The sequence below is a fragment of the Treponema primitia ZAS-1 genome (assembly GCF_000297095.1).
GTDB lineage: Bacteria > Spirochaetota > Spirochaetia > Treponematales > Breznakiellaceae > Termitinema > Termitinema primitia_A.
Window position 1 is genome coordinate 1 of record NZ_AEEA01000019.1, and the last position, 115,343, is coordinate 115,343.

General features: G+C 50.1%; 99 protein-coding genes, 3 tRNA genes, 1 pseudogene and 1 other annotated feature (1 of these 104 running past the window's edge). Of the genes and pseudogenes, 56 read left to right on the top strand and 47 right to left on the bottom strand.

Going from position 1 to position 115,343, the window contains the following annotated elements; all coding sequences use genetic code 11:
• Nucleotides 1–58: 58 nt before the first annotated feature.
• Genes TPRIMZ1_RS0102070 through TPRIMZ1_RS19625 form a run of 4 tightly spaced genes read right to left on the bottom strand, consistent with a single transcriptional unit; the run spans nucleotide 59 to nucleotide 3,639 of the window.
• The gene (locus tag TPRIMZ1_RS0102070; RefSeq protein WP_010253983.1) at nucleotides 59–1,297 is read right to left on the bottom strand and encodes a hypothetical protein; all 1,239 of its coding nucleotides are present in this window, start codon (nucleotides 1,295–1,297) and stop codon (nucleotides 59–61) included.
• Between the two features lie 9 nt (nucleotides 1,298–1,306).
• Entirely contained in the window at nucleotides 1,307–2,008 is a 702-nt protein-coding gene (locus tag TPRIMZ1_RS0102075; RefSeq protein ID WP_010253985.1) for a FecR family protein, read from the bottom strand.
• Nucleotides 2,009–2,018: 10 nt separating this feature from the next.
• Nucleotides 2,019–3,212 (bottom strand): hypothetical protein, encoded by a 1,194-nt coding sequence (locus tag TPRIMZ1_RS0102080; protein WP_010253986.1) that lies wholly within the window; start codon nucleotides 3,210–3,212, stop codon nucleotides 2,019–2,021.
• A 1-nt stretch (nucleotide 3,213) separates the two neighbouring features.
• On the bottom strand, nucleotides 3,214–3,639 hold the full coding sequence (locus TPRIMZ1_RS19625; protein ID WP_010253988.1) for a hypothetical protein: 426 nt from the start codon (nucleotides 3,637–3,639) through the stop codon (nucleotides 3,214–3,216).
• A 385-nt stretch (nucleotides 3,640–4,024) separates the two neighbouring features.
• On the opposite strand from TPRIMZ1_RS19625, the gene TPRIMZ1_RS0102090 reads away from it, so the two are divergent.
• Nucleotides 4,025–5,935 (top strand): AMP-dependent synthetase/ligase, encoded by a 1,911-nt coding sequence (locus TPRIMZ1_RS0102090; protein ID WP_010253990.1) that lies wholly within the window; start codon nucleotides 4,025–4,027, stop codon nucleotides 5,933–5,935.
• Here the strand turns inward: TPRIMZ1_RS0102090 and TPRIMZ1_RS0102095 are convergent.
• The 10 genes and pseudogenes from TPRIMZ1_RS0102095 to TPRIMZ1_RS19630 form a co-directional block, all read right to left on the bottom strand.
• Nucleotides 5,925–6,812: a glycerol-3-phosphate O-acyltransferase gene (locus tag TPRIMZ1_RS0102095; protein WP_010253992.1), complete on the bottom strand. Its 888-nt coding sequence runs from the start codon at nucleotides 6,810–6,812 to the stop codon at nucleotides 5,925–5,927. The genes TPRIMZ1_RS0102090 and TPRIMZ1_RS0102095 overlap by 11 nt on opposite strands.
• 31 nt (nucleotides 6,813–6,843) lie before the next feature.
• Nucleotides 6,844–8,112, bottom strand: coding sequence for a peptidase T (gene pepT / locus TPRIMZ1_RS0102100; protein WP_026043459.1), 1,269 nt, complete (start codon nucleotides 8,110–8,112; stop codon nucleotides 6,844–6,846).
• A 46-nt stretch (nucleotides 8,113–8,158) separates the two neighbouring features.
• A pseudogene (tsaD, locus tag TPRIMZ1_RS21090) lies at nucleotides 8,159–9,195 on the bottom strand (tRNA (adenosine(37)-N6)-threonylcarbamoyltransferase complex transferase subunit TsaD).
• Between the two features lie 16 nt (nucleotides 9,196–9,211).
• Nucleotides 9,212–10,039, bottom strand: coding sequence for a sigma-70 family RNA polymerase sigma factor (locus TPRIMZ1_RS0102110; RefSeq protein ID WP_010253996.1), 828 nt, complete (start codon nucleotides 10,037–10,039; stop codon nucleotides 9,212–9,214).
• A gap of 184 nt (nucleotides 10,040–10,223) precedes the next feature.
• A complete protein-coding gene (locus tag TPRIMZ1_RS0102115) occupies nucleotides 10,224–11,567 on the bottom strand; it encodes a sigma-54-dependent transcriptional regulator (RefSeq protein ID WP_010253999.1) in 1,344 nt (447 codons plus the stop codon).
• The gene (locus TPRIMZ1_RS0102120) at nucleotides 11,564–12,913 is read right to left on the bottom strand and encodes an ATP-binding protein (protein WP_010254001.1); all 1,350 of its coding nucleotides are present in this window, start codon (nucleotides 12,911–12,913) and stop codon (nucleotides 11,564–11,566) included. The genes TPRIMZ1_RS0102115 and TPRIMZ1_RS0102120 overlap by 4 nt, the downstream gene beginning before the upstream one ends.
• Nucleotide 12,914: 1 nt before the next feature.
• Nucleotides 12,915–14,252: a TolC family protein gene (locus TPRIMZ1_RS0102125; RefSeq protein WP_010254005.1), complete on the bottom strand. Its 1,338-nt coding sequence runs from the start codon at nucleotides 14,250–14,252 to the stop codon at nucleotides 12,915–12,917.
• 11 nt (nucleotides 14,253–14,263) lie between these two features.
• Complete coding sequence (locus tag TPRIMZ1_RS0102130; RefSeq protein ID WP_010254008.1) at nucleotides 14,264–15,484, bottom strand: ABC transporter permease; 1,221 nt, start codon at nucleotides 15,482–15,484, stop codon at nucleotides 14,264–14,266.
• On the bottom strand, nucleotides 15,481–16,314 hold the full coding sequence (locus TPRIMZ1_RS0102135) for an ABC transporter ATP-binding protein (protein ID WP_010254011.1): 834 nt from the start codon (nucleotides 16,312–16,314) through the stop codon (nucleotides 15,481–15,483). The genes TPRIMZ1_RS0102130 and TPRIMZ1_RS0102135 overlap by 4 nt, the downstream gene beginning before the upstream one ends.
• On the bottom strand, nucleotides 16,311–17,669 hold the full coding sequence (locus tag TPRIMZ1_RS19630; RefSeq protein ID WP_010254016.1) for an efflux RND transporter periplasmic adaptor subunit: 1,359 nt from the start codon (nucleotides 17,667–17,669) through the stop codon (nucleotides 16,311–16,313). The genes TPRIMZ1_RS0102135 and TPRIMZ1_RS19630 overlap by 4 nt, the downstream gene beginning before the upstream one ends.
• A gap of 183 nt (nucleotides 17,670–17,852) precedes the next feature.
• Here TPRIMZ1_RS19630 and TPRIMZ1_RS0102145 point away from each other — a divergent pair, with 183 nt between their 5' ends.
• The 3 genes from TPRIMZ1_RS0102145 to TPRIMZ1_RS0102155 are packed head-to-tail and all read left to right on the top strand — an operon-like array spanning nucleotide 17,853 to nucleotide 20,876.
• On the top strand, nucleotides 17,853–18,401 hold the full coding sequence (locus tag TPRIMZ1_RS0102145; RefSeq protein ID WP_026043460.1) for a helix-turn-helix domain-containing protein: 549 nt from the start codon (nucleotides 17,853–17,855) through the stop codon (nucleotides 18,399–18,401).
• Between the two features lies 1 nt (nucleotide 18,402).
• Nucleotides 18,403–20,085 carry an AMP-binding protein gene (locus tag TPRIMZ1_RS0102150; RefSeq protein WP_010254021.1) on the top strand — a complete coding sequence of 561 codons (1,683 nt, stop codon included), beginning with the start codon at nucleotides 18,403–18,405 and terminating at the stop codon, nucleotides 20,083–20,085.
• On the top strand, nucleotides 20,082–20,876 hold the full coding sequence (locus TPRIMZ1_RS0102155) for a PHP-associated domain-containing protein (protein ID WP_010254023.1): 795 nt from the start codon (nucleotides 20,082–20,084) through the stop codon (nucleotides 20,874–20,876). Before TPRIMZ1_RS0102150 ends, TPRIMZ1_RS0102155 begins: the two co-directional genes overlap by 4 nt.
• 7 nt (nucleotides 20,877–20,883) lie before the next feature.
• On the opposite strand, the gene proC is transcribed toward TPRIMZ1_RS0102155, so the two are convergent.
• From proC to TPRIMZ1_RS0102175, 4 genes are all read right to left on the bottom strand, one after another.
• Nucleotides 20,884–21,762 carry a pyrroline-5-carboxylate reductase gene (gene proC / locus TPRIMZ1_RS0102160; protein WP_010254025.1) on the bottom strand — a complete coding sequence of 293 codons (879 nt, stop codon included), beginning with the start codon at nucleotides 21,760–21,762 and terminating at the stop codon, nucleotides 20,884–20,886.
• A gap of 63 nt (nucleotides 21,763–21,825) precedes the next feature.
• Nucleotides 21,826–22,074 (bottom strand): SlyX family protein, encoded by a 249-nt coding sequence (locus tag TPRIMZ1_RS0102165; RefSeq protein WP_232616723.1) that lies wholly within the window; start codon nucleotides 22,072–22,074, stop codon nucleotides 21,826–21,828.
• Nucleotides 22,075–22,111: 37 nt separating this feature from the next.
• The gene (proB, locus tag TPRIMZ1_RS0102170; RefSeq protein WP_010254029.1) at nucleotides 22,112–22,900 is read right to left on the bottom strand and encodes a glutamate 5-kinase; all 789 of its coding nucleotides are present in this window, start codon (nucleotides 22,898–22,900) and stop codon (nucleotides 22,112–22,114) included.
• A 16-nt stretch (nucleotides 22,901–22,916) separates the two neighbouring features.
• On the bottom strand, nucleotides 22,917–24,179 hold the full coding sequence (locus TPRIMZ1_RS0102175) for a glutamate-5-semialdehyde dehydrogenase (RefSeq protein ID WP_026043462.1): 1,263 nt from the start codon (nucleotides 24,177–24,179) through the stop codon (nucleotides 22,917–22,919).
• Between the two features lie 102 nt (nucleotides 24,180–24,281).
• Between TPRIMZ1_RS0102175 and TPRIMZ1_RS18275 the strand changes: the two genes are divergently transcribed.
• The gene (locus TPRIMZ1_RS18275) at nucleotides 24,282–24,644 is read left to right on the top strand and encodes a Crp/Fnr family transcriptional regulator (RefSeq protein WP_010254034.1); all 363 of its coding nucleotides are present in this window, start codon (nucleotides 24,282–24,284) and stop codon (nucleotides 24,642–24,644) included.
• On the opposite strand, the gene TPRIMZ1_RS0102185 is transcribed toward TPRIMZ1_RS18275, so the two are convergent.
• Genes TPRIMZ1_RS0102185 through TPRIMZ1_RS0102200 form a run of 4 tightly spaced genes read right to left on the bottom strand, consistent with a single transcriptional unit; the run spans nucleotide 24,613 to nucleotide 27,787 of the window.
• Nucleotides 24,613–25,461 carry an HRDC domain-containing protein gene (locus tag TPRIMZ1_RS0102185; protein ID WP_010254037.1) on the bottom strand — a complete coding sequence of 283 codons (849 nt, stop codon included), beginning with the start codon at nucleotides 25,459–25,461 and terminating at the stop codon, nucleotides 24,613–24,615. The two genes, TPRIMZ1_RS18275 and TPRIMZ1_RS0102185, sit on opposite strands and share 32 nt — an antisense overlap.
• Nucleotides 25,454–26,482 carry a P1 family peptidase gene (locus tag TPRIMZ1_RS0102190; protein WP_010254039.1) on the bottom strand — a complete coding sequence of 343 codons (1,029 nt, stop codon included), beginning with the start codon at nucleotides 26,480–26,482 and terminating at the stop codon, nucleotides 25,454–25,456. Before TPRIMZ1_RS0102190 ends, TPRIMZ1_RS0102185 begins: the two co-directional genes overlap by 8 nt.
• A gap of 10 nt (nucleotides 26,483–26,492) precedes the next feature.
• Entirely contained in the window at nucleotides 26,493–27,038 is a 546-nt protein-coding gene (locus TPRIMZ1_RS0102195) for a flavoprotein (protein WP_010254041.1), read from the bottom strand.
• Nucleotides 27,035–27,787, bottom strand: coding sequence for a phosphopantothenoylcysteine decarboxylase (locus TPRIMZ1_RS0102200; RefSeq protein WP_232616727.1), 753 nt, complete (start codon nucleotides 27,785–27,787; stop codon nucleotides 27,035–27,037). Before TPRIMZ1_RS0102200 ends, TPRIMZ1_RS0102195 begins: the two co-directional genes overlap by 4 nt.
• 91 nt (nucleotides 27,788–27,878) lie before the next feature.
• Between TPRIMZ1_RS0102200 and TPRIMZ1_RS0102205 the strand changes: the two genes are divergently transcribed.
• Nucleotides 27,879–28,958, top strand: a complete 1,080-nt coding sequence (locus TPRIMZ1_RS0102205) for a polysaccharide deacetylase family protein (RefSeq protein ID WP_010254048.1) — start codon at nucleotides 27,879–27,881, stop codon at nucleotides 28,956–28,958.
• A 47-nt stretch (nucleotides 28,959–29,005) separates the two neighbouring features.
• Here the strand turns inward: TPRIMZ1_RS0102205 and TPRIMZ1_RS0102210 are convergent, their stop codons facing one another.
• The 11 genes from TPRIMZ1_RS0102210 to TPRIMZ1_RS0102260 all read right to left on the bottom strand — a co-directional run bounded on the left by TPRIMZ1_RS0102210 (nucleotide 29,006) and on the right by TPRIMZ1_RS0102260 (nucleotide 41,263).
• A complete protein-coding gene (locus tag TPRIMZ1_RS0102210; RefSeq protein WP_010254051.1) occupies nucleotides 29,006–29,515 on the bottom strand; it encodes a GNAT family N-acetyltransferase in 510 nt (169 codons plus the stop codon).
• Nucleotides 29,516–29,563: 48 nt separating this feature from the next.
• On the bottom strand, nucleotides 29,564–30,844 hold the full coding sequence (locus TPRIMZ1_RS0102215; protein WP_010254054.1) for a lactate racemase domain-containing protein: 1,281 nt from the start codon (nucleotides 30,842–30,844) through the stop codon (nucleotides 29,564–29,566).
• Between the two features lie 31 nt (nucleotides 30,845–30,875).
• Nucleotides 30,876–32,024, bottom strand: coding sequence for an amidohydrolase family protein (locus TPRIMZ1_RS0102220; RefSeq protein ID WP_010254057.1), 1,149 nt, complete (start codon nucleotides 32,022–32,024; stop codon nucleotides 30,876–30,878).
• A gap of 21 nt (nucleotides 32,025–32,045) precedes the next feature.
• Nucleotides 32,046–33,095, bottom strand: a complete 1,050-nt coding sequence (locus tag TPRIMZ1_RS0102225; protein ID WP_010254060.1) for a TRAP transporter substrate-binding protein — start codon at nucleotides 33,093–33,095, stop codon at nucleotides 32,046–32,048.
• A 14-nt stretch (nucleotides 33,096–33,109) separates the two neighbouring features.
• Entirely contained in the window at nucleotides 33,110–34,405 is a 1,296-nt protein-coding gene (locus TPRIMZ1_RS0102230; protein WP_010254063.1) for a TRAP transporter large permease, read from the bottom strand.
• Nucleotides 34,402–34,899: a TRAP transporter small permease gene (locus TPRIMZ1_RS0102235; RefSeq protein ID WP_010254066.1), complete on the bottom strand. Its 498-nt coding sequence runs from the start codon at nucleotides 34,897–34,899 to the stop codon at nucleotides 34,402–34,404. Before TPRIMZ1_RS0102235 ends, TPRIMZ1_RS0102230 begins: the two co-directional genes overlap by 4 nt.
• A gap of 12 nt (nucleotides 34,900–34,911) precedes the next feature.
• On the bottom strand, nucleotides 34,912–35,949 hold the full coding sequence (gene pdxA, locus TPRIMZ1_RS0102240; RefSeq protein ID WP_010254070.1) for a 4-hydroxythreonine-4-phosphate dehydrogenase PdxA: 1,038 nt from the start codon (nucleotides 35,947–35,949) through the stop codon (nucleotides 34,912–34,914).
• Nucleotides 35,942–37,225, bottom strand: coding sequence for a four-carbon acid sugar kinase family protein (locus TPRIMZ1_RS0102245; RefSeq protein WP_010254073.1), 1,284 nt, complete (start codon nucleotides 37,223–37,225; stop codon nucleotides 35,942–35,944). Before TPRIMZ1_RS0102245 ends, pdxA begins: the two co-directional genes overlap by 8 nt.
• Before the next feature lie 287 nt (nucleotides 37,226–37,512).
• Nucleotides 37,513–39,405, bottom strand: coding sequence for a sigma 54-interacting transcriptional regulator (locus TPRIMZ1_RS0102250; RefSeq protein ID WP_010254076.1), 1,893 nt, complete (start codon nucleotides 39,403–39,405; stop codon nucleotides 37,513–37,515).
• Nucleotides 39,406–39,423: 18 nt separating this feature from the next.
• Nucleotides 39,424–40,452 (bottom strand): hypothetical protein, encoded by a 1,029-nt coding sequence (locus tag TPRIMZ1_RS0102255; protein WP_026043467.1) that lies wholly within the window; start codon nucleotides 40,450–40,452, stop codon nucleotides 39,424–39,426.
• A gap of 70 nt (nucleotides 40,453–40,522) precedes the next feature.
• Nucleotides 40,523–41,263 carry a hypothetical protein gene (locus tag TPRIMZ1_RS0102260; protein ID WP_232616724.1) on the bottom strand — a complete coding sequence of 247 codons (741 nt, stop codon included), beginning with the start codon at nucleotides 41,261–41,263 and terminating at the stop codon, nucleotides 40,523–40,525.
• A gap of 99 nt (nucleotides 41,264–41,362) precedes the next feature.
• Nucleotides 41,363–41,603: a binding site (T-box leader), on the top strand.
• A gap of 23 nt (nucleotides 41,604–41,626) precedes the next feature.
• Between TPRIMZ1_RS0102260 and thrS the strand changes: the two genes are divergently transcribed.
• On the top strand, nucleotides 41,627–43,432 hold the full coding sequence (thrS, locus tag TPRIMZ1_RS0102270; RefSeq protein WP_010254091.1) for a threonine--tRNA ligase: 1,806 nt from the start codon (nucleotides 41,627–41,629) through the stop codon (nucleotides 43,430–43,432).
• 13 nt (nucleotides 43,433–43,445) lie between these two features.
• Complete coding sequence (locus tag TPRIMZ1_RS0102275) at nucleotides 43,446–43,979, top strand: nitroreductase family protein (RefSeq protein ID WP_010254093.1); 534 nt, start codon at nucleotides 43,446–43,448, stop codon at nucleotides 43,977–43,979.
• Nucleotides 43,980–44,028: 49 nt separating this feature from the next.
• Here TPRIMZ1_RS0102275 and TPRIMZ1_RS0102280 read toward each other — a convergent pair whose 3' ends face one another.
• The gene (locus tag TPRIMZ1_RS0102280; protein WP_198429886.1) at nucleotides 44,029–45,096 is read right to left on the bottom strand and encodes an ROK family protein; all 1,068 of its coding nucleotides are present in this window, start codon (nucleotides 45,094–45,096) and stop codon (nucleotides 44,029–44,031) included.
• A 265-nt stretch (nucleotides 45,097–45,361) separates the two neighbouring features.
• Between TPRIMZ1_RS0102280 and TPRIMZ1_RS0102285 the strand changes: the two genes are divergently transcribed.
• The 12 genes from TPRIMZ1_RS0102285 to TPRIMZ1_RS0102340 all read left to right on the top strand — a co-directional run bounded on the left by TPRIMZ1_RS0102285 (nucleotide 45,362) and on the right by TPRIMZ1_RS0102340 (nucleotide 56,065).
• Entirely contained in the window at nucleotides 45,362–46,129 is a 768-nt protein-coding gene (locus TPRIMZ1_RS0102285; protein ID WP_010254100.1) for an SDR family oxidoreductase, read from the top strand.
• Between the two features lie 64 nt (nucleotides 46,130–46,193).
• The gene (locus tag TPRIMZ1_RS0102290) at nucleotides 46,194–47,126 is read left to right on the top strand and encodes a substrate-binding domain-containing protein (protein ID WP_010254101.1); all 933 of its coding nucleotides are present in this window, start codon (nucleotides 46,194–46,196) and stop codon (nucleotides 47,124–47,126) included.
• A gap of 18 nt (nucleotides 47,127–47,144) precedes the next feature.
• Nucleotides 47,145–48,635: a sugar ABC transporter ATP-binding protein gene (locus tag TPRIMZ1_RS0102295; RefSeq protein ID WP_010254102.1), complete on the top strand. Its 1,491-nt coding sequence runs from the start codon at nucleotides 47,145–47,147 to the stop codon at nucleotides 48,633–48,635.
• A 28-nt stretch (nucleotides 48,636–48,663) separates the two neighbouring features.
• Entirely contained in the window at nucleotides 48,664–49,656 is a 993-nt protein-coding gene (locus TPRIMZ1_RS0102300) for an ABC transporter permease (protein WP_010254104.1), read from the top strand.
• 31 nt (nucleotides 49,657–49,687) lie between these two features.
• The gene (locus TPRIMZ1_RS0102305) at nucleotides 49,688–50,497 is read left to right on the top strand and encodes an alpha/beta hydrolase (RefSeq protein ID WP_010254106.1); all 810 of its coding nucleotides are present in this window, start codon (nucleotides 49,688–49,690) and stop codon (nucleotides 50,495–50,497) included.
• 67 nt (nucleotides 50,498–50,564) lie between these two features.
• Nucleotides 50,565–51,332 carry a GolD/DthD family dehydrogenase gene (locus TPRIMZ1_RS0102310; RefSeq protein WP_010254109.1) on the top strand — a complete coding sequence of 256 codons (768 nt, stop codon included), beginning with the start codon at nucleotides 50,565–50,567 and terminating at the stop codon, nucleotides 51,330–51,332.
• A 26-nt stretch (nucleotides 51,333–51,358) separates the two neighbouring features.
• Nucleotides 51,359–52,354: a dihydroxyacetone kinase subunit DhaK gene (locus TPRIMZ1_RS0102315; protein ID WP_010254112.1), complete on the top strand. Its 996-nt coding sequence runs from the start codon at nucleotides 51,359–51,361 to the stop codon at nucleotides 52,352–52,354.
• A 12-nt stretch (nucleotides 52,355–52,366) separates the two neighbouring features.
• Nucleotides 52,367–53,017 (top strand): dihydroxyacetone kinase subunit DhaL, encoded by a 651-nt coding sequence (dhaL, locus tag TPRIMZ1_RS0102320; RefSeq protein WP_010254115.1) that lies wholly within the window; start codon nucleotides 52,367–52,369, stop codon nucleotides 53,015–53,017.
• On the top strand, nucleotides 53,017–53,475 hold the full coding sequence (gene rpiB, locus TPRIMZ1_RS0102325; protein ID WP_010254118.1) for a ribose 5-phosphate isomerase B: 459 nt from the start codon (nucleotides 53,017–53,019) through the stop codon (nucleotides 53,473–53,475). The genes dhaL and rpiB overlap by 1 nt, the downstream gene beginning before the upstream one ends.
• Nucleotides 53,476–53,738: 263 nt before the next feature.
• Nucleotides 53,739–54,533: a DeoR/GlpR family DNA-binding transcription regulator gene (locus TPRIMZ1_RS18280; RefSeq protein ID WP_010254122.1), complete on the top strand. Its 795-nt coding sequence runs from the start codon at nucleotides 53,739–53,741 to the stop codon at nucleotides 54,531–54,533.
• 153 nt (nucleotides 54,534–54,686) lie between these two features.
• A complete protein-coding gene (locus TPRIMZ1_RS18285) occupies nucleotides 54,687–55,472 on the top strand; it encodes a DeoR/GlpR family DNA-binding transcription regulator (protein WP_010254126.1) in 786 nt (261 codons plus the stop codon).
• Nucleotides 55,473–55,501: 29 nt separating this feature from the next.
• Nucleotides 55,502–56,065, top strand: coding sequence for a manganese efflux pump MntP family protein (locus TPRIMZ1_RS0102340; protein ID WP_010254130.1), 564 nt, complete (start codon nucleotides 55,502–55,504; stop codon nucleotides 56,063–56,065).
• A gap of 8 nt (nucleotides 56,066–56,073) precedes the next feature.
• On the opposite strand, the gene TPRIMZ1_RS0102345 is transcribed toward TPRIMZ1_RS0102340, so the two are convergent.
• Complete coding sequence (locus TPRIMZ1_RS0102345; protein ID WP_038077648.1) at nucleotides 56,074–56,958, bottom strand: DUF2156 domain-containing protein; 885 nt, start codon at nucleotides 56,956–56,958, stop codon at nucleotides 56,074–56,076.
• Between the two features lie 100 nt (nucleotides 56,959–57,058).
• Here TPRIMZ1_RS0102345 and TPRIMZ1_RS0102350 point away from each other — a divergent pair, with 100 nt between their 5' ends.
• The 4 genes from TPRIMZ1_RS0102350 to TPRIMZ1_RS0102365 all read left to right on the top strand — a co-directional run bounded on the left by TPRIMZ1_RS0102350 (nucleotide 57,059) and on the right by TPRIMZ1_RS0102365 (nucleotide 61,762).
• Nucleotides 57,059–58,288: a S1C family serine protease gene (locus tag TPRIMZ1_RS0102350; RefSeq protein ID WP_010254135.1), complete on the top strand. Its 1,230-nt coding sequence runs from the start codon at nucleotides 57,059–57,061 to the stop codon at nucleotides 58,286–58,288.
• A 4-nt stretch (nucleotides 58,289–58,292) separates the two neighbouring features.
• On the top strand, nucleotides 58,293–59,231 hold the full coding sequence (locus TPRIMZ1_RS0102355) for a cation diffusion facilitator family transporter (protein ID WP_010254140.1): 939 nt from the start codon (nucleotides 58,293–58,295) through the stop codon (nucleotides 59,229–59,231).
• A gap of 66 nt (nucleotides 59,232–59,297) precedes the next feature.
• Complete coding sequence (locus tag TPRIMZ1_RS0102360; protein WP_010254144.1) at nucleotides 59,298–61,181, top strand: hypothetical protein; 1,884 nt, start codon at nucleotides 59,298–59,300, stop codon at nucleotides 61,179–61,181.
• Between the two features lie 137 nt (nucleotides 61,182–61,318).
• Nucleotides 61,319–61,762 (top strand): single-stranded DNA-binding protein, encoded by a 444-nt coding sequence (locus tag TPRIMZ1_RS0102365; protein ID WP_010254147.1) that lies wholly within the window; start codon nucleotides 61,319–61,321, stop codon nucleotides 61,760–61,762.
• A gap of 40 nt (nucleotides 61,763–61,802) precedes the next feature.
• On the opposite strand, the gene TPRIMZ1_RS0102370 is transcribed toward TPRIMZ1_RS0102365, so the two are convergent.
• From TPRIMZ1_RS0102370 to TPRIMZ1_RS0102380, 3 genes are read right to left on the bottom strand one after another with little or no spacing between them, the layout of a single operon-like run.
• Nucleotides 61,803–63,947: a peptidase U32 family protein gene (locus TPRIMZ1_RS0102370; protein ID WP_010254151.1), complete on the bottom strand. Its 2,145-nt coding sequence runs from the start codon at nucleotides 63,945–63,947 to the stop codon at nucleotides 61,803–61,805.
• A gap of 23 nt (nucleotides 63,948–63,970) precedes the next feature.
• Nucleotides 63,971–65,938 (bottom strand): VWA domain-containing protein, encoded by a 1,968-nt coding sequence (locus TPRIMZ1_RS0102375; RefSeq protein ID WP_010254155.1) that lies wholly within the window; start codon nucleotides 65,936–65,938, stop codon nucleotides 63,971–63,973.
• 15 nt (nucleotides 65,939–65,953) lie between these two features.
• Nucleotides 65,954–66,784, bottom strand: a complete 831-nt coding sequence (locus TPRIMZ1_RS0102380; RefSeq protein ID WP_010254158.1) for a formylglycine-generating enzyme family protein — start codon at nucleotides 66,782–66,784, stop codon at nucleotides 65,954–65,956.
• Between the two features lie 116 nt (nucleotides 66,785–66,900).
• On the opposite strand from TPRIMZ1_RS0102380, the gene metH reads away from it, so the two are divergent.
• Nucleotides 66,901–70,581 carry a methionine synthase gene (metH, locus tag TPRIMZ1_RS0102385; protein ID WP_010254161.1) on the top strand — a complete coding sequence of 1,227 codons (3,681 nt, stop codon included), beginning with the start codon at nucleotides 66,901–66,903 and terminating at the stop codon, nucleotides 70,579–70,581.
• 34 nt (nucleotides 70,582–70,615) lie between these two features.
• On the opposite strand, the gene TPRIMZ1_RS0102390 is transcribed toward metH, so the two are convergent.
• On the bottom strand, nucleotides 70,616–72,703 hold the full coding sequence (locus tag TPRIMZ1_RS0102390; protein WP_010254165.1) for a hypothetical protein: 2,088 nt from the start codon (nucleotides 72,701–72,703) through the stop codon (nucleotides 70,616–70,618).
• A gap of 2 nt (nucleotides 72,704–72,705) precedes the next feature.
• Nucleotides 72,706–73,770, bottom strand: coding sequence for a DUF2804 domain-containing protein (locus TPRIMZ1_RS0102395; RefSeq protein WP_010254171.1), 1,065 nt, complete (start codon nucleotides 73,768–73,770; stop codon nucleotides 72,706–72,708).
• A gap of 183 nt (nucleotides 73,771–73,953) precedes the next feature.
• On the opposite strand from TPRIMZ1_RS0102395, the gene TPRIMZ1_RS0102400 reads away from it, so the two are divergent.
• The 8 genes from TPRIMZ1_RS0102400 (at nucleotide 73,954) to TPRIMZ1_RS0102435 (ending at nucleotide 81,905) form a co-directional block, all read left to right on the top strand.
• Nucleotides 73,954–76,281 (top strand): anaerobic ribonucleoside triphosphate reductase, encoded by a 2,328-nt coding sequence (locus TPRIMZ1_RS0102400; RefSeq protein WP_026043472.1) that lies wholly within the window; start codon nucleotides 73,954–73,956, stop codon nucleotides 76,279–76,281.
• The gene (nrdG, locus tag TPRIMZ1_RS0102405) at nucleotides 76,256–76,831 is read left to right on the top strand and encodes an anaerobic ribonucleoside-triphosphate reductase activating protein (RefSeq protein ID WP_081503607.1); all 576 of its coding nucleotides are present in this window, start codon (nucleotides 76,256–76,258) and stop codon (nucleotides 76,829–76,831) included. Before TPRIMZ1_RS0102400 ends, nrdG begins: the two co-directional genes overlap by 26 nt.
• A gap of 120 nt (nucleotides 76,832–76,951) precedes the next feature.
• Complete coding sequence (locus TPRIMZ1_RS0102410) at nucleotides 76,952–78,295, top strand: ATP-binding protein (protein ID WP_010254177.1); 1,344 nt, start codon at nucleotides 76,952–76,954, stop codon at nucleotides 78,293–78,295.
• Nucleotides 78,292–78,882 (top strand): epoxyqueuosine reductase QueH, encoded by a 591-nt coding sequence (locus TPRIMZ1_RS0102415; RefSeq protein ID WP_010254179.1) that lies wholly within the window; start codon nucleotides 78,292–78,294, stop codon nucleotides 78,880–78,882. The genes TPRIMZ1_RS0102410 and TPRIMZ1_RS0102415 overlap by 4 nt, the downstream gene beginning before the upstream one ends.
• Nucleotides 78,879–79,712, top strand: a complete 834-nt coding sequence (locus TPRIMZ1_RS0102420) for a Sir2 family NAD-dependent protein deacetylase (protein WP_010254181.1) — start codon at nucleotides 78,879–78,881, stop codon at nucleotides 79,710–79,712. The genes TPRIMZ1_RS0102415 and TPRIMZ1_RS0102420 overlap by 4 nt, the downstream gene beginning before the upstream one ends.
• Complete coding sequence (gene cbiB / locus TPRIMZ1_RS0102425; protein WP_010254183.1) at nucleotides 79,709–80,707, top strand: adenosylcobinamide-phosphate synthase CbiB; 999 nt, start codon at nucleotides 79,709–79,711, stop codon at nucleotides 80,705–80,707. The genes TPRIMZ1_RS0102420 and cbiB overlap by 4 nt, the downstream gene beginning before the upstream one ends.
• Complete coding sequence (cobD, locus tag TPRIMZ1_RS0102430) at nucleotides 80,698–81,777, top strand: threonine-phosphate decarboxylase CobD (protein ID WP_010254185.1); 1,080 nt, start codon at nucleotides 80,698–80,700, stop codon at nucleotides 81,775–81,777. The genes cbiB and cobD overlap by 10 nt, the downstream gene beginning before the upstream one ends.
• A 55-nt stretch (nucleotides 81,778–81,832) precedes the next feature.
• Nucleotides 81,833–81,905, top strand: a tRNA-Thr gene (locus TPRIMZ1_RS0102435).
• 197 nt (nucleotides 81,906–82,102) lie between these two features.
• Here the strand turns inward: TPRIMZ1_RS0102435 and TPRIMZ1_RS0102440 are convergent.
• From TPRIMZ1_RS0102440 to TPRIMZ1_RS0102450, 3 genes are read right to left on the bottom strand one after another with little or no spacing between them, the layout of a single operon-like run.
• The gene (locus TPRIMZ1_RS0102440) at nucleotides 82,103–83,461 is read right to left on the bottom strand and encodes an MATE family efflux transporter (RefSeq protein WP_010254187.1); all 1,359 of its coding nucleotides are present in this window, start codon (nucleotides 83,459–83,461) and stop codon (nucleotides 82,103–82,105) included.
• A 17-nt stretch (nucleotides 83,462–83,478) separates the two neighbouring features.
• Complete coding sequence (locus tag TPRIMZ1_RS0102445; protein ID WP_010254189.1) at nucleotides 83,479–84,762, bottom strand: ABC transporter substrate-binding protein; 1,284 nt, start codon at nucleotides 84,760–84,762, stop codon at nucleotides 83,479–83,481.
• Nucleotides 84,759–85,331, bottom strand: a complete 573-nt coding sequence (locus TPRIMZ1_RS0102450) for a shikimate kinase (RefSeq protein WP_010254193.1) — start codon at nucleotides 85,329–85,331, stop codon at nucleotides 84,759–84,761. The genes TPRIMZ1_RS0102445 and TPRIMZ1_RS0102450 overlap by 4 nt, the downstream gene beginning before the upstream one ends.
• Before the next feature lie 47 nt (nucleotides 85,332–85,378).
• Here TPRIMZ1_RS0102450 and TPRIMZ1_RS0102455 point away from each other — a divergent pair, with 47 nt between their 5' ends.
• Together TPRIMZ1_RS0102455 and TPRIMZ1_RS0102460 are read left to right on the top strand one after the other, a co-directional pair.
• Nucleotides 85,379–86,041: a PrsW family glutamic-type intramembrane protease gene (locus TPRIMZ1_RS0102455; protein WP_038077628.1), complete on the top strand. Its 663-nt coding sequence runs from the start codon at nucleotides 85,379–85,381 to the stop codon at nucleotides 86,039–86,041.
• A 40-nt stretch (nucleotides 86,042–86,081) separates the two neighbouring features.
• Nucleotides 86,082–86,154, top strand: a tRNA-Met gene (locus TPRIMZ1_RS0102460).
• Nucleotides 86,155–86,200: 46 nt separating this feature from the next.
• Here the strand turns inward: TPRIMZ1_RS0102460 and TPRIMZ1_RS0102465 are convergent.
• A complete protein-coding gene (locus TPRIMZ1_RS0102465) occupies nucleotides 86,201–87,190 on the bottom strand; it encodes a helix-turn-helix transcriptional regulator (RefSeq protein WP_038077631.1) in 990 nt (329 codons plus the stop codon).
• A gap of 386 nt (nucleotides 87,191–87,576) precedes the next feature.
• Here TPRIMZ1_RS0102465 and nifH point away from each other — a divergent pair, with 386 nt between their 5' ends.
• The 11 genes from nifH to TPRIMZ1_RS0102525 all read left to right on the top strand — a co-directional run bounded on the left by nifH (nucleotide 87,577) and on the right by TPRIMZ1_RS0102525 (nucleotide 96,422).
• Nucleotides 87,577–88,407 (top strand): nitrogenase iron protein, encoded by an 831-nt coding sequence (gene nifH / locus TPRIMZ1_RS0102470; RefSeq protein ID WP_420082990.1) that lies wholly within the window; start codon nucleotides 87,577–87,579, stop codon nucleotides 88,405–88,407.
• Between the two features lie 23 nt (nucleotides 88,408–88,430).
• Nucleotides 88,431–88,742: a P-II family nitrogen regulator gene (locus TPRIMZ1_RS0102475; protein WP_010254203.1), complete on the top strand. Its 312-nt coding sequence runs from the start codon at nucleotides 88,431–88,433 to the stop codon at nucleotides 88,740–88,742.
• Between the two features lie 9 nt (nucleotides 88,743–88,751).
• Nucleotides 88,752–89,120 carry a P-II family nitrogen regulator gene (locus TPRIMZ1_RS0102480; RefSeq protein WP_010254205.1) on the top strand — a complete coding sequence of 123 codons (369 nt, stop codon included), beginning with the start codon at nucleotides 88,752–88,754 and terminating at the stop codon, nucleotides 89,118–89,120.
• Between the two features lie 37 nt (nucleotides 89,121–89,157).
• Nucleotides 89,158–90,726: a nitrogenase iron-iron protein, alpha chain gene (gene anfD / locus TPRIMZ1_RS0102485; protein ID WP_010254209.1), complete on the top strand. Its 1,569-nt coding sequence runs from the start codon at nucleotides 89,158–89,160 to the stop codon at nucleotides 90,724–90,726.
• Nucleotides 90,727–90,735: 9 nt separating this feature from the next.
• Entirely contained in the window at nucleotides 90,736–91,089 is a 354-nt protein-coding gene (anfG, locus tag TPRIMZ1_RS0102490) for a Fe-only nitrogenase subunit delta (RefSeq protein ID WP_010254212.1), read from the top strand.
• Between the two features lie 10 nt (nucleotides 91,090–91,099).
• Nucleotides 91,100–92,488, top strand: a complete 1,389-nt coding sequence (gene anfK, locus TPRIMZ1_RS0102495; RefSeq protein WP_010254214.1) for a Fe-only nitrogenase subunit beta — start codon at nucleotides 91,100–91,102, stop codon at nucleotides 92,486–92,488.
• A 16-nt stretch (nucleotides 92,489–92,504) separates the two neighbouring features.
• Complete coding sequence (locus TPRIMZ1_RS0102500) at nucleotides 92,505–93,239, top strand: type 1 glutamine amidotransferase (RefSeq protein ID WP_010254216.1); 735 nt, start codon at nucleotides 92,505–92,507, stop codon at nucleotides 93,237–93,239.
• Nucleotides 93,220–93,765 (top strand): pyridoxamine 5'-phosphate oxidase family protein, encoded by a 546-nt coding sequence (locus tag TPRIMZ1_RS0102505; RefSeq protein WP_010254218.1) that lies wholly within the window; start codon nucleotides 93,220–93,222, stop codon nucleotides 93,763–93,765. The genes TPRIMZ1_RS0102500 and TPRIMZ1_RS0102505 overlap by 20 nt, the downstream gene beginning before the upstream one ends.
• The gene (locus tag TPRIMZ1_RS18290; RefSeq protein ID WP_010254220.1) at nucleotides 93,762–94,748 is read left to right on the top strand and encodes a hypothetical protein; all 987 of its coding nucleotides are present in this window, start codon (nucleotides 93,762–93,764) and stop codon (nucleotides 94,746–94,748) included. The genes TPRIMZ1_RS0102505 and TPRIMZ1_RS18290 overlap by 4 nt, the downstream gene beginning before the upstream one ends.
• A 6-nt stretch (nucleotides 94,749–94,754) precedes the next feature.
• Nucleotides 94,755–95,384 (top strand): Fe-only nitrogenase accessory AnfO family protein, encoded by a 630-nt coding sequence (locus TPRIMZ1_RS0102515; RefSeq protein WP_010254223.1) that lies wholly within the window; start codon nucleotides 94,755–94,757, stop codon nucleotides 95,382–95,384.
• A gap of 504 nt (nucleotides 95,385–95,888) precedes the next feature.
• Entirely contained in the window at nucleotides 95,889–96,422 is a 534-nt protein-coding gene (locus tag TPRIMZ1_RS0102525) for a nitroreductase family protein (protein WP_010254230.1), read from the top strand.
• 88 nt (nucleotides 96,423–96,510) lie between these two features.
• On the opposite strand, the gene TPRIMZ1_RS0102530 is transcribed toward TPRIMZ1_RS0102525, so the two are convergent.
• The 3 genes from TPRIMZ1_RS0102530 to TPRIMZ1_RS0102540 all read right to left on the bottom strand — a co-directional run bounded on the left by TPRIMZ1_RS0102530 (nucleotide 96,511) and on the right by TPRIMZ1_RS0102540 (nucleotide 101,573).
• Nucleotides 96,511–97,044, bottom strand: a complete 534-nt coding sequence (locus TPRIMZ1_RS0102530) for a DinB family protein (protein ID WP_010254233.1) — start codon at nucleotides 97,042–97,044, stop codon at nucleotides 96,511–96,513.
• A gap of 416 nt (nucleotides 97,045–97,460) precedes the next feature.
• Nucleotides 97,461–100,787, bottom strand: coding sequence for an ATP-binding protein (locus TPRIMZ1_RS0102535; protein WP_010254236.1), 3,327 nt, complete (start codon nucleotides 100,785–100,787; stop codon nucleotides 97,461–97,463).
• 39 nt (nucleotides 100,788–100,826) lie between these two features.
• Nucleotides 100,827–101,573 carry an isoamylase gene (locus TPRIMZ1_RS0102540; protein ID WP_010254240.1) on the bottom strand — a complete coding sequence of 249 codons (747 nt, stop codon included), beginning with the start codon at nucleotides 101,571–101,573 and terminating at the stop codon, nucleotides 100,827–100,829.
• A gap of 79 nt (nucleotides 101,574–101,652) precedes the next feature.
• On the opposite strand from TPRIMZ1_RS0102540, the gene TPRIMZ1_RS19640 reads away from it, so the two are divergent.
• The 10 genes from TPRIMZ1_RS19640 to TPRIMZ1_RS0102590 all read left to right on the top strand — a co-directional run.
• Nucleotides 101,653–102,618 carry a hypothetical protein gene (locus TPRIMZ1_RS19640; RefSeq protein WP_010254243.1) on the top strand — a complete coding sequence of 322 codons (966 nt, stop codon included), beginning with the start codon at nucleotides 101,653–101,655 and terminating at the stop codon, nucleotides 102,616–102,618.
• A 2-nt stretch (nucleotides 102,619–102,620) separates the two neighbouring features.
• Nucleotides 102,621–105,299 (top strand): periplasmic flagellar collar protein FlcA, encoded by a 2,679-nt coding sequence (gene flcA / locus TPRIMZ1_RS0102550; protein ID WP_010254246.1) that lies wholly within the window; start codon nucleotides 102,621–102,623, stop codon nucleotides 105,297–105,299.
• An 85-nt stretch (nucleotides 105,300–105,384) separates the two neighbouring features.
• Nucleotides 105,385–105,456: transfer RNA gene (locus tag TPRIMZ1_RS0102555), tRNA-Val, on the top strand.
• Nucleotides 105,457–105,607: 151 nt separating this feature from the next.
• Nucleotides 105,608–105,799: a hypothetical protein gene (locus tag TPRIMZ1_RS0102560; RefSeq protein ID WP_010254247.1), complete on the top strand. Its 192-nt coding sequence runs from the start codon at nucleotides 105,608–105,610 to the stop codon at nucleotides 105,797–105,799.
• Nucleotides 105,800–106,412: 613 nt separating this feature from the next.
• The gene (gene tcmP / locus TPRIMZ1_RS0102565) at nucleotides 106,413–107,264 is read left to right on the top strand and encodes a three-Cys-motif partner protein TcmP (protein WP_010254248.1); all 852 of its coding nucleotides are present in this window, start codon (nucleotides 106,413–106,415) and stop codon (nucleotides 107,262–107,264) included.
• Complete coding sequence (locus TPRIMZ1_RS0102570; RefSeq protein WP_010254249.1) at nucleotides 107,261–108,046, top strand: radical SAM protein; 786 nt, start codon at nucleotides 107,261–107,263, stop codon at nucleotides 108,044–108,046. The genes tcmP and TPRIMZ1_RS0102570 overlap by 4 nt, the downstream gene beginning before the upstream one ends.
• 174 nt (nucleotides 108,047–108,220) lie before the next feature.
• Complete coding sequence (locus tag TPRIMZ1_RS0102575) at nucleotides 108,221–110,116, top strand: ATP-binding protein (protein ID WP_010254250.1); 1,896 nt, start codon at nucleotides 108,221–108,223, stop codon at nucleotides 110,114–110,116.
• Nucleotides 110,106–111,740 carry a site-specific DNA-methyltransferase gene (locus TPRIMZ1_RS0102580; protein WP_010254251.1) on the top strand — a complete coding sequence of 545 codons (1,635 nt, stop codon included), beginning with the start codon at nucleotides 110,106–110,108 and terminating at the stop codon, nucleotides 111,738–111,740. The genes TPRIMZ1_RS0102575 and TPRIMZ1_RS0102580 overlap by 11 nt, the downstream gene beginning before the upstream one ends.
• Nucleotides 111,737–112,777, top strand: coding sequence for a virulence RhuM family protein (locus TPRIMZ1_RS0102585; RefSeq protein WP_010254256.1), 1,041 nt, complete (start codon nucleotides 111,737–111,739; stop codon nucleotides 112,775–112,777). The genes TPRIMZ1_RS0102580 and TPRIMZ1_RS0102585 overlap by 4 nt, the downstream gene beginning before the upstream one ends.
• Nucleotides 112,774–115,343, top strand: the 5' portion of a protein-coding gene (locus TPRIMZ1_RS0102590; protein ID WP_010254259.1) for a DEAD/DEAH box helicase. It continues 100 nt past the right edge of the window; only the first 2,570 of its 2,670 coding nucleotides appear in the window; it begins with the start codon at nucleotides 112,774–112,776; its stop codon lies beyond the right edge, outside the window. Before TPRIMZ1_RS0102585 ends, TPRIMZ1_RS0102590 begins: the two co-directional genes overlap by 4 nt.

Genomic DNA, 115,343 nt, shown 5'->3' on the forward strand with positions numbered 1-115,343 from the left:
ACGTAAAGTAAAAACCGGACCCGACCTAGTTCGGGGTCTTTTTTATGGGCTTATCCGTTCAATCTAAATTTAATACCGTTGTTGGGTTTTCTAAGTCCCTGCTTAGCTTTGTTATCCGGTGAACACCCGTGCCGCTTTCAAGGACATAGAGTGAATCGTCATCCCACCCTACGATGCGTTGGAAATAATGGGTTCCCGCATCAGCGGTGGTCTTTGCCTTGCTGATATCAATTTTCTCCGCAGTAACCGGGGCATTAGCATCAATGGCGCGTATACTGCTGGTGTTATTGGTGCTTTCAACTATGGCATATAGATAGTTATCGATAACCCGTAAATCCCGAAGGTGGGCTTTAGTATCTAATTCAACAGACCCAATAGAGGTACCATCCTGTTTGTACTTTAAAATGGTTGGAACGTCTTTTACCAATACACCCGTATCAACACCTATATATATAAAGGTATCATTACCATTATTGTGAGTTGAAACAAATTGCAGATCTGAAAAAAACTCAAAAAGGTCCCCAGTGTCCGTCCATTGCTTCTGCCTAGTACCGGTTGAATCAACAGAATAGAGGGTAATAATAATTCCCAATGACTTAGTAGTATAATAGATTCGCCCACCCTTTCTGTCATATCCGATGCCATAGGGCTGATTTTCACTAATACCAGTTATGGCTTCATTTTTATCGTTAACCTTGGTAAGTTGAAATTTACCGTTAACATAATTCCAAATAAATAAATTGCCATAAGGATCGAAGTCAAAGGACGGTATAATATTGTCGGACTTTATTCTCAGATTTGTTACATTTTTTGGTGTGCCACCGGGAAGATCTATATAGGAAAATAGAGGAGATTGATTGCCGCTCGGCTGTCCCAGCAGAACTATCCCTGTTTCCCGGAGAGAAAGGGGGATGGCAGCAAGATTGTTCGGGAATGGCCCTTTCGCGCTGCCTCCCAGGGATTTTATAAAAGGAAATAAATCATTCCCGGAGTGATCCACCAATGCTTTTATATCTACCGTGTAGTCATTTTCTTCAGGAATTGGAACATTATAGGAGTTGTCACTGCCACGGGTATAGTCTTTTTCTTCTCCATTAATCCTGATAATTACTTTAGAGAATGTCGGGAGCTCGCCGGGCAGATCATACACCGCCCTGGAGGAATCCCTATCCCCAAGATATATGGTTAGTTGTTTGGACAGTCCCAGGTCTTCGTTACTGAAAAAGAAACTGCAGGCGCTAAGCAGCAATACTAAGGCAATCGAAAAAATCGTTGTGTGTAATAAACGCTTATTCATGTTTCCCCCCTATTTCCCATTAGGCCTGTACCAATCAAGGCCAATCCCCAATGAACCGTTCGTCGGTGGAGGGCTTGTGCCTACCGGGGGGCCGGAAACTGTAGTGCTGTCTGTCCCTGCCGGAGCTGGGGAGGCGGCTGCCGGACGGGTGATGGTGACTCTCGCTGTGTTTACTGCCCGGCCGAAGCGGCCGCTGACGTAGCTTGATTCACCGGCCCTAACCACGGTAGGGACTCCATCGCTGCCGGAAAGATTTACCCGGCCGCTGGTGACGCTGAGGTTTTCTCCGTCAAAGTCAAAGGTAGTTCCCCGCACCGAAGCGGTGGCCATGGGACTGCGGACGGTAAAATCGATTTTTCCTCCGCTGGGTGGGCTTACTTCGGTACGTATCCGGCCGGACTGGATATATATGTCTACCTTTTCCGCATCTTGGTTCCGGGTCAGTTCTTCCAGGCTTAAGCGGGTCAGGGGACGCACGGTAATGATCGAATTACCCAGGGCTATGACCGCAGTACTCTTGATGCCCGTGGATATGCTGGCAGCCTTTGCCAGCCGCATCCCCTGTCTGGCCGCTGTCCAGTCCGCAGTGCCCGAAGCTTTAACTTCCACGGTACCCTTTAGTTCCTGGATTGTTGCGGTGGTTTCCTGGGCGGAAACAAGGGATAAGCTAAAGCAGAAACACAGTATTACTGCTAGTAGGGCATTTTTCATATATACTCCTTTACAGTGAAAAAGCAAGGCCAAGGGATATTTTCCCCCTGATGGGAGCATCCGAATCCAGGGCGTCTCCCAGACCGGGAAGGAAAACCCCGGCTCCCAGAACAGCCTGTAGATCCGATACGGGGGCCCAAATTACCGAACCGTACAATTCTGTTCCCAGGGCATAGGAATCCGCCTTCACGTACCTGGTGTAGTATGAATCGGAGAAGGAAGCCCCCAGATCGGTCCTGAGGAAGTACCCGAGGTCGGCGGAAACCGAAATGGAAGGGTTCAGGCTGAGGGTATAATTCGTCTTAATGGTCATGAGCCCCGAAAGTATGGGATCAAAAACCCGGCCCTGGGGAATGGCGGTGACCGGGACAAAGGCGTTCTCCTTTGCTCCGGAGGACCAGAGTATCGTGAAGGACAGAAGGTCCTGGAGCTTACTGGGGACTAACCAATTTACACCGGCGGAACCGGCTAGACCGATCCCGGGGTCACCTGATTCGCGTTCCGCCAGGTCTAGGGCTGCGGCGAGGTTCAGATCAAGGCCGGTAATCAGGGGGATCATAAATTTGGCGCCCAGGTACTGGGAATGGAGATAATCGTCTTTGCCGTTGAGATCGAACTGAACCAGACCGGTTAGGCTTGCCGATAGGGAGGAGCCAAAAAGCACAGGAATTTCCCAATTAAGGCCTCCAAGGAAACGCCGTGAGGCGAAGTAGACATCTGAATCAATATAGTTAAGGTAATCATCACCGGTAAGTTTTATTTCTGCCGCCTTCTTATAAAGAAGTCCGGTATAAAAGAGGCCCAGGGAAAGACGGGTCTCTTTAACTGCCAGGGAACCCTTAAGGCCGTCAAAAAGCCCGGAGGCTATTATCCCTAGGGGATCGGAAAAAGTAACACGCCCCAGTTCCAAACTTAGCCCTGTCGCAGGATAGAAAAGAAAGACCGTCCGGTTAAGCTGGGGTATGGGTTCCCAGTTATTATCCTTATCATAGTTTAGGTCAAAGGAGCCGGATGCATAGAAGCCGGTGTTTTCCCCAACGGGAGCGGCAAACCAAGGGCCGACGCTGATAGTATTGGCAAATCCATCGGCGGAATATTCCGGGCTTTCGCCGATAACAAGGCCGAAATCATAGGCGGCCAGCAACCCGGCGCTCAGGAATACCAGGATGGCGGATATCAGGGTTTTTTTAAAAATCAAAGACATGTTACAGATCCTCCCCGGTATAACTGAGGACCCGGCCGAGGATGTGCAAAAACTGCTCACCCGTAACCTTTGCGATTGGGTCGGATGAGTCCGGGATACACCGGCGGTAGCGTAATTCTCGGTAGGCGTACCGGGGGTTTGGGAAGAAGGAATACATAATTCCACCCTTAAGTTCGAAGGACTTCATGAGCAGCAGTGAAAGATCACCGGTGGAGATCTTTTTCTCAGCCTCTGCGTCGGTCGGTAACAGCCCCTTTTCCGAAGCGGTCTTGGTGGTGATTCCCGCCGCCGGAAGGATAAACTGGACTGCTTGTGTATAGGATAACTCTTTTTCGCTCAAAATGCGGTCCATATCGCGGGCATTTTGGGCATATATAAGGACTGAACTCAGCAAAAAGAGACCTAAGACAATATTTTTGCTCTGCATAGAAAACTCCCCTTACAGTATAGGTATATATTTTTGGAAAAAAAATAACAATCGGGGAGATCTCGGTTTTTTTGTAGTTTATTACTTTTATAATCAAGTATTTTTCTTATTCCCTTGACCCGCGAGCCTAAATATTATATCTTTTATATGGATGGTACGGTTATTTAGACGAGTTTTACACCAATGGTCTTTCAATCAGTCTAAAGTTTGTTGAACGTTATTGTGAATACAGCAACCGTGTTGTCTTTGCCTCCCGGGTTTCTTCACCTCCTTTTCCCGGGGGGTTTTTTTATTTGCGTTCTCAGTTGAATATGACAATATATCAAAATGTGTCATCTTGACTTTATATTCCAAAAAGGATACACTGCTCTTGGAGTATCGTTTTATGGAACAAACCCTTCCGCTTATGCTTCGGGAGCGAGCCCGGACTATACCCACCGTTGTTGCCCAATATGCAAAGGATGCAGCCGGGCATTTCCAGCCCAAGACCTACCAGCAGTTTTATACTGAAATTCTCTACACCGCGTCGGGGCTTCTTGAATTAGGAACCAAACGGGGGGACCATCTCGGTATTATTTCGGATAACCGCCAGGAATGGATAGTTACGGATTTTGCGATACTTTCCATTGGAGCTGCGGACGTGCCCCGGGGCTGTGATTCCATGGAACAGGAAATCACCTATATCCTCGGAATTACCGAATGTCCCCTGTGTTTTGTGGAAAATCAAAAACAGATTAGCAAAATTCTCGCCCGCCGGGTGGATCTGCCCCTGCTCAGTATAATTGTTTCCTATGATTCTGTTGATCAACATACTCTGGAAGCGGCGAGGGACGCCGGAATTAAGGTACTTGGATTTGGCGAATTACTGGAACTGGGTAAGGGGCGGTGTTCCCTGAATCACGGGGAGATTGAAACAGAGATGGAGAAAGGCCGGGAGGAGGATCTGGCGACCATCATCTTTACCTCCGGTACTACCGGGGAGCCCAAGGGGGTTATGCTGAGCCATAATAACTTCCTGGTGCAGCAGCCATCGTGGCGTCTGGTTTTTGAAGTAAAGACCGGAGATATCTGGCTTTCGGTTCTGCCGGTGTGGCATGTGTTTGAACGGAGTATAGAATACATCATTTTCTATCTGAACAGCGGTATCGCCTATTCCAAGCCGGTTTCTTCAATATTGCTGGCGGATTTCCAGAGTATCCGCCCCCACTGGATGGTCAGCGTCCCCCGGGTCTGGGAGTCTATCATGGACTGGTCTAACCGCCATGTAAAGAAGCAGGGCTGGATTTTTAAGAACGGCTTTGAATTTTTTATGACCGTGGGGATCATGTACAATTACTTTCGGGATCTGACCTTTGGGCGTATCCCCAACTTCCATGGCCGGGTCCGGCTTTTTGATTTTTTCATGGGGATCCTCCCCCTGATTTTGCTTTGCCCTGTCCAGTGTCTTACGGCGCTGATCGTGTTCCAGCCTATAAAAAAGCGGCTGGGCGGGCGGTTTAAGGCCGGCTTATCCGGCGGGGGCGCCCTGCCCCTTAAGGTGGACCTTTTTTTCAACGCTATCGGGATACGGCTTCAGGAGGGCTACGGTCTTACGGAAGCGGCGCCCATAGTGGCGGCCCGCCGTTACAAGGCCCCCCGGCGTACCACCGTGGGACAGCTTTTGCTTAATACCGAGGCGAGGATTGTTGACGATACGGGCACGATACTGCCTCCGGGGCACAATGGCCACCTGCAAGTAAGGGGCGGCCAGGTCATGCAGGGCTACTATCGCAAGCCGGAACTCACCGCCAAGGCGCTGTCACCCGATGGCTGGCTGGAAACCGGGGATATCGCCATGATGACCTACGATAACGAGGTGCGGATTACCGGCCGGGCTAAGGATACCATCGTGCTTCTTGGGGGCGAGAATGTTGAACCGGTTCCCATCGAAAATAAGATCCGGGAGAGTCCCTGGGTTTCCCATTGCATGATAGTTGGTCAGAACCAGAAGTACATCGCCGCCCTTGTCGTTCCCGTTCAGGAAGCATTGATGATCTTTGCAGAAGAAAACAACATCCCTATCGTAGACTACGAGTCGCTTCTGCAGCAGGCGGAGATCAACGAGCTGATATCTAATGAAGTATCCCGTCTGGTAAGCGCTCAGGCGGGGTTCAAGACCTACGAGCGGGTTTTTAAACTGAAGCTTATCCCTAAGCCCTTTGAGGCGGGGGAAGAGTTGACCGGAAAAATGGAACTTCAGCGTTCCAAGATTACCGCCAAATACGGAAAGGAAATCGGGAGCCTGTTTAAGAGCTAATCAGCCTTTGCCGTTCAGCCTCTGCGGCGATATGCATTTCCTCCAGCCTTTCCATGATAGTATCCACCACAGCCTGTTTTTTGTCCTCAACTCCCGCAGCCTCTGCCTTAAGGCGGGCGGCGTTTCTGAATTCAGCGCAGGACTGGACCGGACCCGCGGTGTACCGTATCACATCTTCCTCGACGAAATCATCCATCATGTCCCCTTGACGGATATGGAGCAGCTCGCCGTTTATGGCCACCATACACATATAGTCGAAGGATTTTATATACGAATCGATTTCTCGGACCCCTTTTTTTGTACTGGGATCCCAGGGCCGGTATCGGGTTCCGGAGGGGAAAACTAGGATGAGTTTGCCCTTAACTTTGATATCCATAAGAGCCTTCATGGCTGCCCGGTTTATGCTGTTACTGCGGACTATTTCGGCACGATCCTTGACAGGGTCCAGGTGCGACAGGGAGCGGCTGGGGTAGATCACCAGCCGGGTATGGGCGCCGGTAAAGGCCGCTACCACGGGGTTTTCCTCGTTCAGCTTGATCCCTGCGATGGCTACCAGGGCATTGGCGATGTCCTTGCCGGGATCCGGTTCTTTCCCTAAAAGATAGTGGAGCGCAGACAGATCCATATTGCTGTAGTGCTCCACAAACAGGAGACAGGAGTGCCCCGTATTGGCCTTTTCCAGAAGATCCTTTAGATGCTCAAACCCGGAGACTCCTGAACCGGGCAGGGCCAGGGTTTCAACCATTTTATGCAACAGGGGCAGGACATTTTCATCCCCCTCCTGGTAAACATTCTGTTCGGTTACCACCGAGTCTATTCTTGAACGCCGTACCGCGTCCTGTATAAGGTCTTTAAACTTGCCGCTTAATGTTTCCATCCTGATACTATAGAGTTACCTTGATAGGGTGTCAACAAAAGTCTTCCCCCCAAAGGCGGATAAGTTCAATTACCAGTTTACAGGCCATGGTCATCTCGGAGACCGCCGCCCATTCGGTACGGCCGTGCCAGTTACGGCCGCCGGTAAAGATATTAGGGGTAGGTATCCCCAGTTCTGTAAGCCGTGAACCGTCGGTGCCCCCCCGTATGGGTTTAAGGTAGGAATCGATCCCCAGATTGGCAGCCGCCTTTTTGAGCGTTTCCAGCGCCTCCGGGCGGGCGTCAATTTTTTCCTTCATATTATGATACTGATCCGTGGTCTCCAAAATTACTTTCCCGCCGGGGAACTGTGCTTCCACCGCCCGGGCAAAGTTTTCCAGCGCCGCAAGCCGCCGCTCAATACCGGAGTTTTCAAAATCCCGGATATACATATCCAGGGTACACGCATCCGGGGTACCGTTTATTTCCTGGGTGTTGTAATAGCCGTAATACCCATCGGTGGCCTCCGGGCTTTCCGACCGGGGAAGCATCCCCGTAAAGGAAGCCGCCATGGTGATGGCATTGGCCATGATCCCCCGGGCATAGCCGGGATGTATGGTCTTTCCCTTGAACTGAGCCTTTATTTTCCAGGCGTTAAAGCATTCAACCTCAAGCTCCCCCACGGGGCCGCCGTCCAGGGTATAGCAGACCGTAGATTTGATGCGCTCCAGGGGAAACTCCGGAAGGCCCTTGCCGGTTTCCTCGTCCGGGGTAAAGATAATTTCCACCGGCCCGTGGGGTATCTCCGGATGTGTCAGGAGCCATTCCAGGGCGCCCATAATTTCCGCTATGCCCGCCTTGTCATCCGCCCCCAGGAGGGTGGAGCCGTCGGTATGGATAATGGCCTTCCCCTTCTGTGCGGCAAGGGAGGCATCCTCTCTGGGATCAAGGACATTGTTGCCGGTCAGTTGTATTTTTTGCCCATCGTAGTTTTTTACCAGTTGGGGCTTAACATCCTTGCCTGAGACATCCGAGGCGGTGTCCAGGTGGGCTAAAAAACCGACCGCCTGCCGGGATTCCCTGCCTGGGCTGGGAGGCAGCCGGGCTATGACATAACAGTGATCCGTCAGGTCTACGTCCGTAAGCCCCAGACCCCGCAGTTCCTCCGCCAGGGCCTTTGCCAGATCCCATTGGCCGGGAGTGGAGGGGGTTTCCTTAACATCAGGATCACTGGTGGTCCAGTAACGGACGTATTTTAGGAAACGGGGGACTATCAAGTCTGTAAGCTTGGCATCGTCTATTTCTTTAATTTGTGTTTGCATATTTTAGAGTATGGATATAAATGAAGGCCTGGTAAAGATACCGGTATTAGGGATACTTCTTCTTAAACCCCTGTACCCGCGCCGAAGCAACCACACTGAGTGGTGAACGATCCCCCCGGGAGATGTACTGATACCCGATACCGGCAATCATGGCCCCGTTGTCCCCGCAGAATTCCAGGGGCGGGAACACACAGCGGAGATCCGTCTTTTCGGCGAGACGGGAGCGGAGGTACGAGTTGGCCGCCACTCCACCGCCCGCAACGATGGTGTTGAGCCCCGTATCCTCAGCGGCCCGAAAAAGAGCGCGCAGCAGTATCTCTACCGCAGTTTTCTGGAACGAGGCGGCAATATCCGCAGGTCCTGCGGCGGTATCCCGGGGATTGCGGAATTGTTCCAACTGGTTTATCACCGCGGTCTTGAGTCCCGAGTAGGACAAGTCGTAGGGATGATCCCCCTTGTGGAGGCTGGGCATGGGGAAACGAAAAGCGGCGGGGTCCCCGTCTTTTGCCAGCTTATCGATGTAGGCCCCGCCGGGGTAGCCGAAGCCGTAGTACTTGGACACCTTGTCGAAGGCTTCCCCCACGCATCGTCAATGGTAGTTCCCAGGACGGTGATATCGTCAAAGTCGTCCACCCGGCAGATGATGCTGTGGCCCCCGGAAACCAGGAGCCCCAGGAAGGGGTACTCCGGAGGGGGGGATACCGGCGTATTTCCCAGGGAGAGCCGGGGGGCGTAGAGATGGGCCAACATATGGTTTACAGCGATAAAGGGGAGCTTCCCGGCCCAGGCAAAGGCCTTGGCGAAACTGAGGCCTACCAAAAGCGATCCCAGAAGTCCCGGGTGGGCTGTGGCGGCAACGCCATCAATTCCGGCAGGGTTCAGGCCGGCCTTTTCCAGGGCTTCCCTGACTACCCCGTAGATCCACTCGGTGTGCATACGGCTCGCCAATTCGGGTACCACCCCATCGTATTTTGCGTGAAGGGGTATTTGGGTTGCCACCACATTGGAAAGGACCAGCTTTCCATCTTCCACTACCGCTGCGGCACATTCATCGCAGGAAGATTCAATTCCAAGGATCTTCATTACCGATACTTTACTATTACATCGCCTCTACGTACAGGCACTTTCGGAATTCGTCCGCGGAACCCTGCATCTTTTTCAGAGCCTTGATTTCAATCTGACGGACCGTCTCCGCAGAGATCCCCATTTTATCCCCAATTTTTTTAAGGGTGTGCTGCTCGCCGCCGTTAAATTGGTAACGGTACATGAGGATCCGCTTTTCCCGATCCTTCAGACGATCCAGGAAGTGGATCGCCGCGGCGTGGGAGGATTTTTTGAAAAAGTCCCGTTCGGGGCTGTAGGTATAATCTTCATGGAGATCCGCCAGAGAAATTGATTCCTCGTTCCCGGCATCCATATCCAGGGAGATAAAACCATTGGTTATCTGCAGGATAAAATTGACTTCCTTCTCGGATACTCCGATATCGGCGGCAATCTCCTTATTGCTTGGCTTATGCATCAGGGTCTGGCTGAGTGTATGGTAGGATCGCTGTATCATTCGGAGTGTCTGTTCTTTCCGGAGGGGCAGACGGATGTCCCGGCGCTTGGTGGATAAGTATCGGACAACGTATTGCCGGATCCACCAGCTGGCGTAGGTTGAAAAACGAACCCGTTTCCGGTAATCGTATTTTTCAGCGGCATGCATCAGGCCAAGGTTCCCCTCCTGAATAATATCCATAAAGGGCATATCATTCGTCATATAAGCGCGGGCAATCTTAATAACCAACCGCAAATTTGCTTCAATTAAGGACTTGCGGGCCGCCGCATCCCCCTGCTGTATCCGTTCGGATAATGCCATTTCTTCCTCAAAGCTTAAAAGGGGAATTTTTTTGATCTGGTCATAATAATTCTGTAGATTCTTATCCATAAGATGTCCTCCGCATATAATATACTAGCAATTTTCATGCCAAATTATCTTATATGCCGAGAGGATTTTTTTAATTCTTTTTGTAGTAAGGAAATAATCTTTTTAAAGATAATGGAAAAAATAAATAATTTAGATAGTTGTATGAATTATCATATCTTTCCCATTATTTGGTGTATAAAAAATACTACAGTTCAAGCTTATATACTTTTATTTTATTGATGATAGTCTTCCGGCTGACCCCCAGTTCCGCTGCTGCCTTGGTTCGGTTACCCTGGGTCCTGGTCAGGGCTTTCCGTATAGCTTCCCGTTCAATGTTCTCCAGGGAGGGAACGCCCGGTACAGATTCACCTTCCGGGCCCGGTATTCCCCCGGTATTCATGCGGTGCAGTTCAATATCCTTGGGCGTTAGCGGGCCGTTTTCCCGATAAATCAAGGCTCTTTCCAGGATGTTTTCCAGTTCCCGGACATTGCCCGGGAAGGGGTATTCCAGGAGTTTTTCCGCCGCCGCCGGAGTAAGAACCGGAAGGGAACGGCCCATACGGAAACTGATTTTTTTCAGAAGATATTCCGCCAGCAGGGGAATATCCTCCCGGCGTTGGCGCAGGGGCGGAATGGTCATGCGGAATACGTTGAGCCGGTAATAGAGGTCTTCCCGAAAACTGCCTTCCCGGACCAGGGTTTCTATATCCCGGTTGGTGGCGGAGACGATCCGGGCGTTGACGGGGATGTCGTCGTTTCCCCCCAGGCGGCGGATTTTCCGTTCCTGGAGTACCCGCAGTAGTTTTACCTGGAGGGACATGGGCATTTCGCCAATCTCGTCCAGGAAGAGGGTACCCCGGCCGGCAAGTTCAAAGAGCCCCTGCTTGCGGGTGAGCGCCCCGGTATAGGCCCCCTTTTCGTGGCCGAAAAGTTCGCTCTCCATAAGCCCCTCGTGGATGCCGCCGATGTTCACCGCCGCGAAGGGTTCCGCCGCATATTTACCCCGGCGGTGGATCTCCCGGGCAACAATCTCCTTTCCGGTACCGCTTTCTCCGGTTATCAGCACCGTAACATCGGAACCGGCGATGCGATCGATCTGATCGGAAAGTTCCCGCATCACTTCCGTATCGCCGATGAGGAGGTTTTCCCCGCCGGTCATCCGCTTCTCCGCCTCAAGGCTGTTCTCCCGGCGTTTGTCCTCCACCAGATGACGGAGTTTGATCACCAGTTCTGCGGGGTCAAAGGGCTTTACCAGGTAGTCCTTGGCCCCGGCTTTCAGGGCCGCCACTGCGTCGGCGATTTGCCCGTGGGCGGATATCATGATCACCGGGGAGATGATTCCCCGGTTGTTGATCCAGGCGAGCACATCCTGGCCGCTCATGCCGGGCAGCCTGAGGTCCAGGATAACCGCATCGAAGGCCTCCCGTTCAAGAGAACGGATTGCCGATTCTCCGGTTTCCGCCGCCGCCGAATCGATCTGCTCCAGGCCCAAATATTTTTTCAGGGACTCCCGGATATTTCGTTCATCATCAACTATTAATACTCTCATACATACTCCCCCAGGGTGATAAAGACCGCAGTCCCTCCCCCTTCCCGGTTTTCAATACTGATGGCGCCCCCGGCCGCTTCCACAAAGCGTTTGCTGATAGAAAGGCCGATGCCGGTCCCGGTACTTTTACTGGTAAAGAACGGATCGAAAACCCGCTTCAGATCTCCTTCTGCAATACCTCTTCCCCGGTCATAGATACTGATAACAATGATACTGTGTTGGGAATTTTTTTGCAATTCGTTATCCCCGCTGTTTCCGCTATGCCGTAGTATCGCTGCGCCAATGGCGTTTTCCGCGCTGCCGCTTTCCAGGGCATTGCGGATAAGGTTTTCAATGACAGACCGGGCCCGTTCGGTGTCCATAAGGACCAGGGCATCCTGTGCTGAATCTTCTTCAACAATATTTCTGCCGCAGAGCCGCAGGGATGCTTCGGAAAGCACATTCGAGATATTCAGCGGTACAGGCTGTCCTGCCGCATCCCGGAGATAATCGTTTATCCGGTAACTCAGGGCGGAAAGGCGATCCACCTCTTCGTTGATGATTCCCAGCTCCTCCCGGCCTTTTTCGGGGAAGAGCTTCCCCAGGATGCCGGTTTGGAGCCGTATGGAGAGGAGGGGGTTTTTAATTTCGTGGGCCAGGGTACTGGCGGCGGTTCCCAGGACTACCAGATTTTTTTGGCCCTCTATCCGCTCCCGGTATTCCCGGTTCCGCAGGTATAGTCCCCGCACAAAAAATACCAGCGCCAGAAGGGCCAGCTCACAGAGCGGAAAGGCAATGGCGGTAAGAGTCTGGCCGCGCCAATAGGCGGTATGGGATATATCAATGTAGATATACTTACCCCTGGCAAAGGTGGTGAAGAAGCCCGGCGTCTTGTCTTCGCGGTTTTTGTTTTCCTCCCGGTCCCGATCCCGGTTATTTTCCTGGTTACGCCGCTGTTGAGGGGGGGACATCATCCCCTCTGTGCTGAGAATGAATTTAATTCTATTTCCCCGTCTATCAGGAATAGTGTAGCGGCCGTTCTTGACAGCCTTGTAATCCTTCAGGATATCCTCATCAAAAACCTGGGGAACCGAGCCCCATTGGTAGGACGGGGTAAGGTCCTCTCCGTAAATCCCAAACCCGATGATCCGTTCCCGCAGAAGCCCCGTAGATTCAATGGCGGACCCGAAGTTGTCATAATTTCTCAGGCTGGTAAAGAGGAGACTGAAAAGCCGCTCGTTGTCATTGTCCCGGATCAGCCGCGCCCGGTCCCGCAGTCCCAGGATGATAAAAACCGTGAGGGCCGAAAAAAGAGCCCAGCTAAGTATTGCTGCGAATAAGGATGATGTCCGCGGAGAAATTTTCATATCACAATCCCTTCTGCTTTTGTAAGAGCAGATTTATTACTTCATCCTGGGAATCGAATGCCCCCAGGCTCCGCAGCTTTGAAAGGCCGTTGAGAAAACCATACTCCGCGGTGATACGCTGGGTATGACTGTCTCCGGCCAGGGCTGCGGCATCGGAAAGAACAAAAACCGAGGCCTGCGAAAGTTTGTACAGTTCAAGATTATATTCGTAATTCCGTTGGGCGTATTCATCGGCCCGGCGTGCGGATTGTACCGTCATGGTACTGGCGATAAGGTCCAGCAGAGCCGTTTGGATGTCCATGGCCAGGGTGTTTTCAGCATCACGGTGGTTCAGGGCGGCTTCGGTTTGGGCGATACGCTTCTTTTCCACCGCGGCGCCTATTACCCAATAATCCAGGGGTATGCTCCCATTGATACTGACGCTGCCGCCGGAATTGGACAAACCCCCTGCGGCGGAATAATTTATCCCCGTGGAAATTCCCGCGCTAAGGCTTGGAAGGTAATCCTTTTTTGCAAGCCCCACATTCCGTTCCGCTATTTGCAGCTGAAGGCTTGTTTTTAAAAGGCCGGGGTTATTTCTCTTTACTGCGTTTGAAAAATCATCTGATAGTAATATTATTTTTTCTTCAGGAAGCGTTGAAAGGAAGCGGATAGTGTCATCATAAACGTTGAAATCAATACCTGCCAGTTCCGGGATTTCCCCAAGGCCGGTAATGTTCTTCAGGTTCGCCCTATTGACGGTCAAATCCCTCAGGGCGCGGTTCCGGGCGGTTTCTTTTTGGCCCTGATCCGCCATGGCTTTAAGGTAATCTCCCTGGCTTATCATACCGCTTTCAAGGCGCAGTTCCGCCATGGAAAGGGCTAAAGCCGCCGTTTCCATGGCTGCCGCTGCGGTTTCCAGAGCTGCCGCCGCTTTTAGCGTTTCGTAATACGCATTATCCGCCGTATCCAGGACGGTAAAGTAGGCCGCCAAAGCTTCCTGCCGGGTAAGTTCGGTATTGATAGCGTTAATAGCCTTTAGATAGATACTCTTTCCACCATCAAACAGCTTTTGTGACACACTGAAACTCGCCCCGGTTCTCATGCTGTCCTGAAGGCTTGTATCCCCCCAGACTTGTCCCGAGGCCGATGCCCCCAGGGATAGGGATGGCAGATTGGAATAAATACGGGTTTTTTCGTCCAGCCGTGCGCTCTCCACCGCCAGCTGAAACCTCGCCAGGCTCGGCGAATTGGCCAACGCCAAGGCGCGTACATCTTCAATATCTATTTGTTCAGCAGTAATACGGTTATTAATGGTAAAAGCGAGTAGTACTAGTATTAATGTAAACCTATTTTTCATCCATATTCCTTTTATTCATACCGCAGCGCATCTATGGGATAAAGCCCCGCAGCCTTCCGCGCCGGGTAGTATCCGAATGAAACCCCGACCAGCGCGGCAAAAAGGGCCGCAGCGGCGACGATTACCGGATTAATGGCCGTGGAAATTCCCAGGGCTTCCAGGATGCGGCAGACCAGGAAGGCCAGGGCTATACCGATAAATCCCCCAAGGAGGCTCAGGATGATGGACTCAGAGAGGAACTGGAATAGCACATCCCGTTTCCGGGCGCCCACGGCCATTCTGATACCGATTTCCCGGGTACGTTCGGTGACCGAGACCAGCATGATGTTCATGATGCCGATGCCCCCTACCAAAAGGGACACCCCGGCTATGGCCGCCAGGAGGGTGGTGAGGCTCCGGGATGTTTCGGAAGCCATGTCGATAAGATCCGCGCTGTTCATGATTTCAAAGTCCGTTGTGGTCCCCTCGCTAAGTTTGTGGGCTTCCCGGAGTATCAGTTCCGCTTCCCGTTGCGCTGCCTCCATATATCCTTTGCTGACCACACTCATAGCAATACTGTTGAGATTTTGAGAATTACTCAGCCGGTACAGCGCAGTGTCCAGGGGTACCATGATCACATCATCCTGATCATTACCAAAGGCCCCGGCGCCCTTTTTCGCCAGTATGCCGGTGACGGTAAAATGATTGGTCCCGATCCGTATCTGCTGCCCCAGGGCTTCATCGCTGTTGCCAAAAAGACTGTTTACGGTGGTAAGCCCCAGCACCGCTATCCTGTTTCGCTGCTGTAGATCCTCATCGCCGAAAAAGCCGCCCTGGGCAATATCCCAGCTCCGTATGGTGAGGTACCCCGGCTCCACCCCCATCACCTGTACCGAAGCGCTTCCCTGGGGGCCGATGACCGTATAGTTCCGCTGGCTCAGCCCGGAAATAGCGGTACCGTAGGAAGCCTCCGCCGCAAGCTTAGCCGCGTCGGATTTGGTCAGCCGGTTAGGCCGGGACACCGTATTGGTCTGTCCGGGCCGCATCATCATCCGCCGGGGCATGATCTGGATCAGGTTGGTCCCCATGGAGGCGATACGGTTCTCGATATCCCTCTGGGCGCCCTCCCCTATGGCTACCATGATGATCACCGACCCAACACCGATGATGATCCCCAGGGAGGTAAGGAGGCTCCTCATGCGATTACGGAAAATATTTCTAAAACAGGAATACAAAAGCTGTGTAATATTCATGATACCTCCCCGGCAAGGAGGCTATGCTCTTTTTTCCACTTGGCAAGGTCCTCCGGGGCGCTGCGTCTTTCGTGTATCGGTACATCCGAGACCAGTTCCCCATCCCGCAGGGTGATGATCCGCTTGGTATAGGCTGCCAGTTCCGGTTCGTGGGTTACCATGATTATTGTTTTTCCCTGGTCATTGAGGCTTTGGAAGAGGCTCATGATCTCCAAAGTCATCTCCGTATCCAGGTTCCCCGTGGGCTCGTCCGCCAGGATGAAGGCGGGGTCGTTCACCATGGCCCGGGCTATGGCTACCCGCTGCTGCTGCCCGCCGGAAAGCTGGGAGGGCAGATGGTTCGCCCTATCCCCAAGACCCACCTCCCGCAGTACTTCTGCGGCCCGTTCCTTCCGACGGGAAGCCCGCCGGTACTCGTCCCCGCCCAGGCTGCCATCCCCTGAAATCCGGGCTGCGTTTTTGTCCCGGCGTTTATAAAACAGGGGGAGTTCCACATTTTCTAAAGCCGTTGTCCGGGCGAGAAGGTTAAAGGCCTGGAACACAAAACCTATCTTTTTATTACGTATCAGGGCGAAGGTATCCGAGTTAGAACCCTTGCTTGGGCTCCCGGCTGCGGTAGTCTCAATTCCGTCCAGAGAATAGGTTCCTTCGCTTGGCTTGTCCAGGCAGCCCAGGATATTCATCAGGGTAGACTTTCCCGAACCCGATGGCCCCATGACGGAAACAAACTCCCCCGCCTTGGCAGAAAAGTCTATACCCCGGAGCGCCCGGACGGTTATCTCTTCAAGCCGGTAGATCCGCTTGATCCCCCGCATCTCGATTACCGTCATGGCTGCACCCTTTCCCGCAGTATGATTTGGCGGCCTTCCAGGTCATCATTCCTGGATCGAATCTCCGTAAAGGATCCGTTGCTGATACCGGTTTGTACTAGGATGCAGTCCGGCTTACCGGTTTCATCGATGAACCATAGCGGTTTAGGCGGGGACATCGTTTCCCGGCCCGGAAACCCACCGCCGCTCCCCCGCTGTCCGCCTGCAGGATTTGCCGTCACCGCAGTATTTCTGTTCTGCCTCATACCGGGCCCCTGGGGCATCACCATACCGCTAAGGCCGCTATTCTGTGCCGGTCTTTGAGCGGCGGCTTGCGCGGCAGTTCCCGCAGCCCGCATCTTTTCCCGGGCTTCCAGAGCCGCCGCCCGCTGAGCCGCATCCATACCGCTAAGCCCCGCCTGGAAGACACGGTCGGCGATTTCATCGGCGTTCATGCCGCTGGGCCGGTACCGCAGGGCTGCGTTAGGAATCAGCAGGGCGTTTTCTTTCCGTTCTTCGATAAACTCCACCGAGCAGGTCATCCCCGGCAGGAGGGATCCCTCCGAATTGTCCACGTTGATAATAACCGTGTAGGACACCACGTTATCCTGAATAGTAGGCATGAGGTGCATGGCCTCCACAATCCCTGAGAAATTCCGGCCCGGCAGACTTTCCAGGGTAAACCGGACCCCCTGGCCCTTGTGTATGCCGGGGATATCCAGTTCCCCCACTCCGGCTTCAATCTGCATCTCCTCAAGGTTTTCCGCCAGGGTAAACAGGCTGGTAGAATTACTGCTGGACCCCTCCACAACGGTCTGCCCCTCGCTGATATTCCGTTCCAAAACAATCCCGTCGATGGGGGAGGTGATAAGGGCGTATTGGTTGATTTCGGTTTCAATCACCCGGAGGGATGATTCGGAGGCGGAAAGTTCCGCCGCCTGAATATCCAGGGTGGTTTTGCCGGTCCGGAGTTCGTATTCGGAGATAAGGTTTTTTTCCGCCAGCTTCTGTTGGTTCTGGTAGTTGATCAGCTGCAGCTCGTAATTTGCCCGGGCCTTAATCACCGACGCAGCCTGCTGTTCCCGCTGGAGCCTGAGCATATCCGTATTAAGTTCCGCCAGGATATCACCCTTATGGATGATATCGTTGTAATCCACGTGTATCTTTTCTACCTTGCCGCTCATCCGGGCCAACACATTTACCGTTGACACGGGCTTGAGGGACCCGCTGGAGGACACGGTCTTTTCCAGGGTCCCCCGGCTGACGGTGGTATACTCGTAGGTACTGGTTCCACTGGCTGACTTTGGGGAACAAGCGCCGGCGCTAAGAATAAAGACCGCGGCGATGGGGTATGACAAAAAGTCGATGATTTTCATGCAGCGCTAATCTCCCTAGTGATATTTAGCAATAATCATGCCAAGCATGAAAATGGGGAAATAAGGATAAAATTCCCCTTACAAGTGTATAAAATTTACCCAGTCGTTTCCAGTGATGCGTAAAAAATACACACTGGATATTCGGTAGAAAAAAAAAACCCGTCATTGTATAATCGTACCATTATGCAGGATCATCTTGCCCAGATACCGGGTCGAATTAAGGAACTACGGGAAATAATGGAGATCAGCGCCATTGATATGGCGACGGATATCGATATTCCCTTTGAAACCTATTCCCGGTACGAATCCGGGGAATTGGACATCCCCATCAGTGTTCTCTACAAAATATCCCATCGGCTTGGAACGGATACCACGGTGCTCCTTACCGGGGAGGACCCCAGGATGGATACCGCCAGTGTTTGCAGAGCGGGTAAGGGGGTAGAGGTTGAGCGGTACCCGGGCTATGAGTATTCAAGTCTGGCCTATAACTTCAAAAACCGGACCATGGAACCCCTTTTGGTATACCTTGATCCCAACAAGGCGGCTGCCGCGCCGGTGACCCACTCCGGCCAGGAGTTCAACTTTGTGGTTGAGGGGGTGGTGAAGGTTACGGTGAATAAACGGGAGTATATTCTTGAAGCCGGGGACAGTATCTATTTCAGTGCCCTGCTTCCCCATGCCCAGAGCGCAGTAAAGGCGCCGTCAAAATTTATTACCATTATACAGGAATAATATGAACGAAATACTGTCTAAATATTGCCCCCGGATAGACTTTGACAGCTATGAAGATTTCTACCGGAATTATAAGTGCGTTGTCCCGGAAAATTTTAACTTTGCCTATGATGTGCTTGATGAATGGGCGCGGATCAAGCCGGATAAGCTCGCTCTGGTCTGGACCAACGACGAAGCGGAAATGAAGTCCTACACCTTTGGTGATATGAAACGCCTGAGTGACAAGGCCGCCAATGCCCTCCTTTCCCTGGGCATTAAAAAAGGTGATGTGGTGATGCTCATCCTAAAGCAGCGCCCCGAGGTCTGGGTGATGCTGAACGCCCTGATGAAGATCGGCGCGGTCTGTATCCCCGGTACCTACCAGCTTACCCGGAAGGATATTGAATACCGCTGTAATATCGCTGAGGTAAAACTCCTGGTCAGTGTGGATGATCCGGAGCTTGTCGGCAATATCCGCAGCGCCCTTCCCCAATGTACACAGCTTAAGAAGATTGCTTTTGTGGGGAAGCAGATACCTGAAGGCTTTATCGACATGGGAGCGGAGATTGAAAAGGCTTCGTCTGACTTTGTCCGGCCCACAGGGTCCGCGGGGACAGCGACTAAAGACCACATGCTGATATACTTTTCCTCCGGCACCACGGGGATGCCCAAGATGGTACTCCATAACCATACCCTCCCCCTGGGGCACATCGTTACTGCCAAGTACTGGCAGTGCGTTGAGGATAACGGGATCCACATGACCCAAACCGATTCAGGCTGGGCAAAATTTGCCTGGGGCAAGATATACGGACAGTGGATCTGCGGGGCGGCCATCGGCGCCTACGATACGGAGAAGTTTACCCCCCAGGGTATACTCGAGGCCCTGGGACGGATACGCCCAACCACCTTCTGCGCCCCGGCTACGATATTCCGGTTTCTCATTAAGGAAGATCTGTCGGGATATGATTTTAGTTATATTAAACACACCTCCGTTGCGGGGGAACCCTTGAGCCCCGAGGTGTACCATAAACTAAAGGAACTTACGGGGCTGGAACTCCGGGAAGGTTTCGGTCAGTCGGAAACTTCGGTGATGGCCGCCACCTTCAAGTGGCTTCCGATAAAACCCGGTTCCATGGGGAAGCCATCGCCCCTCTTCGGCCTCAACCTGCTGGATGAAAATGATCAGCCCTGCGATGACGGTATTGTGGGCAATATTAGTATTACTAACGGAGGGGATAATCCTCCCCCGGGCTTGTTTACCGGTTACTGGAAGGACGAGGAGATTACCCGCAAATGCTGGTATGACGGTACCTACCATACCGGCGATATGGCCTGGCATGACGGCGAGGGCTACTACTGGTTTGTAGGCAGGAACGATGATGTGATCAAATGTTCCGGTTACCGCATCGGCCCCTTTGAGGTGGAAAGCGCCCTTATGGAACATCCTTCGGTGCTGGAGTGTGCGGTTACCGCCGCTCCGGATCCTAACCGCGGCCAGGTGGTTAAGGCAACCATCGTATTAGCCCGGGGTTTTAGCCCCTCTGAGGAGCTGAAGCATGAGCTGCAGAACCATGTAAAGCGGGTTACGGCCCCCTACAAGTATCCTCGAATCGTGGAATTTGTGGAGGAGCTGCCTAAAACCGTGAGCGGCAAAATCCAACGGAACATAATACGGAAAAAGGATGCATCGGAATCTCCGCAATGAAATACCTGTACGAAACCCATCTGCACACGGTTCAGTCCAGCGGCTGCGGCGAATCCGAAGGCCGCTCTTATATCCGTAAATATAAGGAAATGGGATTTGCCGGTATTATCGTGACGGATCATTTTTATAATGGAAACAGCGCAGCCAGCCGGCATCTTTCCTGGCGGGAATGGGTCAACGGTTTCTGCCTGGGTTATGAGGAAACCCGGCGGGAAGGAGAAAAACAGGGGCTTGATGTATTTTTCGGCTGGGAAGAAACTTTTGATGCGGATGACTATCTTATCTACGGCCTGGATAAGGACTGGCTCCTGGCTCATCCCGAAGCGGCCCACTGGACCCGGCTGGAACAATTCAACGAAGTACACCGTTACGGCGGCTGTGTTGTCCAGGCGCACCCATTTAGGCACCAATACTATATCAGCACGATTCATCTCTCCACCGGATGCGTTGACGCCGTAGAGGCGGGCAATGCCTGTAATACCTCGGCCTCCCATGATGCCTTGGCTCTACGCTACGCCGAAAAGCTGGGTCTCCCGGTTACTGCGGGATCGGATATTCACAATGTTGCTCAGATTGCAACCGGCCGGATCTTTGGGACGTATCTGAATAAGAAAATGGAAACCATTCAGGATTATGTAAAGGCCATACGGGAGAATACCCTTGCGGGCATAAAAATAGCCCCGGGGCGCTGCGACTTTCACGGCAATGAAACAGTTTCACTGCCCGTGGATATACGGGATGCCGGTGACCGGAGTACCGGCCGGGACCTGTGGGAATTTCTGAAACAGTAATACTGTCTTAGCCTAGTTTTTTTGACCGGTTGTACGCTGCATCCACGGCATTTATCACGGTTCCCCGGAAAGCGCCGTTCTCCAAAGCAGCTACCCCCGCTATGGTAGTTCCTCCGGGGGAGGTGACCATGTCTTTAAGTTCCCCGGGGTGTTTTCCGGTTTCCTTCACCATCGCTGCGGCGCCTAAGACTGTCTGGGTGGCATAGCGCAGGGCCTTGTCCCGGGGCAGCCCCGCCTGAACTCCGCCATCCGCCAGGGCTTCGATAAAGAGGTACACAAAGGCCGGCCCGGAACCGGAAAGGCCGGTAACCGCATCCATATAACTTTCGTCCAGGCGATCAACTATCCCCGCGGCGCCCAGGATCTTCTCCAACATCGCCAGGGTTTCTTCCGGAACTTCGGAGGAAGCCGCCATGGCAATAACCCCCTGGGAAATCAAGGCCGGGGTATTCGGCATGATCCGCACCACCGGTACAGCTTTGGTCAGTGTCGGGTTAACCTCGGACCAGTCGGGGCCGATGAGTTTAGCCACGCTGCCCACATCCAGGAGGATCTGGATCTTCTTGATAGTCCAACCCGCAGCCATGGAGACCAGGATTGCCGGGGATTTGCTTTCCACGCGCATGCGCAGGGCCGGGGCAATTTCTTCCAATACCGTTCCCAGTACCTGGGGCTTTACGGCGAGGAAAACGAAATCCGCCTCTTTAACCGCATCATAGTTGGAGGAATACACCTTGGCGCCCAGCTCCTTGGCCAGGACTTCAGCCTTTGAGATATCGGCATCGGAAAAGCCGATATTTCCCGGCGGGAGTATACTGGTGGCTCCCTTCATCAGGGCTCGTCCCATGTTTCCGCTGCCTATGCAGGCAATGTTTTTTGTGTTCATGGCTATTCCTTACGTTTTAGGATGATGATAGTAAAGCACGATTTCGGAGTTTAGAGAAGGGTTTTAATAATGAGGCGGCTTCTGGTTCGGCATTTCCTCCAGGTTCCGGGAGATGAGCTGGAGCCGCTCTTTTATGGCAGTGTTTTCGGTCATCAGCCGGTCCAGGGCGGCGTTCCGGCCGACGACCTCTTCCTGGAGACGGGTTAGGAAGTCCTCCAGATAGGCGAGTCTTGTTTCAATTTTTTCCAGCCGGGGGGCTAGGTCCTGATGGTCCATGCCGATAGTTGACGATATTTCTAATGAATTAGTCAAGGCTTATAGCGTAAATTAAGATGTCGCTTCAGCCCTGTTACGCCAAAAACGCCGTCCCGCTCTGGGTTCCCGCTGCCAGGGCTTCCAGCACCCGGGGTCTGCTGCCGTTGGCGATAATCGTGGGGATGCCGTAGGGGATAACCCGTTTGGCGGCTTCCAGTTTGGTGGCAATACCTCCGGTACCAAAACTGTTGGTATTACCGATGGTGATATTTTTTTTAACTGCTTCGATGTCCCGGACCTCACTGATCAGTTCTGCATCGGGGTATTCCTTAGGATTTTTGTTGTAGAGCCCGTCGATGTCGCTGAAAAGGATGAGCAGATCGGCGCTCCACAGTATTGCGGACTGGGCTGCCAGGGTATCGTTCTCGCCTATTTTTATTTCTTCCACCGACACCGTATCATTCTCGTTGATGATAGGGATGATTCCCTCGTCCACCAGGGTAAAGAGGGTATTCCGCATGTTGAGGGTCCGGATAGGATCGTTGAAATCATCCCCGGTCAGGAGGATCTGGGCGATATGGATACCGGATTTTTTAAAGGCCCGTTTCCAGGCGTCCATAAGTTCCACCTGTCCAACAGCGCAGAGGGCCTGCCGGTAGTGGATATCCCGCTTCCTGGCCCATTTGTCCATGGTGGAAAGCCCCGCCACCTGGGCGCCGGAGGAAACAATGACGATCTGCTTCCCCGTTTTGATAAACGCCGCAGCTTGGTCTGCGAATTCCTCAAGAAAGACAGGGTTGATCCGCCCTTCCTTGTCCGCCAGGGTATTGGAACCGAATTTGAAAACTATCTTTCGTGCTTCTGCGATTAGCTTGGGGATCATACCTGTCCTTGTTTAATTATGGCCGTATCTGGCCTGTTCCGTGTATACGATACTTTATCGTAGTCAGCGCTTCAAGCCCCATGGGGCCCCGTGCGTGGAACTTCTGGGTACTGATCCCCAGCTCCGCCCCGAAGCCGAACTGGCCGCCGTCGGTAAACCTGGTGGAGGCGTTGGTGTACACGCAGGCGGCGTCTACCCGGCGTTCAAATTCTTCCGCAGCACGGTGGTCGTTGGTGAGGATCGCCTCGGAATGTTTTGTCCCGTACCGGTTGATATGGGTCACCGCTTCCTCCAGGGTGTCCACGGTTTTTATCGCCAGGATGTAATCGAGGAATTCGGTTTCCCAGTCTTCTTCCACCGCATCTTTTAAAAGCAGCGATTGAGGCAGAACACCTATAGCTGTCTTAGCCGCGTTATCGCAGCGGAGTTCCGCCTTACCCGCAAGCCGTTTCGCCAAGAGGGGCAGGAGAACCGCGGCGATGTCCCGGTGAACCAGGACGGTTTCCACGGCGTTGCAGGCCCCGGGCTTCTGGAGCTTGGCGTTCTCGATGATATCCACCGCATTGATGATGTCGGCGCTGCTGTCAACATAGATGTGGCAGTTTCCTTCTCCGGTTTCGATCACCGGAATCTTGGCATTTTCCACCACGCGACGGATCAGATCCTTCCCGCCCCGGGGTAGAACTACGTCGATCTTTCCCCGGGCGCTCAGAATTTCGCCAACCTCGTCCCGGCTGCCGGATTCCGCTAGGGCAAGCGCATCGCTGATGCCACCGCCGGTGCTAAGCCCTTCCTTGATGGCCTTAACCAAAGCCCGGTTTGATTCCAGCGCTGCCGAGGAACCCCGGAGCAGGATGCCGCACCCGGCCTTGTAGGCCAGGCTGAAAGCGTCGGCGGTAACATTGGGCCGGGACTCGTAGATGATCGCCGCCACCCCCAGGGGGACCGTGGTCCGCTCCACCTGCAGGCCGTTGGGCAGAACCCATCCCGTCTGTACCTTTCCTATGGGGTCTTCCTGGCGGACCACCGTATCTATTCCTTCTATAATATCGTTGATGCGTTTATCGTTAAGGAGCAGCCGGTCCACCAGGGCTTCCTTCATACCCCCGGCCCGGGCCTTTTCCACATCCGCGGCATTGGCCTTGAGGATATCCACCCGGCCCTTCTCAATGGCATCCATAACCGCTTTCAGGGCGGCGTCCTTTTGGCCGCGGTTCTGCAGGGCCAATTCGGCTTGGGCCTTCTTGAGGGATTCAAACAGGTTTTCCAGTGCACTCATAGTTTCTCCAATATAAACGATGATATCATACAATCCGAATTCTGGGAATTATCTCCTCCTCTGGATTTGGTCGATTAAATGCAGTATTTTGGAAATAGAAATATGTTGTATTTACAACTGAATTGTCCCCTCTTTGAAGGAATAAAGTCCGATGAATTGGATACTCTAATTGGCTGTCTGGGCGCCCGGAAACGGAAATACAAAAAAAACACTGCGCTGATACAAAAATTGGAGCATATAACCCAGCGCACCACCAGGGAAAAATTGCTTTCCTACTTGTCCTCCCAGGCAGTTAGAGCCAAAGGCAATAGTTTTGAAATCCCCTTTAACCGTCAGGAACTGGCGGATTATCTTTCCATAGACCGAAGCGCCATGTCCTCAGAGCTTGGACGTATGCGTGACGAAGGACTGATAGCGCTTCATAAGAATCATTTTACGGTAACAAGCCCTTTAATTTATCAATAATTTCATTTTTTGTTTTTTCCGTTATTTTTTTATCCAACCGTACCTTTTCCGGGGATTCCCTTCCGTTTACTAAATTAAACATTGTATCGTTACTTAATAAGTTGTTCGGCGGCAAATTATATTCCCGTGCAATTTCATCACGCAAAGTGTGAATTTTGGTAAATATATCTTTTTTCCCCTTAGACAAATTTTTGAATTCAAATTTTTTAAATACTCCGGGGATCCTTTCCTTTTCAAATTCGAAATCTCTTTTGATTATTGATAGTACCAGATCATTATACTTGTTTTCATCTATTATTCTCTTCATTAAAATAGTATTTATTTGGAATAGATGGGCAACGTCATTTAAGGCATATTCCAGAGCTTCCTTGTCAATTGGACGTTTTAACCAATTGAACATTTGAAATCTTTTTTTATTCTTTATCTCAATATTTAAAACACTTTTTAAAATTGCATCAAGGCCTTTTGGTTCTATCTCCAGTAGATCTACTAATATCTTTTGATCAAATACATTATTTAATTTTATGCCGTATTGTTTATAGATAAGGCTAATGTCCGATTCAGTTCCATACATATATTTCACTATTTTTTTGTTTTCAAAAAAGTTTATTAGCTCTTCATTCCGTATCTTTAAGGGATCTATTATAAAATATTTTTTACCGTCAAATATTTGTATTAAACATAATTTTTCCCCGTACGCATGAAGATTATAGTCTCCCTCAAAATCCATGGATATTTTATCTATATTTTCCTGATACAAATATTTTCTAAAGGCGATCAGATCGGATTCATTCTCTATAAACGTAAAATTATCCATATTTATTTTTTCCTTTTAAATCTGTCTGTGCGATATAGTCTCCTAAAGACCGGGCGTTTCTTATGGCATTGAGGATTGCCGTCTCCATCGCAGCTGCGCAGAGTATCCCCGCGGCATCCATCGTTGCGGCGACTTTGCCGGTACACAGGGCAAAGACCGTGTCTCCGTCAAAAATTGAGTGGGCCGGGCGGATAACACGGGCTATGCCATTCTGCCCCTGGGCGGCAAGCCGGGTGGCCCCGGCTTTGTCCATTGCGGCGTTGGTGATAATACAGCCCAGGACTGTGTTCCCATCCGCCATGCCGTTGGCGGCACTGCCATCGGAATCGCCGTTGAAAAAGTCATTCCCCATTCGGTAGTTCTTCAGGATGATCGACTCGCTGTCTGCGAAACTGCGGTGGTCATCCGCCAGGGATCCGGCGATGATGGCGCCGTCGTCGAGTACATCACCAACGCAGTTAACCGCCACGATAGCCCCGGCTAAGAGGTCCCCGTAACGGAATGCTGCAGCCCCTATACCGCCCTTCATGGCAAAGCGTCTTCCCCGGGTCTTGCCCACGGTGGCGCCGGTTCCTGCGCCGAAGTTGCCGCTTTGAAAGACTTCACCGCGGAAGGCATTTTCGCAGGCGGCGTAACCCATGGCAGCGTCGGGGCGGATACGGGAATCGCCGCACTTTAGGTCGAACAGGATGGCGGCGCATACGTTGGGAATTTTCGTGACCCCCACATCCCGGCCTATGCCCCGCTCTTCCAGGAAGCGCATCACACCGCCTGCGGCGTCCAGGCCGAAGGAGCTGCCCCCTGACAGAAGTACTGCGTGGACATACTTGCGGTTATTGATGGGGTTAAGGGCGTCAGTGTCCCGGGTACCCGGGGAACCACCCCGAACATCTACGCCGCAGACTGCCCCTTCCTCGCAGATAATAACGGTACAGCCCGTAGCGGCATCCGGGTTCTGTTCCTGGCCTATGCGGAAACCGGTAATGTCTTGGATATTAATTTCTTCCATGCCCTTAATCACATGATCCATCCTATTGGCCCTGTTCAAGAAGCCGGTGTACCGCAGCAATAATGGTATCCAAATCCGCCAGGGCGCCCCTACCCAGATCTCCGCAGGCAAGCCGGGCTTCACGGGGCTCCACAAATTGATAGCCGTACCCGGTAAGTTTTTTAATATTGTCCTGGGTTATCGGGTTCTCGTACATGGCGGTGTTCATGGCGGGACATATCACTATGGGCTTCTTCTGTATGGCCATGATCACCGTGGTGAGCATATCGTCGGCGATGCCCGAAGCAAGTTTCCCGATGATGTTGGCCGTAGCCGGGGCGATCAGGGCAATGTCCGCTTTCTGGGCCAATGATATGTGGCGCACATCTTCGTAGATGATCTCATCGAACATTTCGGTGTACACTTTATTTTTAGTAAGGGTCTGAAAGGTAATGGGGGTAATGAACTGCTGCGCCGAGGCGGTCATGATCACATGGACCGCGTGTCCTTCCTTGGTGAAGGTATTGGCGAGATCCGCAGCCTTGTAGGCAGCGATACTGCCGCTTATCCCTAGGATAATATTTTTCATGTGTCCCTCCGGGGCGTTTTATTTCTCCCTTTGAATTTTTCAATTACATTTTCTGTAATACCCCTGGCAATTCCGCTCTTATCTTCGAAACACTGAACCCGGCGTTCTGCATCCACAAGGTATCCGATATGGGCATCCCCGTGAATATCTCCGGCGTCATTGGCAAGCACATAGGCGCAGTGATTTTTTTCAAGGAGCCGATACGCGGTGTCGATCAGAGTCTCATGGGGTACATGGTCCAGGAGCTTAAATCCCACAATCATCGTATGGGGCGCCAGGGTTTGGAACAGGGATATGATTTTCACCGTGGGTTCCAGAGTGATAACCAGACGCTTTTCATCGGAGCTTATCTTGGCACCCTGTTCCAAGGAAGGGGCGTTTTCCAGGGCATTGAGCAGAGCGGACTGGTTCGGCACCGGTCCGGCTGCCTGGGCGATAAGAGCCGGGGTGGTGACCGCCCGGACCCGGTAGTCGCTCACCGCCATGCTGTGGATGATCGCGTCCACCCGGCGGCTTTGCAGAATATTCCGTACTGCCCGCTCCAGGCCGGCGGTGTCTTCAATTACCGTGATTTCCGTCTTGGGGGACTCGGGCCGGGGCGCGTTTTTTCCGCAGATATAAAAGATACGCTCCGTTTCCGGCTTTTCATCAAAACAGCGGGCGATGAGGCTGCCCAGTCTGCCCGTGGCATGGTTGGTAATACTCCTGACGGAATCAATCCGTTCCATGGTTCCGCCGGCGGTAATCATAATATTCACCCAGATCTTCCCCTAAACGTATTCTATGCCTTTTCTACGGAATATGGTATCATACATCCGGTTTTTGAGGAATTATGCCCCAATGAAAAAATGGGTTTTTCTTTTCGTTTCCATCCTCACGGCGCTCAGCGTCATCTCCTGTGCGAGCAGACCGTCTTCCGTACCCGGCGGGGTTCCGGAATCCCCGGGCGGCCGGGATACAGCCCTTGAACATCCGGGGAAGTCTCCTGCGGAAACAGGATTACCCGGTGAGGCCGAGCCGCCCCTTTTGTCCATGGAAGAGCTTATACGGAAAATAAACGCCAATGATCCGGACCTTCCCCGGCGGTACTCCATTGAGCCTGATGGCAGCATTGTTGTTACCGGAGATCCGCCAGGTTATGAAATTCGCTGGGACCCGGAGAACGCCCGGCCGCAGGAATCCGGTGTTCCCGGAAAAACCGTATTTGAGATGGATTTTTCGGTTGCCAAAAAAGACAGCGGGGATGAACGGACCGGCTCTTTCCTCTGGACAATCGAGGAAGACGATTCGGGGATACTGCTGGCCTTTGACGATGATTACCAGGCTGTCTGGGAGCGGTATTTTGATCTTCTGGATCGTTACGGCGCGCATGCTACCTTTTTTGTTCAGGGAGACTATTCTTCCTTCTGCGTCGCCGCTCTAAGCCGGGGGCATGAGATCGGGTTCCACACAAAAAACCACCTGAATTTAGTTAAGGTTTCCCGCCAAGTGTTTTTTGAGGAAACCCTTGGAGCTCTGGAAACCTTCCGGCTGCTGGGGTTTCCCCTTACGGCCTTCGCCTTTCCCTACGGTCTTTCCGAGCCATGGATGCACGAAGCCCTGGGAGCGGTTTTTCCCATACTCAGGGGATTCGGCGTTACCTATCGTTTATATACCGCAGATGCCATACGGGCCGGCTATATTTCCTCAAAGTCCATTGATAATACCCAATATAAAACCGACGAAGCCTTCAAAGCCGATATCAGGGCCATGCTAAGGATTGTAAAGTTTTCAGGCGGTGTCCTGCCCCTCACAACCCACACTATTGCTGCGAATGCCGCCTGGGGTATCAGCCCGGAACGCCTGGAGTACCTGCTTAAAACGGCGGTGGAACTGAAACTGAAATTTTACCGGTACGGGGATTTTTTTAGCAGGGAGTGACTTTGTTTTTGCAAAATTAATTGGCAATATTCTATACGAGGAAGTATTTATAGCTTCCCCGATCGGCCCGCCATATCCGTAAGCTTATCCCCAGTGACTCTGAAGGTGGTCCACTCCGTAAGGGGCTGTCCGCCCTGGGCTTTGTAAAAGGCGATAGAGGGTTCGTTCCAATTGAGGCAGGACCATTCCAAACGGCCGCAGTTTCTTTCCACCGCCAGGGCCGCAAGGCAGGTGAACAGGGCTTTGCCCAGTCCCTTGCCCCGCAGTTCCGGTTTTACGAAAAGGTCTTCAATGTAAATACCGGGCCTTCCCAGGAAGGTAGAAAAATTATGGAAGAAAAGGGCAAACCCAGCAGGAATACCCTTATATTCACCGATGATCACCTCGGCTTTGTGTTCGTGAAAGATATATTTTTTAAGGTCCTCCGGGGTGGCTTCAACCTGATCCAGAAGATGTTCGTATTCCGCCAGGCCCCGGATAAATTCCAGGATAAGGGCCGTGTCTTTTTCTTCCGCATAACGCAGACGAATGTTTCCATTAATAGTAAAATAATCCATAGCTCTATACTAACAACTTAATGCCTGTTGATACAAGCCTGCGGGGAATTACCATAAATTCCCATCCGTATTAAAAGCCCATGGCTCTGGGGCACTTACAATTTCAACCCCGGGATTTCCTTCCGCCTCTTTTTGTAAATGTTCTGATACCCAAATATTTTCGGTATGTCCGCTGTCGGCGATACGGATGATCCGCGGCTGGGTTCGGCTGCGGCCCAGACAGGATAGCACCGCGAGTTGTATCGCCTGTTTATCCGTATCAAGAATACAGGGAAGGCGCGCAAAATCCAACACAGTACTGGTTAAAGCATTGACATAGGTGGCGTCTAAATCGATCTTGTTAAAAAGCCGCCGGGTAGTAGTCTGAGCGGCGCCGATACCCATGGCGCCGCCGTGGGTAGCCGGGGTAAGATCGAGTACCACGGTGCGCTGTACATTCAAGCCTCCGGTTACATAGGGCGAACATGAACTGGGGCCGGTAACATTTGGATCCATCCCGTCTCCGCTTATATCCTTTCCTATCCGGTCAACAACCAGTACATCGGCGCTTTCAAAAAGGATCTTCGGAATATGTGTTTTGGCTTCTTCTAAAAGGATAGGTTCCTTTTCATCGAATTCATCCGGCCGCAGGGCGGTGAATTTATAGGTTTCATAATAGGCGTTTTCAAGGATAGCAAATCCTAAGGCGATGGGGGCGTTTTTCAGAATACAACGGCCAAAAAGCGGCACCATGTGGTGCATCTGACCAAAACCGGCTTCGTGGCAAATGCTTGCCCCTTCCCGTTTCCCCAATCCGATAGCCATCATTTTCATCAACCCGCTTTCGTAGGGGCCCCGAAAATCTGTATGCGGTTTTATCCTTCCTGCTACGATAATCGCATCGGACTCCGCCGCATTACGATCAATGCGTACCCCGTGGCCCTCTTCGCTGGTACCGATAAGCACGGTTTCCATAGATGAAACGATGGGGCACCGGATAAATTCTTCGGTGACCCCATAACTTTCAATTAAAGCACGCTGTCCTTCGGCGGTGGCTCCGCCATGACTTCCCATGGCGGGTACCACGAAGGGCTCCGCGCCTCTTGATTTAACAAAGTCTACAATTGCTTTTGTAATAAGTGCGATATTCGCAACGCCGCGGCTACCACAGGTAATTGCGACCCGTTTACCCGGCTTGATTGCATCCACAATGCCGGGGTGGGAAAGTTCCGCTAAAACCGCCTGGGGTATTTCTTCCACAGGAATTTTTTGACGATCAAAATGCTGCCGTACCTTAAGCATCTTGGGAAGCTGAACTTCATTACACAATTGTTCTATAACACCGGGCATTGCTGTAACTCCTTTTACGCCTTGTTCTGGTTTACCAGTCCATGAAGGTAATTTGCCGGTACATAATCCAACCGTCCTTAACCGTCATTTGGGGAACCAAGAGCCCCTTCCCATCCACCACATTGTTGAACTGATCCTTGAACCCCATCTTTTTTTCCTGGAGTTTGAAGATTGCAATATCTGCATGTGCCCCCGGGGCCAAGGTACCGATAACACCGGGCAGGTTCATGAGCTTAGCTGGAGTATCGGTGACCGCTCTGATAACATCCATGAGAGGCATTCCCATACCCAGATAGGCAGACATGACATAGGGCAGCGCAAATACCTTGCGGCGGTAGATACTATAGGTGACCACATCGGTACTGATAATATCGGGATAAAAGCCGTCGTCCAAAGCTTTTTGGGCAATACCAAAACTATAATTTGCCCGGCCCGATGCGGCGTCAAAAACAACCCCCCGATCCCGGGCTTCCCGAACTACCTTCTGTACCTTACCATTACTGTCCAAAATGGAATAGGGGCCTTTGCCTTGAAAGCAATGGCAAAGAATATCGTCCTTCCGCATAGGAGCGAGGACTTCCGAGTAGGGTGATTCCGGTTCCACCACGTGGCTTGCCAGTCGTACCCCCAATTCTTTTCCAAGCTCCACCGATGCCGCAATGGGCATGACCCCAAGATGTTTTGACGAAGGCTTTCCAACCCGAACTTTAAGGCCGAGCAGCTCATTCGGATATTTATCAAAAAGGAAGGCAAGACGTTTTCGATCGTATTTAACGGGATCCACATCTTCAAAGTAAGGCTCAATAACAAACCCGTTGGGAGAGACGTTGATGAAATTACGGATGGTGATTTCACTGGAAGCGGCAACCCCTTTCCGGTAAATTTCATAGTTAGCCCACCCTGATGATCCGGCGTCCACCGCTGCGGTTACCCCATTCGGCAGGGTCATTACATCCGGGGCAAGCCCGATATCGGTCAGGCCCCGGGCCAGATGGGTATGAAAATCAATGAGCCCCGGAAAGGCAAAGCACCCCTCGGCATCTACAATCTCGTCTGCTTCAGGCACTGAAGCGGGGGGCGGCATAATTTTTCCATTATAGATAAATAGGTCACCCTTCTGATCCAGATTTCTCCGCGGGTCAATAATTCTTGCATTACGGATCCAAATATCATACACCATATATTGCCCCCATATTTTATGTTATTTACTCACCGATTCGACCGCTGCAAGAACCTGGTCAACCAGTTGATCTCCGATTTGATCCCGCACCATTTTAACAACACTCTGGGATCTCCTGACAATTTCAAGCCGCATATCTTCCGGGATAGTGATAATTTCATTTTTATTATCACGGATAGTCTGTTTATATCCCGCAATACGCTGATCCGCCACTTGCCTGCCGTATTTGGTTGCCTCATCAATTGAATCCGCAACGATTTTCTGAACATCCGCAGGTAGGCTGTTGTACCGTGCAAGATTCATAGCCGGGGTCAGGATATGCAAGATATGATTAGTTTCCACAACCGCGTTCTGGACCTCATAAAATTTTGAGGTAATGATGAGATCGTAGGGATTTTCCTGCGCGTCAATAGTTTTTTGCTGCAGGCTGATATACACTTCGGCAAAATCCATCGGGGTCGGGTTTGCTCCCAAGGATCTCCAGTATTCGATATGATTTTTATTTTCCATAACGCGGATTTTCTGCCCGGTAAAATCTGCGATAGAACGTACCGGTTTACTGGTAGACATTTCCCGAAATCCCGCATCAGAGAAGGAAAAGAGTTTAAGGCCGTATTGTTCAAACGCAGCCTGCATCGCCGGAAGAGCCGGGCCGTCCAGTGTTTTTCGCGCGGTTTCAAGATCTGGGAAAATATTTGGCAGGTCAAAGACCGCTACCGCAGGTACAAAATCTACATACAGGGGAGTAACTAAAAGCACAAAATCAACATTACCGGCGATGGTTCCCTCAATAGTTTCCCGGTCTTTGCCGAGTTGGCTGTTCGGGTATACCGTCATGGTAACCCGTCCATTGCTTTTTTGTTCCATAAGTTCCTTCGCCTTTGTTGCGATAGCATAGTTAATGCTTTCTTCATTCGGCGAAAATCCGATGTTAAAATTGTACTCCGGACCGGAAACGGTTTTTCCGGAGGCATTTTCCGACTGCCCGGATTTACCGTTGCAGGACACGAACAGGACGGTCAGTAACACTACGGTACCAACCACGGCGATTGTTTTTTTCAAACTGCTCATAATAACTCCTCTTGTTATTTCTTTATTAGGATCAGGCTTAAGCCTGGAATCGCATTGATTAAAATAATAGCAACCACAAAAAACGCGATGAAGGGCATAATTTTTTTGGCCAGCATCATAGCAGGAATACCGGTAAGATTACTGGTAACAAAGAGATTCATACCCATTGGCGGGGTTACAAAGCCAACCGCAAGGTTTACCACCATGATGATACCGAAATGGGTAAGATCGATCCCTACACTGTTGACAACCGGCAGGAATACTGGGGTAAGTATCATGATTGAAACCAGGGGATCTGCGATCATACCGGCGATGAGCAGGATAAAATTGATAAACAGGAGAACACCAACTTTACTCGAAACCACGGAAAGTATCCCGGCACTTACACTGGTAGAAACTCTGAGCAGCGCAAGTACCCGCCCGAAGGTTACCGCGGTAGCGATAATAAAAAGAATTGCCGAATATGTTCTTACACCGTCTCTTAATATTTGTAGTAAATCCTTTACCTTAATTGTTTTATATATAACCATGCTGACAAAAAGAGCATAAAAGATGGAAATTCCCGCCGCTTCCGTGGGACTTGCGATTCCGCCATAGATACTTCCCAGAATAATTACCGGAGTCAGAAGCGCCCAAAAGCTATCAAGGAAAAGATGCCCCAATCCCTTAGCGCGGATATTCAAATAATTTTCGTGAAGCTTTGCCTTATCCTCTCCGTGTTTTTTACAATAGATATAGGCATAGAGCATCAGGAAAAAAGCGATAAGAATACCGGGGATAATACCGGCGATGAACAGGTTTGATGTTGAGGTATTCGCCACCGAGCTATACACAATAAACGGAATGCTCGGCGGAATTATTACCCCTAAACCGCCTGAGATCGCCACAAGGGATGATGCAAAAACAATATCATACCCCATGCCGGTAAGAAAGGGGATTGCCATGGCCCCTACCGCGGCGGTAGTCGCAGGACCGGAGCCGGAAATTGCTCCGTAAAAAAGGCAGGTAATAACAACCGCGCAGGGGAAACCCGCAGTTTTATCGCCGACAAAATAAGCGAAAAAATTGAAAATTTTTTCGGAGATCTTTCCACCCGCCATAATAACCCCAGAAAGCATAAAAAGCGGTATCGCGAGGATGGGGAAGCTGTCTAATCCGCTTACCATACTACGAAGGGCCGCTTCTGCCGTAAAGGGGAAGGATGGGCTTAACAAATTGGGTAATATAGAAATTCCCGCGAACACCACACCGATTGGGACGGCTATAAAAAAACTAACCCCAAGCAGAATAAAAAATAAACTGAGGTTCATACCGGTACCTCCTTGCTGTTTTCTGTACCCGGTCTAAACTGTCGTATAATGCTTTGTATAAGCCGCAAAAATCCCAATCCAAAACCGACCAGCGGAGCCCCATACAGGTATTGCATGGGAAGCTTTAGTGCGGCACTGGTTTGCCCGCTGACCAGAATTTTTTCGATAATCCCCCAGGCGGCTTTGGTAAAAATTGCAAACAGCACAATTGAAATAAGTGATATGGCTAGGTTCAAAATTTTCCGAACAATCTTTGGAAGCATTAGGGTAAACATATCAATTTTGATATCGCAGCTTTTCTTGATACAATACCCGACACAAAGAAAACCTGACCATACCTGGGAATATCGGTTTAATTCTTCGCTCCATGTAAGGGAGGCGTTCAGTACGTAACGCATAAATACCTGTAAACCCGTTAAAAATGTTATTATCACTAAAAAAATTATCAAAAGCGTTTCCTCAAAATACTTATCCAACCATTTAACTGCCGACAAAGTAATACCCCCTTACTTTTTATTCACCGCCAAGGTAATGCCATATTCGATAGCATTTACCAGACTTGACTCATTAGCAGAACCCTGCCATGCATGACCGAATGCGGTCCCGTGATCCACGGAACTCCTGATGATTGGCAGCCCCAGGGTGATATTAACCCCGTTGACCGCCTGCCATTTTTCCGCAGTCTTGTCGTATTGGAACCCCAGCACCTTGAGGGGTATATGACCCTGATCGTGGTACATGGCCACCACGATGTCGTACAAACCTCCGTGGGCCTTGGCAAAAACCGTATCCGGCGGAATGGGGCCATCGGCATTGATCCCCTTTGTCTTGGCCGCTTCTATGGCAGGAATAATCTCGTCAATTTCTTCCCGGCCAAACATCCCGTTTTCCCCCGCGTGGGGATTTAACCCCGCCACGGCGATCCGTGGGTTTTCAATGCCCAGGCTCTTGCAGGTAGTATGGGCAAGTTCAATCACCTTGAGGACCCGGTCTTTTTTTACCCGGTCACAGGCCTCCCGCAGGGAAACATGGGTGGAAACATGGACAACCCGGAGGGCATCGTCCGCCAGCATCATGGAATAATCCTTCGTTTTCGTCAGGTCAGCGTAAATTTCCGTATGCCCTGAGTAATGATGCCCCGCCAAATTAAGCGCTTCCTTATTAAGCGGATTAGTAATGGTAGCGTCGATATCCCCCGCCAGGGCCAGCTCAATTACCTTCTTTACCGAAGTAAAGGCAGCGTCACCGCTCATGGCGTCTACCTTACCAATTTTTAGCTTATCAAGTTCCACATTGTGCAGATCAAATACATCTATAGTTCCATAGGTAAAAAGGCATTCTCCCACGGACGATACGGGATGAATAACCAGATCCTGTCGTTTTATTGCCTCCCGGGCGGCTTTCTCCAAAACACGGGCATCACCCACCACTAGAGGTTTACAGACCTCGTAGATTTTTTTTTGTCCCAGGGCTTTAATGGTTATCTCCGGGCCGCATCCCGACGGATCCCCCATAGTAATCCCAAGAATTGGTTTTTTACTCATCACTCCTCCTGATAATGTTGAGATAGCTCATTATTTCCAAAAGGGATCCGCTGTTTCCAAAGCGCCCGCTTTTTGTAATAATGAATCGGCCGTCATAGGTACCGCCGGTAATTCTGCCGATGGGAATGCCGGGACATATTTCCGCCAAAGGCTGAATCCCCTTTATCCCCAATTGCTGACACACCCCCAGAGAAGTATCTCCCCCGGTGGTAATCATTACCTGAAATTGAAAGGTATCAAGCAATTTTCCTGCCAGAGCCCCCAATGCTCCGGAGATTGCGCTGCTGTCGGAATCGCCATCATTATTCCGGTCCACATTTCCGGTGGGTATCTCCGATTTGAACATACTTTCTACGGCGATAATACACAGCTCCGGTTTCTGCGCCATGTATTCTACCGCCGCCCGGTACGCATTCAAGATGGCATCCTCACACTTGCCCTGTTTTACCAGATCTACCCGGAAACGGATAATCGGAACCGACAGGATTCGGGAAAGGGTCGTAATCTGGGCTGCGGTTTCGCCCTGCCGGGTTCCTGCAAGTATCAACGCCGGACTGTTGCTGCGCTTCGTTAAAAACTGCGGAGATTTCCAGGGTTTTTCCCGACCCATGCTCTTAGCAACCTGATTCGCCAGGGCCGCCGCACCCGCCAGAACGGCCTGTTTTTTCAGGGTCGCCGCAGTTCGGTAAATCTCCTCCAGGTCCGTATCGGTGAGGGCATCCGCCACAAATACCTTTACCCCATCGGCATGACGGGAAAGGATATATTCCGCAGCAACCTGGGGGCCCCGGCGAATTTCCTCCAGGGGAACGCTGTCTACCCGTTGGTCCATTCCTCCGGCAAAGACCTTAACCGCGTCAATAACACCGGAACCTGAATTAAGCATCCCATGTTCAAGGATGCTTTGGTTGGCGGGAAATGAGGGGGCCACCAGAGCCAGGGGTATATCCAATTCGTCCATCACCGCGGCCAATTCCTTCGCAGGGTTACCCCGGAGTACGGAGTCGATCTTCTTGTAAAAAACATCTCCCCCCTGATTAGACCCGAGCCGGACCACCAGATCCCTGACCGTATTATAGGCATCACCGGCGCTCATCCCACGGCTGTCGGAGTTAATGGAAATGACATCGTAGTTAGCAAAAGCGGCGGGATCGGAAAATTTGGTATCGGTAATTACCAGAGCGGACAGTCCTTGATTGACAAATTGAATGGCCGTATCATTTGCACCGGTAAGATCGTCTGCTAGTATTATCATACGGTTAAATGGCTTGGTCACTTAATACCTCGTCTTAGGTATAAAGCAAGAATCATGCCAAGATTAGAGAATCAAAAAACTAAAGTTTCGGTGAAAATCCCGTCAGCTTCCGGTTAAGTACGATGCAACGGTCTCGTTATGACAGCAGTATTTCTTTACTGTATAAGAAAATAAAAATAATCCGGAGAAAATACCGGGGCAATAAAACACCTCCGCCCGGCTAAGCGATGGGTGGGTTTTTACAGGTAATAAAATATGTTTTATTATAAAACATTCGATCGTTCCAAAATAAAACGTTTAAGACAGACTCAAATATTGAAGCTTTGAATTTTACGCCACAGGGTTGACCGGCTTATTCCTAGTGCCGCTGCGGTCTTGGTCATGGAATGGCCATTATCCGCTAATATCCGACGGATATGATTTTTTTCCATGTCATCAAGATCCACCGGAATAGGGAAGGGATATGAGCCGAATTCCGGGATACCCCCATCCTCCCGTAGGCCACTCTGCAGATCCGAAAGGCGGATCATGTTTTCTTCACAGATAATAACCGCCCGTTCAATCATACCGCTGAATTCACGGACATTTCCTTCATAATGATACGTATGCAGATACGCAGCAGCTTTGGGGGAAAATCCTCCTATAGCCTTATTATAGGTCTTGCAGAATAGCGCCAGGAAATGGGCTGCCAGCAATTCAATATCCTCCCGCCGTTTTGCCAGGGGCGGGATATACAGGGATAGGGTATTTATCCTGAACAACAGGTCCTTCCGAAAAAGACCCTGGTGTACCATCTCAATCAGGTTTTTATTGGTGGCGCAAATAAGCCTGACCTCCACGGGGAGAATTTTGGTATCCCCCAGGCGCATCACTTCCTTTTCCTGAACAACCCTGAGGAGTTGTGCCTGCACATCCAGGGGAAGTTCTCCGATTTCATCCAGGAAGAGGGTCCCCTTATGGGCCAGTTCAAAATAACCGGCCTTACCGCCCTTCCGGCTCCCCGTAAAGGCTCCTTCCACATAGCCGAACAATTCACTTTCAATTAAGGACTTCGGCAGGACCGCGCAATTAACCGCCACAAAGGGACCGTTTCGATGGATACCGTAATTGTGGATACTCTGGGCGAAAAGCTCCTTTCCTACCCCGCTTTCCCCCTCAATTAAAATTGAAGCGTTATAGTGGCTGAATTTTTTCGCAATGGAAATACAATGGGCTATTTCGCCGCTTCCATGGACAATGGATTCAAAGGTATGCCGGGCAACAAAACCCTTGTCAGACAGGGCCACCCGCAGTTTTTGCTCGTAGGCCTGTAGTTCCTGTATATCCCGAATAATGACCACCGAACCGAAGGAATCGTTTTCCATAAAAACCGGAATGGTAGAAACCGAGAGGAGCCGGCTGCCAATCTTAAAGGTCTGATCCACAATTTGATCGCCTCCCTTCATGCCCCGGAGAAAGGGCAGATCCGAAAGGGTATCAATAGATTCTCCCAGAATTCTTTCCTGTTTAACCCCAAGCAAATTACAGGCAATAGCGTTAAATAGGATGACCATCCCCTGCCCGTCCACGGTAATAACCCCATCGTGGACAAAATCTATCACCGCCCGCAGCCGCCGGGCCAGTTCGATTTCCTGCTTGAGGACCATGCATATTCGCAGGGCCTCGTCCATAGCCGCCTGGATGGCGGAACTACCGCTTTCCTGAAGATAGCAATCGTACCCGGCTTCATCACAGACATTTTTTACTACCGCATCCCCAAGGAACATGGTATAGCCCTGGGCTGCACAGTTGGACACCACCTGCCTTACATCATCCGTTTCGCCAAGGTTAACAATGGTAAGCTTGGTCTTTACGAGTTTCCGTAGAAATTTTTCATCGTAGTTGTTGATATTGGAATAGCCCACAATAGCCAGGGGCCGACCTTTTTCCATGGCTGCCGAAAGGGATTCGATCACATCAAAGGGGCTGGAACGGATCTCCACCACCGGTATACCGATATTCGCTTGTTTGATTAGCCGATAGGTCCCGCCCCGGGAAATGATAACCCGCGCGTGGGATTCTACTCCATTTATGGCCAGGGCGAGTCCCTCTGCCAGATTACCTGAGACCACTTCAACGGATCGGTATTTTGTGTCCCGCAGAATCCGTCTGGCGGATTCATACATCTGTTCGTAGGGAGCAACAAGTAATATCTCTTTCACATCGGTATGATACTACTTTTACTGGTACATGATTAAGTAGGGCCGGGGGTTCAAGCCGTAGACTTGACTTGGGGACAAGAGGGGCGCGTCGTATCCTGCTCCGGGTATTTCGAAGTTGTAGAACAGTTTGAATGACTTGAGGGGTATGTTACGCGCCAAGGCATTGGCGGCATAGGAATCCCGCTTCTGGCCGGGGTTGCCAAAGCCATCGGCGCAGTGGATCAATCGGACCTTGTCCCTGCCGGTTCGCACGTTTTCCCGGTCCTGTATCATCCACGGTTTAAACTGATGGATCACCAGCATCCGTTCCCCGGGTATATTGTTTTCTATCATATACTCTTCCATCACCTGCTGGGCGGTATTGATCTCCGCGGCGGTTACGGAACCAATTTCCTTCATGGGTCTTGTGGTCCGCCATTCCGGGTCCAGGGCCAGGTGTACATTGGGGTAGCGCAGGTAGGGGAGCAGCCGTTTGAGGGACGCTATGGGATCATAGCGCCCAATTTGGTGATCGATGAATACCAGGATATCATGGTCCAGGCCGTACTGTATGTATTCCATAAGAACCGATTCCCGGATGATGCCTATTTCCCCTTCCGGCCAGACGGTCCCGAAGATGATATAAAAGGCTTTGCGTACATCCCGGCCCCCGCTTACGGCTTTATACTCATTGGCGAGGTTGGTGAGCCGGGTATCCAGTTCCGTAATGGGGTATCTGCCCAGGATCCCCATATTTCTGGAGAGGGGGTGTCCGTAAAAGGCGAGTATATCGTTGTTGAGGAGGATGGAGGTGTTTTCTTTCTGAACCCTGGCCCAGGCGGCGATCTCCGTTTCCGAGGCTACCCAATAGGGCCGCCCTGCTTCCTGGGCTTTATAGGTATTATAGCTTTCCGTAAACAAAAGGGTCGGAAACAGCGGTTTGATACTTTCCCGGATCTGCTCGGATCCGGTTATCTGGGGGATAACCGCAACACTTTGGGCTTCCACCCGAATGGGAAGGATCAATAATAGGAGCATCAGAATAGGATAGAGCCATCTAGCGAACATGGTCTAAACAGTATCGGCAAAACAAGGCGAATTTATAAGGTGGAAGATTTTTTTTTGTAGGATTCTTTTCTTAATTCTCCAAATCCAGAGAATTGGCCACCGCGAACTCCTGAATAAAGAGATAACAGGCATTGGCAATGGTGGATCTGAATAGATCCAATAGTTCCGGCTCATTAAAGGTCCTGTGGGAAACCCGGATTCTATTGTCACTGGTTACAACGCGGTTTCTTTTATAGAGGATCCTACCCGTTTCATCAACCACGATTACCTGCATATATAGCTGAGCCCGGAAATAACCGGTTTTACCTATTCCGAAGGACATATTTTTAGAAAAATCAAAGACAATATAAACCCCCGCCTTAACCCCGGTTTCTTCCGCAAGGGCCAGGGCAAAATTCTTATCCCGGTAATTAATGGGATCGTAGCCATTAGCGAGGGTGAATCCTTTATTGTTCCAGAGCGAATTTCGCTTCGCCTTTGCATAGGCCTGGGACCCGGTTATTTGGTCCTTCGGTACAATTGCGGTTATTCCCACATCGGCAAAGCTCTGCATGAGAATGGCCTCTGCATCGGTGATAAGGACATCTGCCCTGGAAACCTTTGTCTTTTCAGGATTTTCATTTTTTGTGGGGCGGTTCGAAGAACCGGGATCTTCATCATCCCAATAAATATTGTAGTTGGATAACACCGTAACAACACCCATGGGCAAATGGGAGGAAAGATTTGTTTCTCTTTGGTATCTAAGACCGGCGCATCCCATACAGAGTCCCGCTGTGATGGCCATCCCTAGGATTATTAATGGACTTTTCAAAAAATACTCCTGTAATACTATAATTCAGTATTACAACAAACGCAACATCTTAACTTGACCGTTGGCTTGACGCGGGAGTGAAAAAAGGGTACCCTCATTATAATAGCTTTGACGGAGACGAGTAAGCCTTTATTCCAGGATTCAGAGAGACCGTGTCATGGGCTGTAAACACGGTTATCCGGAAATTGCTGAAAACCCCTCCTGAGCTGTTTTCCGGAACAGGGAATCCCCTCAATATGGAAAGCCGGTTGCCCCCGTTAACGGTGAAGAGAGCGCCCCCCATCATGGGGTGGCGAAACAGGGTGGTACCGCGGGTTCCGGTTGGAAGCCCGTCCCTGTAAGTCCTTTACAGGTTGGTACGTTATGTCCGATGAAAAAAAGAATCAGGCGCAACTGGAAGTAAGCTCACGGCTTGCACTTATCCGTCATTCGGTTAGCCATGTCATGGCCCAAGCGGTAACCCGGCTTTTCCCGGGGACCAAAGTAGCCATAGGTCCTTCCATAGAGAACGGCTTCTATTACGATTTTCAGTTTCCCCCATCAGCTGAAGGAAAGGCGCCTCTGGTGGAGGAGGATATTCCCGCTATTGAAGCGGAAATGAAGCGGATCATCGACTCCAAACAGGACTTTGTTCAAATTGAGTTAAGCCGGGATGAGGCGTTGAAGCGTTTTGTCGATGAGCCCTTCAAGGCTGAGCTAATCAATGAGCTCCCGGCGGATGCCGCAATTACCATCTACGAGAACCGTGATGCCGGGGGAGCGGTCCAATGGGTGGACCTCTGCCGGGGCCCCCATGTAGCCAATTCCCGGGAGATCAATTCTGCGGCCTTTAAGCTGATGAGCATTGCCGGGGCCTACTGGCGGGGAGACGAGAACCGGCCCATGCTCACCCGTATCTACGGGACCGCCTGGGAAACTCCCAAGGACCTTAAGGCACACCTCGCTTTCCTGGAAGAAGTGGAAAAGCGGGATCACCGCCGGCTGGGAAAGGAACTGGATCTCTACTCTATCCATGAGGAAGCCGGGGCAGGGCTTATCTACTGGCATCCTAATGGGGGCCGTATGCGGGTGGCCATTGAAGATTTTTGGCGGAAAGAGCATTACCGGAACGGCTACGAGATCCTTTACACCCCCCACATCGGGAAATCCTGGCTCTGGGAGACCTCGGGTCACCTGGGCTTCTATAAGGGAAACATGTATTCCCCTATGGAGATTGACAACCAGGACTATATCATCAAACCCATGAACTGTCCCTTTCATATAATGATTTACAAGAACAAGGGACGGAGTTACCGGGATCTGCCCCTGCGCTGGGCGGAACTGGGCACGGTCTACCGCTATGAGCGATCCGGGGTGCTCCACGGCCTGCTAAGGGTCCGGGGCTTTACCCAGGACGATGCTCATATCTTCTGTACCCCCGACCAGATTGAAGGTGAAATTCGGGAAGTACTGCGGTTTAGCCTCAATCTCTGGAAGGTCTTTGGTTTTAAGGATATCAAGGCATACCTGGCCACTAAGCCTGCGGAGTCCGTGGGGGAGCAGAGCCGTTGGGATACCGCCCTGGAATCCTTACGTAAGGCGATTACCGCCGAGGGGTTGGACTACGAGATGGATGAGGGGGGCGGCGCCTTCTACGGCCCCAAGATAGACCTGAAGATAAAAGACGCCCTGGGCCGGGAGTGGCAGATGACCACCATCCAATTCGACTTTAACGAGCCCGAGCGTTTCGACATGACCTTTGTGGATGCCGATGGCCAGCATAAGCGGCCCTACATGGTCCACCGGGCCCTGCTGGGTTCCTTGGAACGGTTCTTCGGGGTGCTCATCGAACACTTTGGCGGCGCCTTCCCGGTGTGGATCGCCCCGGAACAGGTGGCGGTGATCCCCGTGGCGGAGGGTTTTAACGAATATGCCAAGAAGATTACCGCAGAACTCAAGGCCCGTGACCTCCGGGTTACGGCGGAACTGGACGATGGCAGGCTCAACGCGAAGATCCGGGAATGCCAGAACCGGAAGATCCCTTACATGCTGGTGGTAGGGGAGCGGGAAGCCGGCGAGGGAACCGTGTCCATCAGGCTGCGGGACGGGAGACAGCTCCCGGCAATGAAGATAGCGGAATTTGCCGATTACGCAATAAACAAGGTCAATGCCAAGGACCTGGAATTATAGAAGGAGGTGTACCATGAGTAAGAGTACCCTGAAGGATCTCAAAACACGGCGGAGTATCCGTTCCTACAAACCGGAACAGATAACTGATGAAGAATTAGATTTAATCCTCGAGGCCGGCACTTGGGCCCCCACGGGCGGCGGTTCCCAATCGCCGGTGATCGTGGCGGTGCAGAACAAGACGGTGCTTAACAAGCTGGAAAAGCTCAACGCCGAGGTGCTTAAGGATCCTAAGGCTAAGCCCTTCTACGGAGCTCCCACGGTACTGGCGGTGCTGGTGGACAAGACCAAGAATACCCCCCTGGAGGACGGCGCCCTGGTATTGGGCAATTTACAAAACGCTGCCTGGGCCGTTGGGGTGGATTCCTGCTGGATACACCGGGCCAAACAGGTGTTTGAAAGTGAAGAAGGTAAGGAACTTCTCAAGAAATGGAAACTGGACAGTGATACATACTTTGGGGTTGGTTTCTGTATCCTCGGCTATGCCAAGGAGGGGCCCAGACCCAAGCCCGCCGCCAGGAAAGCAGGGTACATCATCAAGGTAAAGTAAGCGTCGTATTTTATAAGGGACTGTCCCGGGGAATTTCCGGATGGTCCCTTCAATTTTGCTGCCGGATAAATGGCCGGACGTACAGCAGCGCCGCGCCAACTGCGGCGGCTTCCCTTTTATAGGTACAGGCGGTTATATAGTTTTCATTCCCTGAGAAAGTGGTCAATTTCGCTGCCTGCCCTCGTATTTCATCCACATATTCTTCCAGGTATTCTCCCAAATACCCCCCGAGGATCACCTTGCAGTCAAATGAAACGATAAGGTTATTCAGCGCAACAGCCAAATAGGACACATATTGATCCCAAATAGCGTGGATACTCTTATCCCCCGCTTTCAGCCGTTCAAAAAACAACCCAAGATTACCCCCGGTAAATCGTGACAGGGTCAGGGCGGAACAATAGGCGTCCATACAGCCCTTCTTACCGCAATAGCAGGGCAGACCGTCCTGCACCATGGTCATGTGGCCGAATTCACCTCCCCGCTGGTTCTCCCCCAGGTACAGTTCATCATGAAGGAGAATAGCCCCACCCACGGTATCGCTTAGGGACAGATAGACCGCATTGGGTTCATCCTTATGCTTCCACATTTCTGCAATCCCCGCCGCATTGGCATCGTTGCACAATACCGAAGGATACGGTAGGTCCCGGCTAATGGTAGGACATTGTAGGGCGGAAACCTGCAGCACATGGGAATAGAGGATCATCTGACCATCCTCAGTAAGTACCCCGGGGGCTGAAAAGCCTACCCCCAGTATATCCTCCGGGTTAATTCCGGAAACGGTAATCATAGCTTTTATTGATCGGCCTACTTCCTGATAATAGTCGCTCTCATTCCGGTAGGGCATTTCGATCCGGGTACCTTCAATAATATCTGCGGCCAAATTGATAAGTACGATGCTGATATGATTCCGGGTAATATCCACCCCAATGGCAAATCTGGCATTTTTCCGAAAAACAATCGCCGTTGCTTTCCGTCCGCCCGTGGATTCCAGCAGATCCCCCTCATCCAAAAGTCCTTCCAGTTGGAGACTTTTTACGCTTTGAACAGCCGTTGGCAGACTGATACCCAATCGAAGCGCAATATCCGGTTTTGAAATGCTTCCAAATTGATGTACCAACTGATAAACCCGATTTCGGTTTGTTTGGTTTTTTCCTCCCGATAGTACTGTCCGCCGTGATCCCATACTTTACCCCGATTGTTATAGTATATACATATATAAACCATATTAGTAAGTAGTTCAAGAATTGGCGAATAGCGATTTATTGGCGTTCTATTTAGATTTTTTTGTTGACAATTGTGATTTATGACTATATACTAACAAAAACTTATTAAAGAAGTTTTATAAATGACCATTCTAAATATTGATAATGGGAGGAATTATTATGAGTTATCTGGAAAAATTATTTGGCCTTAATGGAAAGACGGCAATTGTTACCGGCGGCGGCAGGGGCATAGGCCAGGTGGTTGCCCTTGGGCTTGCTAAGGCGGGGGCGGAGATCGCCATTATTTCCCGTACCGGGGCTGATGAAACGGTTCGGCTTATCGAGAAGGAAGGTGGGAAAGCCTACAGCCTCCTGGCGGATGTTACCAAGGAAAGCGAAGTGGATACTGCCCTTAAAACGGTGGTTTCCCGATCCGGTTCCCTGGATATTGTTTTTAATAATGCCGGGGTTTGTATCCACAAGGATACCCTGGAGGCCAGTATCGCCGAATGGCGGGAAGTGCTGGATATCAATCTGACCGGTGAATATATCGTCGCCCGGGCGGCGGGAAAGATCATGATTGAACGGCACATTAAAGGAAGTATTATCAACATGGCTTCCATGTCCGGTTCCATTGTGAATGTACCCCAATGGCAGGCTTCCTATAACGCTTCTAAAGCCGGTGTTATCCACATGACCCGTTCCTTGGCGGTGGAATGGTCCCAGTACGGTATCCGGGTGAACAGCCTGAGTCCGGGGTATATCGGCACTCCCATGAGCGTCGATACCCCTCAGGAACTGAAGGACGCCTGGATGCCCCTGATCCCCGCCCATCGTATGGGTGATCCCGAAGAATTGGTGGGGGCAGTGATCTATCTGGCCGCAGCAAGTTCAGGTTACACCAACGGGAGCGACCTGATTGTCGATGGAGCGTATGTTTGTATGTAAGGTTTTGTTGGGTACTTAGTCCGCAGGGATAGTATATATTTTATTTTTTATGGAGGAAAGAAGGATGAAAAAGGTTTTAGTATGTTTCTTGATTTTCGCAGCCTGTACATTCAGTTTTGCCGCAGGGTCGAAGGATACCGCCGGTAAGGGGCACCTGTTTGGTTTTACCGCTATGGATTTGACCAATCCCCCCCTGGTTACTTTGAGGGATAGTGTTCAAAAGGCAGTTGAAGCCAAAGGGGATCGCCTGATTTCTGTTGATGGGTACCTTGATCAGACTAAGCAGAATAATGGTATTGAGGATATGATTACCCAGGGTATTGAGATCCTGTTTCTGCAGCCCGTCGATTCCCAGAGCGTTCAGCCGGCCTTGGAAGCCTGCAAAGCTGCCGGGATAAAGGTAGTGGTTGTTGATTCCGGTGTTGCCAGAGCGGATCTTACCGCATCATTTGTTTCATCAGACAGTATTCAAGCAGGAAAACTGAGCGGACAGGCGATTATCGACGCCCTCCCTAACGGCGGTAAACTTGCCCTTATTGAAAATCCTCTGGCGGAATCGATTGTTTCCCGGGTTAAGGGTTTGGAATCCGCGCTTCAGGGCAGCAAGGTTACTATTGTGGAGCGGAAGTCTATTTCCAGAATGGAACAAGCCCTTCCCACCGCAGAGGATATACTCCAGGCGCATCCCGACTTAGACGCCTTCTGGGGCCTGAATGATGATGTAAGTCTGATTATCCAGGGCGCCGTAGAATCCTCCGGGGCCGCTGCTAAAGTTAAGGTCTTCAGTATTGATGGTACCCCTTCGGGGAAAAGATCCGTTGCCCGGAACGGTTTATACGCCGTAGTCGCCCAGTCTGATATACTGATGGGGACCACCGCTGCGGATGTTGCATATAAAATCCTGGCGGGGGAAAAAGTAGATCCCGTTTACCTTATTGATACCAAGCTTATTGACAGGAAAAACATCGGACAGTTTGACGTTGATTCTTGGGAATAAATAAACGGAGAAAAAGCCTTGAAAGATACCGTGCTTTTGGAAATGAAAAATATCACTAAGCAATTCCCCGGAATCAAGGCTTTGGATGGGGTTGATTTTGATCTGCAGGCCGGGGAAGTTCATGCCCTGCTTGGAGAGAACGGCGCAGGAAAATCAACCCTTATTAAAATCTTAGGCGGTATATACCCCAAGGATGGGGGGGATATCCTCATCAATGGTACCCCTGTGGATATTCACGAGGTGAATAATGCCAGAGATTTGGGTATCAGTGTCATCCATCAGGAATTGGTTCTTGTTCCCCAGTTAAGCGTGGCGGAAAATATTTTTCTTGGGCGGGAGCCGCGAAAGCGGAATCGCTTGATCGACTTTGATGTCATGCGCAAAGAAGCAGGACGGATTCTTTCAGAGCTGGATTTGAGTATAGATCCTGATAAAAGAGTGTGGAGACTGTCCATTGCCCAACAACAGATGGTTGAGGTAGCAAAGGCAATTTCGTTTAACGCAAAGATAATTGTAATGGATGAACCCACCTCTTCCATAACCAGTAAGGATGTGGATGCGCTCTTTACAAAAATAAGACGTTTACGGTCCATGGGAATTGGTATTATTTATATTTCCCACCGCATGAGCGAGCTCCAGGAAATTGCCGACAGGGTAACGGTACTGCGGGACGGGAAATATGTGGCAACAAAAAAAACGGCGGAGACTTCGAATGACGAATTGATAGCCCTTATGGTCGGCAGGGCTATGACCAACTACTATACCCGGACTTATAATAAGTATCCCGAAATTATTCTTAAAGTGGATCATATGACCACCCCAGTGGTGCATGATATCAGTTTTGAGTTAAAAAAAGGAGAAATCCTTGGATTTTCCGGCCTTATCGGGGCCGGCAGAACCGAGGCCATATTGGGCCTCATGGGGCTCCATGAGGTGCTGTCAGGAAAAATCTATCTGGAGGGGAAGGAGCTTTCCCCCAAATTAAGCGTAAGAAACCATATCCGTAAAGGGATGGCCCTGGTGCCCGAGGACCGGAAAGGGGAAGGTATATTCCCGCTCCGCTCCCTCCGCTTTAATATGACCTTAAAGGTTTTGGGGCAATTCATCAAAGGGGTGGTGAACAATTTACAGGAAGAGCACAGGATTACTGATAATGGCATAGAAAAATTATCAATCCGCTCTGCCAATGATCTGGTTCCCATAGGACTTCTCTCCGGGGGAAATCAACAAAAAGTAATATTGGCTTCTTGGCTGGCAACTAACCCAAAAATATTGATTTTGGATGAACCGACCAAGGGAATTGACGTGGGCGCAAAGGGCGAGATCTACGAAATCATGAATGAACTTGCTAAAGCGGGGGTTGCCATCATTATGATTTCCAGTGAGCTGCCGGAAGTAATAAATATGAGCGACCGGGTAGTGGTAATGAGAGAAGGCAGAATCCAGAAGATCCTTGATCAAGGGGAAATTTCTCAGGAAACAATAATGCAATATGCGGTAGCAATATAATGCTATCGGAAGGGCAGGAGTAACCATAGTGAAAGCTGACATTATACAAAAACTTGGGATCCGAAATTTTGGCAGCGGTGTAGCAGCTTATTTGCGGCGAAACGCGGGAATAATGATAGGCTTGGTACTGGTGTGTATTGTTATTTCCATCCGGTCCCCCATCTTTCTAACCCAGCGTAATATTATGAATGTACTGCGGCAGATATCAACAAATATGTATCTGGCCACATCCATGACCTTGATCCTTATTGCCGGAGGGATCGACCTGTCCGTGGGGTCCGCCCTTGCGGTGATCGGGGTCCTTAGCGGAACCCTGCTCTTGTCCGGTATATCGGTACCCTTGGTAATTATCATATGCCTTATAGCCGGAGTTTTTATCGGTCTCATTAACGGAATTATTATTTCACGTACCACCCTGCCGCCCTTTATTGTTACCTTCTCCATGATGAGCATTTTGCGGGGTACAGCCTATGTGTACACCGGCGGCGTAACCGCACGGATCGACAATCCGGTTTTTATAAATCTTGGTACAGGATATCTGGGCATTGTTCCGCTGCCGGTAATTTATATGTTAGTTATTATGTTCATTGTGTTTTTAATTCTGAATAAAAGCGCCCTGGGGCGTCATATATATGCTACCGGAGGCAATGAACGGGCCGCTATTTACAGCGGTATTAATGTGCGGCGGATTCGGCTCTTTGTGTATATTTTCAGCGGTGTTATGGCCTCCGTTGCGGGCATGACCCTGGCTGCCCGCTCCTACAGCGGTAACCCGATTTTTGGGAACGGCGCCGAGATGGACGCCATTGCCGCCTGCGTCCTTGGCGGGGTCAGTATGAACGGCGACGGGGGCTTCATCGGCGGGACCTTTATCGGCGCCCTGATTATCGGCGTCCTGAATAACGGGCTAAATCTGATGGGCATCGATTCTTTCTGGCAGACTATTCTTAAAGGGGTAGTTATTTTAGTTGCAGTTTATGTAGACTATTTAAAGAGCCTGAAAAAAGCCGGCATAAAATAGAACAGACGACGACCGGCTTAAGGGGGATGGTATGGCCTTTTTAAGCGGAAATATTTATTCAAAATCTCTGTTGATGGATACCCGGATTCAGCTTTTCCTGCCCCAGGATGGGCGGCGTTATGTGTGGAAGGAACGTCCCAAAACCCTCATTCTGCTCCATGGACTTTCCGATGATGCCTCGGTCTGGGGTAGGATGACTGCGGTGCAACGTTATGCCGAACGCTACAATCTGGCGTTAGTTATGCCGGAAGTACACCGCAGCTTCTATCACGATATGAAAAATGGGCAGAAATACTACCACTATATAACGGAAGAGCTGCCGGAACTGCTGGAAACTATGTTTTCGGTTTCTTTGAAACGGGAAGATCTGATGATAGCAGGGCTTTCCATGGGTGGATACGGCGCCCTCCGCTGCGCATTCGACCATCCGGAGCGTTTCGGCTGCTGCGGCGCCTTTTCCGGCGCCTATAACTTGAAGGCCCTGATTCAGGAAGCTCCAAGTATGGTGGAAATCCTGGGGGACTGGCCTGCGGATATACGGGGCATCTTTGGAGAAAACCCGGTAATAAGCGAATCTGCGGACATCCCCGTAATTCTGAAAAAGGCCAAGGCTGTAAGCCAGGCTGCGGGAGTCCCCTTGCCCAAACTGTACATGGTCTGCGGTACCGCCGATTTTATCTACCAACATTCGGTGGACACCCATAATCTGCTTAATGAGCTGGGTATAGAACACCGGTTTGATGAATTTCCCGGCGCCTTCCATGAATGGGATGTCTGGGACGAGGCGATTGAACGGATGCTGAAACTATTCCTGGGCGAAGGGCGTAAGGATTGGGTTTAAAATTAACTGAGCGCCGGTATGTTGTTATATGGCATCCCGGTCAATTTTCTTTAAAAGGAGTTTATGTATGATATCTTACCATGGAGCTGATGCTAATTTTTCCCTGGAAGGGAAAACCGCTATTATTACCGGAGGCGCCGCCGGAATAGGCAATGCTACGGCACAGTTTTTTGCCAAGAAAGGCGTGAATCTCATTCTGGCGGATCTGAATCCGGAAACGGATTCCATCGCTAAAAAAATCGGACCTAAACATATCGGCGTTGTGGGGAATATCTGCGATGGCGCCTATCGTAAGCATGTACTGGAAGCGGGTGTGAAGACCTTTGGAAAAATTGATATACTGGTAAACAGCGCCGGTATCGGGGTTCTGGAAAAGGCGGAGATCCTTTCCGAAGATTACTGGGATCGTACTTTAAACATTAACCTTAAGGCCAGTTTTATGATGGCCCAGGTTTTCGGTTCCTATTTAATTGAAAAAAAGCTTCCCGGCTCTATTGTCAGTCTGGCTTCCCAGGCGGGTGTTATCGCCCTGGATAAACATGTGGCGTACTGTGCCAGTAAGGGGGGGATCATTTCCATGACCCAGGTTCTGGCCCTTGAATGGGGTAAGTACGACATACGGGTGAATTGCGTATCCCCTACGGTGGTATTAACCGAGCTTGGTCATAAAGCCTGGGACGGACCGGTGGGAGACGCCTTTAAGAAGGAAATCCCCGCCGAACGGTTTGCCGAACCTGATGAAATCGCCGGGGTTATCGCTTTCCTGTGCAGCGATACTGCGGCCATGATTACCGGACATAATTTGCTTGTTGACGGCGGATATACAAGTAAATAGAATAGGGCAGAGAGGAGAAAAGTGATATGCAGCGTATCCTAAATAATCCGGATGATATTGTTGATGAAATGCTCAAGGGCTTCGTCAAAGTACATGGTGATATTGTAACAACCACGGATAACCCCAGGGTTCTTAAGCGGAAAGATATTCCTGCCGGCAAGGTCGGAGTGGTTACCGGCGGCGGTAGTGGGCATAAGCCGGCCTTTATCGGTTATATCGGGGAAAATCTCTGCGATGCTGTGGCGGTGGGGGAGATTTGTTCTTCCCCTACGGCGGCGGCCTTTCTGGATGCCTTTAAGACGGCGGATCGGGGCAAGGGCGTGGCCTGTCTCTACGGGAACTACTCCGGGGACAACATGAATGTAAAGATGGCGGTTAAGATGGCCAAAAAGGAAGGTCTTGAAGTAAAGACCGTGGTGGCCAATGACGATGTCGCTTCGGCCCCCAAGGACGAGCAGGAAAAGCGGCGGGGTGTGGCCGGGGAAGTGCTGATGTGGAAAGTCGGCGGCGCTAAAGCCGCCGCCGGCGGGAACCTGGATGAGGTTATCGCCGCAGCCCAAAAAGCCATTGATAATACCCGCAGCGTTGGTATCGGCCTAACCCCCTGTACCCTGCCTGCGGTGGGGCATCCTAATTTTGAAATTAAACCGGGAACCATGGAAGTCGGTATCGGCCACCATGGGGAGCCGGGGATTGAGGTCTGTCCCCTGGAAACTGCAGCCCAGATGGCCAAACGGATGGTGGATGTGGTTCTGCCCGACTATCCTTTCGTTTCGGGGGATGAGGTGGTGGTATTGGTATCCGGGCTGGGCGCTACGCCGATTATGGAGATCTATGTGCTCTATGACGAAATAGAAAAACTCATCGCCGGAAAGGGTATCAGGATCCACCGGGGGTATGCGGGAAATTACTTCACCTCTCTCGAAATGATGGGTGCAACTTTGACCGTCATGAAGCTGGACGATGAGCTTAAAAAATTGGTGGATATGCCCTGCTACAGCATGGGTATCAAACAAAAATAGGGAGAAACGATCTTGGGTGGATTTAAAGTCAAAGACGGTAAGCCGGTTCTTTTAAAGATGGTTGCGGGGATTCAACAGAATAAGGACTACCTTGGGGAAGTTGATGGCCTTATCGGAGACGGCGATCATGGTATGAATATGAACAAGGGCTTTACCATGTTTGCTGAGCAGATAGCAGCTAAGGATATAGGCTTTACCGAGGGGCTGGATGAACTGGGGAACCTTCTGTTTTCCAAGATTGGCGGCTCCATGGGACCAATCTATGGGTCAATTTTTATGAGCATGGCGGAATCAATAGAAGATCTTGAAGAGATAGATACTGCGGATGTTTCAAAAATGGTAAATGCCGGACTTGACGGCCTGCATGAAGTGGTAAAGGGCGAAGTTGGGGATAAGACCCTGGTGGATACCCTGGCGCCGGCTAATGAGGCCCTTAAACAGGCTGCAAAGGCGGGGAAATCCCTTCCCGAAGCGTTAGAAGAAATGAAAGCCGCCGCCGCAAAGGGCAGGGATTCAACCAAGGACCTGGTGGCCAAGTTCGGCCGTTCCAGCCGTCTGGGAGAGCGTTCCCGGGGAGTCCTGGACGCCGGGGCCGTATCCTGCTGCATCATTCTTACCACCATAGCGGATGGTATTGTTGAACAGCTAAGGGCGGGCGCCTGATGCATACTATTGTTATCGGCTGCGATAATGCTGCGGTTCCCATGAAAAACATGTTGATCAAGTTTCTGGAGAGTAAGGGTGTTACCGTGGAGAACAAGGGCTGCGACAGTGCCGATGACCCAACCAATTATCCTTCGGTAGCAAAAAGGGTTTGCCAAGCTATCATCGAAAGCGGATACACTAAGCGGGGCATCCTGGTTTGTGGTACCGGTATCGGCATGGCCATGTCGGCAAATAAGTTTAAGGGTATCCGTGCGGCCTGTTGTCACGATAATTTTTCTGCGGAACGTTCCATACTCAGCAATAACGCTAATGTGCTTACCATGGGAGAGCGGGTTATTGGCCATGAGCTGGCGAAGAAAATTGTGGGGGAATGGATCACCCTGGAATTTAAAGAAGGCCCCTCATCACCCAAGGTTCAGGAAATCATCGCCATTGAAAACGCAAATATGAAATAGCTAACAGGCCCTATAGGGTTCAAGGTCCTCCGGATGGAGGGCCTTTTTTCTGCCAGCCCATAATTCAGCGATACGAAAACCAATGAAGAATCCCATACAGAATCAACTTGCTAGAGTAAATATTATAGTTTCGTACGAAACTTTTATTTGACTTTTTTGTTTATTTTAGTATCTTATAAGCAAGGGAAAACAAATAAATCCCCTTAAAATCGGTAGCGCTACGGATTAAAACGAAACTAACAAACATGAAAGGAAGGTAAAAGATGACGGAAAGACACAACCGAATTTTAGAACTCCTGGCTCAGAATCATCGGATTGAGGTGGCGATTCTGGCTGAACTCTTGGATGTTTCGCAGGTAACGGTGCGAAAAGACCTGGATCAGCTTGAAGAACGGGGACTTATACGCCGGGAACATGGATTTGCCCTTTTTGGCTCCTTTGATGATGTGGGAAGACGTATGGCCTTTCACTACGACATCAAACGAAGGATGGCAAAGGCCGCCGCGGAACTAGTGGAGGATGAGGAGACGGTGATGATAGAATCCGGTTCCTGCTGCGCCCTTCTGGCGGAGGAACTGGCTAACAGTAAGCGGGATGTTACTATTGTCACTAATTCCGCCTTTATCGCCAACCATATACGGCATGCGCCCTACGGAAAGGTAATCCTCCTGGGAGGGGAATACCAGAAAAATTCCCAGGTTCTGGTTGGGCCTATAATGCGGAAGTACACCGAGTTTTTTATGGCCGATAAGTTTTTTATCGGGACCGATGGTTTTACCACGAAATTTGGATTTACCGGAAGGGATCATTATCGGGCCCAGGCGGTACGGGATATGGCAGAACAGGCAAAGCGGATCATCGTTTTAACGGAATCTGAAAAATTCTTCCACCAGGGTGTTGAAGGCTTGGTTCGGATCGAGGATGTCGCGGCGGTATTCACGGATGATAAAATCCCCCATGACATTGATACATTCTTAACCGAAAGAAAGATCATCGTTAATAAGGTACCCGCAGTTGTCCAGCCCATTGCCACCGTGCTGGGAAATGTTGTTCGGTAAAGCTTCGCTCCATCCGTAAGTCTCCTGAAGAGTGACCGCCTCTCTTCAGGGGACTTTTCATATGAGAAAAGTAAAATTTTAGTTTCGTAAGAAGGAACTTCTATTGACATATGAAGCATTTTGAGATACTCTAATCTTTTAGGGAGTATCGGATTGATAAAGAGACATGTAAAGATTCTTGATATAATCACAGAGCGTCAAAAACTTGAGGTTAGCGTCCTGGCGGAACTCCTGGGTGTATCCAAGGTAACGGTACGCAAGGATTTGGCGGAACTTGAGGAGATGGGGGTTCTCCGGCGTGAACATGGTTATGCGGTCATCGGCGCTGTGGACGATGTGGGACGCCGTCTGGCCTATCATTACGACATAAAAAAGCAGATAGCCCAGGCCGCTGCCCAGACCGTGAATAATGGGGAAACGGTAATTATCGAATCCGGTTCCTGCTGCGCCCTTCTGGCGGAAGAACTAGCCGCTACTAAGCGGGATGTTACGATAATCACCAATTCTTCTTTTATAGCCAACCACGTACGCCATGCCTCTCATATCAAGATTATTCTCCTGGGGGGTGACTATCAGAGCGAATCCCAGGTAGCGGTGGGCCCTATCACCATAAAATGTGTGGGGGATTTTTTTACGGATAAACTTTTCATCGGAACCGATGGGTTTACCGAGAAATTTGGGTTTACCGGCAGGGACCATCTGCGGGCCGAGACCGTTCAGGGTATCGCGAAACAGGCCCGGCAGGTGATGGTATTAACGGAATCGGAAAAGTTTTTTCACCAGGGGGTGGTTGGGTTGGTACGTACTACGGATGTTTCAACGGTTTATACCGATGATCGGATACCCCCGGAGACGGAGGCCTTTTTATCTAAGAATCATGTTATGGTCCATAAAGTGCCGGATGGTAGTTCAGCAGGCACACCACAGACTACTGTGTAATCGACATTGATGCGGGATAGGGTGGTTAGATGGTTTCCATTATACTGATCGGTTTTAGTCTTGCCTTTGATGCCCTTGCGGTTTCAATCAGTTCGGGCATAAGTAATAGGGACCTAAAAACATTTCATGTTGTCAGGGGTTCCTTCTTTTTTGGCGCCTTCCAATTTATCATGCCCGTAACCGGATGGTTTTTGGGGAAAACCTTTGTTGTTTACATAGAGACATTTGATCATTGGATAGCCTTTGCTTTGTTGGCTTTTATTGGCGGTAAAATGCTTTTTAGTGCACTGCCACAAAAGAATAAGGAAAAACCAACTGAAACAAATATTGACATTCAGAATATTGGGAGCCTTTTTATACTTGCAATAGCAACAAGCATTGATGCGCTGGCGGTTGGTCTGTCCTTTAGTATGGTGAATCAGGATATATGGATTCCCGCATTAATTATCGGATGTATGACCTTTGTATTATGTTTTTTTGGTTTTGAATTCGGGAAAAAAATCGGATCGGCTTTTGAAAATGGATCACAGATTATTGGCGGATTGATTCTAATTGGAATAGGCATAAAAATTCTTCTGGAACATATTCTGTAGCCCGGTTCTTAAAATAAGGTCCTTCCCTGGATGGCGGTATATTTTTTGACAAAGCCCGAAGGCCGGTAGGTCATCTTGGCCTGCCGCAGCCCCTCGTCTCCCAGATCCTGCTCCCGGTTGATATGGATAAACGATTCCGGCAGGGAGGCGGCAAAGCTTTGGTTTATGTACTGAAAAATCCCCTTATAATCATCAAGAGCTTTTTCAAAATGGATAGTGAACATGCGGCCATCCGCAAGGCTTTCTCCCAGACACCAGCCGGCGGGCTCGCCGTTTATGTAATACATGGCGCCCGTCATTTCCAGTTCGTTGAACAATTCCAGGCTTTCCCGGGCGGCGATATAATCCCCGTCGGCGCCCTTGTCTTTCCGCCAGCGGTCCAGGACCCACAGGGCCTGGGGGATGATCTCCGCGCTTAGGGGCTGCTGCTCGTGGGAATAGTAATTTACAAACTGGTTAACCAAGTTCCGCTTTTTATGGTATTTCTTGCCCGGCAGCTCCGCCAGATCGCTCCGCAGGTAGAGATAGTCAAAATTGTCCCGGTCCTCCGCAATTTCAATGCCCCATTCTTCCAGATGTTCCCGGCTGGGGATAAGTACCGAATCGGGGATGCCCTTCCAGTACTCATGGGTCTTAAAAAGCTCTTCCAGAATGTCCCGGTCCGGAACCGCACAGGGGGTCATAAAGAATTTTTTCCCCTCCCTTTCGCCGGAGAGTATAAAGGTTTTATCCGGTATCTGGGAAACCCGGTAATTGTACCGTTTCCGGAATAAGAAAAGATCCCCAAAGGTATATTCAGATACACCATCGGGGGTTTGGGAAAGACGGGGATGCATTTCATCTTTTAATCCCAGGGTTAGGGGTACAAAATCGGGGTAACAGGGAATCTGCATACTGTATTCAATATAACAGATATATCCCGTTTTGGGCAATATTGCAATTTTATGTCTGGTTCCACTATACTAACAGCATACTAAAACTCTGGGGGAGCCCATGAAATTGTATAGCCGCGGGCAGGTAATCTTTTTTTCTGTGTTGAGCGTCCTCATTGTAGTTATGTTTGCCGTGGGGATAGGCGTTTTACGGATACCCCTGAAAGGCGGAACTGAGGCCGAGGCGGTCAAAAACCCCGAAGCGGATCCCCTGGAAGCGCTGCAACTGCGGCAGTCTCCCTATACTAATCCTCTGCTGACAAAAACTGCGGAGCTCCAGGCTTATACGGAGGACGAACGGGAGAATATCGGGGTCTACGAGCAGCTTAACGAGGCGGTGGTGAACATCACCACCGAAACCGTGGCGATCAACTGGTTCCTGGAGCCGGTGCCCCAGGAGGGCGGTTCCGGGTCGGGGTCTATCATCGATACCCGGGGCTATGTGTTAACCAACAATCACGTTATCGAAAATGCATATAAGGTATTTATCAACCTGGCCGATGGGACCCAGCTTGAGGGTTCGCTTATCGGTACGGACCCGGAAAATGATCTGGCGGTGTTGAAGTTTGATCCCCCCCGGGGGGCGGAACTGAAGACCGTGCCCTTCGGAAATTCGGAGAACCTTAAGGTGGGCCAGAAGGTGATGGCCATCGGCAACCCCTTTGCCTTGGAGCGGACCCTGACCGTGGGTATCGTTTCCGGACTGGGACGGCCTATACAGACCTCCAGGCAGAATATTATTCGGGACATGATCCAGACCGATGCTTCTATTAATCCCGGCAATTCCGGAGGGCCCCTCCTGGATTCCATGGGCAGGATGATCGGCATTAATACTATGATCTATTCCCCCTCCGGCGGTTCCGTGGGTATTGGGTTTGCGGTACCGGTGAATACCGCCAAGCGGGTGGTGGCTGAGCTTATCGCCTATGGGAAGGTCCGGCGTGGCTGGATCGACGCATCGGTTGTGCAGATTTTCCCCGCCCTGGTGCGCTACGCTAAGCTGCCGGTAGATTCGGGGCTCCTGGTATCCCGGACTAACCGCAATGGTTTTGCGGAACAGGCGGGGATACGCCAAGGGAGTGAGCCCGTGCGCTACGGGTCCAGTGTGATCTACCTTGGCGGGGATATTATCAGTTCCGTGGATGGGATGAAAACCGAAACCCTGGCGGATCTTTACTCAGCCCTGGAGGATAATAAGCCCGGGGAACGGGTTGCGGTGGAGTTGATCCGCGGTGGAAGGACGATCCGGCTGGAGTTAACTTTGGCGGATCGGGAAGAGTCCAGGCAGTAATATATTGGAGACCGGAACCCGAAAAACGAGACTTATAAAGACAGCGGCCTGGGTTGCCCTGCTGGGGAACGCCGTTCTGGCGGTACTTAAGATTACCGCTGGTATCTATGCCGAAAGTCTCGCAGTTATAGGGGATGGTATCGATACTTCGGTGGACGTTCTTATCGCGGTGATGACCCTGGTGGTAGCAAGGGTTATTGCCCAGCCTGCGGATGCCTCCCACCCTTGGGGCCATGGCCGGGCCGAAACGGTGGCCACCGCCATCCTTTCCTTTGTCCTCTTTTTTGCCGGCGCCCAGCTCATGCTCAATTCGGCTTCTAATATCATTTTTGGAAAGCGCCGTGATGTACCGGGGTCTCTTGCCCTTATCGTAACCATTATTTCCATAATCGGTAAAATTGTCCTTGCCTGGAGCCAATACCTCTTTGGGGAAAAAGCGGGTTCCCCTATGCTCAAGGCCAACGCGAAAAACATGACCGGCGACGTGGTGATCTCCGCAGGGGTTTTAATCGGCCTTTTTCTTTCCACCCTTACCGGTATAGGGCTCATTGATTCGGTAGCGGCCCTCCTGGTAGGTATTTGGGTGATCAAAGCCGGGGTAGAGATTTTCGTCGAGGCTAACGCAGAACTTATGGACGGCGGTTCGGGGAAGGAATTTTACCGGGCCGTGTTTGAGGCAGTTCACAGCGTTCCCGGGGCGGGGAATCCCCACCGTACCCGGATGCGCCGCATAGCCGGTTTTTGGGATATTGATATCGACATTGAAGTGGACCCATCCCTGACCATTCGGGAGGCCCACGCTATTGCCTCAGGGGTAGAAAAGGCGATCAAGGGGCGTGTAGAGGGTGTCTACGATATTATGGTTCATGTGGAGCCTGCGGGGAACCGCGAAAAGGAAAGTTATGGACTCCAGGAAGACCAGATATCAAAATTGGGATCATAACATTGTGATTTTAGTAAATTCCTGGTACAATATTAGTATATGACTCTAAGACCAGTTTTATACAACATGTTGATAGCCTATGGGAATAAAGAGCATTCCCCTTATATAGATAGTGAAGCTTTTATCAGCTTTGTGGAAAAATACGCACGGCATTATGCCAATGAACAACCGGAATGGGCCTTATGGGCCAAGGATACCAGCAGAAAAGTTTGGGAGGAAATGAATCCCCTCCTGGATTCAGAAGTGTGCATGCTCCTTACCGAAAAAACCGGAACCCGGATTTTTATGCGCAATTTCTATATAGATCTGTTGGAAAACGCCTATGCATCGCCGGACGATTCCGCTGGTATTCCCTTTCCCTCCGAAAACGCGCTCAAAATTAAAGTACCCCCGGAACATATAAAATCTTTAAATGTAAAAACGGATCTGGTTACCTACCTGGATCATCCCCAGACTGAACGTATGCCGCTAATTATGCTTGTTTTTCCTCCCGGGATCCCTAATGCCCTTATTTTATCAACCATGATACCCCGTCGCCTTATGGAATCGGCCATGCTTAAAATACGGCATTTTCTCCGTACCCAGGATAATAAGGATTATCTTCAGAATAAGCTTATCCCCCATTATCAGGGTCGGGAGAATCAGCTGAGGGATATATTTAACCGGATGATGGTACGGCCCCTGGATTGTCTTACCAGTTTGGAGGATGGGGAAGATTTTCCTTATCTGTTCTGGGCCAGCTTCTGCGGCTTGGTGAGAAGCGATATCACCAAGAGGAAGGAACTGCTTAATGAGGATATCGCCGTATTACAGTCCCTATATATTATCGAGATTATAAATAACTATTACCGGGCCCTGGCTTTTAAGAAAAAAGAAAGGGATATGGCCTTAAATGATCTGGCTCTGCAATTTGATCAGCCTCCTTATGCGTATTCCATGGACGCCATCATAAAATTTATCAACAGTAAGGGGGTACCGCTTCTTGGACTGTACTCCGAAAAGGACCTGGAAGATTGGCTTACGGTGAGAATAAAAAGCGCCACCCCGGAGGAACTGCCGGAGATATTCCTCATTACCGGCCCTGCGGACGCAAAACGGTATATTAAAAAGGCACATTACTACGAGTTCAGTGTAAATTTTCTTACCGAAGCCCGTCCACTTATAAAAAGAGCCGTTTCGGATCGTTGGCTTATAATAATCAAGGGTTATCGCCGCGAGTCGGCCATGGAGAAGGATGAGGATTTTGAAAAGCTGCTGAAGCGTTTTGTGGGTGAGTTAGCCCCGGATCTGATGGCGGTTATAACGGATAAAAAGCTATACCTGGTCTGTGATGAAATAGAACAGATCCAGGGCTTTATTCCCGAGGGTTCACGTTTTTTTGTTCATGGGGGATCCCTTTTACCCCTGGCAACCATTCTTCTCATTAATCGGAAGGAAATCCTGGCCGATACCCGTGCCCTTCTGCCCTTCTGGTATTCTATTCCCCTATTTATTGCCCTTGTAGCCATCTTTCAGAAATTGAAAAACCTAAAGTTTGAAAGGGGAAAGAAAAAAGATGCCGAAAATGGCGCTCCGAAGCGGGAGCGTTCTGCGAATAAAAGCCAGGATAAGGAAATCAAAGAGGCTGGGCGGAAGCTGGAATCCGAACTGGTTCCCTACGGCGATGATATTGATTCGTATCTGGAGAATTTGGAAAACCGGTGGAATACGCTGCTCAAAAAGCAGGCCCGGGAGGATCTATTAACCGATGTTAAAACCCTGATACGGGACCGGCTGCGGCAGGTCATGCACGGTCAGAGGCATATGATGCTAACCAGGGATTCCCTGGAAAAACTTGCCCGCCGTATTGCGGATGAAAATAGTACCCTGCGGGATTTAAAAAATCAGGATAACCTGCGTCAATACATAGTCCTCTATATGGTAAAACTTTTAATTCAGTCGAATTTTTAACGTTTTTTTAATTTTTTTTCGTTTTAACTAAAGCAATTTTTATCTTTCTCCCCTAACCCTGGTATCATGGCCAAAATTCATTGACCATGACCGGTGATTCTAATTATCACCGGATCAAACATTTTTTGGAGGTAGTTATGAATAACCTCAATTCCATCATTATCGAAGGTAACCTGGTCCGGGATCCTCTGTTCCGCTCCACCGCAAAGGGGACGCCCCTTTGTACCTTTAGTATCGCTTCTAACCGTTTCTACAAACAGGATACGGCCATAGAGAACGAGGTTAGTTTCTTCGACGTGGAATCATGGTCGAAACTTGCCGAGTCGTGCTACAACCTGGGACATAAGGGCAGGGGTGTCAAGGTTGTGGGACGTTTAAAGCAGGACCGGTGGGCTGGCCCCGATGGAAAGCAGCGCTCCCGGGTTTCGATTGTGGCGGAACACATAGAATTCCGCCCTGAATTTAAACGGGATGGATCCGACCAGGACGATCCCTCAGAAGCAGGGGCTTCTGAAAATACAGCTACCGAGGATGCAGAAGCATTAGCTTCTGTTGACGAAATGGCCTCGGTGGCTTTTTAAGGAGGTTTTTATAGGATAGATACCATAGGATTTCTCCCTTTTAGGGAGCCGGGGTGTTACTCCGGCTCCCGTTTTTTCCCTCCTCTTGGGCGAAAAATCCATCCTTCCAGTTAAACCGCACGGCATTTGGCAGGGGAGCGGTGTTTTTTACGGCGTCCATAATATCCTTGTAATCTTTCTTTTTAAGGGGTGGCCCGGAAAAGTCCAGGATGAACCGGCGGAATCCCGCTTCCTGGAGAAAGGGGATCTTATCAATAATGGAAAAGGGTTTTTCCGGGTAGACCCGGGAACCATCCCGTTCGGTAATGAGCCGGAAAGATTCGTCCCTGCTGTCCTGGAAATTACCAAAATCGTAGGTCCGCCCCAGATCCGCCCTAATACGGAATAGCGCGGGGTAGGCAAAGACGGTAACAAAGCCCTGGGAGCGTCGGTTTTGCTCGATGGTTTTTTCCCAATTCTGCCGGTTGTTTTCCAGGGGGGATATCAGAGCGTCTGTCCCCATATCGGCGATAAACGCGGCGGACCAGCGGTTAAAGGCGTAAAGGTAGGGCCCGGCTATAAGATGCGCCCCAGGCATATCCCGGAACAGCGATATATGTCCGGGGTTGTTTACCACAAATTCCCGACAGCCCTTTTCGAAGAGCCGGGGGATCTCCTCCGTAAGGAGGCTGTCCATGGCCTGGGGAAAATAGGGATCCAGAACCAGGATCGTCTCTCCGGGTTTAAAAGGCAGGAGGGGCTTATCTTCTCCCAAAAGGTAGGCCGCCGTTTTACGGTTATACTCTACCATGGCCCGTATGGGTCTGACCGACTGGACCACAAACAGATCCTCCACCCGGGAAACCATGACATAGATCCCTTCGGGGAATAGCTTGCCATCCTTCTTTTTAACCGCCCCTAAACTTAGTTCCGGGGCTTTGTCATGACCGGGCAGGCGGCGGCAGGTATCCAGGTTATTAGGTATAACCGGAGTATAACGCCGGGACATAGCCTTGGTTTGGATCAGGTAGACCGAATCCCCTTCACCAAAACCTTCGGGGATGGAAATCCACCGCTTGGCGCCGCCGCCGTCCTGCTCCTGTTCGTCTTCTGCGAAGTTCAGCTTATGGGACTGCCGGTCCGAATCGTCCCGGCGGTGGAGCCGTACAGAATCGCCAATACCGGGCATAACCGGTCCCCGGGCAATCAGCCCACGGCTTTCGCCTTCGCCCCCCCTTACCCGGAGTATGGTTCCCAGCGCTATGCCCGTACCGCCGTCCTGTTCCGGGTTCAACCAGGTTTTGGGACCGGTGTCGTTGTCGGGGCCCTTGGTAAAATAGAAGGTGGTTTTGGCCCGGGCAAAGTCGTTGCGGAGTATGCCCAGCCCTTCGGCAATACTCTTTTCCCGGTCTCCCTCCAGGCCATCAATGACCCGGCGGTAGGCGGATACCACGGTACCCACGTACTCGGCGCTTTTCATCCGCCCTTCGATCTTGAAAGAACCTACTCCTGCATCCGCCAGAGCCGGAATCTGTTCCAGAAGCTGCAGATCCCCGGGGCTAAAATAGTAGCCCCCATTATCGGCCGTCCGATCATCGCCGGATCGCCGGTAGAGCCGTCGGCAAGCCTGGGTACACATGCCGCGGTTGGCGGACTTGCCCCCCAGGTAGCTGGAAAAAAGACAAAGCCCGGAGGCGCTGACACAGAGGGCGCCGTGGACAAAGACCTCCAGCGCCATGTTGGTGTTATCCCGAATATCCCGTATTTCCTCCAGGTTAAGCTCCCTGGCAAGGACAACCCGGGAGAAGCCGTTTTTGGAAAGAAGATTCGCCCCCCGGGCTGAGGCGATATTCATCTGGGTGGAGGCGTGAAGGCGGAGCGCCGGAAAATGATCCCGAACCATCTTTACCACCCCGAAATCCTGAACAATAATACCGTCCGGACCCAGGTTAGCCAGATATTTCAGGAGCTGATACACCCGATCGGCTTCCCGCTGTTCGAAAACCGTATTCACCGTAACATAGATCTTGACCTTCATCCGGCGGGCAACGCGGAGCAGGCCTTCAAACTGGGAATAGGCAAAATTGGCGCTCCGGATCCGGGCGTTGAAGTTTTTCAGCCCCAGGTAAACCGCGTCCGCCCCCTCGCCAATGGCGGCGTCAAGGGCTTCCGGGGAGCCCGCGGGGGCAAGGAGTTCGATGTTCATTGGAGTAGTATATCAGAAAAGACCTACCGGGTCATCCGCGAGAAGGACCCCTCCCGGTCGGAGAGCATCCGTGAACGGGTTTCATTCACAAAGGAACGCCGGTTTTCCGCAGCCGTCTCGTTTAGTATCTCTATATACCTGGCAATAACAGAAAGTTCCTGGTCAAAGGCGTCGGCGTTTCGCCAATTTCGTTTTACGGTTTCCAAGGTCTGGCCGGTTTCGTGGGAGATCTGCAGGGCAGATTCCAGGCGGGTTAGATCATTTTCGCGGTTATAATAGTGATCGCCGATTTCCCTGACCGCCGAGGCGAAATCCAGTACGGCGGCGGAGCGGCGGAGCATCAGCGCGGCGAAGTCGTTGACCGGGTCTGTGAGGACAACCACCCGCTCAAAGGCGCCGGGCATCCCGGGGGCGGTGTTACCATCGGTATACAGGCCGACCTCCGGAGTGGATGAACCCTGGGGGTTTTTAACGTGTAAAGCCGCAACCTGCACGCCACGGTTTTGAGGGGGAATACGGTAGCGTACAAACAGGGTCTTATAATCTCCCTGATGCAGGCTGTCAATGCGGCATATAACCCGGTTATTTTCGATCCGGTGCTGGTATCCTAGAACTTCCAATATCTCGATACCCGGGGTAAACTCCAGTTCTATGCTCAGGTTTTCAACTGCGGTAACCGCTATCCGCTCAAATTCCCTGTCGGTATTCAGAAGACCATCTACCATATCCTGGCTGCGTAGATTGCGGGAAGCGCCCTGACCATATTCCGCCAGGGTCCGCAGAAGTTCCGCATCGAAGTTTCTCCCCAGCCCTATGGTTGATAGGGAAATACCCTGTTGTTTCCGGAGTTCCACCAATTGGTGGAGCCGATCCAGGGTATCATTGCCGGTATATTCAAAGGTACAGATCTCAGTAATACTGGCGCGGCCGGATCCGTGTACGGACCCCTCAAAGTATAGATATTCCTTTCCGTTCTTTATTTCTATCTGGAAGGGGGTAGGATAGGGTTTCTCTTCATAGCTTATATAGTTCTGTATATACACCCGGTAAGTTCCCCGGGGGGCCATGTTATCGGGCCAGAAAATATTTTCCACCGGCTTCAGAGTTTCGCCGTATAAATTCCGATCCACATCCAGCCAGCCGCCGTTGGAGTCCCTGGGGTTGTTGAAATTTATTTCTTCCCCCGTGGGGCCTACCACATGGAGGTCTAAATCGTTCCGGTTATTCCACATGAGAGAGATTCTGAGATCACCGGTGTGGGCATTGGACTGGGCGAGCCGCGCTGAAAATTCATCTCCATCCGAAAAAAGGAGGACCTGATTTATCGAATCTTCCCGGTAGTAGGGTACGATCTGCTCATAGCCTAGACTGATACCCGCTTCAAGGTTGGTGAGTCCCTGGGGGTAGAGTTTGTCCACCGCTTCCAGAAATAAACGGCGTTTCAAAGCTGAATTCATCAGGGTAGGTTCAAAAACCACCTGGGCGGAATTGTTGAAGCTTACCAGTGATAGTGCGTCCACATTCCGGATTTTTTTTATGAAGTCCGTCATGGACGCCTTAAACCAGAAGAGTTTGTTGTCGTCGTTCATGGAAAGGGATGTATCCACCACCAGTACCAGATTCATGGGTGGAAGTTCTGCGAAACCCCAGGTTTTTCCCTGGATTCCGACCTGGATAATACCTTCCGGTCCCAGATGGTTGCGTCCCAGGGGGATGGTCCGGTTCAACTCATTATAGATGTTAACCCCTATATCGGTTTCCGGCTCGGGATACCCGTAGTTATAGGAAGCAAGATAGGAATCGGTATAGATATCTTCGGGAGCCAGAATAATTCCATTGTTTGCAAGATACCTGCTTCTGGCCCGCTGAGAAGCGCTTTCGGCGAACCCCTCGGCAAACATAAGCGCGGGGATGCAGCAAAACAACAAGCCCAGGACTAAGCCCTTCAGTTGGAAATTACGCGGGGAACTTCGGTGCAAATTGGGGAACATTATTTCCTCCATAACTTATAGTGCGGAACGGACAACCCGGAAACCGATGTAATCAGTTTTTGCGGTGTGGTCTTTTAATATCCGGTTTGCGGAACGCAGAAACCGCGCTTCGCTATACCAGCTTCCGCCGCGCATTACCGCGGGGTTCCACAGGGAACCGTCCAGGGCGCCGGTATTACTGTACTCCTTGTACTGATCCCAGCACCACTCATACACATTGCCATGCATATCGTATAAACCCCAGGCATTGGGGGCAAAGCTTCGCACCGTGGTGGTCTGTCTCCGGTACCGGCTTTTTGCGTGCCGGTTATAGGGGTAGTTTCCGTCAAAATTCGCCTGGTTTGCAGTTATGTTGCTTCCGGTGTGGAAGGCCGTTTGGGTACCCGCCCGGCAGGCATATTCCCATTCCACTTCTGTGGGGAGCCGGTATCCATCGGCGTTATGGTCCCAGAGTATTTCTGTTTCCCGTATCACATAGGCGGGGATGAGCCCTTCTATGATGCTCCGGGCATTGCAGTAGGCCACGGCGTCATACCAGCTGACCTGTTCCACCGGAAGGCTGGCCCCGGTGAATTTGCTGGGGTTTGTCCTCATCACCTGTTCATATTCCCGCTGGGTTACTTCGTTTTTCGCCATATAAAAGGCGCCGACCATCACCTGATGCTGGGTTTCATCCTTCTGCCGGGAAACTTCCGAGGCGGGACTCCCCATGATAAAAAAACCGCCTTCAATTTTTACAAAATCAAGGAGTATATCCGATGAATAACTCTGGGCATTTACCCTACCGGGGATCAACAGGACGCCGATAAGCGTAAAAAAGGCCAAAAACCTCTGGGGTAATTTCATATTCACTTTCCTTTTTAAAAGACGGTACCCTGAAAGTATATTTTCTGACACCCTCATTGTCAAGTTTCGGCAGAAAACCACTGCCCAGTAAGATATTTTTTTGGTATAATCCGGAAATGAATATTCGGGAACAGCTTACAGAATTAGCCTCGCGGCGAATCCTTATTTTGGACGGGGCAATGGGGACCATGGTCCAGCGTTTCAAGCCCACCGGGGCGGATTTTCGGGGCCAGCGGTTTAAGGATCATTCCACGGAACTCCTGGGGTGCAACGATCTGCTCTGTTTGACCAAGCCGGAGATAATTTCATCCATACATGAAGCATACCTCAAAGCCGGGGCGGATATTATCGAGACCTGCAGCCTCAATTCCACTGCGGTATCCCTGGCGGATTACGGCCTGGCGGATCTGGCTTACGAAGTCAGCGTTGCCGCCGCCGCGGTGGCCCGGAAGGCTGCGGACAAATTTTCCACAACAGACAAGCCCCGGTTTGTGGCGGGGAGCATCGGGCCCACTACCCGGAGCGGCAGCATGTCCCCGGACATGGACGACCCCGGCAAACGGGGCGTTACCTGGGGTGAACTTGAATCGGCCTACTACGACAATGCCCGGGGATTGCTGGACGGCGGCGCGGATATCCTTCTGGCGGAAACTCTCTACGATACCCTCAATGCCAAGGCCGCCGTCTTCGCTATTAACCGGCTGTTGGAGGAACGGCATCTCGATGTGCCCCTGATACTTTCCGCCACCGTTTCCGACGCGGCGGGCCGGCTCCTTTCGGGACAGACCGTGGAGGCTTTCTGGACTTCGGTGGCCCACGCCAAACTCTGGGCCGTGGGCCTAAACTGTTCCTTCGGCGCCGAAAAGCTTAAAGCCCATATCGCCGCCCTTGCGGGTATCGCTCCCTGTCTGATAAGCGCCTACCCCAACGCGGGGCTGCCTAACCGCCTGGGCGAATACGACGAGACCCCGGAAACTATGGCCGCAACGATTGAAGAATATATGAAGGAAGGGCTGGTGAACATAGTCGGGGGCTGCTGCGGCTCCACCCCGGATCACATTGCCGCCATTGCAGCCAGGGCCGTAAACTACGCGCCCCGGGTAATTCCGAAACCCCAACGAAAAACGGTGTTGGCCGGGCTTGAGCCCTTCACGGTAGACCGGGAGAAGGGGCTGACGAATATTGGGGAGCGGACCAACGTAGCGGGAAGCCGAAAATTCCTGCGGCTCATCAAAGATGGAAACTATACCGAGGCCCTGATCATGGTCCGGGATATGATAGACCAGGGGGCGGCGCTTATCAACGTGGGTATGGACGACCCTTTCCTGGACGCCCCTGCTGCCATGACTCAGTTCCTCAATCTTGCACTTTCGGATCCCGACATAGCCCGGGTCCCGGTGATGGTGGACAGTTCCCGCTGGGAGCTTATCGAGACGGGCCTTAAGCTCCTCCAGGGAAAGGGGCTGGTGAATTCCATCAGCCTGAAGGAGGGGGAGGCGGAGTTCCTCAAAAAGGCCCGGATTGCCCGGCGTTACGGCGCAGCGGTGGTGGTGATGCTCTTCGACGAGCGGGGCCAGGGCGCGGAGTATGAGCGGAAAATCGAAATCGCCAAACGCAGCTACGAACTCCTGGTGCGGGACGGATTCCCCCCGGAGGATATCGTGTTTGATCCCAACGTACTATCGGTTGCCACGGGAATTCCCGAACACGATCGGTACGCGCTGGATTTTATCCGCGCCTGCCAATGGATACGCGAACATTGTCCCGAATCACAGATTTCCGGCGGCATTACCAACCTTTCCTTTAGTTTCCGGGGCAACGATACGGTCCGGGAGGCCATGCACGCAGTTTTTCTGAAACACGCCTTTGAAGCGGGTCTTTCCATGGCCATAGTAAACCCCGGCGCCCTTGTCCCGTACGATGATGTTGAGCCGGGCCTGCGGGACGTTATAGAGGATCTGCTTCTCTGTAAAAGCCCCGACGCTGCGGAACGGCTGTTAACCCTGGCCATAGCGATAAAGGACGCCGGGGATGGATCCGGCGCGGGAAACACCGCCAAGACGAATACCGCTTCCTGGCGGTCCCTGAACGTAGAAGAACGGGTGGTTCACGCCCTGGTTAAAGGCATGGACGACCATATTGAAGGGGACGTACTGGAACTGCGCGGCAAGCTGCGGACCCGGGCGCTGGAACTGGTAGAGGGCCCCCTGATGCGGGGTATGCGGGAAGTGAGCAGGCTTTTCGGCGAGGGGAAGATGTTCCTTCCCCAGGTGATACGCAGCGCCCGGGTGATGAAGAAGGCGGTATCCGTCCTGGAGCCTTTTATTGAGCAGGAAAAAACAGCCGGCACAAGCAGCGGCGGAACGATACTCTTGGCTACGGTGAAGGGAGATGTCCACGATATTGGTAAGAATATTGTCGGTGTTGTTCTGGGCTGTAATGGATACACCGTAAAAGATCTGGGGATCATGGTTCCTGCGGAGGACATTCTGGACGCTGCGGAAAAAGAGGGCGCCGGTGTTATTGGCCTTTCGGGGCTTATCACCCCGTCCCTGGAAGAGATGGTTCGTACCGCCCGGGAGATGGAGAAGCGGCGGATGACTATCCCTCTGCTCATAGGCGGCGCTACGACGAGTCTGGCCCATACGGCCCTGAGGATAGCCCCGGAATATTCCGGCCCCGTGGTATATGTGAGCGATGCGGGACAATCCGCTGGGGTGGTCCGCTCCCTGCTGTCGGCAAACGAGCGGCCGCGGTTTATGGAAGAACTGGAGGGGCGTTACCGGCAGGCGGTGGAGCAGCACGAAAAAATAGCCGCAAAGATCGAGCTTATCCCCCTGGAAGCGGCCCGGAAGAATAGTGTTCCTAAGAGCTCCGCTCCAAACCGGGAGCCGAAAACAAAGGGCCTCATAGACGTAAACGGGTATCCCCTTGAACGGATTATCCCTTATATAGATTGGGAGGGCTTCCTCCGCATCTGGAGTGTGGATGGCCATGGCAGTCTTAGTGTGGAAAAGAATATTGCCAGGGAAAAACTGCTGGAAGATGCCCGGAAGCTGCTCGCCAAGGTAAGCGCCGAAAAGCTCCTTGAACTGCGGGGAGTCCTGGGGATTTTCCCTGCCTGTTCCAAAGGGGAGGATATCCTGGTATACGATCACTCCTCTAAACCATCCACCAAAACGGAGCGCGCCCGCTTTGCCTTTCTGCGGAACCAGGAGAAAAAGCGGGCCCGGGGACCAAACCCCTGTCTGGCGGATTTTCTGCCGGAAGCGGATACCGGCAGCAATAATAGTAGCGGCTGGCTGGGCCTTTTCGCCCTCAGCGCCAGCGTCGGTCTGGAAGAAGCCGCTACTGCATTCCGTTCCCGCAACGACGACTACGGAGCCCTGCTCCTGGGCACCCTGGCGGACAGCCTTGCTGAAGCCTTTGCGGAAGAGATCCACCTCCGCATACGCCGGGAATGGTGGGGCTATGCGGGGGAAGAAACCCTGTCGATAGCGGATGTGCTTGCAGGAAAATATACGGGGATACGCCCCGCCTTCGGGTATCCCCCCTGTCCGGACCATCAGGATAAACGGATCGCCTTTGATTTACTGGATACACAGAAACGCTGCGGTCTTACCCTCACCGAATCTGCCATGATGATTCCTGCGGCATCGGTGTGCGGCATGGTGTTTTCCGACCCCGGCGCTTACTATTTCAGCGCTACCCCGGTGGGGGATGATCAGCTTGAAGGGTGGGCAGCACGGAAAGGCATAAGCGCGGAAGAAGCCCGGAGACGACTGGGGCGGATTTAGGCTGGCTGCTTCACGGGACATTTGTCCCCTCAGCTCAATCGTCTCCGCCCTGTTTAAGGGACTGCTTAAATAAGGCTTCCGTATCTATTTTCTCGTCAACCCCAAAGACCGGGATAACTCCGCTGTTGTTCGCGCTGCGGAACAGGGCCTCGGTTCGTTCACTATCGTAAGCCCAGCTGCTGTCATTGTTTACCAGATTGTCCAACACCACGGTTACCGCCAAGGTATAGAATAGTAAGCTGGCGTTGGTTCTTTTTTTTCCCAGCAGGGTATCCAGCCGGGTGGATACCGGATTGGGAACCTGGAAAACATAGGTCTCCCAAGGGTTTTCAATCCCATCACAATGGGTGTTGTCCGTAAGGCCTGCCTTAATACCCTGTTCTATCCCCGCCGCTACGCCGGTCAGGTACTTTCGGAGCCGCCGGATTTCCGGGTAGAGGGCGGTAACTTCCTTTTTTTGGAAAGGCGGAGGGGCGCTTGATTCAAACCGGTAATAGGGCAGGAAATAGAGCCGCTTGGTCCAGTGGAGTTCGTTAAGCAGCCGTTTTGCGTAGGGGGATGTCCGGGACTCGGCGGGGCTGTCCAGGATACGGCAGTATTCCGCCAGCCGGGGGAGGTACTCTTTGTCAAAGGCCTCATCAATATAGAAGTGCCAGTCGGTCATAATAGTAGCCATGGTTTCCCGGATATCTTCCACGGAACCATCGGAATTAGTGATCGTGCTGAAGTTTACATACCGGAGTCCAAAGAGCAGTTCCTCCAGGATACGGGTCAGGATCACAACCTGCTGGAGGGGATCCGATGGAGGGATAAGGACGTAGTTCTTTTTTAGGTCAAAGATATCCGAAAAATAGGGGAAGAAATCGGGGAACTCGGACATTTTCTCCCAGCCGGCCTTGGGAAACAAGGTTTCCAGGGTGTCCATACCTCGGTCCAGGGCCTTCCGTTCAGCCTCCCGGATAACCCGCTTTTCCTTTTCCTCTTCGGTGATCTCCGTGTCATCCGTTTTCTCATCGTCCTTTTCGCCGCCTCCCTCGTTCTCCTTCATCCCGGTGACCATCTCTTCGGTAATCTCCTCTTCCTTTATAATGTCCTGGGGAGTAAGACGGTTCTCTTCGGTTACTTCGAGGAAGGCCATAAACCGATTGCGCCGTTCGGTAAAGAAGGCATTGTAGGTTAAGAACTTATTTGACAGCAGTTTGAGGAGCAGGGGGTACAGGAGAAACCGTATATCCCGCCGTATCATATCGAATGCGGCCATGGCGGAACGGATTTGATCCTGCTGTTTGTTTTGCGCCTCCGTGGGGTTTTCAATAAAGAGTATTTTGTACAGCAGGCGGTAGGCTTCTTTGATATGACCGTCCAGATCCAGCTGTTCCATAAGAAAGAGGGGTTTATATATGATCTTGAGGATCCCCGTAAAATCCGCAACCCTGGCGCTGCGGGGATTAGCCTGGAGTCTGGCCAGATCCCCGGCGATTTTTTCAATATTCCATTGGCGGAAAATATCTACGACCCCATAGGCGGCGGGAGATATTCGTTTGAACCGCTCGTTTCGCAGGATATTATTCCGGGGCAGCAGGGTCCGGGTAACGGTTACCAAAAGCTCAATATGCTTGTAGTATTCGTTCATCCTCTTGTTTACAAAGACGGCGCTTACCCCATCAGGAGGCCTGCTGAAGGGAGTCAATATGGACTGAAGAACCTGTATGGGGTTTTTTATATCGAATTCCGCTGAACCGCAGAGACGATCCATTTTTACCCGCTCCCAGTAACTTTGTTTGATCGGTGTGGTGGGATCGTCCGCAGGGTTTGGTTTTTTTATTTTTAGCTTGGCCTCATTACCGAAATCGACATCCGCCGGAAGGGGCGCTTCCGGCCGCCGTCTGGGCTGGTTCCTGCTGGTACCGCCGCCGCTGCCGGACCTGCCCTTTACATGAACGTCCACGACTTCATGCCTGGTCCTGGGGGGGGGCGGCGGCGGGGTTGGCGACTTTTCAACCCCCACATCTCCCCCTAAAAGTCCGGCCAGCCGTTTAGCCTCCGCAGGATCGAAGGACCCTAATTTACCTCGTACCCGGTCTAATTCGCCGGGTTCATAGATTGCCTTTTGTTTTGCCATATTTATACCCGAAGATAGAGTTTTTCGCCCGAACCCCAAAGATTACGGACCGGGATTTGTTCACCCTCAGAATTAACCACCATTCCATTATAATATCCCAAAGGGGTATGATATTCCCACTTTGTAAGAAATAAATTGAAAGAACTTCGTATTTGCTCCTGGGGGGTGAAGGTAAGATCCACCATCCCCTCCACATCCTGAATTACCCAATCGGATTCAACTCCCTTGGGCATGGTTATCCGTACCGGCGGCAAGGGAGTCATACGCCCCTTCTCCTTGAAAGAGCCTTCCTGCCAAAGAACATTCTCGTTGTTCTTAAAGGTCTCCTTAGTTTGATTTTCGGCGATACTGAAGCCAAATCGGAGCTTTTCCGTATTTCCAAAGGCGTTACACCAGGTTGAGTGCATCCGGTAAGGGAAATAGCCCTTATAATCCCGGAAAATCCCCGTCGTTTTTTCCGGATCCAGGGAAATATGCCGTCCCCCAAAAACCATATCTCCCCGGACCGCTGCAAAGGTCTTATAAGCGTACATGCAGCGCTGGTCTGAAAAAGGCAGGTTCACCACCATGGGGGATACCTTCAGGGAATTCAGGCGGTATTCCAGATGGGTCGTGAGGGAGGGCCGTTTGCGGGTTGCCTCAATATCCAGGTCTATCTTGATTGTATTGGCATCAAGCCAGCTATGGATACGGAAGAAAAACCCGTAAGAGCCGCTGTAAACCGAGGAATTTGAAAGGCTCCGGGGAAGATGCCAACCGGTGAAGGGAATAACCTTATTAAACCGCAGCCGCTCCCCGCTTTCCTTATCGTAGAGGACCACCTGGGCAACGCGGTAATACTTTATATTCGCCAGAAAGGCTTCCAAATATACATGATCATCCTGGACGGTGAAGGATTCCCATTCCTTTACCCGCAAATCCCGTAATCCCCGGGGCAGGGGAAACGAAAAGGGACGCTGGATTTCCAGAAGATCCACTTCATCGAAGGCCTCTTCCCAGGTCCCCTGAATGGGCGTGCCGTTTTCAATTGGAGCCCCCCGGGAGGCAAGAATTTCCCTAGTATACATTTCCCTTTAGTATACGGTATTTTTTCCAAAAATATGTAGATTTCCTTGATTTTTATTTAGATCCCCGTTGACGCGCTACAGATAGAGTAATATCATGCGAAATAACGCTATATACTGCGTATGTTTCATCCGAAATATAAAATAAAAAAAGAAAAAGATTTGGGGATTTTTTGGGGGGGAGTAATGCCTACGAGGATTTTAAAACGGGATGGAAGGGAAGCCCCGTTTAATATTGAAAAAATAACGAATGCTATTTACAAGGCAGGGATGGCCACCGGTACTATGGAATGGGAAGATGCCATGGCGCTTTCTGAACGGGCTGTTAGCCGGCTTGAAGCGGCCTATAAAGGCAGGATCCCCGCGGTGGAGGAGATTCAGGATACGGTTGAGCAGGTGATGATCGAAAGCGGCCTGGGTACGACGGCAAAGAAATTCATCCTCTACCGGGCGGAACGGACCCGGATCCGGGAGATGAATACCCGGCTGATGCGTACCTACGAGGAATTGACCGTTAAGGATGCGAAGGACAACGATTTAAAACGGGAAAATGCCAACATCGACGGCGATACCGCCATGGGACATATGCTCAAGTACGGTTCCGAGGGGGCCAAGCAGTTCAACGAGCTGTTTATTCTCAATCCCCTCCATGCCAAGGCCCACCATGAAGGTGATATTCACATCCACGACCTGGATTTTCTTACCCTTACCACTACTTGTTGCCAGATTGATATCAATAGGCTCTTCACCGGCGGCTTTGGGACCGGCCACGGAGCCATCCGGGAACCCAACGATATACGCAGCTACTCCGCCCTGGCCTGTATCGCCATACAATCAAACCAGAACGACCAGCACGGCGGACAGAGCATCCCTAACTTTGACCGGGGACTCGCCCCGGGGGTGGCAAAGACCTACGTTAAAATGTATCGCCAGAACATGCTTAAGGCCCTGGAGCTCCTGGCTTTTGCCCAGGTGGAGGAACTGGAAGCGGCGCTGAAGACGGAACTTTTTGGCGGTTCCCTGCGGCCCAAGCTGAGCGGTTCCGAAGAGTACTGCAAGGCGGAGGCGCTTATCCTAGCCCGGCGCCTGGATGCCGATACCATCAAGCGGGCCCAGGATTTTGCCCTGTCATCGGCCCTGAAGGAAACGGAGCGTAATACCTACCAGGCAATGGAAGCGTTTATCCACAATCTCAACACTATGCACAGCCGGGCGGGAGCCCAGATCCCCTTTTCTTCTATCAATTATGGAACCGATATTTCTCCCGAGGGCCGGATGATCGTCCGGAACATACTCCTGGCCACCGAAGCCGGGTTGGGAGACGGGGAAACTCCGATTTTTCCGATTCAGATTTTCCGAGTTAAGGAAGGGATCAACTATAATAAGGGTGATCCTAACTACGATCTCTTTAAGCTTGCCTGTAAGGTCAGCTCCAAGCGGCTTTTCCCCAACTTTTCTTTCCAGGATGCTCCCTACAATCTCCAATACTACCACCCGGAACGGCCGGAAACGGAGATTGCCTACATGGGCTGCCGTACCAGGGTGATGGGGAATATCTACGATCCCGACCAGGAAGTAACCTACGGCCGGGGCAACCTGAGCTTTACCTCGATAAACCTACCCCGGCTTGCCCTGCGGGCTAACCGTGACATTGATCTATTCTTTGACGAACTGGATAAAAAAACCGATCTGGTGATAGCTCAGCTCATGGAGCGTTTTGAGATCCAGGCCCGGAAGCGGGTGAAAAATTTCCCCTTCCTCATGGGCCAGGGGATATGGCTCGATTCGGATAAGCTGGACTGGGAAGATGAAATCCGGGAGGTTCTCAAACATGGGACCCTAACCCTGGGCTTTATCGGCCTGGCGGAATGCCTTAAAGCGCTGATTGGGAAGCACCACGGAGAATCGGCGGAAGCCCAGGCCCTGGGTTTGCGGATCATCGGCAAACTTCGCAGCCGTATGGACGAGGCGTCTCTGGAAAAGAAGCTCAACTTCTCACTTATCGCCACCCCGGCGGAGGGCCTTTCCGGCCGCTTCGTCAAACTGGATCGACAGATCTTCGGCGCCATTCCGGGGGTCACCGATAAGGACTACTACACCAACAGTTTCCATGTGCCGGTATACTACCCCATCGCCGCCTTAAAAAAGATAGACATTGAGGCTCCCTACCACGCCCTGACCAATGCCGGACACATCAGCTACATCGAGCTGGACGGGGACGCCTCCAAGAATCCCGAGGCCTTTGAGAAGATAGTCCGGGCCATGAAAGATGCGGGTATCGGTTACGGCAGCCTGAACCATCCCCTGGACCGGGACCCGGTCTGCGGTTTCCGGGGCATCATCGGCGAGACCTGCCCCAAGTGCGGTCGTACCGAGGGGGATGTACCCTTTGAGCGGATCAGGCGTATCACCGGTTATCTGGTGGGAACCCTGGACCGGTTTAACAACGCGAAGCGGGCGGAAGAAAAAGATAGGGTAAAGCATTTCCATGTTGACCATACCGCAGCCTCGTAACGAGGTTTTAGACCAAAGTGCTGCCCGGATAACAGACGACCCAAGTACCGCTTGTCTCACCATAGGCGGCTTGGAGCCGGAGTCCATCGTAGACGGCCCGGGTTTCCGCTATACGGTATTTGTCCAGGGCTGTAATTTCCGCTGCCCCGGCTGCCATAATGCCCAGCTGCAAACCTTTGCCAGCGGCCGCAGTATTACTGTGGGAGAGATTCTGGACGCTGTCCGGGACAATCCTCTCCTGGACGGCCTTACCCTTTCCGGCGGTGACCCCTTTACCCAGGCCATTTCCTGCGCCGCCCTGGCGGAGGAAGTCCATGCCCTGGGTCTTTCAGTGATGACCTATACGGGCTATACCTTCGAGGACCTTTGGCTCGCGGAAAACCCGGACTGGCGGCGGCTCATCATGGCCACCGATGTCCTGGTGGACGGCCCCTTTGTCCGGGAACAGCGCAACATCGACCTGCGCTTCCGGGGCTCCTCCAACCAGCGGCTTATCGATGTACGGCGGACCTTCGCTGCGGGGAAGATCATCGTACTGCCGGAAGACTAAGGTACTTGGCATTATAGCGAAGACATTATTCCTATGAAAAATGCAGATTATTATAGCGTTATTCATATGAATAACGCTATAATATTTGACAAATAATACATTATTTGGTATAATTAGCCCATGGAACGCTGCTTAACCAAGCAACTTATTGCCTGGAAGGATAACCCTGAAAAAAAACCGCTCATCCTCAAGGGTGTCAGACAGTGTGGTAAAACTTGGCTCCTTAAAGAATTCGGCGAAGAGTACTACGATGATACGGCGTATTTTAGCTTTGAAGGAAACGATCCCCTGCATGCCCGATTTGCAGGCGATTTTGATGTGCGCCGCATCATCACGGAACTAGGGGTTTATCGAAAAAAGAACATTGAGCCCGGAAAAACGCTGATCATCTTTGACGAAATCCAATTTTGCGGCCGAGCGTTAAGTTCCTTGAAATACTTTTGCGAAGACGCCCCGGAGTATCATATCGTTTGTGCGGGCTCCCTTCTGGGACTTGCCCTCTCAGGACCATTATCATTTCCTGTGGGTAAAGTAGATTTTCAAACCCTCAGACCCCTGAGCTTTTATGAATTTCTCCTTGCCAATGGAGAGGCTCTGCTCTGTAAGCATCTTGAAAAATTTCCCGTAGAGGAGCCGGTACCGGAGCTGTTTGCCGGAATGCTAGAACGGTATGTGCGGACTTATTATATAACCGGCGGTATGCCCGAGGCGGTGGCAAACTGGATTGCAAACCATGATATCGAAAAGCTTGAAGCGGTTCACCGGAAGATCCTGGATAGTTATGAACTGGATTTTGCCAAACACGCCCCGACCGGGGAATTCCCTAAGCTGCGGGCGGTATGGCATTCCATCCCGGCTCAGCTGGCGAAGGAAAACAGTAAATTTATATTTAGCCAGGTTAAAAAGGGGCAGCGGGCTAAGGATCTGGAGGACGCTCTGGAATGGCTCCTTGGCGCGGGTCTTGTGTACCGGGTTACCAAGGTTGAAAAGCCCTTCATGCCCCTGTCTTCTTATGCGGACAGTAGTTTTTTTAAGCTCTACATGGCTGATGTGGGATTGCTCCGAACCATGGCAGCCCTTCCTGCGGAGGCCGTCCTTGGGCAGATAGATGTCTACAAAGAATTTAAGGGCGCCCTGACAGAAAATTACGTCCTCACCGAACTGGTGAACCTGTATAATGAACCCCCCTTTTTTTGGCGCTCCAATAACACTGCCGAAGTTGATTTTATCATTCAGCATAAGCTGGATATTATTCCCATCGAAGTTAAATCGGAACGGAATACTAAGGCAAAATCCCTGGCGGAGTACCGTAAGAAATATGAACCACGATGGGCGGTAAAAACTTCCATGAGTAATGGGGCGAATACTTTTTGCGAAGGAGAAAAAAGCGCCGTGCTTAACGTGCCACTCTATATGCTGTGGATGCTTAAAAGCCTGTTGGCTGATAAGGGTAATACCCCATGAAGCTCCTCCTCCACACCTGCTGCGCTCCCTGCTCCGTCCAATGCGTGGAAGCCCTCCGCGCCGAAGACATACGCCCGGACCTGTTCTGGTACAACCCCAACATCCACCCCTATACGGAGTATAAAGCCCGCCGGGATACCCTGGTTCAGTTTACGACAGATGAGGGGCTGGACCTCCACATGGAGGACGATTACGGCCTCCGTACTTTTATAGCCGGCGTCTATCCCCATTTTGAGAATCGCTCTGACGGAGAGATTCCCGGCGAAGGCCCACCGGATGTGACTGGCAGCCCCCGCTGTGCTGTCTGTTATCGTCTCCGGCTGGACAAAACCGCAGCCTATGCGGCTGCCCATGGCTACGATTGTTTTTCCACAACCTTGCTTATCAGTCCCTATCAGAAACACGATCTCATCCGGGAAGTCGCGGAAGGGATGGCGGGAAAGTATGGCGTGCAATTTTTCTACCGGGATTTCCGCCCCGGTTTTCGGGAAGGCCAGAAGCAGGCTCGGGAGCGGGGTTTCTATATGCAGAAATACTGCGGGTGTATTTTTAGTGAGGAAGAACGGTATCTGGGGAAACGGGAATGATGAAGGATGAAATAGCCGAACTGTTTGCCCTGATTACCAACGCCCGTCACTGCGTGGCCCTGACCGGCGCGGGGATAAGTACCCTTTCCGGTATCCCCGACTTTCGGGGGAAAAACGGCCTGTATACCGCCGGACTGCCCCGGGAATTTACGGATAAGTATTCCCCGGAAGTTCTTTCCCTGTACCTGGCAGGGCTGCCTGGGGAATCTCCAGCGAAGTTTTCAGAAAAAGTTTTCGACATTGATCAATTTGAAAGGGACCCGTCTTATTTTTATACTAACGCCGGCCCCATGGTTTATACGGTTCATGAGAAGGAACCTTCCCTCGTGCACACCTGCCTTGCGGAACTGGAACGACGGGGCCGCGTCAAGGCGGTGATAACCCAGAACATCGATATGCTCCACCAGAAGGCGCTTAGTCAAAGGGTAATCGAATTGCACGGTTCCCCCCGTATGCACTACTGCCTCCGCTGCGCCGGTATACGGGTGGGTTACGCCGAGGCTGCGGCGACGGTAAAGGCCGGGCAACTGCCCCATTGCCCCAAATGCGGCAGGGTCCTAAAACCGGCCGTCACCTTTTACGGTGAAAGCCTTCCAATGGAAGCGCGGCGGGAAGCGGAAGGGGAAGCCCAGGAGGCGGACCTGATGCTCATCCTGGGGTCCAGCCTTACGGTACTGCCCGCTGCCGCCATTCCCCGTACTACCCTGCAGCGGGGCGGCAAGCTGGTTATCGTCAATGATATGAAGACCCCCTTGGACGATGATGCGGCTCTGCGTTTCTGGGATCTGGAAGAGGTGTTTGAAAGTATTCAGGGATACTGCGATAAATGATCTATCTAACCGCCTGTTTCCTGATGATTCTTGTAGGTTTTTTCTTGGATCTGCTTCTGGCAGATCCGCTGTGGATGCCCCATCCGGTGCGTCTCATGGGACTGCTGATAGGCAAGGGGGAAGTTTTTCTTCGCCGCTTGTTTCCGGGGAAGGAACTATTTGCGGGGACCCTGTTGGTAATTGTAATCGCGGCTCTGTCGTTTTTACTTCCCCTGTTACTGTTACTGCTGGCACTTAGGATTTCTTTTTTGGCGTGGTTTGTTCTGGGCGCTTTCATGTCCTATCAGGTAATTTCTCCCCGGGGTTTACAAATTGAAGCCATGAAGGTGTACCGTAAGGCGGCAGTGGGTGATCTTGCCGGCGCCCGGAAAGCGGTATCCGGAATCGTCGGCAGGGACACCGAAACCCTGTCTATGGAAGGGGTGATAAAAGCAACGGTGGAAACCGTGGCGGAAAATCTGTCCGATGGCGTTATCGCGCCGCTATTTTTTCTTGCCCTGGGCGGTCCATCCTTGGGTATGCTCTACAAGGCAATCAATACTATGGATTCCATGATAGGCTACAAAGACAGCCGGTATATTGATTTTGGCAGATGCGCTGCTAAACTGGACGACGCAGCGAATTGGCTGCCCGCCCGGATATCCGCCCGGTTAATCATCATCTCGTCCGTCTTACTTGGCTTGGATGGGAAAAACGCGGCGAGAATTTACCGGAGGGATAAAGATAAACACGCAAGCCCTAACAGCGGACACCCTGAAGCCGCCTGCGCCGGCGCTCTGCGGGTTGCTCTGGCGGGCAGTACCTACTATGGGGGTACGCTGGAAGAAAAGCCCATCATCGGAGACGGGGAACATCCGGTAAGTCCGGAGGATATCCGGATCGTCTGCCGCCTGATGTATGTGCCAACAATACTGTTCCTTTTCCCGGTATGTCTCATAAGCGGTGTCCGGGGGTTTGTTTTCAGCCTATTGATAGGGGGTTTCCAATGCATCTGAACCACGGTGGGGATATATATTCCACCCCCCTTGCAAAGGGAATGCAGCTCCTGGATTTTTCTGCCAACATAAATCCTCTGGGCCTTCCAAGAGGGGTGATACGGGCCGTTAAAAGAGAAGCGGGAAACTTCGACCGGTACCCGGATCCGCTCTGCCGGAAATTGCGGGCCGCCCTGGCTGAGTATTACCGTATAGATCCTGACAGAATAGTCTGTGGAAACGGAGCGGCGGATCTTATCTACCGGATCGTACAATGGAAAAACCCCCGAAAGGCCCTGTTAACCGCGCCGATTTTTTCGGAATACGAAAAGGCGTTAAGCGAAAAGGGCTGTGTTTTTGACCAATATCCTCTAAGCTATCCCCGGTTTGAGATTGATGAGGACATACTGCTGCGGATTACAGGTGAAACAGGGGTAGTTTTTCTCTGCAATCCAAACAACCCCACGGGTGTGCTTATTCGCCAGGATGTACTGGAAAATGTCATCAGAAAATGTAATGAAACAAAAACAGTATTAGTAATCGACGAATGTTTCAATGAATTCCTTGATGACCCGCCGGCTCATTCCGCACGGAATTTTCTTGACGGGGCGCCGAATCTTATCATCCTCAAGGCCTTTACAAAAACCTATGCCATGGCGGGATTACGCCTAGGCTATGCCCTTTGCGGTTCCCCGGAAATTGCGAATGCCCTAGCCGAAATTGGTCAGGCTTGGGCGGTTTCTCAGCCCGCTCAGGCGGGGGGGATCGCGGCGCTTAAGGAAGAGGTCTATTTGGAGCGGTCCAGGGACCTGGTAATAAGAGAGAGGAAATATCTAAAAACCGCCCTGTCTAATCTTGGCCTTGAAGTACTGGGGGGAGAGGCCAACTATATTTTTTTTCGGATAAAAGACGGAAGCGGTTTTTCAAAGAAAACCTTCTCCCAAGCCTTGTTGGACCGGGGTATTCTGGTCCGGAGCTGCGCAAGCTATTCAGGGTTGGACGATTCCTATTTCAGAATAGCGGTGCGGCTGCCGAAGGAAGACAAGATTTTGATAAGGGCACTTCAGGGCATGAAAAACAAGATTTTATAACACGCCTGTCCGCTCCCTTGTCCTTTTCCGCTGGATTTGCTAGAATATACCCTATGCCAGGATGGCTCAGTTGGCAGAGCGGCACACTCGTAATGTGCAGGTCCCGGGTTCGATTCCCGGTTCTGGCTAATAAGGGAACCGAAGCGGAAGCTACGCCTCTTTAGATACCGCGATCAGGTGAGATCGGTTTCTAAACGGGAGGAAAAGGATAAGTCAAAAATGACTACTCCTTATCATAGAACAAGCCTCTTTTACGGAGTCCCCCGTCAATGGTTCACAGAGCTGGATAGCGTTGGTGGATGTAAGTTGAAGGAACTGAGGCAGTTCATTCCGTAACGTTGTGCAGCCAGCGGCCGGTTTTAAGACGCCAGAAGCCTAGGATCGTTTTGAGAAATTCCTCGCTGCTGATGCAAAAATAGATTATCCACACCGGGGCATGAAAGATAAAGCTTGCGGCTGCGGCTGCAGGCAGGGCTACAAGCCACATAAAAATCAGATCGTAAATAACACAGAAAACAGTATCTCCGCCGGCCCGGCATATACCTACGACCATGCTCATGTTAAAAGACCTGAAGGGATAGGAACAGCTGAGGACGATAAACATGGAGGCCGTGTAGGCGAGTACCCGGGGGTTTACATTAAAGACCAGGGGTATAAGTTTGGAAAGAAAAAATAGAATGATCGCCGCACCGGCGCCTAAAAGGGTGTTAAAAACAGTTATACGGCTCGCATAATCACGGGCGGTTTTTTCTTCCCCCTCGCCGATCTTTTTTCCGATAAGCACTCCCACACCGTTTCCAAGGCCAATAAAAACTACCCAGGTAAGCTGGGATAAGGTGCTGGTAATATTAAATGCGGCGATAGCATCGGTATTTGTACGGGCAACGATGATATTTTGCAGGGTTACGCCCAATGACCAGAGAGTTTCGTTAATAATAACCGGCAATGTAATTTGGAAAAAACGCGCAGTAAAACTGCTTGAAAGGATCATAAGCTCCCGTAAGTTTCCCGCAGGGGCATAACCTTTTAGGTAGGTCAGGGTTACAAGAATTATCATTTCACTGATCCGGGCAATTACGGTTGCCCGGGCGGCGCCGACCACTCCCATGGCAGGAAAGGGGCCTATGCCAAAGATAAAAAGGTAATTCAGGGTAATATTGATGGACAGGGCTATTATGGTGGTAACCATGGCTAGCCTTACCTTCTCTACCGAACGGAGGGTGATGATGAAGACAAAACTTATTCCGAAGGGGATAAAAGAGGGCGCTAAGTTTTTGAGATAACTGGTTCCTGCTTCAACAACCGCGGGGTCCCGTGTATAAATACTGATGATTTTTTCCGGCGCTGCCAGGATTAGGATGGTAAAAACAAGTGCCACCGAAGAGTTAAGGATTAGGCAGAGGCCGGTATTTTTCCTGATGCCCTGGATATCCTGTTTACCCCAGAACTGGGCGGTAAAAATTGCGCCTCCGGAACAGATGCCAAAAAGGATCATGCTGAATAAAAAGAAAAACTGATTTCCTAAGCCTACGGCGGCAATCTCTACGGATCCAAGCCTTCCAATCATCACCGTATCAACCATGTTCACAAAGGAATTAACCAGATTCTGCAGCATGATGGGTATCGCAATGGTGAAGAGACTTTTATAGAACTGTTTGTCCTTAAATAATTCCTGAAATTGCATAGTATTCCTGTTGTGGACTACAATTCTTCCCAGTGCTGCTGGATACGTTTGGCAGTTTCTTCTGGGCTCTGGTTTTTTTCAAAAAGGGCGTATACCTGTTCTCGGACCAGGGATTCAAATTCGTCAACCCTGGGTACGCCGGTAAATTCCTGGACAGTCTCCCCAACAGTATACATATCGTAAGCCTTGGCATAAAGGGGATCCCCGGTGATGAAATCTATCGCATTGTTTCGGCTTCCCGGAACCGCATGGGCCTTTTCGGTGATGAGGGCGCCCCGTTCCAGGAGAAAGGACAGGAAAGCCCAGGCTTCGTCCTTATGCTCGGAACTCCGGAGTATACCGAGGTACCAGCCGGTTAAGCCCAAGACAGGCTTTCCTCCGAAGGATGATTCGCCGGGGATGGCGGTAATCCCAAAGGCAGATTCCCCCATGCGTTTACGCAGGACATGGATATCCGCCACGGAGGATATCATCATGGCGGAACGGCCTTGGATAAAATCTTCCCGTTTTTCAGCAGCGGTCCTGGTGAAGGTTCCCGGCAGGAGAAACTCTTCCTGCCGCAGCTGTTTTAGAAAAGCCAGGGCACCGGTAATGGTCCGGGCGGAAAAGTCCGGTCTGCCCTCCCGTGTCATGGCCGGACCGGAAGCCCATATCCAGGAAAAAAGATCCCGGTATACGCCCTGGGGATTTTCCGGGCTCAAAGCCAGGGCCAGCGCGTACTGCCCTGTGGATTTATCCGTAACAGAGCGGGCATAGGTGAGTATTTCTGCCCGGCTTTTTGGAGGCCGGTCAAATCCGGCGGATTGAAGCAATTCAATGTTATAGAAGAGGGGGCTGGTAAAGGAAATCAGATGGCGTCCCCATTTTTCGTAGCTCTGATCCGGAACCGCAGGGGGGGTGCCTAGGGATGGGTCTCCGGAAGGATTGTAGGTATCCAACTCCTCAAGGAGATCTTGCCGGACAAGATCCTCAAACCAGAGAGGATCCAGGCCGAGAATATCGGAGTTTAGGGGAGCTTCCACATTCGATCTGAGGGTGCTCAGTATTTCTGCATAAGGCCGATTATCCAGTTGGACCGTAACGCCCGGGTTAAGGGCTTCAAATTCCGTTTTCAGTACCGAAAGTGTTTCTGCTTCCAGTTCATCCTGCCACCACTGGGTAAATACCAGGACCGTATCTTTTTTCTGTACCGGGTTTATTTTTTTTATCATTCGGGTAAAGAGAAAGCCCACGGCCAGTAAGATCAATGCCAGAACCAGCAGTGTCAGATCAATTTTCTTGATATCAAACGTTTTATTCATATATCTTTCCTTTTTAAGCGGCCTGTTATTTCCCGGCCTATGTCCCCGGAAGTTTTTCCTTCGGCGCTAAGGGTAAGGGAGGCGAATTCCCTATAGGCGGCTCCCCGGCGCTTATGCAGGGCGGCATGGGTTTCCCGGGGATTTTCGGTATTGAGAAAGGGCGGTAATTCTCCGGTTTTCTGTGCCGCCTTGGTGATCCGTTCCCAAGCTGTATCCGCTGTTATTTCGAGATAGACCGTCATTACCTCTGCTCCGGAATGATTCCGCTGCTGCAACAATTCCAGCGCTTCGGGGTTGTCGATAAGTCCCCCGCCGGCTGCGACCACCCTGGGCTCCCCGCCAATATTTTCCGAGAGAAGGCTTGCCAACGCCCGGGTTTCCGCTTGCCGAAATACTTCGGGGTCCTCCTTGTAGAGGGCCCGGGGACTTTTTCCGCTCTGCTGCTCTATCAGTTCATCCAGATCGACAAAGCTGGCGCCCAGGAGCTCCGCCAGGACCCGGCCTGCGCTGGTTTTCCCCGAGTGTTTTGGTCCGGTTATGAGAATTATTCTAGTAGAATGATTTTCCATATGTATAGACTCTACCATACAGAATAACTTACTATTAAACTATAGTTATGAATGGATTGTGGATCCTTCTACTTTTAATTTTTATCTCCGCCCTGCCGGTTCTGGCTGTTATAATTTGGCTTCGTGTACGCCGCTTCCCCATAGGGCTGTCGTGGTTTCTTCTTGCCCTTCTGGGAGGCGCCCTTTCACTGGGAATCGCCGCAATACTGCAAAGTCTGTTCCCCAAGACCGACGAAGCCACCATGGGCATACTTCTGTTTAAAATTTTTATACAGATTGCTTTGACGGAGGAACTCAGCCGTTTGGGTGTTTTTTCTCTCCTTTTTGGCCTTTTTCGTCGTTTTGAACGAAGCAAAAACACGGAAACCTACACCCCCGCTTTTAGCGCCATTACGGGACTTATTGCAGGGTTGGGCTTTGCGGTAATAGAAACCGCCATGTACGGAGTGGGGAATTTCAGCATCGCCCTGGTCCGGGCAGTTACCTCTGCCCCCCTGCACGGCGCTTGTGGTACCCGGATAGGTATGGCCGCCTTCCATATCAGGGCCGCCCCCGGCCTCGCCCTGGTCCGTTTACTCTATGCTGTCGGTATCCATGGTATGTATAACTTTATGATCATAAGCCCGGGTATTCCCCTGGTTTTTCCCATTCTTATCGCCTTTACCGCTCTTTTCTCCTCGGTCCAGTTAATCCGCTACTCAGGTAGTTGACCTTTTTTGTAGAAAAAAGTATACTGTTTAAACAATTTAACGCAGGGTAGAGCAGTTGGCAGCTCGTCGGGCTCATAACCCGGAGGTCCTAGGTTCGAGTCCTAGCCCTGCTAATAGTAGATTTAGATAATTTGTGATGGTAACCCGGAGGTCCCCGCCCTACTGGAGTATCCTTCCTGTCTCCCGGGTATTAAAGCCCCCGATGTTTTCCAGATCCATCCGGTATCCCTTTGAGGTAACGATATCCAGAATTTTCCGGTAGGGCTGTTTTGCGGCATCGGCCTTGCGGATAATAAGATCGTAGCACTCAGTTTGCAGGGGAATAAATTTAATGTCCCGAACGTTTTTGCAGCCCGTCTCGCTGCCCACGGCAATATCCGCCTGCCCCTGGGATACCACGGTGGCCGCTGCTAAATGGGACTTGTATTCGCTGGAATAGCCCTGAACAGCTTCCCCATCCATACCCATAAGTCTGAGTTTTTCGTCTATCAAGACCCGAGTGCCGCTCCCTTTTTCCCGGTTGACGATTACAATATCCCTTCTTTTAAGGTCCTCCCAGCCGGTAACTCCCTTGGGATTCCCCCGCTTGATATAAAACCCATGCTGCCGCTCCCCGATCCGTACGATCAGTGCAGGAATGCCGGGCATCATTTTTTTTACATAGGGGATATTGTACTCGTCAAGATCTCCGTCCCAAAGGTGGGTGGTAGCTACGTTGACATGCCCCTGGTAGAGGGCGTAGATACCATTGTAACTCCCCAGGTAGGAACGGTAGATCCGCAGTATATCGGTAACCATATTCAGGTGGTTTATCAGGATATCAATCGAAATATCCTGGCCGCAGATGATAAATTCATTGCCCCGTGGATTTTCTGCAAAGGGCTGGGGATAGGTGATAACTGCATCCCTGTCTTGCGCGGGTAGCTTCGCTGCAAATTGCGGAGACAGTGGCGCTACGGTCGGCGTTGGGCTGGATTTTCCCCGGGTAAGATAGGTTTCCACGTCTTGCCGGGTAATCCGGACCTGTTTACCCACCCGCGCGGAGGGCAGTTCCCCCCGTTTTATCAGTTCATATACGGTGTTCCGGGCAATTTTAAGGATAGATGCGACCTCTTGGGCACTTAAGAAATCGCTTTCTAATTTATTCATGGATTTTTTCACTTTTCATGTTTTTCTATTCTAGCACGGAAATTATTTTGTAAACAAGAAAACCCGCTATTTTTTTAACGGCTGCCAAATGAACTTATACGAAACTAATATGAGCTATAATATATTGAATGTGATAAACATAACTAAACGGACATAATTTTCTATTATTTTATGTGTTATATTCTATAAAATGTATAAATATATAATAAATGGCCATATAAATGCATAAATTACATAAAAATACAAAAAATATGAAATTCTGCTTGACATTATCAGAGGAAAAAACTATCGTCTCATTGTGATAAACGTAACACACTTATCGTTTTAATTGTGTTTTATTTGTTTTATCATGAAGGTATTCATTTTGTACATTTTTAAGGAGGAGAGTGAAAATGAGAAAAGTTGCGTTTTACGGTAAAGGCGGTATCGGCAAGTCTACAACCCAGCAGAACACCGCTGCGGCCATGGCCCATTTCTACCAGAAGAAGGTGTTTATCCACGGCTGCGATCCCAAAGCGGATTCCACCCGGCTTATTCTAGGGGGCAAACCCCAGGAAACCCTGATGGATGTGCTGCGCCAGGAGGGGGCGGAAAAGGTTACCAATGACAAGGTTATCAAAACCGGGTTTCTGGATATTCGTTGTGTAGAATCCGGGGGACCCGAGCCGGGGGTAGGCTGCGCTGGGCGGGGGGTAATTACCGCCATCGACCTGATGGAAAACAACGGCGCCTATACGGAGGACCTGGACTTTGTGTTCTTCGATGTCCTGGGGGACGTTGTCTGCGGAGGCTTCGCCATGCCTATCCGGGACGGCAAAGCCCAGGAGGTTTATATCGTAGCCTCCGGGGAAATGATGGCCATCTATGCGGCGAACAATATTTGTAAGGGCCTTTTAAAATACGCCAAGCAGAGCGGGGTACGGCTGGGAGGTATTGTCTGTAATAGCCGCAAGGTGGACCGGGAAAAGGAATTCCTTGAGGAATTTACCGCCGCCATCGGCACCAAGATGATCCATTTTGTACCCCGTGACAATGTGGTGCAAAAGGCGGAATTCAACAAGAAGACCGTGGTCGAATTTGACGCTTCGGAAAACCAGGCCAAGGAATACGGCGAGCTGGCCCGGAAGATTATCGAAAACAAGGATTTTGTTATACCTAATCCCCTGACCATGGATCAGCTGGAAAAGATGGTGGTCAAGTATGGTATCAGCGATTAGTAAAAAGGAGGTATCCGGTGAAGATGATTAAGGCCATACTCCGGCCCGAATATGTGGATGTGATCGCGGACAGTTTGGCGGAGGCGGGTTTTATATCCGCCACAAAGATCCACGCCTTTGGGCGGGGGAAGCAGAAGGGTATTACGGTTGGGACAATTCATTATGATGAATTACCCAAGATGATCCTCATGGTAGCGGTGGAAGACAATGGGGTGGAGCCGGTGATACGGATCATTCGGGACAAGGCCCAGACGGGTAACTTTGGGGACGGTAAAATTTTTATCAGCTCCCTGGAACGGGTGGTCACCGTGCGAACCGGCGCCGAAGGGATTTAGGGGGCGGCAATGAAAGAAGTAATCGCCATAATCCGTCCCAAGATGGTGGGCAAAACCAAGGAAGCCCTGGATGCTTTGGGACACCCCAGCATCACCGCCCTGTCCGTATTGGGCCGGGGAAAGCAGAAGGGTATTGCCGGGGAAGTCGATATTGAATACCGACCCCATATCCTTGAGGGGAAACACAGCGGTATGAAGTACGTCCCCAAGCGGCAGCTTTCCATGGTAGTCAAAGACGGAGACGTTGACGCGGTGATAAAGACTATTGTCGATATTAACCGGACGGGACAGGTGGGGGATGGCAAGATTTTTGTCTGTCCCGTGGACGAAGCCCTGCGGGTGCGTACCGGGGAAACCGGGGAATCCGCCCTTGTATAGCAAACACAAATAGTGTTACACAAAAGGAGAATAAACCATGCCCTATCATTTATTTAAGTGCAGCGAATGTATCCCCGAACGGGAGAAGCATGCGGTCATCAAGGGGCCGGGGGAGGACATATCCATGGCCCTGCCCCTGGGCTACCTCAATACCATACCGGGGAGCATATCGGAGCGGGGCTGCGCCTACTGCGGGGCCAAGCACGTTATCGGTACCCCCATGAAGGATGTGATCCACCTGAGCCACGGTCCCATAGGCTGTACCTACGATACCTGGCAGACCAAGCGCTACATCAGCGACAACGATAACTTTCAGCTTAAGTACACCTTTGCCTCGGACATGAAGGAGAAGCACGTCATTTTCGGCGCAGAAAAACTGTTAAAGGAAAATATTCTGGAAGCCTTTAAGGCCTTCCCCCATATCAAGCGGATGACCCTGTACCAAACCTGCGCTTCCGCCCTTATCGGGGATGACATGAACGCCCTGGCGGATGAGATCATGGAAGAGATGCCCGATGTGGATATCTTTGTATGCAACTCACCGGGCTTTGGCGGCCCCAGCCAATCCGGAGGGCACCACAAGATCAACATCGCCTGGATCAACCAGAAGGTGGGGACCGTGGAACCCAAGATCACCGGGGATTATGTGATCAACTATGTGGGGGAATACAACATCCAGGGGGATCAGGAAGTGATGGTGGATTACTTCAAACGCATGGGTATCCAGGTTCTTTCCACCTTTACCGGCAACGGTTCCTACGACGATCTGCGCTCCATGCAAGGGGCGCACCTGAACGTCCTGGAATGTGCCCGTTCCGCCGAGTATATCTGCAATGAACTGCGGGTACGCTACGGCATACCCCGGCTGGACATCGACGGTTTCGGCTTTGAAGCCCTGGGTAATTCCCTGCGGAAGATCGGCCTCTTTTTCGGCATCGAAGACCGGGCGGATACCATCATTGAAACAGAGACCACCCGGTGGAAGGGTGAATTGGACTGGTACAAGGCCCGGCTCATGCACAAAAAAGTCTGCCTTTGGCCCGGCGGCTCCAAGCTCTGGCATTGGGCCCACGCCATTCACGAGGAGATGGGGGTGGACGTGGTATCGGTATACACCAAGTTCGGCCATCAGGGTGATATGGAAAAGGGCATTTCCCGCTGCGAGGAAGGCGCCCTGGCCATTGATGATCCCAATGAACTTGAAAGCCTTGAGGCCATGGAGACCATCAAGCCTGACATCATCTTTACCGGCAAGCGTCCTGGGGAGGTGGCAAAGAAGATACGGGTTCCCTACCTTAACGCCCACGCCTATCACAACGGGCCGTATAAAGGATTTGAAGGATGGGTCCGCTTTGCCCGGGATATTTACAACGCCATTTATTCACCCATTCATCAGCTTGCCCTGCTGGACATCAGTAAAGATGCGATCCCCGTGGATCAGGGCTTTGTTACCAACCGTATGCTTTCCGATGTGGGCCTGAGCGAGGATATCCGTAATGATGCGGAACTGCGGCCCTATTCAGGAAACTATGACTGTGTCTCTCCCCTGCGGGAAAAGACCTATCCCGTATTCCCGCCTGCGGAAAAAACAGCGGCGGCGGTTTAGGAGTTTACCATGGCGGAGAATTTAATGAAGGCCCATGTAGAGGATTTGACGGATTACATCATGAAAAATTGTCTTTGGCAGTTCCATTCCCGCACCTGGGACCGGGAACGGCAGAATAACAACATCCTGGCCATGACCTCCCAACTGGTCTGCGGGGAGACCGTAAGCCCCGCAAACCTGGAGGAAAAATGTTACTGGGTAGATGCGGTATGTCTGGTAGAGGCCTTTAACCGGCAGTTTACCTGGCTGGCTGAAATGAAGGGGGAGGAAAAGCAGGAGCTTATGCGAGGCCTTAAGGATCGCATAGATTTTCTGACAATTAAGGGTTCCCTCAATCTGGAACTTACTGAACAACATTACTAAGGAGGAAAATATGGCCTGTGAAGTAAAGCCGAAGACCCGGTCGGGTATTATTAATCCCCTGTTTACCTGCCAGCCCTGCGGCGCCCAATACGCCAGCATCGGCATCAGGGAATGCATAGGGATAGTCCACGGGGGGCAGGGCTGCGTCATGTTTGTGCGGCTCCTGTTTTCCCAACATTTTAAAGAAAGTTTTGAACTGGCTTCCACATCCCTCCATGAGGACGGGGCAGTTTTCGGCGCCCTTAACCGGGTGGAGGAAGCGGTGGATGTACTTTTGATGCGCTACCCCAATGTAAAGGTGGTACCCATCATCTCGACCTGTGCCACAGAAGTTATCGGGGACGACATTGACGGGGTGGTACGAAAACTGAACGAGGGGCTGCTCAAGGAAAAATTTGCCGGCAGGGAAGTTCATCTTATCCCCATCCATACCCCCAGCTTTGTGGGGAGTATGATCTCAGGCTACGATGTGGCGGTTAAGGAATTTGTTAGTTTCTTCGCCAAGAAAGGGGAGCCCAGCAAAAAGATCAACCTTATCACCGGGTGGGTGAACCCCGGTGATGTTACCAGTCTCAAGCATATTTTAAGCCTTATGGATATTGAGGCCAATGTACTATTCGAGATTGAAAATTTCGATTCCCCCCTCATGCCCGACGGCAATACGGTCTCCCACGGGGACACCACCATTGCGGACCTGCAGGATACCGCCAATGCGGTAGGTACCATCGCCCTTAACCGCTACGAAGGGGGCAAGGCTGCGGAGTATTTGAAAAAGGAATTTGAGGTGCCGGCGATCATCGGCCCATCCCCCATCGGCATCCGCAACACTGATACTTTTCTCAAACACCTGAGCGATATGACCGGGAAGCCCATCCCCGAAGCGCTGGTTAAGGAACGGGGGATAGCCCTGGACGCGATCACCGATCTAACCCACATGTTTTTTGCGGACAAGCGGGTGGCTATTTACGGCAATCCGGATTTAGCCATAGGGCTTGCGGAATTTTGCCTGGACCTGGAGATGCAGCCCGTCCTCCTTCTTCTGGGTGACGATAACGTCAACTATGCAAAGGACCCTCGCGTACTATATATGCAGGAACATGTCTGGCACGATATGGAGATCGTTACCAATGCGGATCTCTGGGATCTGGAGGATCGGCTTAAAAATCAGGACCTGAAGCTGGATCTTATCCTGGGTCATTCCAAGGGAAGATTTATCTCCATTGATTACGGGGTCCCCATGGTCCGGGTCGGCTTTCCGGTTTATGACCGGGCAGGTATGTACCGCCATCCAGTGATGGGTTATCATGGGGCCATGCACCTGGCAGAGGCCATGGCAAATGTACTCTTTACCGATATGGAATACAAAAAGAACAAGGAATGGATACTTAATGTGTGGTAGGAGGAGGAAATAAAAAGTGCGGATACATTACCTGCAGCATGTTCCCTTTGAAAACCCCGGATATATTTTGACCTGGGCAAAAAATCACCGCTGGGTGCTGACGAACACCCCCCTCTATGAGTACCCTTCGGGGAATGTTCCTTTTCCCTTGGCCCGTGATTATGATTGGCTGGTGATCATGGGGGGCCCCATGAATATCTACGAGGATGCGGAATATCCCTGGCTTATCGAAGAAAAAGAATTCATTAAACATGCGGTTGACAGGGGAAAGGTAGTTATCGGTCTCTGCCTGGGGGCGCAGCTTCTTGCCGGTGTTCTGGGGGGAACGGTTACGCAGAACCCCCAAAAGGAAATAGGTTGGTTTCCGGTAACCCTGAACCCGGAGGCCCGGTCGCTGCCGCTCCTTTCCTTTTTGCCGGAAAAACCCCTGGTTTTCCAATGGCATGGGGATACCTTTAGTACACTGCCTCCGAAAGCGGTTCTTTTAGCCTCAAGCGAAGCGTGTAAGCACCAGGCGTTTATGTACCGGGACCGGGTTTTTGCATTTCAGTTTCATCTGGAAAATACTTTTGAGATCATCTCGGCTCTGGTAGAAAACTGCGGGAATGAACTCGTTGATGGGTCCTGGATACAAAGCGCGGAAAACCTGCTCGGTCATGCTGAGTACATTACCCAGGACAATTCGTGGATGGACGAGTTTCTTACCCGCCTGGAAAACCAATGGAGGAATAATGGAACAAATACATTATAAACAGCGGATGTGTACGGATAACGAACGGATTGAAAAGTTCCTTGCGGAATCCCGGGTTGGTGTCCTTGGTATCAATGCCGGAGAATATCCCTACGCGGTACCCTTGAATTACGTCTGGAAAGACGGGACAGTTTATTTTCACGGTATGGGATCGGGGAAAAGGGAAACATTCCTTAGAGAAAGTCCCAGGGTTTGTTTTACCGTATATCAGGAATATGGCGTGGTAAAGGACAAGGTTCCCTGGCATGCGGACACCTCCTATTTCAGTGTCATGCTCTTTGGCGCCGCCCGCAAGCTGACCGATGCGGAAGAATCGGCGGCGGTAATGAAACAATTGGTAGAGAAATTCATGCCCGGTTTTTACGGGGATAAGCTGGCTGCTATTACCAACAGATTTATAGAAAAATACCGTTCCTCCATAGATGGTAATCCCGTGGCGGTGTATGCCATAAAACCCGATAGCATAAGCGCCAAAGAGAATCGCTCCACGCCGGAGGAGCTGTTTAAGCAGGGAGAATCACTATGAAAACCCAGGCGGCGAAAAGTATTTTTTCTGAGTTAAAAGGGGTAACGAGTTCCACTACATGGCCTGGCGGCGAAATCTGCGAGTGCCGCGTCGATGAAGAAAACAAAATCGAAACCCCCTACGGGACTTTGATCCCCCGTTATTCACAGCCGGACATGAGAAGCAAGGAATTAAAAACCCTCTCATTCCATAAAAATGGGCAGGTGGCCTCCATCTACCTGGAAAAGCAGACCCTTGTACCGACCCCTGCGGGCAGCATCCCTGCGGGCAGCATCCCTGCGGAACTCATCACGTTTTATGAGGATGGCTCACTGAACAGCCTTTTCCCCCTGAACGGACAGATAGGATTCGGCTGGTCAGAGGAAGATGAGGGGAACATGGCCTCTTTCCAAAATTTTGAATTCCCCTTTGGTTCGTTCACGGTCAAACTTAACGGAATCCGTTTTTATCCAAGCGGAAAGATAAAGAGTATCATCTTCTGGCCGGGAGAAATCATAAACCTTACTACCCCCGCAGGAACCTTCCCGGCCCGGATCGGTATACGGCTCCATGAGGATGGGCGCCTGCTGTCCTTTGAGCCGGCCCAGCCCATCGAACTGGAAACTCCCATCGGGCAAGTCCTTGCCTATGATGTTAATGCCCTGGGGGCAGACGCGGATTTTAACTCCGTAGAATTTGACGGCAGTGGAAATCTTGCTGGTTTTGTAAGTTCCGGGGATCTTATTGTCAACCATCCATCCAGGGGGAGGCAGCGTATTTCCTCCCGGACCAGGCTGGGACTTTCCGATGATGTGTTGGTAAAAATCCCTCTGATTTTTCAATTTTCAGGGGACATACTTTCTGTCAGCGATGGTAAAGAAACGGCGGAATATAATATGAAGGAATGTAAATTCCTTTTGCTGCCCGACATTGATACCGGCGCGGGGCTCGGCTGCAACGGACACTGCGGCAGCAAGGGCGAACTTTGCGGCGCCTGTGGATAGGTCAATATGAAAATAGCAATACTGCTTGATGCGGAAGGCCGGGCCGCTTCTTTTACCGAACAGGGAACGATATATGTCTATGAACGGCGGGACGATGTATGGGCCGCGGACCGGAAACAGGATTTCGTCTCCGCTGCCTATACCACCATGGCGGATCTGCGTTCTTACATTTGTAAAATCACGGCATGGCTTGGGGAGTGCAAGGTCCTGGCGGCGAAGCGGTCGAATGGGTATTACCGCCTTGCCTTTGAAGGCTGTGGCGTTGCCCTCTGGGCTGTTGAGGGAAGTCCTCCGCAATTTATCAGCCAAATTGAATCATTTTATACCAAGTCTCCGGAATTACAGCCGGACCATCAACCCGCCGCAGTACCCTCAAAAACTTACATTACACCCATCCCGGGCAAAACCGGGTTTTACGCGGCGGACCTTAGGGATGTGATGGCCCATAAGGCGGGAATAAATTCCCGGGAACTGCTGCTGCCTTTTTTCGAGGAAGCTCAATTCGAGCGGCTGGAAATAATCTGTGATCATGTACCGAGATGGTTCAACGAGGAGCTTGGCCGCCTTAATCTAAAGGCTGTTTCAGAATCTGATGGGAGACAGACAAAGGTACATGTGTACCCCGTGGGGCATTAAGGAATTGAAGAAAGGTTTGAAACAAAAATTATTGAGAAGATTGAAAGAAGAAGGAGAAAATAATGAATTATCATTTAGAACACATACAATATTTCCAGAAATCAAATTAAAATATTTATTTCAATAATTGTTAAATATCCCTCCAAATCTCAATTAGCCGCCCATTCCATTTTAGCGTATTCGTTAAGTATTTATGATAATAGACTATGCCTAAATTATTATAGAGATCCGGATTATTCTCATCAATTTATTCTGCGGCCCTTAAATAATTCAATGCGGTCTCAAAATTGTTTTCTTCATCGTAGATATACGCCAAAGAAATATATGCAAATTGATAGTTTACATCTTCTTCAATAGATTTTTTGAAATAATAAATTGCGGTATGATAGTCGCCGGAATAATAATAAAACCATTTGATATAATCATTTTCTTTAAAATACGCTACGCCGGTAGACAATGAATTATACCGTATGATAAAATGCAATTATACGGAGGATTTATAACATGAGTGAATTTTTAGACCTTTGTAAAAGACGGCAAAGCTGCCGTGGTTTTTCAGACCAAGCGGTAGAGCATGACAAACTGATACAATGTGTTGAAGCAGGCCGATTAACCCATTCCGGTTGTAATGCCCAGCCGTGGAGTTTTGTTGTTGTGGAAAGCAAAGACATGGTTAGTCAAATAGCGCTATGCGGTCAACAGCTAAAGCAAAACGTTTGGCTGGGTACGGCAAAGGCATTCATTATTATTCTGGAAGAACATGCGGTTTTAAGTCCCATTATCAGTTGCTTCCTTGATAGTCAGTACTATGCAAAAAACGATTTAGGCGCCGCCGCCGCATATGTTTGTTTGGAAGCTGCTTCACAAGGACTTGGCAGTTGTATTATTGGCCTTTATGATCGTAAAAAGATTTGTGAACTATTGAATATTCCTATAGAAAAACAATTCGGATCTATAATTGCTTTGGGGTATCCTGCCAATGACATCGTTCGCCCTAAAAAGCGTAAGGTATTTGAAGATATTGTACGATTTGTATGAGTACCATTTATTCACCGGATCCGTATAAAAATAATCCGGCCTTCCGGCCGCCGCAATCGTTTATGTACATTGCGGACGGCTCCACTGCTTACTTAGGCAGGAATGCTACACTAACACCGGAATAATCGTTATCGATCTTGAGTTCATCTAATATTTGCGATACTTGACCCCGGTGATGGGTCCCATGAGCCGCCAACTGGGTGAGCAAAAAGAAAACGGGTACCGAATCAGGATTGCCCTTATACCAGTTGATTTTTACGGGGGCCTTCAGATCCGCATCGGTTAGGGCTTTGGTAAAGTTGATATAGGCCTTATCGACCGTTTCAATATCGGCTCCCAGTTGTTTCCACTGGGCTTCGGAGAGAGACCCCTCGGGGACGGAAACTGTTTGCAGGGCAGCCAGGGCCTTGAGCGCAGCATCATTATGGGCCACCGCATCTTTAAACATCCCCAGCAAGAAAGTGTTTCCTCCTAAGATATGCGTTACCAGACCCGAAAGGCTTTTATAGTAACTTCCCCGTTCCTGCTCCCGTTCCGCGTTAGAAAGCCCATTCAGGATGGAAAGGATCGCCTTATTCGCTTCTTGATTGTATTGAGCATTAATCACAAACAGTTCTTTCATTGTTTACCTCTTGGCATTAGTATACTGAGATTGGATCCTTCATACAATAAGCTGGTTGGTTCTAAATATACTATACATTAGTGTAGTATTACTGGTACATAATCCTGAACTCATGATATCTGATCTTAATATAAACCAAATAAACCTGCTATTCCCGGGATCATATTTTGACAATTATTATGTACTATTATAGAATGATAATAACAACAGGATGGAGGAGCAGTGGAAAACAATCTTTTGAATAGGCCTTATCTTTTAACTTTGTTGATGGTCGGGCTTATAGCTATACTTGCGATTTTTTTACCTATCATTCATAGTCTTGTCGAGGGTTCTCCTTCCGGCAATTCATACGTTATTGAAAGGGTCGAAGATACAGGCAGCAGTACGGATCAGTCAAAATAACAGCAGGCAGGTTCCTATAATTTTTCCAGCCGTTCCTCTATCTCGGTGAAGCCCGATGTATTTATCTGATGCCGCAGCCATTCAACCAGATCCGCACCGGAATCATAGGAAAAACGTTCCAGGTCCTCTATGGCAGTATCTATACCGTCAATATTCAGGGTTTTGCAGGCCTCAAGCAGCGCAGTTAGAGTTTCCTTATCGGGCTCGGGCTTCCGGGGTTTTGGGTTTTCCGTTTCCAGGCTCAGCAGCAGGGCGGATAGATCGGCGATTAGTTTTTCTGTTGCCTTTATAAAGGTATCGTTATTCTTCTGTACAAAGTCAAGGTCCCCGGCCTTCGACGCATGTTCCAGGGATTCGGCCTGGGCGCCCGTAGTTTGGGCGCTTATGCCGTAACAGCTGCTCTTTATACCGTGTACCACAATCGCGTATGCCGGCAGGGTTTCCGGAGTATACACCCGCAGTTGTTCCAGCAGGGATGGGGTATTGCTTGTCCAAGATTTAAGGACCTTGATATACGATTCATGATCGCCGCCGAAACGTTCCAGGCCGTTTTGTAAATCCAAACCTTCAATGACGGTGTTCCCTGGAATGAGCGGCCCTTCCTGTGTTTTATGTTCCTCCTCTCGGGGACGCACAACGGGCAATGCCGCTTCGAGATTTTTGTCCCGTACCCAATGGTTGATCACCTGGTCCAGGCGCATAATATCAATGGGCTTGGGAAGGAAGGCCTGGAATCCGTGGGCTAAAAACATTTCTTCATTTCCGGTGATAGCGTTTGCGGTAAGGGCGATGATGGGAATATTTTTTGCATACTCGGTACCGATTTCCTCGCGGATGATGCGTACTACTTCCATACCGTCCATTCCGGGCATCATGTGGTCCATAAAAATGGCATTGTACGTGATTTCCTTCTGGCGGATAAGATCAATGGCATCGGGACCGTTGGTGACACAGTCTATCTGCATACCATAGGGTTTCATCATTCCCTTGGCTACATCCAGGTTTGTTTGAACATCATCTACCACCAGTACCTTTGCATAGGGTAACTGAATCCGTATAATCTGGGAATTTTGCTTGCGCCGGTCATCAATAAATCTAAACCCCTTGAGTCGATCGGCAAGTTCCTTTCCAATGGGATTGTCCTCTATAAAATTCTGGCGCAGGCGTACCATGAAAGTACTCCCCTTGCCGTATTCGCTTTCCACCGAAATTGTTCCGTCCATCATCGTCACAATTTTTCTCGTGATGGAAAGACCAAGGCCGGTTCCCTCAATGGAACGGTTGCTTTTGGTATCCACCTGATTGTAATCGGAGTAGAGTTTCTCTATGTCCTCCGGCTTTATACCAATACCGGTGTCGGAAACCCTGGAAATAATCCATACACTACCGCCGTCTTTTTCAGACGAAAGGTACCAGTCAACCCGGCCTTCCCTGGTGTATTTAAAGGCATTGCTCAGCAGATTGTTAAAGATCTGCTTGATCCGCAGTTCATCTCCAAAAAGTTTTTGGGGAATGTTTTCATCAAGGTGCAGTTCAAAGATGATGGGCTTATCGGCGATGCGCATAATATTGAGGGTGACCGTATCATTGATAAGGCTGGGAGTGTCATACACTACAGGAATTATTTCAAACTTTCCCGATTCTATTTTAGAGATATCCAGCACATCATTGACCGTTCCCAGAAGGGTCATCCCGGCATTGTGGATCTTCTCCAGATTTTTTAAATTTTCACCGCCTAGTTCCTCTGACTCAAGGATCATTTCACTGAAACCGATTATGGCATTCAGGGGAGTCCGCATCTCATGGCTGGTATTGGCAAGGAAACGGCTCTTCGCTTCGTTGCTGGAAAGCGCCGCTTCCCTGGCCTGCACCAGATCTACGGTCATCTGGTTTCGCAGTATGGCATCGGCAATGAGAAGGCCCCCGGAGCGGAGGAGGTTTTCCTCATCGGTGGAGAATATCCGCTCCTTATGGCAGTCGTCGTAGACCACGAACCCCCAAAAATGCTCGTGAAAATAAATGGGGATGACCAGGATTGAAATGATCCCCTGAGGGGAAAGCTGGCCCCGTTCTGCATCAGAAAAGGTACGCACTATGCCATTGATGCACTGCCCTGCGGAAAGCTTTTCTTCCCAGCCGGGGATATTTTCACTGTAGGGGATATTTTTTGTAATTGCCTTACCCTGCTGCGGTTCTGCTCCCTCGGACCATTCGTAGAGCTGGGAACAGTATAATTTTCCGTTGACCGTGGAGTTTTCCCAGATACGCATACGATCAACCCCCACACAATGGGAAAACATATCCATACAAGTGTGAAGGGCCTCTACGAAACGATCCACATCGGACTGCAAGAGTACCGCTGCGGCATCGTTGGTGGTATGGAGAACCTTGGTCCGATATTCAAGGGTTTTAAGCATATTGTTGGCGGCAGCGTAGGGCTTTTCAATTATGCCGGAAGCGAAGAAGGCAGCTATAATACTCAGCAGGACGCTTATTATTCCTGTCATGATCATTCCGTTTGCCACATTGGTTAAGGCGCTTTCCCTAATGGGGGCAATTACCCCCAGGGTCCAGCCCGATACGGATCCCGATATCGGCCGGTACGCGCAGAGCCGCTCAACCCCATCCAGGAAAAATCTACGTACCCCTGTTTCCCCACGGATCATCAGGCTGACCATTTTTGCAATTTCCGTATAAGCGCTGTCGGTTTTTGCAAGCTCAATGAAGTTCCGGCGCTCCTGTACCCATTCGGCTCGTCTGTTGGCAAGAATATAGCCTTCTTGGTCATCAATAAAAATGTGGCCGGTTTGCCAGATGGTAAACGCTGAAAGCAGATCGTTAAAAAACATTCCCGGTACGGTGGCGGCGAGTACCCGATCCGTACCAATGGGTGCACAAACATAGAAAAATAAGTTGCCCTGGGAATCGTAACGGGTGGTACTGACGGAACTTATTCCGCTAAAGGCCCGCTGCATATATTCACTGTTTATAAGCTCCACCGGGGCAGGGTCCGGACCGTAGGCTGCGATGATCCCTTCCCGGTTAAAAATAGTCAGGGAAGTGAATTCTCTCTGGGTATTGGCTTCTTCCTGCAGGATCTCTTCTAACTGGTCTTCGGGCGCATCAACCAAATATATTGTCACCCGTTCGGCATTGGTTTTTAGGAGGTCTAGTTCGCCGGAAACCAGACGATCCGCAATTTCAGCAATTTTTGTCATATCAGTTTCAATAGAGCTGTTCAGGTGGGTCAGGATAGAGATCATACCGGAACTGGTACCAAAGGCTACGATTATAATTGAGATACCGATGATGATACTCATAACTTTCAAGCGGATTGACATAGGGATACCCCTTTTAAAGTGAAAGTGCATTCTTTAATATTATCGTACTATCGCTTCTGTGGCAGCCATTCCCTCATTGGTGTAGACCCGATTGTGGTTAAAGGGATCCAGGATGCGCTGGCCGCGGTGGAAGAATACGTAGTGGTAGGTTCCCGGGGGCAGGGGGAGGGTAAGGGAATAGTAGCCCACCCGTGTTTCCCTTAGTTCATACATAAAGGGGTCCCAGCCGTTAAAAGAGCCCCCTACGGTAACGCTCTCCCCGGAGGGCGCCTGGAAATTGAAGGTGAGGGTACCCGGGGGGCCGTCAAAGGCGGTGGGGACCTTCTGAATTTCCGGCATCGCTATCATCGAACGGACTATGCCGGACTTCTGATCTATCCGGTATTGGGGGTTCAGAGGGTCGGTGGTCCACAGGCCGTCGATAACCAGACGGTATTCCAGTTCCCGGATCTCCGGTGGTACTGTATAGACATGGAAGAGTATCCCCGAATCCCGGTATTGATCCTCGATATTCTTGCTTTTTGCTTCCTGTGGGGTCAATTCATCCTTGGCCTTCAATAGTTTTTGAAACCAATAGACCCGGGAAAAGCCCTCGTGGGCAAAGGCAATCCCCACCCGGCGATGGGTGGAGGGGGAGGTAAAAATTACCCCATCATCAAAAATTTCCGGCGCCCCGGGAGCCGGAATGGTCAGGAGATGGTTGATAAATTGGTAAGATTCTGTATCAATGGCTTCTATATTGCCGATAATCACAACAAGGAGCATCAGAATTATATTCTTTTTCATACCTTATTTACAATTATCGGCTGATGTTTCAATATCTTAATAAGAGGGGAACCACGGGCCTATGGTCCGGTGATTGTGCATGCCGTCATTAGAGCAACTGAGAAATTTTAAAGCCTCTTTTGGCAATATCGCCGATGAAGCCATGGTTCTATCCCAGTTGGAACTTCCCCTGGACGATCTGCCCCTCCCAAACGCCGAACCGGTTGCTCCTCCGCCTCCGCCTCCCAGGGCGCCTTCATCTCCTGCAGAGCCGGACGAGGAAACGAGCTTCGATGCAGTTCCCGGAGATGACCTTACCGGTGCGGATGAACTTTTAGCCGAACCGGATGCCAATACCCCCCCTGTTCCCGATCTATCCATCCCTGAACCGCCTCCCCGATCCGCTGCTCCTACTCCTAGAACCCCCGCTCCTGCGGCTCCTATTCCGAGGGCTCCCGCTCCCGCCGCTCCTGTTCCGGGGACTCCTGCTCCTCCAGCTGCGGCTCCTCCCCCGAGGGCTCCTGCCCCTCCCGCTCCTGCGGCGGCGCCCTTTGAGGTACCGGGGCTTGGCTTTAATTTTGCCGATCTGCTGGGCGGCGGTTCCGCTAACCTACCCCCTCCTCCGGCCGTTGAAACCGCCATAGAAGAGGCTCTTTCCACAACCCTACCCGAAGAAACAGAACCGGAGTCCGATATTTCCGATGTCGGCTTCGACGAAGCCCTTTCCGACCTTGGCGTCGAAACCACTGCCCCCGGGGAAGAGGATATCGGCTTTGATGATGAATTTGCCGACCTTGGTGATATTCCCACCGAAACTGCAGAACCGCCGCCCGTGGGGGAATCCGCCCCGGACGATATCGACCTGAACGCCGCCTTCGATGAGACTGGGGATGATGATCCCTTCTCAGACCTTGGCGATACCGCTACGGACTTGCCCGAAATAGACGATCTCGATCTATCCGCCGGTTTTCCCGATTTTGACGATGGCGCAGCAGTTTCCAGCGAAGAGGCCGGTACCGATGAAGCCGGCGACGCACCCTTCCCGGACCTTGGCGATACCGTTTAGATTTGCCCGGTGAGGGTGAGCTTAACCTGGACGCAGAATTCCCCGATTTTGGCGGCGATGCAGCCGTTTCCGGAGAAGAGGTCGCCGCAGCGGACGTACCCGACACAGACGAATTAGCTCTGGACGCCGATTTCCCCGGCTTTGAATCCTCAACTGAATCGCAAAGCGCTTCCGGTGAGGCCGGTGACGAGGTTGGGGATGATTTCGGCGCCATGAATGGTTTATTGGATGGGCTTACCGACGATATTGAGACAGGACAGGCCGAGGAGCCCACTACCGAAGCGGACTTTGGGGATGCTTTCCCCGATATGGTGGATATGAACCCGGAAGAAGGCGGGGAAGCCGAAGGGGAGTTCCCGGATCCGGATATTGGCCTTGATTTGTCGCAGGAGGGTGATGCCGGCATCGATCCCTTTGACGGTTTCAGCCCTGATGGCGGAGAAGCCGGTCTTAGCAGCGATGAGGGAAAGGATACCGGACCGGGTAGTTCCGACATGGATAATTTTACCCTGCCCGGTATTGATGATTTATTCGGCGGTAATGCTCCCAAAATTGCCGGCATGGAAACAGGCGCCGCTGCCGGCGGACCAATATCCCCTGCAGAAGAGGTGGTTGAGGAAATCCGTTTAAGCGAGGGCGATTTTGACCGGCTTCGGAACACCCTCTCCGGCTACCCCTTGAATTTACGGATCGCCATTGAGGAAATAATCGCCGAACAGGCTATCGCGCCGAATCTCATGTCCTCCCTGATTAAGCTGCTGGTTCGGAGCGGGTCCGCTAAGGAAGCCTCTTCCCTGGCAGCAAAAATTCTGGGTAAACCGGTTCCCATTCCCAAGGGATTTGAGAAGAAAACCGGTGAAGAACTGGAGGCGGAACAGGCCAGCTTCCCTTATATTTTTGTCCATAAGTTTCTGCCGGTACTGCGGCTTTTCCTGGTTATTGCCATGTTGGCAGCTTCCCTGTTCTATCTGGGCTATGAATTTATCTATACCCCGGTACACGCAAATTCGATATACAAGCAGGGGTATGAACTTATCCCCACCGGGAGTTATGCCCAGGCAAACGAGCGGTTCAACCGCGCTTTCCAGCTCCACCGTCAGCAGGACTGGTTCTACAAGTACGCCGAAGCGTTCAGGGATGAGCGACAGTATATCTACGCGGAGGAAAAGTACGATCAGCTTCTGACCCATTATCCCAAGGATAAAAAAGGCGCCCTGGATTATGCCGACATGGAAACCAATTACCTGCGGAACTACGCCAAGGCGGATCGAATTATCCGCTTAAATGTTCTGGAGTATTCTATTGATGATAGGGAAGGGCTCCTGGCCCTGGGTGATAACAACCTGCTTTGGGGAGAGATCGATCCTTCCCGTTATGAAGAGGCCCGCAGTGCCTACGCCAGGCTTTTGGAACGGTACGGATGGCAGGATCCCATAGTTGAACGGATGCTGAGGTATTTCATTCGGGTTGACAACCTGGGGGAAGTTCTCCCGTTACAGCAGTACTTTATGTCGGATCCCAAGAAACGGAAAATTTCCGCGTTTACCCTTGCTGAATTGGGCGGATACCTTTTGGATAAACGGTTTGAGGAAGTCCGGGGCGTTCCGGACGAGCATATCGGTCAGATTGGGAATATCCGGGATGTACTGATCCAGGCGGTACAGTCCGACCCGCGTTTACCCGAAGCCCATTATCATCTAGCCCGGTACTATGACCATTTCGGCAACAGCCTGGAAGAACGGCAGACCCTGGAAATAGCCGCCCGGGCCTTTGACATCGCCCCGCAGGAATCTACCCAGCGTACCCGGTACCGCCTGAACACCCAGCGGCGTCTGGGGGAGATGCTTATCAACAGCCGGGAATTTTTCTCCGCCGAAGAACAGCTCATCAAGGGTATTGATATCTATGAAGATGCCCTGGACCGGCGTTTCCTTACCCGTTCCCCCGAATTCGGCCAGCTCTACTCGGATCTGGGAGATCTGGAGTACTTTACCAAGTCGGGGAATATGCCCCAGGCCTTGGAGTACTACCTATTGGCCGAGCTAAATGGCTGGGCCCCCCCGGAGATACAGTACCGTATGGGATCTGCCTATTATCAGCAGGGGCAATGGGCGCCGGCCTTAGACCGGTTCTTCGCAGTTTCGTCAACGCAGGCTCCGAACCGCCGGCTCCTCAATGCCCTGGGAAATGTCTCCTATATGCGCGGCGACTATTTCCACGCCCAGGGCTACTATAACCGCCTCCTGGACCTGCTGGACACCGAACGCGCCCGTTTCCCCATGCTCATGCCCAATGACCGGCCTGAACACCTGGAACTGGCGGAACGGATGATGGTGGTGCGGAACAACCTGGCAGTAACCCTGGAAGCCCTAACCAAGGCCACGGGCAACCGGAATTACCGTTCCCGCGCCCTGGGCCTCTACACCGAATCCGCCCGCGCCTGGGACTCCCTTACCCGCAACCCCGACACCATGCTCCGCGCCGGCGCCGGGGATCTTTCCACCCCCGGGATGAATCTGGCTTTCCTCAACTCCCGGAACACCCTCTATCCCGAACCGGATTACGAACCCCAGCTCTACATCCAGATCGACAAGGACATGCTGGAACCCTCCGCCTGGGAGGACCTGGTCCCCCAGGATTTCCGGCTCACCGACGTGATTGAACCCTACCGGCCGCGGTAAAAGGCGTATGCACCATGTGCCGCGCGTTGACATACGGGGAACCATGATGATAAAATACGAAAATCGCGGATAGATACCGCTTTTTGGGCGATTAACTCAGTGGGAGAGTGCTACCTTCACACGGTAGAAGTCACTAGTTCAAATCTAGTATCGCCCATATCGTAAGTGATTGTATAACAATGAATTAGGCTGATCGATTAACGGAAACCATATCACGCTAAAGCCCCGAGATACACAGCAAGGTACATTGGGTATCCCCGCAACGGGGCGCGGTGCGGGCTATGTGGGAATATTAGGGGGCAAAATATATGGCTAAAAAAACGGCAGCAGTTGTTATTGATGATACGCTCCCCTTTGATTTTAACAAGAGCCTTGAGGAAAACATGAAGATGATGCGAAAGCACATGATAAAAAGCGGAGTCCCGGCAAAAGAGGCTGACGAACTGATTGAATCATTGCGTAAGAAATACCGCCCGGATGAGAAACCGGAGAAAAAATAAACCTCGGACATATCAGGAAGGTTCCGGTGTGTATGTACACCAGAGGGCGACGGGCTTTGAATCTCACGGCCTCGCTAATTTGGAAAAAAGCTCCCGAGGCTACAAAGCCGCCTCGGGAAGTGGCAGGCGCCCAGGGTGACGTTTCCATCTCGCCCCCGGCAATATCAAGTATATAAACATAATGGTGGTCTTGTCACCACCACTGGATGCCTCCCTGGGGAAATCCTCGCTCTTTACACTATAATACAGCGTGATAAAGATATGGGACCCTTTTCCACGGTAGAAGTCACTTCACAAACCATGTTTGTGGTTCAAATCCAGAATCGCCCAGTACTTAATTGTTTACAATATTATAGAATAATACTGAAAATTATGGTATGATTCCCCCAAAGAGGAGTTAGATGGCGGAAATTTCCATGATAACCATAGGGGAGAGCGGTTACATATCCCTTACCGATAAGTGGTATAGGCCATAGATAAGTTGATAAAGGCCGATAAAGCATATACCGAATTTATCCTCGATATAAAACAACGTATACAAGCTGGTTGATCTAATTCAGAGGACCCATTATACTATACGCATATATAGTATTCGTAATTATATTGGAGAATAATGAATAAACCTCATAGTTTTGGCGGAAAATGGACGATTGAAAAGCTCAAGATACTTTCTGATTATCTTGATTTTTATATTACCGCACTCAAGAATCAGCCATTTAAAAAGATTTATATAGACGCTTTTGCCGGAACCGGAGAAATTGCGGTTGGCAATACTATCGAAAACATTGATGGTTCAGCAAAGCTGGCCTTAAATGCGGTGCATAAATTTAATAGCTACATATTTATAGAGAAGCATAAAAGGCGTTTTGCCGAACTCAAAACGATGATATCCAAAGACTATTCTGAATTAGCCGACCAGATCCAATTAATAAATGGCGATTGTAATGATGCTCTGCAAGTCATCTGTAAAAACACAGACTGGAAAAACAACCGGGCAGTTTTATTTTTAGATCCCTATGCAACAGAATTAAAATGGACAACCCTGGAAATTGTCGCAAAAACAAAAGTAATTGACCTTTGGTATCTATTTCCCCTACACGCTGCTATCAGGATGCTTAAAAACGACGGAAGGATCGATCAGGCATGGAAAAATAAACTCAATTCCATATTTGGAGATGATGGCTGGGAAAGAGAATTTTATAAACCAAATCCGCAGAAGGATTTATTTAGCGATGATGAAGATAGTTTTATAAAAGATGCCGATATAAAATCAATAAAGCAATATATTTATTCAAGATTAAAATCAATATTTCCGGCAGTTTCAGAAAATTCAAGGATTCTCTATAATTCAAAAAACAGCCCCCTGTTCTTGTTCTGTTTTGCCGTTTCCAATGACAATCCCAAAGCAATCGGCCTGGCAATTAAAGTGGCTGATCAAATTTTAAAGAAAGAAGTATCAAAATGAAGATAAAACAGACCATAACCAGAAAAACCCTGCTCTACAAAACCGGCGTTGAATATGGCGACTATACAATTAACCATGTTCAGGGTTGTTCACATGGTTGTCTGTATCCTTGTTATGCATACTTAATGGCGAAACGGTTCGGACGGGTAAAAAATTACCAGGAATGGATAAAGCCTTGTCTTGTTTCAAATGCCCTGGAACTTCTGGATAATGAAATTCCCCGGTATAAAGATAAAATCAATTCAGTTCATCTGTGTTTTTCCACCGATCCGTTTATGTATGGATATGATGAAATATCCGCTATGAGTCTTGAAATCATAAAAAGACTCAACGACAACGAGATACGGTGTACCGCCTTAACCAAGGGAATACTTCCAATTGCATTATCGAAATTATCGAAGGAGAATGAATACGGCATTACCCTTATATCCATTAATGAAGATTTTAGGGGGAAGATAGAACCCTTTGCTTCGCCATATCAAGACAGGATAGACAGCTTGTATAAGCTCTACAAAAAGGGCTGTAAAACCTGGGTAAGTATTGAACCATATCCAACACCGAACATTATTGAGCAGGACTTTGACAAACTATTATCTAAAATTTCGTTTGTTGATAAAATTATCTTTGGGAGAATGAATTATAATCCCCAGGTTACAAAATATCCTGGGTTTAGGGAATTCTTTAATAAACTTAGTCAGCGGGTGATTGGTTTTTGCGAAGGAAGGGGTATAGAGTATCATATCAAAGAGGGGACGGTGACGAAAGTGAAGGCGATGGCGTAATGAAGTTGTGGAATGTGTGCCTTAAAGGGCATCAACAACCGATAAGCGTCATTGAATTTGAGATAAGCAGTGTTTTACTGGCTGGGTATAAGTCATAGCAGGGACGAAAAAGATAGTTCATGAATTACATGAACGGGCTTGCGAATTAATTTTGATTTATAGGAGAATATTGTTATGTTGATAAAAAATTCAAGGGCAGCAGAATACTTCTTTCCGAACACATCTTTGGAATATGTTTATTTCGAATCTATTGCCAATTCTTTAGATGCGAATGCAACAGAAATTGATATTGTTATAGATATAGAAAGCTACTCAAAACCTGATACTTTAAATATTACGATAAGTGATAATGGCGATGGTTTCAATGATAAAAACTTTGAAAAATTTTGCCATGTATTAGATGCAGATGATAAACAGCATAAAGGTATAGGGCGACTGGTTTTTATTAATTATTTTGAAAAAATTAAAATTGATAGCTTTTACATTGATAATCATAGAACATTTATATTCAATGATGAGTTTGACAAAGAGAGTATCAAAAATAAGAATGACTTAAAAAAACAGAGTACGGTTCTTAAATTTCTTGGATATAAAAAAGGAAGCATTAAAACTTATGATTATCTTGTTCCAGCTACTATTAAAACAAGGATCATAGAACATTTTTTGCCACGATTGTATGATATGAAATTAAAAAATAGACCTCTACAGATAAAAGTGAGTTTGACAACACGGGAGAACAATGGCGCACAAAGCTTTACCAATTCTTCAGAAATATTCAATGTAAAGGACTTACCTATATTAAAGGAAAAAACGATCCGTGATACTACGAGCCTTTTTGATAAGTTTAAATTAATGTATTCCGTTGAGCATGTATACACGGAGCAAAAAGCAATTACTGCAATTTGCGCTGATAGTAGAACAATACACATGGATATTATATCTAATAAAGATTTTCCTAATGGATATAAAATGGTATTTATTCTATATTCAGATTCCTTCAATGGTAAAACCAACAATACACGCGATGGCATTATGTTGGATGAATCATCATTGCGGAATGTGCGTAGTGTCTTTATTAAACTGGTCTCAGAAGTTATTCGAGAAGAAATTCCTGAAATCGCAGGGCGTAATGAGCAAGTTAAACAAAAACTGCAAACAAATTATCCTCATTTGCAAGGTTTTATTGATGATGAGGCAGTTGGACTTGTCGATAAAGATAATATAATAAATGATGCACAATCAAAATATTTTAATGCGCAAAAGGAATTACTGGAAGCAACTGAATTAAGTGATGTGCAATATTTAAAATCACTAGAATTTTCATCCCGTGTTTTAACTGAATATGTATTATACAGAGAAAAAATAATTACAAAATTAAAAGGAATGACTGTAAAAAGTGATGAAAAGGAAATTCATAATTTAATCGTACCAAAAAATAAAAATTACTATAGCAATGGTGATATAAGTGATATTTATCAAAATAATGCATGGGTGTTAGACGATAAATACATGACATATAGTGTCGTTCTTAGTGATAAGCAAATTGAAGAAATTTATTCCGTAATAGGCGTAGAAGGTTCGCATCAATATAGCGAAACTGAAAATGGCAAACCTGATGTTACTATTATATTTTCAGATAACCCAACATCAACAAATAAAGTTGATGTTGTTATAGTTGAATTCAAGAAATTAGGACTAAAAATAGCAAAAAAAGAGGAATTAGTTAGCCAGTTGAAACAACGTGCCCGTCGTCTCATTGAATATTATCCTGATAAAATTCAAAGGATATGGTTTTATGGCATTGCTGATTTTGATGAGGAGTTCCGAATATCACTAATAGAAGAAGGATTTGTTAGGTTGTTTTCTCATGGTGAAATATTATCCAAAAGACAGCCAATTGTAATTAATCCTGTAACAGAGGAAACAAGATTTGCAGACTTGTTTATCCTTTCATATAAGACTATGCTTGAAGATGCAGAATCACGTAATACGACCTTTTTACGAATATTAAAAGAAAGTATTAAAAAATCAATAGAGATACTTAATAAGGACTCCTCTAATGCCTTCTAACCCCCGTCTAGAACTTACCTGGATCGGCAAAGAAAACCGCCCGCACCTCGAACCCCGAATCATTCTTGAAGACCCCGCGAAAAACCATCACGCCAAACACCGTACCGATAAAAAAGACATTTTCGACAACCGCCTCATCTTCGGCGACAACCTCCTTGCCTTAAAAGCCCTAGAGCATGAATTTACCGGAAAAATAAAATGCATCTACATTGACCCGCCATACAATACCGGTAGTGCATTTGAACATTATGACGATGGCATAGAACATTCAATATGGCTTGGCCTAATGCGGGACAGGGTTGAATTATTGAGGCGATTATTGGCTGATGATGGATCGATATGGATTAACTTAGATGATAATGAAGTCCATTATTTCAAAGTCTTATGCGATGAGATATTTGGAAGAAATAACTATAAAACAACTATTACTTGGCAGAGGAAATACAGTGTTAGCAATAATTATATGGGGATTGCTTCAATTTGTGATTATATCCTTGTATATTCAAAATCCGATAAATTTAATAGTAATCTATTGCCTCGTAGTGAAGAATCGACTGCACGTTACAATAATCCAGATAATGATCCAAGAGGGCCATGGAAAGCCGTAGACTATCTAAATCAGGTAACACCTGAAAAAAGACCTAATTTATGCTATGATATTATCAATCCTAATACAGGAAAAATAATTTCAAACACAAAAAAAGCATGGAAATACGATCCTAATACCCATAAAGTTCATGTTGATGAAAATAGAATTTGGTGGGGAATTGATGGGCAGAATACTGTACCTGCGCTAAAATTGTTTTTATCTGAAGTGCGAGATGGAATGACCCCGCATAATTGGTGGCCACATGATGAAGTTGGACACACCGATGAGGCTAAAAAAGAAATGATTGGATTATATGGTGCTACTAACGTTTTTTCGACTCCAAAACCCGAACGCCTCATTCAGCGCATTATCCATATCGCCACCAACCCTGGCGACCTCGTCCTCGACTCCTTCGCCGGTTCCGGCACTACCGGCGCAGTGGCCCACAAAATGGGCCGCCGCTGGATCATGATTGAACTCGGCGAACACTGCCATACCCACATCATCCCCCGGCTAAAAAAGGTAATCGATGGCGAGGACCAAGGCGGCATTACCGAAGCCGCAGGCTGGAAAGGCGGCGGTGGTTTCCGTTATTACAGGTTAGCGCCGTCCCTGCTTCAAAAAGATAAATGGGACAACTGGATTATCAACAAAGAATATAACCCGGAAATGCTTGCGGAAGCGGTCTGCAAGTTAGAAGGTTTTAGCTACGTGCCATCTGACACCCTCTACTGGATGCATGGAAAGTCAACAGAAAATGATTATATCTATGTGACGACCGCCCAGCTTACCCATGACCAGCTTGCCTTGCTTTCCGATGAAGTCGGGGACAACCGGACCCTTCTGGTTATGTGTACCGCCTTTCGTTCCCGTGCCGGCGGATTTTCCAATCTGACCATAAAGAAAATACCCACATCGGTATTGTCAAAATGCGAGTGGGGACATGATGATTACAGCTTGCAGATCGAAAACCTGCCGATAGCAAAAAAACCACCAAAGACGCAGCCTGATCTCTTTGAAGGAGACGAGGAATGAAGAAAAAACTGCCGGTGCATACGCACATACGCTCAGGCGCCGCAGAATTCCTCATTTTTTCCCTTCAGGCGCAGGAAGACGGCATAGAAGTCCGGGTCCAGAATGATACCATTTGGTTAAGCCAAAAATTGATGGCAAAACTTTTCGATTGTTCCAGCGACAACATTGGACTCCACCTCAAAAACATATTCGGCGAGAATGAATTGAATGAAAAAGCAACTACCGAGGATTTCTCGGCAGTTGCGTCAAATAGTAAAACCTATAATATCAAGCACTATAACCTGGACGCCATCATTGCCGTGGGGTATCGGGTCAATTCCAAACGGGCTACCGCCTTCCGTCAATGGGCAACTTCGGTCTTAAGAGATTACGCGCTCCGGGGTTATATTATCGATAAAAAACGGATGGAAAACGGAACCTTCCTGGGGCATGACTATTTTGAACACCTGCTTGCGGAAATACGTGAAATCCGTTTGAGCGAACGGCGGTTCTATCAAAAAATAACCGACATTTATTCAACTGCCCTGGATTATAACAAGGATGCGCCTGAAACCCGAGATTTTTTTGCCAAGGTTCAAAACAAACTTCACTATGCCATTCACGGGTACACCGCCGCTGAATTGATCATGAAGCGGGCCGATGCGGACAAGGAACAGATGGGCCTTATCTCATGGGAAAACAGCCCCGACGGCAAGGTTCTGAAAACCGATGTTTCTATTGCCAAAAATTATTTGACCGAACGTGAGTTGGCGTCCCTGGGCCGTATTGTAAACGCCTATCTGGACTTGGCGGAAGACCGGGCTGAACGGCAGGTCCCCATGACTATGGATGATTGGGCAAAGCGGCTGGATGTGTTTTTAAGCGCCGATGATCGGGAAATATTGCAGGATGCAGGAAAGATAACGGCAAAAATGGCAAAGGATTTTGCGGAGAATGAATTTGAAAAATTCCGTGTTCGCCAGGATCGTCTGTTTGAATCGGATTTTGACAAAGAACTAAAACGTATTCAAGCCGAACATAAGGAAGATACAAAATGACAGAAAAATTAGTAAACTCCATATCCGGCCGTTTAAGCCTCCGCCGTCCCTTAACCGAAAGCCTTGAAATTCTTTCCCGCATTACCGATATTATTTCCTTGGACAAAGACGCTGACTTGCAGGAACGGTGTTCAATAATACAGAGTGAATTCCCTTCAGTTGCCGATTTTGAACGGAATTTTCCGTCCCTGTGTTTTGCCATTGCTACCGGTGTTGGCAAAACCCGCCTTATGGGCGCTTTTATAAGCTATCTGCATTTAAGTAAACATATCAACAATTTTTTTGTCCTGGCTCCCAATCTGACCATCTATAACAAACTGATAGATGATTTTACGCCCAATACCCCAAAATATGTCTTCAATGGATTATCTGAATTTATCGTTGACCCGCCGCTTATTATTACCGGGGATAACTATGAATCCGGTATTGATGTCCGCAGTAATCAATTGATATTTACCGGCATTCATATCAATATCTTCAATATTTCAAAAATCAATACCGAAGTTCGGGGCGGCAACGCTCCCCGGATTAAGCGACTTTCCGAATACATCGGGCAGAGCTATTTTGAATACCTCGCTGCGTTGCCTGATTTAGTTCTCTTGATGGATGAATCTCATCGTTACCGGGCATCCGCAGGATTAAAAGCCCTGAATGAGCTTAATCCTATTCTCGGCCTTGAGTTAACCGCCACGCCATTTACAGAATCAACGAAAGGACCGGTATTTTTCAAAAACATCATATACGAATATCCCCTTTCAAAGGCAATGGAAGACGGCTATGTAAAGGAACCGGCGGTTGTTACCCAGAAGAACTTTATTGCTTCCCAATTTACCCAGGAGCAACTGGAACGAATCAAACTTGAAGACGCCATACGGATTCATGAAGCGACAAAGGTCGAACTTGAAACCTATGCACGGCAAAACGGAAAAAATATCGTTAAACCTTTTATACTGGTCATAGCAAGAGATACCACCCATGCCGCTGAATTAAAAAAACTGATTGAAAGCGGCGATTTCTTTAACGGCGCTTATAAGGGAAAAGTCATTCAGGTTGATTCGAGCCAGCGGGGAGAGGAAAAAGAAGAAAATGTAGAACGCCTCCTTTCGGTAGAAAAGAACGATGAACCCACTGAGATTGTAATCCATGTCAATATGTTAAAGGAAGGCTGGGATGTTACCAACCTCTATACCATTGTTCCGTTACGGGCTGCCAATGCCCGTACTTTGGTAGAACAATCCATAGGACGCGGTCTTAGGCTGCCTTACGGAAAACGGACAGGCGTTACAACAATAGACCGGCTCAACATAATTGCTCACGACCATTTTCAGGAAATCGTCGATGAAGCCAATCGCCCGGATTCGCAAGTCCACATAAAGGCAGTTTTTATTGACAAAGACGCCGACTCTCAAAAATTGAAAACCGTAGTTACGCCCTCAAGTTTCTCTTTGAAGTTACAACCAACATCTTCCAATGCTAATAGAGCCGTCGCAGATTCTGTAACCCCTATGTTTAATAAACCAGCTGAACAGAAATTTGCTCAGGCAGTAGTTGCCGCAATCCAAAGTCGGGATTCTTCCCCTTCTTTAACCTATGCCGTATCAGATGACACAATGGAATCAATAGTAGCTGAGGCACAGGGTATTTATAGTTCAGAGCAGAATGACTTACCCGGAATAGAGGAGGAAATCGATTATCGAAAAATCGCTGAGGAAACGGCCCGTGTCATGATTGCCGGTACTATTGATATTCCCCGTATTTTGGTAATCCCAAAAAATAATACCAATATCAGTTACGGTAGCTTTAAATTAGACTGTAGTGGGATCCGATACCAGCCGGTAAGCCGGGATTTACTTATCCAGCATTTACGCACCAATAATCAGGAAGTCCTTTCTTCCATCAAGGAATATGCGGTTGAGGAACGATTGGAGGACTATCTGGTAAGAGGTCTTATTGACTATGAAGATATTTCCTATGATGACCAAAGCGATTTGTTATATGACTTAAGCGCCCAGCTTATTAAGCATCTTGAAACATACCTTAAGACGTTTGAGGATACAAGGAATGTAGTCTTGTTTCATCAGAAACAGCTGGCGGATTTTATTCATGCTCAAATGCTAGATCACCAGATCGAAGCAGCTTCAGAATTTGATATAAAAATTAGCAAAGGTTTTACCCCATTAAAAGAAATTGCCTTTACCGCCGAAGAAGGAACGGAACCCCTTAATTTCCGTAATACTTCTTTTGATAAGTCAAAAATTGGAAAAATCATCTTCAATGGTTTTTTCAAGTGTTTATATCCCGCAATGAAATTTGATTCCGACACAGAACGCCGGTTTTCTGTGATCCTGGAGCAGGACAGCATCAAATGGCTTAAACCCGCAAAAGGCCAATTTCAGATCCATTATCGCATGGGAAATAGCTATTCGGAATACGTGCCGGATTTTGTTGCCGAAACATCGGATTGTATCTATATGATTGAAACCAAAGCTAAAAATGAATTGTCCTCTCCCGAGGTGCTATCAAAGCAAGATGCCGCTGTTGAGTGGTGTAAGATTGCTACGGATTA

Bases quoted from the DNA above. Each gene is read 5' to 3' on its own strand.
- TPRIMZ1_RS0102070 (WP_010253983.1), bottom strand. From the start codon at position 1,297: ATGAATAAGCGTTTATTACACACAACGATTTTTTCGATTGCCTTAGTA.
- TPRIMZ1_RS0102075 (WP_010253985.1), bottom strand. From the start codon at position 2,008: ATGAAAAATGCCCTACTAGCAGTAATACTGTGTTTCTGCTTTAGCTTA.
- TPRIMZ1_RS0102080 (WP_010253986.1), bottom strand. From the start codon at position 3,212: ATGTCTTTGATTTTTAAAAAAACCCTGATATCCGCCATCCTGGTATTC.
- TPRIMZ1_RS19625 (WP_010253988.1), bottom strand. From the start codon at position 3,639: ATGCAGAGCAAAAATATTGTCTTAGGTCTCTTTTTGCTGAGTTCAGTC.
- TPRIMZ1_RS0102090 (WP_010253990.1), top strand. From the start codon at position 4,025: ATGGAACAAACCCTTCCGCTTATGCTTCGGGAGCGAGCCCGGACTATA.
- TPRIMZ1_RS0102095 (WP_010253992.1), bottom strand. From the start codon at position 6,812: ATGGAAACATTAAGCGGCAAGTTTAAAGACCTTATACAGGACGCGGTA.
- pepT (WP_026043459.1), bottom strand. From the start codon at position 8,112: ATGCAAACACAAATTAAAGAAATAGACGATGCCAAGCTTACAGACTTG.
- TPRIMZ1_RS0102110 (WP_010253996.1), bottom strand. From the start codon at position 10,039: ATGGATAAGAATCTACAGAATTATTATGACCAGATCAAAAAAATTCCC.
- TPRIMZ1_RS0102115 (WP_010253999.1), bottom strand. From the start codon at position 11,567: ATGAGAGTATTAATAGTTGATGATGAACGAAATATCCGGGAGTCCCTG.
- TPRIMZ1_RS0102120 (WP_010254001.1), bottom strand. From the start codon at position 12,913: ATGAAAATTTCTCCGCGGACATCATCCTTATTCGCAGCAATACTTAGC.
- TPRIMZ1_RS0102125 (WP_010254005.1), bottom strand. From the start codon at position 14,252: ATGAAAAATAGGTTTACATTAATACTAGTACTACTCGCTTTTACCATT.
- TPRIMZ1_RS0102130 (WP_010254008.1), bottom strand. From the start codon at position 15,484: ATGAATATTACACAGCTTTTGTATTCCTGTTTTAGAAATATTTTCCGT.
- TPRIMZ1_RS0102135 (WP_010254011.1), bottom strand. From the start codon at position 16,314: ATGACGGTAATCGAGATGCGGGGGATCAAGCGGATCTACCGGCTTGAA.
- TPRIMZ1_RS19630 (WP_010254016.1), bottom strand. From the start codon at position 17,669: ATGAAAATCATCGACTTTTTGTCATACCCCATCGCCGCGGTCTTTATT.
- TPRIMZ1_RS0102145 (WP_026043460.1), top strand. From the start codon at position 17,853: ATGCAGGATCATCTTGCCCAGATACCGGGTCGAATTAAGGAACTACGG.
- TPRIMZ1_RS0102150 (WP_010254021.1), top strand. From the start codon at position 18,403: ATGAACGAAATACTGTCTAAATATTGCCCCCGGATAGACTTTGACAGC.
- TPRIMZ1_RS0102155 (WP_010254023.1), top strand. From the start codon at position 20,082: ATGAAATACCTGTACGAAACCCATCTGCACACGGTTCAGTCCAGCGGC.
- proC (WP_010254025.1), bottom strand. From the start codon at position 21,762: ATGAACACAAAAAACATTGCCTGCATAGGCAGCGGAAACATGGGACGA.
- proB (WP_010254029.1), bottom strand. From the start codon at position 22,900: ATGATCCCCAAGCTAATCGCAGAAGCACGAAAGATAGTTTTCAAATTC.
- TPRIMZ1_RS0102175 (WP_026043462.1), bottom strand. From the start codon at position 24,179: ATGAGTGCACTGGAAAACCTGTTTGAATCCCTCAAGAAGGCCCAAGCC.
- TPRIMZ1_RS18275 (WP_010254034.1), top strand. From the start codon at position 24,282: ATGTTGTATTTACAACTGAATTGTCCCCTCTTTGAAGGAATAAAGTCC.
- TPRIMZ1_RS0102185 (WP_010254037.1), bottom strand. From the start codon at position 25,461: ATGGATAATTTTACGTTTATAGAGAATGAATCCGATCTGATCGCCTTT.
- TPRIMZ1_RS0102195 (WP_010254041.1), bottom strand. From the start codon at position 27,038: ATGAAAAATATTATCCTAGGGATAAGCGGCAGTATCGCTGCCTACAAG.
- TPRIMZ1_RS0102200 (WP_232616727.1), bottom strand. From the start codon at position 27,787: ATGATTACCGCCGGCGGAACCATGGAACGGATTGATTCCGTCAGGAGT.
- TPRIMZ1_RS0102205 (WP_010254048.1), top strand. From the start codon at position 27,879: ATGAAAAAATGGGTTTTTCTTTTCGTTTCCATCCTCACGGCGCTCAGC.
- TPRIMZ1_RS0102210 (WP_010254051.1), bottom strand. From the start codon at position 29,515: ATGGATTATTTTACTATTAATGGAAACATTCGTCTGCGTTATGCGGAA.
- TPRIMZ1_RS0102215 (WP_010254054.1), bottom strand. From the start codon at position 30,844: ATGCCCGGTGTTATAGAACAATTGTGTAATGAAGTTCAGCTTCCCAAG.
- TPRIMZ1_RS0102220 (WP_010254057.1), bottom strand. From the start codon at position 32,024: ATGGTGTATGATATTTGGATCCGTAATGCAAGAATTATTGACCCGCGG.
- TPRIMZ1_RS0102225 (WP_010254060.1), bottom strand. From the start codon at position 33,095: ATGAGCAGTTTGAAAAAAACAATCGCCGTGGTTGGTACCGTAGTGTTA.
- TPRIMZ1_RS0102230 (WP_010254063.1), bottom strand. From the start codon at position 34,405: ATGAACCTCAGTTTATTTTTTATTCTGCTTGGGGTTAGTTTTTTTATA.
- pdxA (WP_010254070.1), bottom strand. From the start codon at position 35,949: ATGAGTAAAAAACCAATTCTTGGGATTACTATGGGGGATCCGTCGGGA.
- TPRIMZ1_RS0102255 (WP_026043467.1), bottom strand. From the start codon at position 40,452: ATGTTCGCTAGATGGCTCTATCCTATTCTGATGCTCCTATTATTGATC.
- thrS (WP_010254091.1), top strand. From the start codon at position 41,627: ATGTCCGATGAAAAAAAGAATCAGGCGCAACTGGAAGTAAGCTCACGG.
- TPRIMZ1_RS0102275 (WP_010254093.1), top strand. From the start codon at position 43,446: ATGAGTAAGAGTACCCTGAAGGATCTCAAAACACGGCGGAGTATCCGT.
- TPRIMZ1_RS0102285 (WP_010254100.1), top strand. From the start codon at position 45,362: ATGAGTTATCTGGAAAAATTATTTGGCCTTAATGGAAAGACGGCAATT.
- TPRIMZ1_RS0102290 (WP_010254101.1), top strand. From the start codon at position 46,194: ATGAAAAAGGTTTTAGTATGTTTCTTGATTTTCGCAGCCTGTACATTC.
- TPRIMZ1_RS0102305 (WP_010254106.1), top strand. From the start codon at position 49,688: ATGGCCTTTTTAAGCGGAAATATTTATTCAAAATCTCTGTTGATGGAT.
- TPRIMZ1_RS0102310 (WP_010254109.1), top strand. From the start codon at position 50,565: ATGATATCTTACCATGGAGCTGATGCTAATTTTTCCCTGGAAGGGAAA.
- TPRIMZ1_RS0102315 (WP_010254112.1), top strand. From the start codon at position 51,359: ATGCAGCGTATCCTAAATAATCCGGATGATATTGTTGATGAAATGCTC.
- rpiB (WP_010254118.1), top strand. From the start codon at position 53,017: ATGCATACTATTGTTATCGGCTGCGATAATGCTGCGGTTCCCATGAAA.
- TPRIMZ1_RS18280 (WP_010254122.1), top strand. From the start codon at position 53,739: ATGACGGAAAGACACAACCGAATTTTAGAACTCCTGGCTCAGAATCAT.
- TPRIMZ1_RS0102340 (WP_010254130.1), top strand. From the start codon at position 55,502: ATGGTTTCCATTATACTGATCGGTTTTAGTCTTGCCTTTGATGCCCTT.
- TPRIMZ1_RS0102345 (WP_038077648.1), bottom strand. From the start codon at position 56,958: ATGCAGATTCCCTGTTACCCCGATTTTGTACCCCTAACCCTGGGATTA.
- TPRIMZ1_RS0102350 (WP_010254135.1), top strand. From the start codon at position 57,059: ATGAAATTGTATAGCCGCGGGCAGGTAATCTTTTTTTCTGTGTTGAGC.
- TPRIMZ1_RS0102360 (WP_010254144.1), top strand. From the start codon at position 59,298: ATGTTGATAGCCTATGGGAATAAAGAGCATTCCCCTTATATAGATAGT.
- TPRIMZ1_RS0102365 (WP_010254147.1), top strand. From the start codon at position 61,319: ATGAATAACCTCAATTCCATCATTATCGAAGGTAACCTGGTCCGGGAT.
- TPRIMZ1_RS0102370 (WP_010254151.1), bottom strand. From the start codon at position 63,947: ATGAACATCGAACTCCTTGCCCCCGCGGGCTCCCCGGAAGCCCTTGAC.
- TPRIMZ1_RS0102375 (WP_010254155.1), bottom strand. From the start codon at position 65,938: ATGTTCCCCAATTTGCACCGAAGTTCCCCGCGTAATTTCCAACTGAAG.
- TPRIMZ1_RS0102380 (WP_010254158.1), bottom strand. From the start codon at position 66,784: ATGAAATTACCCCAGAGGTTTTTGGCCTTTTTTACGCTTATCGGCGTC.
- metH (WP_010254161.1), top strand. From the start codon at position 66,901: ATGAATATTCGGGAACAGCTTACAGAATTAGCCTCGCGGCGAATCCTT.
- TPRIMZ1_RS0102390 (WP_010254165.1), bottom strand. From the start codon at position 72,703: ATGGCAAAACAAAAGGCAATCTATGAACCCGGCGAATTAGACCGGGTA.
- TPRIMZ1_RS0102395 (WP_010254171.1), bottom strand. From the start codon at position 73,770: ATGTATACTAGGGAAATTCTTGCCTCCCGGGGGGCTCCAATTGAAAAC.
- TPRIMZ1_RS0102400 (WP_026043472.1), top strand. From the start codon at position 73,954: ATGCCTACGAGGATTTTAAAACGGGATGGAAGGGAAGCCCCGTTTAAT.
- nrdG (WP_081503607.1), top strand. From the start codon at position 76,256: ATGTTGACCATACCGCAGCCTCGTAACGAGGTTTTAGACCAAAGTGCT.
- TPRIMZ1_RS0102410 (WP_010254177.1), top strand. From the start codon at position 76,952: ATGGAACGCTGCTTAACCAAGCAACTTATTGCCTGGAAGGATAACCCT.
- TPRIMZ1_RS0102415 (WP_010254179.1), top strand. From the start codon at position 78,292: ATGAAGCTCCTCCTCCACACCTGCTGCGCTCCCTGCTCCGTCCAATGC.
- TPRIMZ1_RS0102420 (WP_010254181.1), top strand. From the start codon at position 78,879: ATGATGAAGGATGAAATAGCCGAACTGTTTGCCCTGATTACCAACGCC.
- cbiB (WP_010254183.1), top strand. From the start codon at position 79,709: ATGATCTATCTAACCGCCTGTTTCCTGATGATTCTTGTAGGTTTTTTC.
- cobD (WP_010254185.1), top strand. From the start codon at position 80,698: ATGCATCTGAACCACGGTGGGGATATATATTCCACCCCCCTTGCAAAG.
- TPRIMZ1_RS0102440 (WP_010254187.1), bottom strand. From the start codon at position 83,461: ATGCAATTTCAGGAATTATTTAAGGACAAACAGTTCTATAAAAGTCTC.
- TPRIMZ1_RS0102445 (WP_010254189.1), bottom strand. From the start codon at position 84,762: ATGAATAAAACGTTTGATATCAAGAAAATTGATCTGACACTGCTGGTT.
- TPRIMZ1_RS0102450 (WP_010254193.1), bottom strand. From the start codon at position 85,331: ATGGAAAATCATTCTACTAGAATAATTCTCATAACCGGACCAAAACAC.
- TPRIMZ1_RS0102455 (WP_038077628.1), top strand. From the start codon at position 85,379: ATGAATGGATTGTGGATCCTTCTACTTTTAATTTTTATCTCCGCCCTG.
- TPRIMZ1_RS0102465 (WP_038077631.1), bottom strand. From the start codon at position 87,190: ATGAATAAATTAGAAAGCGATTTCTTAAGTGCCCAAGAGGTCGCATCT.
- TPRIMZ1_RS0102475 (WP_010254203.1), top strand. From the start codon at position 88,431: ATGATTAAGGCCATACTCCGGCCCGAATATGTGGATGTGATCGCGGAC.
- TPRIMZ1_RS0102480 (WP_010254205.1), top strand. From the start codon at position 88,752: ATGAAAGAAGTAATCGCCATAATCCGTCCCAAGATGGTGGGCAAAACC.
- anfD (WP_010254209.1), top strand. From the start codon at position 89,158: ATGCCCTATCATTTATTTAAGTGCAGCGAATGTATCCCCGAACGGGAG.
- anfG (WP_010254212.1), top strand. From the start codon at position 90,736: ATGGCGGAGAATTTAATGAAGGCCCATGTAGAGGATTTGACGGATTAC.
- anfK (WP_010254214.1), top strand. From the start codon at position 91,100: ATGGCCTGTGAAGTAAAGCCGAAGACCCGGTCGGGTATTATTAATCCC.
- TPRIMZ1_RS0102505 (WP_010254218.1), top strand. From the start codon at position 93,220: ATGGAACAAATACATTATAAACAGCGGATGTGTACGGATAACGAACGG.
- TPRIMZ1_RS18290 (WP_010254220.1), top strand. From the start codon at position 93,762: ATGAAAACCCAGGCGGCGAAAAGTATTTTTTCTGAGTTAAAAGGGGTA.
- TPRIMZ1_RS0102515 (WP_010254223.1), top strand. From the start codon at position 94,755: ATGAAAATAGCAATACTGCTTGATGCGGAAGGCCGGGCCGCTTCTTTT.
- TPRIMZ1_RS0102525 (WP_010254230.1), top strand. From the start codon at position 95,889: ATGAGTGAATTTTTAGACCTTTGTAAAAGACGGCAAAGCTGCCGTGGT.
- TPRIMZ1_RS0102530 (WP_010254233.1), bottom strand. From the start codon at position 97,044: ATGAAAGAACTGTTTGTGATTAATGCTCAATACAATCAAGAAGCGAAT.
- TPRIMZ1_RS0102535 (WP_010254236.1), bottom strand. From the start codon at position 100,787: ATGTCAATCCGCTTGAAAGTTATGAGTATCATCATCGGTATCTCAATT.
- TPRIMZ1_RS0102540 (WP_010254240.1), bottom strand. From the start codon at position 101,573: ATGAAAAAGAATATAATTCTGATGCTCCTTGTTGTGATTATCGGCAAT.
- TPRIMZ1_RS19640 (WP_010254243.1), top strand. From the start codon at position 101,653: ATGCCGTCATTAGAGCAACTGAGAAATTTTAAAGCCTCTTTTGGCAAT.
- TPRIMZ1_RS0102560 (WP_010254247.1), top strand. From the start codon at position 105,608: ATGGCTAAAAAAACGGCAGCAGTTGTTATTGATGATACGCTCCCCTTT.
- tcmP (WP_010254248.1), top strand. From the start codon at position 106,413: ATGAATAAACCTCATAGTTTTGGCGGAAAATGGACGATTGAAAAGCTC.
- TPRIMZ1_RS0102570 (WP_010254249.1), top strand. From the start codon at position 107,261: ATGAAGATAAAACAGACCATAACCAGAAAAACCCTGCTCTACAAAACC.
- TPRIMZ1_RS0102575 (WP_010254250.1), top strand. From the start codon at position 108,221: ATGTTGATAAAAAATTCAAGGGCAGCAGAATACTTCTTTCCGAACACA.
- TPRIMZ1_RS0102580 (WP_010254251.1), top strand. From the start codon at position 110,106: ATGCCTTCTAACCCCCGTCTAGAACTTACCTGGATCGGCAAAGAAAAC.
- TPRIMZ1_RS0102585 (WP_010254256.1), top strand. From the start codon at position 111,737: ATGAAGAAAAAACTGCCGGTGCATACGCACATACGCTCAGGCGCCGCA.